Raw genomic sequence first — 114,174 nt, 5'->3', positions numbered from 1 at the left:
AGCGCGCGGGCGAGTGCGTCGACGGCGGCTGAGCGGGGCGGGATGTGCCAGCCCATGGCCGCGACGAGGCCGTGCACTTCGGCGAGGCCGGCGTCCGACGCGGCGGGGTCGCGGGCCCGAGCGGTGTCCATGGCGGCGAGCACCCGGCTCAGGGTCCGGTGCACGCTCTCCCCGCGGCCGTCGCCGAGGACCGCCAGCACGTCGGCTGCCGTGCTCACGGGCAGGCCGCGCACCGCGACCAGTGCGCGTACCAGGCGCAGCCGGCGCAGGTGGTCCTCGCCGTAGTCGGCCTGGTTGGCCGCGACCGGCCGGCCGGCCGGGAGCAGGCCCTCGCGTATGTAGTACTTGATCGTCGCGATGGGCACTCCGCTGCTGCTGGCGAGTTCGGAGATACGCAAATGCTCCCCCTGCTTTTGACGGGTCTGGCGTATCGAGAGCGGCACTGTCTACTATTGATAGTAGAACAATCGAAAGCAGGGTGCACCGCATGTGCGCCGCCGCCGATTCCGCGCGAGGACGTCACCCGTCGAGGAGGACTCAACCGTGCTCATCCCGATCCGGACCGTCGATTCACCGCCCGCGACGCGACCGCTTTGCGCACGCGCATGAGGAAGACAGCGGACGAGCGCCGCGCGGAGGTCGTCCGCGCGGCGGTGCGGGAGTTCTCCCGGCGCGGCCTGCACGGCACGTCGACCGACACGATCGCGCGGGCGGTCGGGGTGTCGCAGCCGTACCTCTTCCGGCTCTACAACTCCAAGCTGGACATCTTCCTGGCGGCCGGCGAGCACTGCTTCCGCCGCACGTCACTGGCGTTCGAGGCCGCCGCGCACGGCACCAGCGGCGAGTCCGCGCTGGAGACCATGTCGGAGGCGTACCTGGAGCTCGCGGTGGACCGCGAGCTGCTGATGATGCAGATGCAGCTGTACGTGTCGGCCAGCTGCGACGAGCAGGTGCGGGAGGCCGTCAGCCGGTGGTGGGACGACCTGTGGGCGCTGGTCGCCCGGCTGACCGGGCTGCCGGACGAGGCGATCACCGGGTTCATGTCCAGCGGGATGCTCATCAACGTGCGGGTGGCGCTGGGCGCGCCCGGCTACATTGACAGTGGAACTATCGATAGTCTACGTTTCAGTTAGGGAGCGGCACACAGCTCGCCTTCCCGGTCCGGAACCACCTCACGATCACCTCCCCGTGGAGACGGAAATGACCCGAAAGAGTCCAGGTGTGCTGTGGGCACTCCTGGCCACGTCCCTCCCAATGTTCATGGTGTCGCTGGACAACCTGGTGGTCACCAACGCGCTGGCCGATATCGCCAAGGACCTCCACACCAAGCAGTCGCAGCTCGAATGGGTGGTCAACGGCTACATGCTGTCGTTCGCCGGGCTGCTGCTGGCCGGTGCGGCGCTCGGCGACCGGTTCGGGCGGCTGCGGGTGTTCTGCTGGGGCATCGTCCTGTTCACCGCCTCCTCGGCCGCGTGCGCACTGTCGGACTCGGTGGGGCTGCTGGTCACCGCCCGGGTCTTCCAGGGCGCGGGCGCCGCGATGATCCTGCCCGTGTCGCTGACCCTCGCCGTCAACGCCGTCAGCGCGAAGCAGCGGAACATGGCGGTCGGCGTGTGGGGCGGCGTCAACGGCCTCGGCATCGCCGTCGGGCCGCTGGCCGGCGGCCTGGTCACCCAGGGCCTGGACTGGCACTGGATCTTCTGGATCAACGTGCCGGTCGGCATCGCCGCGGTGCCGCTCGCCCTGTGGTCGATCCGGGAGAGCAAGGGCCCCGAGCGGGTGCTCGACGTGCGCGGCATGGCGCTGGTGGTCGTCGCGGTGGTCGGCGCGGTGTGGGGCATCGTCCGCGCCGCCGACCACGGCTGGGGCTCCGTCGGCACACTGGCGGCCCTGTCGGCGTCCGCCGTGATCATGGCCCTCTTCGCCGTCTACCAGCGACGGGCCGACCCACCGCTGATCCCGCTGCGGATGTACCGGGTGCGGGCCTTCATGCTGAGCAACTTCGTGTCGTTCAGCATGTACTTCGGCGTCTTCGGCTCGATCTTCTTCCTGGCCCAGTTCATGCAGGGCCCGATGGGCTACTCGCCGTTCGAGGCGGGCCTGCGGACGCTGCCCTGGACGGCGGCCCCGATGGTCGTGGTGCCGCTGACCAGCCTGGTGGTCGAGCGGATCGGCGGCGGGCTGCTCCAGGCCGTCGGCTCGGCCCTCCAGGCAGGTGCGCTGGCCTGGCTGGCGCTGATCGTCGCCCCCGACGTGTCGTACGGCGCGATGATCCCGGCGATGGTGATGGCCGGCGTCGGCATGGGGCTGATCTTCGCCGCCAACCCCGCGACGGTGATCGGCTCGGTCCGGGACAGCGAGCACAACAAGGCGTCCGGGGTGAACAACACCATCAGGGAGTTCGGCGGCGCGGTCGGCATCGCCGTCCTGACCACCGTCTTCACCCACCAGTACACCGGCCACACCGTACGCACCCAGGGCCAGGCCGCCTCGGCGTTCGTGGACGGGCTGCAGCCGGCCATGTGGCTCGGCGTCGTGGTCGTCTCGCTCGGCGTCCTGGCCGCGCTGCTCATCCCCCGGCACATCAGCGCCGCGCCCGAGGCGGACGGCGCGGCCGCCACCGGCGCCGCCCGTACCCGGGGCGAGGCAGAGCTGAGCCCCACCGAGTGACACCGGCGCGGGCCGCAGCGGTCCCGGCGTCCCGCACCACCCCAGGACAGGTCTGCCGTCGCCTCCCCCGTGGCGTCGGCAGGCCGCCCTGTCCTCCGGCACCTGCCGTTTCTGCTCCGACATCTGCGCAACGCCCCGGCCGCACCGCCGGGGCGCCCGGTATCGAGGATCGAGGACTGTGGAATGACCGCCAGGCACCTCAAGCCCACGCAGCACGCCACGGACGCACCGCACGACGAGCGCCTCCGCCGCCCGGTTTCCACCCCGGGCGCCGGACGCACTCCCCGCACCGGCGCCCGGACCGCCAGGACCCGGCGCGCCTGGGCGGTCGCGGCCGCCGCCGGGGCCGCCGCGCTGCTGGCCGCGGCGCTCGGCGCGCCCGCGACCGCGCAGCCCGCGCCGGCCCGCCGCCACCACCCGGCACCGCCGCCGCAGAGCATCGACGCACGGGCCCATGAGCTGTACCCGGAGAGCATCACCTGGGATCCGACCAGGAAGGCCTTCCTGGTCGGCTCGGCCCGCCAGGGCAACGTCTCGGTGGTCGGCCTGGACGGCACGGTCAAGGAGCTGACCCCGAGCCTCGGCCTGGTGTCGACCCTCGGCATCAAGGTCGATGTGCCGCGCAACCGGATCGTCGTCGTCTACACCGACTACTGGGTGCGGCGGCTGATGCAGGTCGACCAGCCGCCGACGTCAGGGGTGGCGGTCATCAACCTGCGCACCGGCAGGCTGGAGAAGCGGATCGACACCGCGCAGGGCCGGCCGGACAACTTCGCCAACGACCTGGCCGTCGACGAGCGGACCGGCACCGTCTACGTCACCGACTCGGTCTCCGACAGCCTCCAGCAGATCGACCTCAAGGGCCGGGTCCGCGTCCTGCTGACCGACGACCGGTTCTCCGACGACTCGATCGGCCTCAACGGCATCGAGTGGAGCCCCGGCGGCTACCTGCTGGCCAGCAGGCACGACACCGGCGCCGTCTTCAAGATCCCGCTGACCCGGCACCCGGTGGCGAAGCTGGTGGACGTGCCGGTGTCGATGCGGGGCGTGGACGGCCTGGTGCTGGAGCCCGACGGAAGGCTGCTGGCCGTCCAGAACACGCTGGGGGCCCTGCACGGCATCCCCGGCGGCATCGACGCGGTGACGGAGCTGGCCACCTCCGACGGCTGGCGCACCAGCCGGGTGGTGCGGCAGACCGACCCCTGGCCGGTGGCGGGCCCGACGACGGTCGCGATCGGCGGCCCGGCGCCCTACGTACTGAGCGGGCGGCTGGCGACCCTCATGACGCAGTCCGGCGTCACCGACGACTTCTGGCTCGAGCGCCTGGAGTTCTGAGTCCACTCCCCGGTGGGAAGCCGCCGCCCCGGCCGCGTGCACGGCCGGGGCGGCGGCCTCGTCCGTCCCCCGTCTCAGGCGGCGGTGCGGCTGTCGCCGCGCGAGACGGCCAGCGGGTCCCAGGTGCCGTGCCGATGCGGCAGCAGCGCCGGGTCGCCGAGGACGGAGCCGGTGTGCACCTCGTGCATGAGCCGCCGCCCGGTGATCCGCCCGGCGCACGAGATGCCGCTGACCGCGGCGCCGGTGATCCCGTTGCCGTGGCGGGTGTCGGCGCCCGCGACGTAGAGGCCCTCGACGAAGGTGGCGTTGTCCGGGCGGTTGCCGGGGGTGCCCCAGTGGGCCATGCCGAAGGGGGTTCCGCCGGAGGAGAGCGTGTAGCGCTGGTGGGTGAGCGGCGTCGCGGTCTCCAGGTGGGTGAGGTGGCGGCGCAGCGGGCCGAGCAGCTCCTCGGCGGTGTCGAGCACGGCCTCGGTGAGCCGGTCCTTCTCCCGCCGGTAGCCGGGGGTGCTGCGGTAGCGGCCGCCTGACGCGTCCTGGGCGCCGCCCCAGCCGTCGAAGCCGGGCGGGCAGAGCGTCATCAGCTGGAAGTTGGAGTGCCCCGGCGGGCAGATCCGCGCGGTGCGCGGGTCCTTGCCCGAGGCGAAGGACGCGAAGAGGAAGTCGCCGCCGGCCGGCGCGGCGCCGCTGCGCAGGTCGCGGTGGAAGCGCTCGATGTCGTCGCCGCGATACCACCACAGGTTCGCCTGCCGGCCGAGGTCGCGGTCCAGGGCGACGTAGACGGTGGCCCACGGCAGCGCCATCCGGGCGTCGCGGGTCTTGGCGGCGAGCCTGCGCGGCAGCCGCTCGGCGCCGACCAGGTCCAGCATGGTGCGCCGGTAGTCGGCGTTGGAGACGACGACGGGCGCGTCGAGGCGGCTGCCGTCGGCGAGGACGACCCCGCGCACGCGGTGCCCGTCCAGCGCGATCCGGGTGACCAGGCTGCGGGTGCGCAACTCACCGCCGTGGGCGCGGATCACCTCCAGGAGTCCGGCGGCGAGCATCTGCCCGCCGCCGCCGGGGTAGTACGCGCCGCGCACGTAGTGGTCGGTCACGGTGGCGTGCAGCGCGACGGACGCCTCGTCCGGGGCCATGCCGTAGTTCGGGGACTGCGCGGCCAGCAGGGTGCGTGCGCGCGGGGACAGGCCGCAGTGGTCGAAGAGCTCGGCGAGCATGCGGCGCCCCCAGGCGACCGACTGCGGGGCTTGCTGCGGCAGTTCCGCGACGGGGACGTCCTCGGCGGCGACGATGGCGTCCCGGCGTTCCCGGCCCAGGCCGCCCACCACGTCGAGGAACGTGTCGATGCCCGCCGCGTCCCGCGGGCACAGTCCGTGCAGCCGGCTGCGGTACGCCGCCCAGTCGGCGGGCATGTCGAGCACGGCGCCGGGGATGATGATGCGGTCGAAGCCGTCCCGGTCCATCTCCCGGTACTCCAGCCGCCCGCGCAGGCCGAGGCCGTCGGTGATGGCGGGCAGCAGCCCGCCGGGGCCGCAGTCGCCCAGGTAGTGCACCCCGACGTCGAACTCGTAGGCGCGGCGCCTGCGGAAGACATGGCTGTTGCCGCCGGCCACCCCGCCCTGCTCGGCGACCAGCACCCTGCTGCCGGTGACCGCCAGATAGGCGGCGCACACCAGGCCGCCGATCCCGGAGCCGATGACCACGGCATCCCACTGCTGGTATTCCCTGTCGCGGTACATGGCCCGGGACCACCTCTTTCCGGTTTCCTCTTCGCGGCCGACCTGCCGGTCGACCGATTTTCCCGGTACCGGCTGGAAAGCCTGCCGAAATATCGTCGAAGCGCCGTGGAAGGTCCATGGAAGCCGAATGAAAGCACGACCGGGAAAGACCGGGTGGCGTGTTTCTTCCGGGGCATCGCCTGTGTCTTTGGATGAGCTTTCCCTTGCTCGTTCAACTGTGCGGAGTTTACGTTCTCCATGCCCGAAGCCACTGGTAGTGCAGCTGGAGAGAGGTACGACGATGTCACATCAGGTCGTGGAATCGAGCGCGAAATTCCGTGCCAAGGTCAGCATGATCGTCATCGAGGAACTGGAGCTCGAAGAGGGTGAACTGACCGACGGCGGGCACTTCATCGACGACTACGAGGGAGATTCACTGTCGCTGATCACGGTCCTCTCGCGCATCGAGAAGGAATTGGGAGTCGCCATTCCCACCGAGGAACTGGGCGACCTCGTCAACCTGAAGGCGCTGGCCGACGCCGTGGAGCGCCATGCCGCAGGGAACGGGAATGGCTGAGGCGGCCGGCGGTGCGCCGCGGGGGCGCCGGGTGGTCATCACGGGCCTCGGCGCGGTCTCGCCGGTCGGCATCGGGGCCGACGCGTTCGCCTCCGCCGTCCGCGAGGGCGCCGACGGCACCGCACCCATCCGGAGCTTCGACGCGAGCCGCTTCCCGCGCCGGCTGGCGGGCGAGGTGCTGGACTTCGATCCCGCCGACCACCTCAAGCGGCTCGAGCCGGGTCGCTGGGGCCGCAGCGGCCTGCTGGCCGCCGCGGCCGCCCGGCTCGCGGTCGCGGACGCCGGCATCGACGAGGGGCTACTCGAACGCACCGGGGCCGGTGCGATCCTCGGCACCACAAGCGGCGAGTCCGCGGTGGTGCAGGCGCTCGCCGAGCAGTGGCTGGCGGTCGGCCTGCCGGGTCTCGACGGTGAACTGGCCGGCCAGGTACCGGCGTCCAGGATCGCGAACGCCGTCAGCACCGAGCTGGGCCTGACCGGCGACACCCAGACCATCCCGACCGCCTGCTCGGCGTCCAACTACGCGCTGGGCTACGCCTACGACCTGGTCCGCAGCGGCGAGGCCGACGTGATGCTCGCGGGCGGCGCCGACGCCGTCAACCGGCTGACGCACGCCGGGTTCTACGCGCTGGGCGCGATGGCCGAGGACGTGCCGCGGCCGTTCGCCGCCGAGCGGTCCGGCATCGTGACCGGCGAAGGCGGAGCGGTGCTGGTGCTGGAGACGTACGGGCACGCGGTCGCCCGCGGCGCGCGGGTCTACGCCGAGGTGCTGGGCTACGCGGCGAACTGCGACGCCACCCACATGGTGCACCCGGACGCCGCCAGCATCGCCGAGTGCATCAGGGCCGCACACCGGGCGGCCGGGGTGCGGGCGGAGCAGATCGACTACATCTGCGCGCACGGCACCGGCACCCCGACCAACGACTCCACGGAAGTGGCCGCGGTCCGCGAGGTGTTCGGCGACGACATGCCGCCGATCAGCTCCATCAAGTCGATGCTGGGCCACACCATGGGCGCCGCCTCCGGCTTCGGGGCGATCGCCTGCTGCAAGGCGCTGGAGCAGGACTTCCTGCCGCCGACCGCCAATGTCAGCGCGCCCGACCCGCAGCTGGGGCCCGGCGTGGACTGCGTACCGGGAACCGGGCGCCCGGCGAGGCTGGACATCGTGCAGAACCACGGGTTCGCCTTCGGCGGCAACAACGTCATCACCGTCTTCGGGAGGGCCTCGTGACATCCCTCGGCCATACGCTCGACGCGCCGGCCGGTCCCGGCGCCGCCACCGCCTCCGCGGCGGGCACCCGGCCCTCCGTGGTCCTGCCGCTGTACCTCACCTCCGCGGGCGTGGTCACCGCCGCAGGGCAGACCCTGGCGGCGCTGGCCGCACCGGACCGCGCGGTGGCGCCGCCCTCCGGGCCCGCGGTGGACGAGGCGGTCGGCTACCCGCCGCGCCCGGTGCGGGCCGTCCACGGCTTCGACGTCAAGGAGTACTTCGGCCGCAAGGGCACCAAGTACCTCGACCGCCTCACGTCCTTCGGGCTTGTCGCCTGCAAGCACGTGCTGCGCGAGGGACCCGTGGACGCGGCCGCCGGGGCGCGTACCGGGGTGGTGCTCGCCACCAACACCGGCTCCACGTCGACGCACAGCACGCTGCTGTACGACACCCTGACGATGGCCAAGCCGTATCTGGTCAACCCGGGGCGGTTCCCCAGCACCGTCATGAACAGCACCTCGGGGCAGATCGCGATCCGCAACGGGCTGCGCGGCCTCAACGCGACCGTGGCGGGCGGCCAGACGGCCTCGCTGCTGGCCTTCCGGCACGCGCGGCTCGCACTGACCCTCGGCCGGGCCGACCGGCTGCTGGTGGGCGGCGCCGAGGAGCTGAACGCGCCGGCGGCGTGGGCCTGGCACCGCACCGGGGTGCTGCACCAGGACGCCGCGCTGGGCGAGGGTGCCGCGGTCTTCGCGGTGCAGCGCGACCCCGCCCCCGGCGCGCTGGCCGAACTCCTCGCCTGCGAGGTGCGCTTCACACCCGACCCGCGCGCCTGGGCGGAAGGGCTCGCCGACGCCGTGACCCGGGCGCTGGCGCGCAGCGGGGTACGGCCAGAAGAGGTGCAGGCGGTGTCGCTGGGCGCCGCCCACCACCGCGGCCTCGACCGCATCGAGGAGCGCGGTGTCCGCGCGGCCCTCGGCGGCCGGCTGCCGTCGGCGCTGCGGGTGTCCGACCTGCTGGGCGAGACGTTCAGCGCGGGCGGTGCGCTCCAGCTGGCCGCGCTGCTGGCCCGCTGGCAGGCGACCCCGCCGGCCGGCCCCGTCGCGGGCCTCGTCACCTCCGTCGGCCGGGACGGCAATGCCGCCGCCCTGGTCGTCCGCGCCCCCCACTGACCCCCTTCCGCATCAAGGCGGCGCCCGCGGCCCCGGCCGCGGGCGCCGCCGCGTCCGCGTGGGTTCGGGTGCGGCCGCGCAGGGGCCGCCCCGGTGCCGGGCGCGGCCCGTGGGCCACGCACCGCGGCCCCACGTACGACCGCGGCGCCGACGCGGCCCGTCGGCACCACCGCCGCCCGCCGGAACCGGTGGGTGGCCCGTGGGCCACGCACCGCGGCCCCACGTACGACCGCGGCGCCGACGCGGCCCGTCGGCACCACCGCCACCCGCCGGAACCGGTGGGGGCGGACGTGGCGGAGCCGCCGGCCCCGGGGTGGGTCGGCGGCTCCTTCGCGGGGGCGGCCCCGCGGGTCTGCGGCCGGGTCAGGCCTGGCTGCCTGCGGGCGGCAGCCGGAGCTGCACCGCACCGATCTGCGCGAGCAGGAACAGGTCCTGGCGGCAGGCCCAGTGCTCGTGCACGAGACCGTCGTCGCCGACCCGGTAGATGTGGATGTGCTCGACGTCCACCTTGTTGCCCTTGCCCTCGAAGCCGAGGAAGTCGCCGGTGTGGATGCCGGTGAACCGCACCCGGATGACGGCCTTGTCGCCGTCGGCGAAGGAGTCGATGTGGTCCCAGGCGGCCTCGGTGAACACCGAGTTCATCCAGCGGGCGGTGCCGAGGTAGCCGCCGGGGCCGCCGGGGGTCCCGGGCGGCGCCTCGTGGTCGACGAAGTCGTCGGCGACGAGTTCGTAGGCGACCTTCTCGTCAAGGTCGTTGAAGACCTTGCCCATCTGCTGGGCGATCCCCAGCACGGTGTCGTTGGACATGTGCTTCCTTCCGTTGCGGACGAGCAGGACGAGCAGGACGAGCGGATCGTGCGGCCCGGCCGGCCGGTTCAGTGGCCGACGCCGAGCCCGCCGGTGACCGGGAGGATCGCCGCGGTGACGTACGAGGCCTCCTCGCTCACCAGGAACCGGACGGCGGCGGCCACCTCCTCGGCGGTGCCAGGGCGGAAGAGCGAGGTCTGGGACAGCACGTGCTCGCGCCGCTCGTCGGTGACGTCCCTGACCATGTCGGTCTCGATCAGGCCGGGCGAGACGATGTTCACCGTGATCTTGCGGCGCCCCACCTCGCGGGCCAGCGAGCGGCCGAACCCGATGAGGCCGGCCTTGGAGGCGGCGTAGTTGGTCTGCCCGGGGGCGCCTGCCATCGCGCTCATCGACGACATGAGCACCACCCGGCCCCAGCGGGCCTTGACCATGTCGGGCAGGACCTCGCGGGCGACCGTCACCGCGGACAGCAGATTGGTCTCGAGGACCGTGCGGAAGTCGTCGTCGGGCATCCCGAGCAGCAGGTTGTCGAGGGTGATCCCGGCATTGGAGACCAGCACCTGGATCGGTCCGTGCTGGATACGCGCCTCGTCGACGGCGCGCCGCACGGACTCGGGGTCGGTGACGTCGCAGCGCACCCCGAACAGCCCCTCGGGCGGTTCCCCGGTGCGGTAGGTGACGGCGACCTTGTCGCCCTGTTCTGCGAGCAGCCGCGCGGTCGCGAGGCCGATGCCCCGGTTCCCGCCGGTCACGAGCACGGAACGGCTCATCGGTCGGCTCCTTGTCGGTCGGCTCCCCGGGTGACGGGTCCTGGTGCGGGTGCGGGCGCCCCGGCGGCGTCGAGCAGTGCGGTCAGGCGTCGGGCGGCGTCCGCTGTGCCGGTGAAGTGCACGGCCTGCCAGCCGGCCGCCACCGCCCCCGCGCAGTTGTGTTCCAGGTCGTCCACCAGCACGCAGCGTCCTGCGGGCACCCCGGCCCGCTCGGCGGCCAGGGCGAAGATCTCCGGGGACGGTTTGCGGGCGCCGACCTCGAAGGACAGCACGACGTCGTCGAACAGCGCGGGGACGTCGACCATGCGCCGCCAGTACGCGTCCCAGGTCGGGACCATGTTGGACAGCATCCCGACGAACGCGCCGCGGGCGCGGGCGGTGGCCAGCCGGTCGGCCCAGGCGTGGCTGGTCTCCCGGCCGTCGAACCACGCGTCGGCGAGGGTGGTCAGCCGGACCCCGGCCACCCCGTGCTCCTTGTCCAGCACCTCGGAGACCTCGGCGAGCCATGCCTCCTCGCTGACCAGCGGGGTGTCGATGGGCTCCATGGTGTCGCGGGTGCCGTAGCGGGCGGTGACCGTGCCGAGTGCCTGGTGCAGCACTCCAGGGTCGATGCCCTGCCGGGCGCAGAAGGTGCCCATGGTGTGAGCGATCGGCGGGGTCATGACGCCCCCGAAGTCGGACCATACGGCAAGGTGTGCGGTGGTCGTCGGGCTCACGGGGCTCCCCCGGTCGTGGTGACGGTGATACGGGCGATCTCGGCGCCGTCCTGCACGAAGCGCACCGGTAACTCGCCGGGTCCCGCGCGGTGCTCGGCCGCCGGCGCCTCCGCGCGCAGCGGGGCGTCGAGTTCGGCGAACCGGCTGAAAGCGGCGGTGAATCCGGTGGCGTAGGTCGTCAGCGGGGCGCCGGTGGCGAGCAGGGCGATCTGCCGGGCCGCCTCGACCAGCGTCATGGCGGGCAGGTGGTCGTACACGTGGTCGAACAGCGACCGGTTGTCGAACCGGGGGGTGACGGCCGCGGAGAGCCCCCGGGCGCCGGTGCGCGGGTCGGACAGGGTGACGTTGACCGGGAGGGCCCGGCCGACGAGTCCTGGCGCGACCCGCGGCGGGCCGCCGGACGCCTCCTCCCGGTCCCGGCGGTCCGACGTCAGCGGCGCGGGGCCGCCGCGCTGGGCGCGGCGCAGCACCTCGTGCTCGTGGGCGTTGAGGAAGAGCACGTCCATCTCGTGCTCACCGACCTCGGCGGTGCCGTCGATCAGGAACCGCTGGACGACCTTCCCCTTGCGGTAGCGGCCCCGCCGGGTGGGCTCGCCGATGTAGTCGGTGTCGATACGCAGCCGGCCGGGGCCGGCGCCGATCAGCAGGTGCCGGAAGCCCGGCAGTTCCAGCCGGAAGGTGTCGACGATCATCAGCGTGCCGGGGGACAGTCCGATGTGGACGTGCGACCCGGCGATGGCGGCCTGCCGGCCGGCCTCCAGCAGCAGCAACGCGTCATGGGCGGCGGGCCGCTGCACGTGGTCGTTGTAGTAGCCGTGGTTGAGCGGCAGTTGGACCGCCGCGCTGACCAGGCGGTCGGCGACCGGGCGGACATCGGTGACGAAGACCTCGGAGACCGCGTCCCGGTGGACCAGGGATCGGTCGACGGTGCGGCCGTAGTCGAGCTCGACGGGCACCGCGGGGGCTTGCCGGTCCACGGGTGTGGTCATACCTCGTCCTTCGGCTGGGCTGGGGCTGCGTACCCCTGTGTCCTGCGGCCGGGTGCACGCAGCGGGCTGCCGTTTCAGCCTGGCAGCGGCCGTTGGAAGCCCGATGTCACGCGTGTGCAGCGGTGATGGAAGCGGTGTGGAAGCGTTCGCGGCCGGCCAGGCGGCGGGGCGGGGGCGGCCGGGTCCGAGGCTCTGGGCCGGGGTCCGGTCGGCGCAGTAGGCTGGTGGAATGCGTATCGGCGACCTGTCGCGGCGTACCGGGGTTCCGGTTCCGACGATCAAGTTCTATTCGCGCGAAGGCCTGCTCCCGGCGGGCCAGCGGACCAGCCCGAACCAGGTGTCGTACTCCGAGACGCACGTGCGCAGGCTCAAGCTGATCCGGGCGATGCTCGAGGTCGGCGGTCTGTCGGTGGCGGCGGCCCGCGAGGTGCTGGCGAAGGTCGACTCGCCGTTCACGACGATCCACGGGGTGCTCGGGGTGGCCCAGTCGGCCATCACCCGTCCCGCGGCGGACCGGGAGGCCGACGACGGGCGCTGGGAGCGGGCCGAGCGCGAGGTCGCCGAGCTGGTCCAGCGGCACGGCTGGGCGGTCAAGCCGGAGAACCCCGGCTGGCGGGCGCTGGTGCAGATCGTGGTGACCTACCGGGATCTGGACCGGGAGGACCTGCTGGCGCTGCTCGACCGGTACGCGGACAGCGCGGGCGAACTCGCCGTCGCGGAGCTCGCCGTGCTGGACGATGTGCCGAACGCCGACGGCAAGGTGGAGGGCGCGGTGCTGGGCACCGTGCTGGGGGACGCGGCGATGTCGGCCCTGCGCCGGATCGCCCAGGAGGACGTCTCGGGCCGGATCCGGCCCACCCGCAACTCGGCCTGAGCCGACCGGCGCACCTTCCCCCGGCCACGCGCCGGCGACCCCGAGCCGACCCCGCGCTCCTGCTCCCGCGCACCCCTCAGGACGCGGCGGCCCCGGACAGGATGTGCCGCTGGAGGCGCAGCAGGTCCTCGCACGGTTCTAGGCCCAGTTCCTCCGCGAGCACGCTGCGCACCTGGTGGAAGGCGCTCAGGGCCGCGCCGCGCCGCCCGCAGCGGTGCAGGGCGTCGATGAGCCGGGCGTGCAGCCATTCGTTGAGCGGGTCGATGGCGATCAGCCGGTGCAGCTCGGGGACGAGCTCCCGGTGCCGTCCGAGCCGCATCGCGGCCTCGATCCGCAACTCGTTGGCGCGGGACTGGAGTTCCTCGATCCGGGTGGCGTGCGCGGCCAGCACCCGGCCGCGTGCGACGTCGGCGAGGGTGCGGCCGCGCCACAGGGCCAGCGCCGCGTCCAGCCGGTCGAGCGCCATGTCGTACTTCCCGTCGTGCAGGGCGCTCCTGCCCTGGCCGTAGAGGCGGGTGAACTCCTCGACGTCCAGCATGCCGGGGGCCGTCCGCAGCGAGTAGCCCGTCCCCTCGGTGCTGATCACGCAGTGCACGTCGGGCACGCCCAGCTCCTGCGCCAGCTCCTGGCGCAGGTGGTAGACGTGGGTGCGCACGGTGCTCACCGCGCTCGCGGGGGCGGCGCCGTCCCACAGCTCCTCGACGACCGTGTCGACGTCGACGACGTCGTGCGCGCGGACGGCGAGCAGTGCGAGCAGCTTGCGCACCTTGGGGCCGCGCGGGCGGTGCGCGGCGCCGTTGCCGTACGCCTCCACCGGGCCCAGGATGCGAATGCCGACTCCGGTGCCGGCACCGGGCAGCGGGGTGAAGTTGCGGGTCATCGCGGTCCCCGTTCAGGTCGTGGATCGGCCGGGCGGGCTCACGGTGAACCTACGGCAAGCGGCGGGCCTGTGAACATGCTCTTCTGGACGTAGCGGGATCCTTCGAAAGAGGTAATTGACAGCCGCGCTTTATTTTCGGCTACATTATTGAAGCGGTCGCGGACCCGGTGTCTGCGGACGTTGTATGAAGTGAGCATCCACTGCTTTGTTTACAGCGTCGATACGCGAGACGGCCCCGAGTTTTCCGAATATGTTGCGCAGGTGTCGTTTGACAGTTCCTTCCGTGATCTTCAGCCGGGCGGCGATCTGCCGGTTGCTGAGTGCGGCGGCGGTGAGCGTCAGTACTTCCCGCTCCCTGGCCGACAGCACCGGCTGGCCACCGCCCTGCGGCTCCTGCCCGCCCACCCCGCCGCGGGGCACGGCGATGGTCAGCTGGGGTTCGCGGGCCCTCGCGGCCCGGATCGCCAGCAGAAGGGATTCGCGGGGGGCGCTCTTGTGCAGGTAGCCGCGGGCCCCGCGGGCGAGCAGTTCGTACACGAGGCGGGGGTCGTTGTGCATGGTGAGCATGAGCACGTGGAGGTCGGGGAAGCGCGCGACGAGTTCCGCCACGACGGTGGGCGCGTGGTGGCCGGGCATCTCGACGTCCATCAGGACCACTTGGGCGCGGGTGTGCTCCACGAGGTCCGCCAGCCGTTCCGAGGTCCCCACGTCGGCGACGACCTGCAGGTCCCGTTCCGAGTCGATCAGCTGGCACAGCGCGCCGCGCAGCAGCGAGTGGTCGTCCACGGCGATGATCCGGATCGGCTCAGCCGTGGCGGACGGCCTGCCCTCCCTGGTCTGCACGTTCGTCCTCCTCGATCGGGATGGACAGCTCGATGGCCGTACCCCGCCCGGGGACGCCGGCGACGGCCAGCCGCCCGCCGAGGAGTTCGACCCGCTCGGCCAGCGACGCCAGGCCCGCCCCGCGCCGCGCGCCCGGCGCGAAGCCGGACCCGTTGTCGCGGACCCCGGCGTGCGCTTCGCCGCGCTCGAGGCGCAGCGTGACGGTGACCCGGGTCGCGTCGGCGTGCGCGAGCGCGTTGCGGATGCACTCCCTGAGCATGACGAAAAGGTCGTCGCCGACGCCGGGCGGCAGCCGGCCGCCCGCGTCGGGGACGTCGATCTCGACGGCGGTGCCCTCGACGCCCATCGCCTCGGCGAAGCCGGTCAGCGCGAGCCGCAGCGACAGGGTGCTGGTGCAGGTCTCGGTGCGCAGCTCGCCGACGATGTCGCGCGCGGTGTGCACGGTGCCCACCACCGCGTCCTGGAGGCTGCGCAGCCGCGGGTCGGTGTCCGCCGACAGGCCGTGCTCGAGTTCGAACAGCTCCAGCTGGCGCAGCGCGAGGCTTGCGGCGCTGCCGATGCGGTCGTGGACGTCCCTGGCCAGGGCGCGGCGGCTGCGTTCCTCGGCGTCCCTGACCGCGTCGAGCAGTGCCATGTCGTAGCCGCGGACGTCCTCGGCGAGGCGGCTGCCGACGGCGTCGTGCAGGGCGAGCAGCAGGGCGCCGTCCGGGTCGCCGAACAGCGCGCCGAGGCGGTCGACGGCGACCCGGAAGAGCAGCAGCCAGGCCTGGACCGACGCCCGCGGCGGGATGTCGCGGGCCAGCAGGACGGCGTGCAGCCGGCCGGGGGTGCGGTCGGCGCCGGGGTCGGGCGGCGGCGACTCGACCGCGTGGCCGAGGGCGTGTGCGCACGCGGTGAGCGTCGTGGCGGCCAGTCCCTTGCAGACCCGCCAGCAGTCCCGGTCGGTACCGAGCGGATTACCGGATTCCACAAGCCGGTGCCGGAATGCCTCCAGCACTTCGGGAACGAGCACCTGGAAGGCCGCGTCGACCCCGCCTCCTGGAGAGGCCCGCGGATCACGCCCGACACCGCGTAATGATTTGTTGCGCACCAGTCGTCCCCCGTTGCGTTCGCATTGCCCGCTGCCGAGATCAGCGGTCGGCGATCGAAAGAATCCGGACGCGAAAAAACAGTTTGAGCATGCCTGCTTGACACGCTGAGTGTCAAGCGGCCCCGATGACTACGCACGGAAAGTAATTTCCTTTTGAACAGTGCGACATTCGGACGCGCAATGCATATGCCGGGCATCGCATTGGAGGCCCGTCGCGGCACAGATGTCCAGGTGGGCCGCCGGGGTCGTGGCGGCGGGCGGCAAGGGTGCAGTGGCGGTATCAGGACAGGCCGCCCGGCACCGCCGCCGTCGCCGAACGTCACTGATCCACCACCCACGGCTACCGGAGGGATTCCGTCGCACCCCTGCCGGGGGCGGGTCTCGCGCGAATCGAAGGCGAAGTGGCGATGGCATTGCGTGCCTCGAAGGCTGGCACCCCGTGCCGGTTTGGAATCGACCCCGGAGAAGGATTGATCGATCATCGATCGCGGGCGTATCGTCGAATGCGGAGGGCGAGCCCTGTCTGCCGACTCAAAACTCGCACTCATCACCTCCCTCCGCTCGGAAGGCGGCACCCCATGCCTGACGCTGTTGGCCGTACCCGGCCGAGTCAGCTCGATCAGATCCCGGACCGCGACCCGGAAGAGACCACTGAGTGGCTCGCGTCGCTGGACGCCGTCACCAAGGCCGCCGGTCCGCACCGCGCCGCGTATCTGATGCGGCGCACGCTGGAAAGCGCCGACGCCGACGGCATCGGCCTGCCCTCACTGCTCGAAACCGAGTACATCAACACCATCCCGACCGCCGCGGAGCCCGCCTACCCGGGCGACGAGGCGATGGAAGCCAGGATCACCGCCTGGAACCGCTGGAACGCGGCGGCCATGGTGACCCGCGGCAGCAAGCTCGGCCTCGGCGGCCACATCGCCACCTTCGCCTCGGCGGCCTGGCTCTACGAGACCGGCTTCCAGCACTTCTTCCACGGCAAGGAAGGCGACGGCTCCGGCGACCAGCTGTACCTCCAGGGCCACGCCTCCCCCGGCATCTACGCCCGCGCCTTCCTGGACGGCCGGGTGTCCGAAGGACAGCTCGACCGCTTCCGGCAGGAGGCCGGCGGCGACGGCCTGCCGTCCTACCCGCACCCGCGGCGGCTGCCGTGGCTGTGGGAGTTCCCCACCGTGTCGATGGGCCTCGGCCCGCTGTCCGCGATCTACCAGGCGCGCTTCAACCGCTACCTGGAGCACCGCGGCATCAAGGACACCTCCGGCTCGCACGTGTGGGCCTTCCTCGGCGACGGCGAGATGGACGAGCCCGAGTCGACGGCCGCCCTGGCGCTCGCCGGACGCGAGGGCCTGGACAACCTGACCTTCGTGATCAACTGCAACCTCCAGCGGCTGGACGGCCCGGTCCGCCCCAACTTCAAGATCGTGCAGGAGCTGGAGTCGCAGTTCCGCGCCGCGGGCTGGAACGTCGTCAAGGCGCTGTGGGGCGTGGCCTGGGACGAGGTGCTCGCGCAGGACACCGACGGCGCCCTGCTCCGCAGGCTGCGCGAGGTGCCCGACGCGCAGTTCCAGACGTACGCCACCCGCGACGCGGCCTACATACGCGAGCACTTCTTCGGTGCGGACGCCTCGCTGCGGGCGATCGGCGGCCGGCTCACCGACGCCAAGCTGCTCGAACTCTTCCAGACCTCGCGGGCCGGGCACGAGCCGCGCAAGGTCTACGCGGCCTACCGTGCCGCCCTCGACCACAAGGGCGCCCCCACGGTGGTGCTGGCCCAGACGGTGAAGGGCTACACGCTCGGCGCGGGCTTCGAGTCGCGCAACGCCAACCACCAGATGAAGAAGCTCACCGGGCCGCAGTTCCGTACGATGCGCGACCTGCTCGAGCTGCCGATCCCGGACAGCGCGCTGGACGCGGACACCGTCCCGTACTGGCACCCCGGCGAGGACTCGCCCGAGATGCGCTACCTGCGCGAGCGGCGCGCGGCCCTCGGCGGCCCCGCCCCGGCCCGCAAGGTCGTCGCCAAACCGCTGCCGCTGCCGCCCGACAAGGCCTACCAGAGCCTGGAGAAGGGCTCAGGCACGCAGGAGATCGCGACCACCATGGCCTTCGTGCGGCTGGTCAAGGACCTGATGCGGGAGAAGGAGACCGGCCGCCGCTGGGTGCCGATCGTCCCGGACGAGGCGCGCACCTTCGGCATGGAGTCGCTCTTCCCGTCGGCCGGGCTCTACTCGCCCAAGGGCCAGACGTACGACCCGGTCGACCGCGACCAGCTCCTGTACTACAAGGAGGCGAAGGACGGCCAGATCCTCAACGAGGGGATCACCGAGGCCGGCTCGCTCGCCGACTTCACGGCCGCGGCCACGTCGTACGCCACCCACGGCGAGCCGATGATCCCGTTCTACATCTTCTACTCGATGTTCGGCTTCCAGCGCACCGCCGACCAGTTCTGGGCGCTGGCCGACCAGTTGGGCCGCGGGTTCGTGATCGGCGCGACCGCCGGCCGTACCACGATGACCGGTGAGGGCCTCCAGCACGCGGACGGCCACTCGCATCTGATCGCCTCCACCAACCCGGCGGCGATCTCCTACGACCCGGCGTTCGCGTACGAGGTCGGGGTCATCGTCCGCGAGGGCCTGCGGCGGATGTACGGGCCCGAGGCCGAGGACGTCTTCTACTACCTGACGGTCTACAACGAGCCGAAGGTGCAGCCCGCGATGCCGGCCGGTGTCGAGGAGGGCATCCTCAAGGGCCTCTACCGCTACCGGCCGGCCGCGGAAGCCGCCCCCGGCGCCCCGCGGGCGCAGCTGCTGGCCTCCGGCACCGCCATCCACTGGGCACTGGACGCGCAGCGGCTGCTCGCCGACGACTGGGGTGTGGCCGCCGACGTGTGGTCCGCGCCGTCCTGGACCGAGCTGCGGCGCGAGGCGCTGGAGTGCGACGCGGCCCGGCTGCGCGGCGAGGAGCGCACGCCGTACGTGACGCGGGCGCTGGAAGGCGCACCGGGTCCCGTGGTCGCCGTCAGCGACTGGATGCGGGCGGTGCCCGACCAGATCGCCCCCTGGGTCGAGCAGGACTGGACGTCCGTCGGAACCGACGGCTTCGGCCTGTCCGACACCCGCGAGGCGGCCCGCAGGCACTTCGGTGTGGACCCGCAGTCGCTGACCGTCCAGGCACTGGCGGCGCTCGCCAGGCGCGGTGAGATCCCGACGTCCAAGGTCAAGGAGGCGGCGGAGCGCTACGGGCTCTGAAGGACGCCGCGGCCCCGGTGACCAACCGGTCCCTCGCCGCCGTCACGGGTGTGGCCTGTGCCGATTCCCGTGACGGCGGCTTCCTTTTGGTGCGCAAGGCGCCCAAGTAACCCGTGGAACCCCGGAGTCGGCCAAACCTACTGGCTCGAAAGGGATTGCGGGCCTCTGGAGGTACCGGTTAAGTTCCCCCGGATGCCTGCCAATCCCAGCCCTCTGACGGCTCCCACCGCCGAGGATCTCCGTGCCTGGTACCGGGTGCAGTCCGCCGCGCTCGCGCACGACCGGCCCGGAGAGCCGGTGCCTTCGCAGGCCGCGGTGCGGGCCGGGCTGACCACGACCGGCAGCCGCAGGCGGCTGGTCCTGTGGCTGCTGCGCGGCTCCGGTGACGAGCCGGTGGCGACAGCGGTGCTGCGGCTGTCGGAAGGGACGGCGACAGCCGAGGACGGCAAGGCCGCCGGCGGCCCGGCCGAGATCCAGATGACCGTCCACCCGGCCCACCGCAGGCTCGGCACCGGCTCCCGGCTGCTCGCCACCGTCACCGAGGCCGCCACCGCCGCGGGCTGCGGCAGCCTGGCCGCAGAAGCGGTGTCCGGCACCCCCGGCGAGGGCTTCCTCGCCACCCGCGACTTCGTCCCCGTCACCCGCCTCACCTGGCAGCGCCTCGCGCTGGACGACATCCCGGGCCCGATCGGCAAGCTCCCCGAGGTCCCGCACCCCGGCTACCGCCTGACCGCATGGGAGGGCGCCGTCCCCGACACCCTCACCGGCGGTTTCACCGACGCCCTGCGCGCCCTGCCGGCCCCGCCCGCCGCCGCGGCGGGCCTCGACCACGGCGACACCCGCTGGGATCCGGCCACCGTCCAGGAGACCGCCGAGCTCGCCGCCCGCCGCGGCGACCGGCTGCTGACGGTTGCCGCACTGCACGAGGACGACGGCGCGGTCGCCGGCTACACCACCGTGCTGCTCCCCGGCGACGGCGCCCGCCGGGCCCACCAGTACGACACCGCGGTCGTCCCCGCCCACCGCGGCCACGGGCTCGCCCTGTGGATGAAGTCCGAGATGCTGCGCAGGCTGCCCGGCGTGCAGCCGGACCTCACCGAGATCCACACCGGCGTCCCCGACGACAGCCGCCACCTGCTGGCGGTGAACAACGCGCTCGGCTTCCGGCCGCTGCGCCGCACCGTCCGTTACCGCCTGCGGTTGCGCAGGCGCTGAGCGGTACCCCGTGCGGCTTCCTGTGCGTAACGACACGGACGCATCCGGCGGACAGGGCGTGCACCGGCGGGCGGCAACCGGGAAGCTGTACGGGTGATGGACGAGACGCAGTTCTGGGAGATCGTCGACAGTACCCGCGAGGCCGCAGGCGGCGATCCGGAGGACCATGCCGACCTGCTCGTCGAGCGTCTTGCCCAGCTCGACCCCGAGTCGGTGATCGACTTCGCGCGGCACTTCGAGACCCGTTTCATCCGGGCCTTCAGATGGGACCTGTGGGGAGCCGCCGACATCATGCTCGGCGGGGCCGACGACGAGTCGTTCGACTACTTCCGCTGCTGGCTCATCGGCCAGGGCAGGCACGTCTTCGAAGGCGCACTGCACTCCCCCGACGATCTGGCCTTCCTCGTCACGGACTTCGACGCGGAGACCGACGGGGACGCGGAGGATCTCGGCTACGCCGCGGACGAGGCGTACGAGCAGCTGACCGCCGTCCGGCTGCCCGACCTCGGACTCCCCCAGCAGGACCGGCCCGAGGGCGACCCGCTCGACTTCGACGACGAGGGCGCGATGGCGGCGCGCTTCCCCCAGCTCTGGTCCCGCTTCACCTGACCGTTCCCGCACGGCGGTGCGCGCCCGCGGAAAAGGCGCGCCCGCACGGCGCAGGACACGGCCCCCCGGCGCCCCGGGAGGGAGGATGACCGCATGCGAATTGCCGTCACCGGCGCTTCCGGCCTGATCGGGTCAGCGCTGACCACCGCCCTGGCCTCCGACGGCCACGAGATCGTCCGCCTCGTACGGCGGCCGCCCGAGACCCCCGACGAGGTGGTCTGGGACCCGGCGCGCAAAGCGCTCGACCCGGACGCGCTGGCCGGGTGCCAGGCCGTCGTCCACCTGGCCGGCGCCGGCGTCGGGGACCGCCGCTGGACCGACGAGCGCAAGAAGGTCCTGTACGACAGCCGGGTGCTGGGCACCGCCACGATCGCCGCCGCCGTCGCTGCACTGGACACGCCGCCCGGCGTGCTGCTGTGCGGCAGCGCGATCGGCTACTACGGCGACACCGGCGACAGCTGGGTGGACGAGGACAGCGGGCCGGGCACCGGATTCCTCGCGGAGCTGGTCCAGGACTGGGAGGCCGCGGCGGAACCGGCCACGTCGGCCGGCATCCGCACCGCGTTCGCCCGCACAGGACTGGTCGTCGCGCGGCACGGCGGCGCGTGGGGCCGGCTCTTCCCGCTGTTCAAGGCGGGCCTCGGCGGCCGGCTCGGCAGCGGCAGCCAGTTCTGGAGCTTCATCTCCCTGCACGACGAGATCGCCGCGATGCGGCACATCCTCGACACCCCCGCACTGTCGGGGCCGGTCAACCTGACCGCCCCGCAGCCGCTGCCCAACCGCGAGGTCACCGCCGCCATGGGCCGGGTCCTGCGCCGGCCGACGCTCGCCACCGTGCCCGCGCCCGCGCTGCGCCTGGCCCTCGGCGAGTTCGCCGGCGACGTGCTGGGCAGCCAGCGGGTACGGCCCACCCGGCTGCTGGAGTCCGGCTTCGCCTACGCCTTCCCGGAGATCGACCAGGCGATCGGTGCGGCGTTGCGTTCCGGATAAGGCCGGATCCGGGCGGTTGCGCCCGCATCAGTTGCCTTTGACGAGGGCATGAACCCTTACCGGCGTTCTGCGCCACGCGCTTCGAGCGGACCGCGCCGTCGCCGGCACGAGCGGGGAGTCGACCCGACCTCGGGGAGGGAAATCGTGCTTTCAGCACGCCGTGGGACCACGGCACCTGTGGACGTCATCGTGATCGGAGCCGGGACCGCCGGACTGGCGGCCGCGCACCACCTGCTCGACGCCGGACTGACGGTCACCGTCCTGGAGGCGGCGGAACGCGTCGGCGGCCGGATGGCCACCGACGAGGTCGCCGGCTTCCGGCTGGACCGCAGGCCGCAACTGCTCAACACCTCCTACCCCGAACTGCACCGCACGCCGGGGCTGCGCGGGCTGCCGCTCGCGCCGCTCGCACCCGGGGCGCTGGTACGCGCCGGGGGCCGCGGCTACCGGGTCGGCGACCAGCGGGGGGCGCGCGCGGCCTTCGGCTCCGCGCTCGACCGGGCGCGGCTCACCGCCACCCTCAACCGGCTCGCCGGCACCCCCGACGGGCGGCTCGCCGCCCGCCCTGAGACGACCGCCGCGCGGGCGCTGAACGGCCGCGGGTTCGCGCCGCGCACCGTCGACGGCTTCCTTCGGCCGCTGCTGGCCGCGCTGCTCTGCGACCCGGAACTCCAGACCTCCAGCCGGGCCGCCGACCTGGTGCTGCGCGGCTTCGTCCGCGGGCGCACCTGCCTGCCGGCCGGTGGTGCGGCCGGGCTGCCGGAAAGGCTCGCCGCGGCCCTTCCGCCCGGCACGGTACGCCTCGGTACCCCCGTGGCGCGGGTCGCGGTCAGCAGCGTCAGGATCGCCGACGGCACCGAACTGCCCTGCCGGGCGGTCCTGGTGGCGACCGGGGCGCGGGCCGCGGCCGAGCTGCTGCCGGGCCTGCGGGTGCCGTCCTTCCACCAGGTCACCGTCTTCCACCACACCGCGCCGGTCGCGCCGCTGCGCGAACCGGTGCTGGTGCTGGACGCCGACCGGCTCGGGCCCGTGTCCCACACGATGCCGACCGGCGCCGTCGACCCCACCAGGGCGCCCGGCGGGCGGCCGCTCATCACCTCCGTGGTGCTGGGGCCGCCGCCCGACGGGGACTCCGACAAGTCGGTGCGGGCGCATCTGGCGGAGCTGTACAGCACCTGCACCGACGAGTGGGAGCTGCTCGGGATCCACACCGACCCCGAGGCCGTCGCCGCGATGCCCGCGCCGCACGACCTGCGCCGGCCGGTCCGCGTCCTGCACGGCCTCTACGTCTGCGGCTCCCACCGCTCCACCAGCACCCTCCAGGGCGCCCTCCACTCGGCGCGGCGCGCCACGGCCACCCTCCTCCACGACACCGCGACGCCGCCGGCTCCCGCGAGGGCTGCCGCATAGGGCCTGGCGGGCGGCCGCGCACTCGACCACCCACCGGCCGGTGGTCCGGCACGGACCGAACAGCCCCTCCCGGCCGGTGACGACGTACATCCCGACACGGGCCGCCCGCGCAGTCCCCCCTTCGCCCCTTGGGCTCGGGCGGTGGGGACTCGGTCCCCCGGAGCGCAGTAATGCGAATACGCCCCCTTGGCAACGGCCGTTTCCGGAAAACTCCGCGGATATTCGGAAACGCTGTCACCCGGCGGGGCCGCCGATACACTTTCGGCAAGGCCCGCGCCACCGGGCCTTTGGCCTCCCGGGGGGAAATCGGCATGGGGGGATTACGCGACTCCCGATTAGTCGTCATCGCCTGCACACTCACCTGCATCGCCGCGGGCCTCGCGCTCGAACTGGGCACGCAGATGCATCGCACCACCGTGGACGCCGACCAGGTGCGGCTCGTCAGAAGCTCCTGGCCGCAGTCCTCGACCCCGCACTCGGGGCCGCCGCCCAGCACGGCCACACCGCCGCGGTCGACTGACGCGGCGGCGCCTGGCAACCCCACGACAGGCCCGCCGACCTCGGATCCATCGGCCTCGGGTCCGCCGGGGTCGGGCGGCGACGGGCCTCCCGGGTCAGCCGGTTCGCCGGGCCCCTCGGGCACCGCAGGCAAGCCCCGCGGCACGGCCGGCCCTGGGGCGGGCACCGGCCCGCCCGCACCGGCAGGGTGCGGCTCGCCGAGAGAAGTCCACGGCTTCGACGTCCACTTCACTTTCCCGTGCGAGAACTCCGCGACGGACACCTACCCGACGCTCGTCATTCACGTATCGGGTTATCCGGCGGCCGGCCACGGGGGATTCACGGTCGTGCAGACCGTACTCACCGACAAGAACGGGACGATCAAAGAGCGGCCCGTCTTCGGTATGTTCCCCGACGGTGTCTCGCCGGGCTCGAACCTGAGCAAGGAGAAGAACACCTGGACGGGTAAAGCCCAGGTCGGCACACCGTGTACGCACGACCGCGGCAGGACGACGCTGAGCATCTACTTCCTGACCGACTCCGGCGTCGAGGAGGCGGCCCGCACCTGGAAGCCGGCCGTCCCGATCGGGCGCATGCCCGCGGGCAGCGAGTTGATGGACGAGGTGACCGTCGAACGGCACGGTTCCTGCGACACCGGCCCTTCGCCCACGACGGGTTCGCCCACGACAAGCCCTTCGCCGACGACGAGCCCGAGCCCCGAGCCGACGACCCCGCCGCCCACCGGCTCCCCGTCGACCACGCCGCCGCCCAGCACACCGTCCCCCACGACCGCGTCGCCCACCACGCCGCCTCCCACCACGCCGACGCCGACCGGTCCCTGACCCCGGCGCGGCCTCCCCGCGCCACCCGGCAGATCCCGCAGCCGAAAGGACGATCCCGCATGCCAGAAGACAACGAGCCGACGCCCGCTGACGAGGCGGCGGCCGGCACCACTCCCCCGGTCGCCGACGGCACCGGCACGGTCGAGGTCGAGACACCGAGGACCAGGATCCAGATCGCGGTGATCGGCGCGGCCGGCCTGGTGGTCGTCGCGCTCATCGGCCTGATCAGCGCGTTCGTGACCCGCGACGGCGGCTCGGGCGGGAGTTCGACCTCGTCAGGCGGCTCGGTGGTCACCACAGCCCCCGGGCCCGTGACGACGACCCCGCAGGAGACGTCCGAGCCGCCGGTGGGCGACGCTCCGTGTGCCACGCCCAAGAAGGCCCACGGTTTCACCGCCGCCTTCGTCAGTCCCTGCACCGGTGCGAAGCTCAAATCGCCGTATCCGGTGATCACGCTCAGGGTCCAGGCGTATCCCGACGACGATTCGCAGGGGCAGCTGTGGGTGGTCGTCAGGATCCTGTCCGACGGCAAGGGCACCCCGCTGGCCGACCGCCCGATGTTCGCCGCCTACCCCATCGACGCCGCGCACGCGCGCGAGGTCGGCGCCACCACCTGGACCAAGGACCTCCAGATCTACGGCACGTGCCACGACTTCGGCCCGGCCGAGATCCTCACCTACTGGCTGTCGCCGAGCGGGGCGAAGAAGGCCGCACAGTGGCAGCCGTCCCGGCCGATCACCATCCCGTCGGGGAGCCAGAAGCTCGACGACGTCACCGTCAACATGGAGGCCGGCGCCTGCTGAGCGGCCCACGCCCGGCACGGCCCCTCCCGGCCCCGGACTCGTCCCCGGGGCCGGGACCGGCACGGACGGCCGCCGCCAACCGCGCCGCCCGCTCGGCCTCTTCCGTCCCCGCCTCCGCGGCGGGGACGTAGAGCGTACGGTCCACCAGAAGCGCCAGCTCCCGCAGCGGCGGCAGGTCCGTGGCCGCGGCGACGTCGCGTGCGGTGGTCGACCGCGAGGCGGCCACCCCGCCGTCCCGCAGCGAGCGCTGCCACAGGACCAGGATCCGCTGCCGCGGGTCCAGCGCCGCCCATCGCGCCGCCGCCGCCCGCCGCTCGGCGATCCGATCGGCCCGCCGGTCGCGCAGGACGACGAGGCCCGAGGCGACCGCGGACAGCAGCAGCACGGCGCCCGCGGCCAGCGCCAGCGGCCAGACCGCCCGGCCGGACCCCGCGGTGCCGCGGTGCGCGGGGGGGCGCGCCGCCTCCGTCGTGGCCGCGGGGCCGGGGGAAGCGAGCACGCCGCCGGAGACCGTACGGCCGGGCAGCGGCCAGTAGTCCACCCAGACGCCGCCTTCGCAGGCGATTTGCGGCCAGGCCACCGCGTCGCCGCCCAGCACGTCGAGGCCGCCGTCCACCGAGACTTCCCGCTGGGGCGCGAAGCCCGCCACGACCCGGCTGGACGCACCGAGCATCCGCGCGGCGAGGGCGAAGGCGGTGGCGTACTGGTCGCTGGTGCCGTGGCCCTCGCGCAGCGCCGCCGTCACCCCGGCGCAGCCGTCCTCGGCCGGTCCTGCCGGGTCCGCGCTGCCCGTCCCGGCCACCACCTGCTGAAGTTCCGCCAGTTGGTCGGCGAGCGGTGCGTTCCTGTGCACCCTCCCGAGCAGCGAGCGCAGTTCCGGCCCCGCACAGCCGGTGCTCGGCTCGGCGGCCAGCGGCCGGCCGCCGGGTGCCCGGGGCGCGGTGTCCACCACCAGCGAGTACGCCGTACGGGCGCCCGACGTGCGCAGCGCCTCCGAGCGCGGGTCGTAGCGGGTGCCCGCGGGGTGCGCGGTCCGTACGCCGAAGGGGTGCGGCACCAGCCGCTCGGGGTGCGCCAGCACGACCTCCACCCGGGTGCCGCCGCCTGCCGCCGGGAGCGCGGTCAGGGCGGGGGACGCCTGCCAGCCGCTGTCGGCCCGGTAGCCGTCGTACGCGAGCAGCGGCCACAACCGGCCCGCCTGCCCCGGCGGCCCGGCGAATCGCGCGTGCAGGACCGGGGCCGCGGGCGAGCTGTTCCACCGCGGCAGCCGGGACAGCGGGTCGGTCTCCGGCGGGTCCGCGGGCCGAGCCGCGACGACCTGTTGGTGCGGGCCGAGCCGCGGCAGCGGTACGAAGACGCCCGCGGCCGCGACGCACGCCACGACCGCGGCCACGACGATCCCCCGCCCCCGCCGGACCCGGCGCCCGGCCAGCAGCATCCCGGCCAGCGTGCCGGCGACGACCCCGGCAAGCAGCGCATCCCCCGCACGCCCCGTCCCCATCACCGCTGCCTCCCCCGCCGGGCCACCACGTCACATCCGGCCGCCGTGCGCGGACAGCCCTCGGGTCCCGTCCCGCCGCGGCACCGCCCCGGCCACGGCGGGCGGACGCATGGCAGCACGGCCGCCGCCGTGAAGGCGGATCCGGGCGACCGCCGGGACGGGCCACAGCGGCGCGCCCGCGGCAGGTGCGGGCACGCCTCGGGTCGCGTCCCGCGCCGGGACACCGGGGCGCTCATCGCGGCGCCGGGAGGTCGGCGAGCTCTGACAGTGCCGAGACCCGCAGGGTGCGGAAGCCGGGGTGCCTCAGCGGGGAGTCGGCGGGCGTGGGGGCCGCGGTGGCGTGCACGCACACCACCGTGGCGCGGTGGGCGCTCAGCGCCGAGAGGGCAGGGCGCCACAAGGCGGGGTCGCGAGTGGTGGACAGGACGGCGAGGGCGCCGCCCGGGGCGGCCGCGGCAAGCCGGGTGGCGGGGGTGGCGGAAGCCGCCGGGCGGGGCCGTACCCGGGTGAGCAGGTCGAGGACGGCGTCGCGGGCACCGGGGGCGGCGGCGATCAGGCGGGGCTCGGCCCCGACCACCGCCAGGGTGACCGGGCGGCCGAGCCGCAGCACGCTCAGCGCGACGGCGGCCGCGCAGTCGACCGCCGTCTCGAAGGCCTCGCCCTCCCCGGCCGCGGTGTCCAGCAGGACCACGGCGGGGGCCGTGCCGCCGCCGCGGCGTTCGCGGACGTGGAAGGCGCCGGTGCGCAGGGTGCTGCGCCAGTCGATGAGCCGCAGGTCGTCGCCCGGGACGTGGCGGCGCATGCCGTGGATCTCGAACGCCTCGTAGGTGTCCAGCCGCGCGGCCCCCGAGGCGTGGGCCGCTGCGGCCTCCGCGACCCACGGCAGGGCGTCCGTGGTGCGCGGGCGGACCGTGAGACCCGCCCCTGGCGGAGACGGTTCCGTGCGCGTCACCGCCAGGCCGAGCGGGTCGCGGTATTGCGCGACTGCCGGGCCGAGCCGCCACACCCCGCGGGGCAGGGCGGGGCTGGTGAGGGTCCAGCCGCGGCCCGTGAGCGGCAGCGTGCGCGAGCCGCCGGGCAGCGCGTCCTCCAGCGTGCCGTGGATCGTCGGCGGGTCGCTGCCGGGCCGGCCGGCCGGTGCGAAGGCCGCCGGCAGCCGCTCGCCGCGGACGAACTCCGTCCGCGCCGGCGGGGCGTGGGCGACACCGGGCCGGCGCCCGAACCGTCCGGCGGCCCAGGCCGCGGCGCAGGACAGCAGCGCGGCGGCGCCGGCGCCGAAGACCGGGCGCAGCTCGCCGACCGCTCCGAGTACGACGCCCGCCGTGCCCGCGCCGCCGGCCCACCGGCCCGTGGCGGTGAGTCGGACCCGGCGCCCCGCTGCGCGGTCGCTCAGGGCGCGCACGCGGCGTTCTCCGGGGCCGGTATGCGGGCCAGCAGCTCGGTGATCACGTCCGCCGCGCAGCCGCCCGCGGCGGCCGTCGGCTCGACCCGGTGGGCCAGCACCGGCACGGCCAGCTGCTGTACATCCTTGGCGTCGGCATGGCCGCGCCCGTCGAGGAAGGCGCGGGCACGGGCCGCGGCCACCAGGGCGCCGGTGGCCCTGACGCTGACGCCGTGCGTCAGGCGGTCTGTCCTGCGGGTGGCCTCGGCGAGGTCGACGGCATAGCCGACGAGGGTGTCGGTGGCGGCGACGGAGCGGAGGCGGGCGCGGGCCGCCAGGATGTCGGCGGCGTGCAGCGCGGGGGCACCGAAGTCGTCGGGGTCGGTCAACCGGCCCCCGGCGATGGCCACTTCGGCCTCCCGCGCGGGGAAGTCGACCGCCACCCGGATCAGGAAGCGGTCCAGCTCCGCCTCGGGCAGCAGATATGTGCCGTCGAGGTCCACCGGGTTCTGCGTGGCGACCACGAAGAAGGGCGCGGGCAGCAGGTGCGTACGGTCGGCCACGGTCACCTTGCCCTCCTCCATGGCTTCGAGCAGCGCGGACTGCGTCCTGGGCGACGCCCTGTTGATCTCGTCCGCGACGACCACGTGGGCGAACAGCGGCCCGGGCCTGAAGTCGCTCATGCCACCGGTGAGCAGCGGCTGCTCGTACCCGGTGATCTCGGCCGGCAGCAGGTCGGGGGTGAACTGGACCCGCCGCCACGCCTCCGCGCCCGGCGCCGGCGCCACGCAGGCCGCGATCGCCCGCGCCAGCGTGGTCTTGCCGGTCCCCGGCCGGCCCTCGACCAGCAGGTGGCCCCCGGCGAGCAGGCACAGCGCGGCCGTCTCCACGGCCGCCCGCTGCCCGGTGAAGGCCCGCTCCACCGGCTGGATCAGACCCGTGCGGATCCGTTCCGCCCAGTCCGTCTCCCCGGCCACAGCAGTGGCGGACATCAGCACCCCCTGGTCCGGCCCCCCGGCCGTGTCGCGCTGCCCCGGCCGGACCCTGGCCCGCCCCCGGCCGGGCGGACGCCCACACCGTGACCGCGAACATACCGTCGGTCACCGCCCAAGTACGCGGAAACCGCATCGTTGGCCCACCTTCGGTACGAACGCCTACGACGACGGGCGCAGGCCCGTCCCCCCAAGGGCCTGCCCGAGGGCCCGGGAGCGGCACCCGTGCGCGGGCCTGCGACGGCCCGCGGCAAGGCCCGACGGCCGACCCGGGCCGTCGGGCAGTGCGGCGCCGTGCCCCCGGGCCGGCCGGGGCCCGGCTTCGCGCGGGTCAGAGGGCGAAGCCGGTCGCCTGGGCCTGGGCGAAGAAGGCGCGGGCGGGGGCGCTGTCGCGGAAGGGGTCGAGCCGCCGGGCGAAGTCGCGGGCGTATTCCGCCGCGCGCGCGGACCGCATGTCGGCGGCCTGGCGGACCACGTCGGCCCCGAGCGCGCAGGCGGCGTCGACCTCGCCGAGGGCGAGCCTGGCCGAGGCCAGGACGGCCTGGCAGAAGAGCCGGCTGCGCGCGTACCCGGGTGCCCGCAGCTGCAGCGACCTTTCGGCCTGCTGGACGGCCGCCCGGTGCTGCTGGAGGTCCCGGTGGCAGTGCCCGAACTCGTCGGCGAGCTGCGCCTCGTCGAAGAAGCGCGCCCAGGACGGCACCTCGTCGCCCGCCCTGGCCGCCGCGAAGGCGCGTTCCGCCCGGACGAGCGCCGCCGTGCACGCCCGGGTCTCGCCCATGACGCCGTGCCCGCGCGCCTCGGCCGCGTGCATCAGGGCCTGGACGGCGGGCGGCGCCGTCGTGCCGATACCCTGCTGCGCCACCCGGGCCAGCTGCACCGCTTCTCGGCCGTGCCCGAGGTAGACGGCCTGGCGGCTCATCGTGACCAGGACGTAGCCGCCGTGGACCCGGTCGCCGGCCGCCTGGGTGAGCCGCAGCGACTGGACGAAGTAGCGCTGCGCGAGGCCGTGCGCGCCGATGTCGTAGGACGTCCAGCCGGCCAGCCGGGTCAGGTCGGCCACGGAGGCGAAGAGCCGCCGGCCCTGGACCTCCCCGTAGCTGCCGCGCAGCATCGGCTCGGCCTCGTGTTCGAGGTAGCGGACGAGCGCCTGGCGGGCGTGCCCGCCGCCGTAGGCGTGGTCGAGGGTGCGGAAGAGGTCGCCGACGGCCCGCAGCGCCGCGATGTCGCCGGCGCCGACCCGGCCGCCGGCGGCCGGCGGGGCGTGGCGTAAATCCTGGGCGCCCCGTGGTGTGCCGCGGGTCTGCGCGGGCACCCGCAGCGCCCCCTTGCGGACGACGGTGTCGTCGGCGGAGCCGATCAGCCAGTCCCTGCTGGGGACGACGAGGCCCGCGGGGCTGAAGGCGATCGTGCGCAGCTCGGCCTGGTTCCCGGTGTCCTTGCGCCACAGGCCGCTGACGATGTCGACCGCCTCGCCGGCGGAGGCGGCGTATTCGAGCCCGGCGTAGACGGGTGCGCACGCGTCGAGGCCGAGGTCCTGCGCGGACAGCCGGCGGCCGAGCCGCTGGGTGAAGACCTCGGCGATCAGCGCGGGGGAGGTGCCGCGCGGCTGCTGGCCGCGCAGCCAGCGGGTGACGGACGTCTTGTCGTAGCGCAGGTCGAGCCCGTGCTCCTGTCCGAGCCGGTCGACGCGGCGGGCCAGTCCGGCGTGCGAGAAGCCGGCTTCCGCGATCAGCGCGGCGAGCCTGGCGTTGTGCCGGTGCGGGCGGTCGGCCCGCGCGCCGGAGGGCGGTGCGTCCGGGGGCGGTGCGTCCGGGGGCGGTGCGGCGCCGCGCGCCGGGCCCGGGGCGCCAGCCGCTTCGGCCGGTGCGTCGGGTGGGTCCTGCGGGGGCCGCCCCGGTCCGCTTCCCGGCCGGGCGGCGGCGCGGTCGTGGGGTCCGTTCGGGGTTCGCTGCGTGGCACGGTCCGTCATCGGCGCTGCGGCCCACTTCCTCTGAGTGTCTTCAGATTCGGCGTGAATGTAACGGTCAGCGATGTCCAGCTCGACGCAAGAGCCGCATATTCGTCCGAATGAGCGACAAGAGACATCATTACCGGGTAAGCCGCCCGCACCGGTGCAAGCCACCGTGGTATGGCACAGCCCGCCGGGGGCCTGCACGCACCGCCGCCGTACAGTTGCAGGGGCGCGTATCGCACAGCAGAGGAGTCGTCGTCGTGAGTGAGCTGCAGTTCGTTCACCTGGGTTTCGGGGCTGACGCCGTGGAGTACGGGGAGGCGTGGCAGCGGCAGCGGACGGTGCACGCGGCCCGTTTCGCCGACGAGATCCCTGACACCTGCCTGCTGCTCGAACACCCGCCGGTGTACACGGCGGGGCGGCGTACGGCCGACAACGAGCGGCCGCTCGACGGCACCCCCGTGGTGGACGTGGACCGCGGCGGCAAGATCACCTGGCACGGCCCCGGCCAGCTGGTGGGCTACCCGATCCTGAAGCTGCCCCGCCCGGTCGACGTGGTGGCCCATGTGCGGCGGCTGGAGGACGCGCTGATCGCGACGGCGGCCGAGTTCGGCATCGAGACCAGCCGGGTGGAGGGCCGCTCGGGGGTGTGGGTGCTGGGCGACCCGGTGGCGGAGCGCAGCGGCGGGCTGACGCTGGACTTCGACCCGCGGCTGGCGGACGAGGAGTTCGACCCGCGGCTGAGCGGCCCCGAGTACGCCCCCTCCAACGCCGGGCAGCGCCGCGAGGACCGCAAGCTCGCCGCGATCGGCATCCGGGTCGCCAAGGGCGTGACGATGCACGGCTTCGCGCTGAACTGCAATCCCGACACGACCTGGTTCGACCGGATCGTGCCGTGCGGCATCAGGGACGCCGGGGTGACGTCGCTGTCGGAGGAGCTGGGCCGGGAGGTCGGCGTCGCCGAGGCGCTGCCCGTGGTGACCAAGCACCTCGGCGCGGTGCTGGGCGCGGCCGTCCCGCTGCCCCGGGCCGTCTGAGGGCAGCCCTTGGGAATGCCGGGGCGTACCCTGGCGTTTACCGAAGAATCTAAGCCGTAGGCACAATCTCAGCTTTAGGGAGCCGGTCGTGTCCGCAGTCGCACCCGACGGACGCAAGATGCTGCGCCTGGAGGTCCGCAACAGCCAGACCCCCATCGAGCGCAAGCCCGAGTGGATCAAGACCCGGGCGAAAATGGGTCCCGAGTACACGCAGATGCAAAAACTCGTCAAGAGCGAGGGCCTGCACACGGTGTGCCAGGAGGCCGGCTGTCCCAACATCTACGAGTGCTGGGAGGACCGCGAGGCGACGTTCCTCATCGGCGGCGACCAGTGCACCCGGCGTTGCGACTTCTGCCAGATCGACACCGGCAAGCCGCAGGCCCTGGACCGCGACGAGCCGCGCCGGGTCGGCGAGTCCGTGGTCACCATGGACCTGAACTACGCCACCATCACCGGCGTGGCGCGTGACGACCTGGAGGACGGCGGCGCGTGGCTGTACGCCGAGACCGTCCGGCAGATCCACGCCATGACCGCGGGCCGGTCCGACGGACGTACCAAGGTCGAGCTGCTGATCCCCGACTTCAACGCCGAGCCCGCCCAGCTCGCCGAGGTCTTCGGCGCCCGCCCCGAGGTGCTGGCGCACAACGTCGAGACGGTGCCGCGGATCTTCAAACGGATCCGCCCCGGTTTCCGCTACGAGCGCTCCCTCGAGGTCATCACCCGGGCACGGGAGGCGGGTCTGGTCACCAAGTCCAACCTGATCCTGGGCATGGGCGAGGAGCGCGAGGAGATCAGCCAGGCACTGCAGGACCTGCACGACGCGGGTTGCGAGCTGATCACCATCACGCAGTACCTGCGGCCTTCGGTGCGGCACCACCCGGTGGAGCGGTGGGTCAAGCCGGCCGAGTTCGTGGAGCTGAAGGAGGAGGCCGAGGAGATCGGCTACGCGGGTGTGATGTCCGGGCCGCTGGTCCGCTCGTCCTACCGTGCCGGGCGGCTGTTCCAGCAGGCCGTCGACCGCCGCAGGCAGCTGGACGCCGCGCAGGCGGTCTGAGGTACCGGGCGGCCCGGGACGGCGGTCCCGGGCAGGCCCACGACGCGCCGGGCCGCGCGCCCGGCACCCATGTGAAACCGCTCACCCGGCCGTACGGGGCTGCCGGAAGAGTGACCTGGCGGGGCGGTGTGCGGGCGATGCCGCGGCTTTCATGTGAGATTGACCGAGTGGTCACCGGCTGGTAACACGTTGTGGCGAGGCTGGTTCCATCGCACAGCACACCTGTTCGCCGCGTTTCCTGCTTCTCCGCTCCGCTCCCTGCCTTTGCTCTCGCTGCCCTTGCGCTCGTTGCCCCGAGGGGGACGCCATGCCGTCGCAGTCGGTCCACGCCCGTCCGTATCCACAGCTGCCCGCCTACACCCCGGTCGCCGGGGCGCTGCGTGCTGTCGAATCCTTTCTGCTGCGCGGTGGCCAGCAGACCGCCCGGCGCAACGCCTGGGCATCCGTCGTCGCCGACCGCCAGCGCGCCAAGGACCGCAGGGAGGCCGAGCACGAGCTGGCCGCCCTGGTGACGGCCGGGCGCGAGGACGCCGTACTCGACTGACTCCCGAGGGTGGCCGCCGTGACGCGTGACCGGGCGGCCACGTATCCTTTGCCCCATGGCGAGGAAGGAAACATCCGAGAACCCTGGGCGACTGGCACAGATCGTCCAGACCTACAAGATGACCAGGCAGGCCGACTCCAAGATCGGGCTTGTCATTGCGGCTGTGGGAATCGTCACCTTCGGTGTCATCCTCGCCCTCGGCTTCTTGATCGACCACCCCATCTGGGCCGGGATCCTGGGATTCCTGCTGGCCTTCCTCGCGATGGCGGTGGTCTTCGGACGCCGCGCCGAGAAGGCCGCCTTCGGACAGCTGGAGGGCAAGCCGGGTGCGGCTGCCGCCGTGCTGCAGAACGTCGGCCGCGGCTGGACGGTGACTCCGGCGGTGGGCATGAACAAGAGCCAGGACGTCGTCCACCGTGCCGTCGGCAAGGCCGGTGTGGTGCTGGTCGGCGAGGGCAACCCCAACCGGGTCAAGAGCCTGCTGGCGAATGAGAAGAAGAAGGTCGCCCGGGTCGTCTACGACGTGCCGGTGCACGACTTCATCGTCGGCAACGGCGAGGGCGAACTGCCGCTGAAGAAGCTGCGCGCCACCCTGCTGCGGCTCCCCCGCACCCTGTCCGGCCCCAAGACCACCGAGGTCAACGACCGCCTCAAGGCGCTGGGCGACCTCATGTCCAACATGCCGATCCCGAAGGGTCCGATGCCCAAGGGCATGCGGATGCCGAAGGGCCGCTGAGCAGCTTCACCCGGAAGGGCGCCCCCGCGCGGGGGCGCCCTTCCGCATGCACGGGCACCGCGGGTGTCCGGGCACGCGGTCCCGGACACGGCCTGCGTCAGATGCGGACCTGGACGGCCTTCACGGCCCTGTCGTGCAGGCCGCGCGTGTCGCGGTCCCAGACGACGGCCGGGACGACCAGCACCAGCAGCAGGGTGCGCAGCGCGGCGCCGAGCGGGCTGAGCCGGCCGCCGTCCACCTGCACCACCCGCAGCCGCATGATCATCTTTCCTGGCGTGCTGCCGACGAGTCCGAGAGCGATCACACTCACCACGGCGAAGACGACAAGCGCCCAGTTGTTCGCCTGGTGGATGTCACGATGCGCGATCAGACCGTATGCGATCAGCACGCTCAGAACCCAGTCGATGAACAGTGCGGCGAGCCGCCTGCCGACCGATGCGATGGATCCGGGGCCGTCCTTGGGCAGTCCGAGCCGCTCACCGCGGTAACCGAACTCCGCACCCATCTGCTCGGCGGCCGCCCGCGGCCCCGAGAGCCACGATCCGATTACTTCCCTGTTGTCCACCCGTCCACGGTAACCCCCGTACGGCCCAGTCCCACCGGGTGGGGACCGCCCCGACAGCGTCGCGGTTAACGTCCATGAAACAAATGGGTCATGCTGGAGAAACCCCTGATCCCTATGGTCAGGGCAGTGTGCGCCACCGCACTGGCCGCACCTCGATCGCCAACCCGACCCGCGGGGCCGGGCCTAGGAGGAGTTGGATGTTCCAGAACGCCGACGACGTCAACAAGTTCATCTCGGACGAGGGCGTCAAGTTCGTCGACGTCCGATTCTGTGACCTGCCCGGTGTGATGCAGCACTTCACGGTCCCGGTCTCGTCGTTCGACCCGAGCGAGGAACTGGCCTTCGACGGCTCGTCCATCCGCGGCTTCCAGGCGATCCACGAGTCGGACATGGCGCTGCGCGCCGACCTGTCCACGGCCCGCGTCGACCCGTTCCGCAAGGACAAGACGCTCAACATCAACTTCTTCATCCACGACCCGATCACCGGCGAGCAGTACAGCCGCGACCCGCGGAACGTGGCGAAGAAGGCCGAGGCGTACCTCACCTCCACCGGCATCGCGGACACCGCGTACTTCGGTCCCGAGGCGGAGTTCTACGTCTTCGACAACGTGCGCTTCCAGACCTCCGCGAACGAGTCCTTCTACCACATCGACTCCGAGGCCGGCGCCTGGAACACCGGTGCCGTGGAGAACAACCGCGGGTACAAGGTCCGTTACAAGGGCGGTTACTTCCCCGCCCCGCCGGTCGACCACTTCGCCGACCTGCGCGCCGAGATCAGCCTCGAGCTCGAAGCGGCCGGCCTCCAGGTCGAGCGCCAGCACCACGAGGTCGGCACCGCGGGCCAGGCCGAGATCAACTACAAGTTCAACACGCTGCTGGCCGCCGCCGACGACCTGATGCTCTTCAAGTACATCGTGAAGAACGTCGCCTGGCGCAACGGCAAGACCGCGACCTTCATGCCCAAGCCGATCTTCGGTGACAACGGCTCCGGCATGCACGTCCACCAGTCGCTGTGGCAGGGCGGCACCCCGCTCTTCTACGACGAGCAGGGCTACGCGGGCCTGTCCGACACCGCCCGCTACTACATCGGCGGCATCCTCAAGCACGCCCCCTCCCTGCTGGCCTTCACCAACCCGACGGTGAACTCCTACCACCGCCTGGTCCCCGGCTTCGAGGCCCCGGTCAACCTGGTGTACTCGCAGCGCAACCGCTCCGCCGCGATGCGCATCCCGATCACCGGCTCCAACCCCAAGGCCAAGCGGGTCGAGTTCCGCGCGCCCGACCCCTCCTCGAACCCCTACCTCGCCTTCTCCGCCCTCCTGCTGGCGGGCCTCGACGGCGTCAAGAACAAGATCGAGCCGGCCGAGCCGATCGACAAGGACCTCTACGAGCTCGCCCCCGAGGAGCACGCGGGCGTCCCCCAGGTCCCCACGTCCCTCCCGGCCGTCCTCACCGCCCTGGAGAACGACAACGAGTACCTCCAGGCCGGCGGCGTCTTCACCGCGGACCTGATCGAGACCTGGATCGACTTCAAGCGCACCCAGGAGATCGCCCCGATCCAGCTCCGCCCGCACCCGCACGAGTTCGAGCTGTACTTCGACATCTAGGAAGACCCCAGGTCAGAGCGGCTTCCCGCTCCCCTGGGCCGTCTGTGGACCGTGGGCCGCATCTCTTCGCGAGGTGCGGCCCACCGTCGTCGCCAGGCGCTCCGACTCTTCATCCGGGCCAGCCATGAACGGGGTTGCCCCTCGCCACGGCGTCTCTCGGCAGCCAGGTGGAAGACAACGCCGTGAGGCCCACTCTCCCGGGGTGTCTACCGCAAGGCCGGTGCGGCACCGACAGCCCACGTCGATCTCATCGCCGTCTGCACCCGGGCCGCGCACGCGGTCGTCTGCGGAGAGTCCGCGCTGGCGCTGCACGAATTGATCGACGACATCCCGTACGCGGTCCACATCGCGGTTCCGCGCGGCACGCACCGACCGGCGATCACCTATCCACCGACCCGGACGTCCCAATACGCGGCGGACACTTTCGGCTACGCAGTCGACCGGTTCGAGGCCGCCCCGGGTGAGACCATCCCCGTCTACAGCCCCGCGCGCTCCGTCGTGGACGCCATGCGCCTCGGAGGCACCGCCAACGGGCCCCTGGCTCTCGGTGCCCTCAATCGATACCTGCACAGATACGGCCAGAGCGGCGTCGCCGGCCTCCAGGACGCCGCTCAGAGGCTCGGCGCCCTGTCCAGCATCCGACCGGCCATCGAAGCGGTGCTTGCCTGATGCCCAACCCCACACGGGACACCACCGCAGGGCGCATCTGACGTCGTTCACAGCGCGAACGGCTGGTAGGCCAAAGCCTGGTCGACGACTTCGGCCGCTGTCGGCTCCAGTCCGTCCTTGGGCCAGAAGATCAATCCACCGACGTGACCAGTCGGGCAGCCGAGCGCCTTGTCGAGTTCGTCCAGCACGCGCTCCATCTCGTCCTCGTCGTACTCGACATTCATGACGTCCTGCACCAGCGCGACCGCTGTCTCGCGCGTCATCCGCAACCGAACCCCCTTCCGGAGCAGAAGCACCCTACTCGTGCGCATGATCGGCCGGCTCCCCGCCGTCCTCCTCGGCGGGCGGCGGGGGCTCGGTCGATGGGGGGGCTCAGTCGTTCGCGGGGTCCAGGAAGCGGGTGACCGCGGCGGTCTCCTGGTCCAGGAGGGGCTGGAGGCGGGGCGGAAGGGGGGTGAAGGGGTCGATCCGCAGCGGGTTGCGGGACCAGGTGGCGACGGCCAGGCCGTCGGCGACGACCGTGGCGCGGATGACGCCGCCGCCCGGGTGGACGCGGTTCTGGTGGGGGGCGGGTACGGACAGGTCGCGGGTGCGGTGGCCGACCAGGTAGCCGTCGTAGGCGGGGAGCAGACGGACGTCCTCGGTGGCGGACGGCTCGCCCGGCTCCTGCGGCCGGCCGGCGAGCACCGTGCGGGTGCCGTGGTCGGCCAGGGCGCCGGACTGCGCCAGGTCCTTCCAGGCCGTGCGGGCCGCACCGGCCGGCAGGCCCGACCAGGCGGCGAAGTCCTGCGGGGTCGCGGGGGCGTGGGCGACCAGGTAGCGGCGGGCGAGTTCGGCGGCGGCGGCCGCCTGGTCGCCGGGCGGGGCCGCGGCGGCGGGCAGCCAGTCGTCGAGGAGAACGTACGTCGCTTCCCCGGCGCGGCGCGGGCCATGGCACAGGACGCCGGTGAGGGCAGCGTGGCGGATCAGGTGGAAAGGGGCCTGCCCCTCCGGCGGCACTCCCAGCGTGCCGAGGTGCCCGGTCAGCTCCGCACGGGTGAGCGGGCCGTGCGCCGCGAGGACCCGCCGGATCAGCCGGTCGGCGCGCTCGCGCAGCCCTTCGTCCAGGCCGAGCTGCCGGTAGCGCGGGCCGCCGGCGGCGAGGATCCGCGGGGCCAGCAGTCCCAGCAGTCCGCGGACGTCCTCGGCGAGGACGGTGTGGAGGGTGCCGCGCATGAACCAGCCGCGGACGATGCTCCGTTCGTCCTCGTAGGCCGCGAGCACCGCCCGGCGGGTCAGGTCCGCGCGCGCCCGCACCCGGATGCCCAGGTCGGCGGCGGTGGCGTCCTGGGCCTGCACGGCGACGACCCGCCGCACGACGGCCTCGGCCGTGGGCTCGCGCACGCCGCCCGCGAGGGCCTGCGCGCGGGCCCGCAGCAGCCGGACGGTGTCCTCGCCGGTCATCGGGGCGCCCGCTACGCGGTGCCGGGCAGCAGCGGGCGCATGAAGGTGCGCTCGTAGCGCAGGACGCAGCCGCTCTCGTCCCTGATGCGGTCCGCCTCGATGAAGTCGGGGTCGCGGCCGAACAGGGTCCTGTACTGCTCGTAGGCGGCGAGGCTGGGGAAGCTGAACAGCGCCAGCGCCTTGTCGCTCGCGCCCTCCGACGGCAGGAAGTACCCGTGGTGGGTACCGCCGTGCCGGTCGACCAGCTCCATCCAGCGGCGCCCGAAGCGCTCGAACGCCTCGGTCTTGGCCGGATCGATCACGTACTCGACCACACAGGTAATCACCCTCACCAGGTTAGGGCCGGACGGGCCCCGGGCGGTCCGCCGGGGCTGGGGCCGTGCCGGGGCGCTGACCTGCGCCGACGTATTGCGGTGAAAAGGGGCAGACTGGGGGGATGCCGGAGTTGCCTGAGGTCGAGTCGTTGGGGCGGTTCCTCGCCGAGCGGGTGAGCGGGGGGACCGTGGAGCGGGTGTATCCGCTGGCCTTCCACGCTTTGAAGACGTACGACCCGGCGGTCTCGGCCCTGGAGGGGCGGACCTTCGGCGGGGTCGGGCGGTACGGGAAGTTCCTGGCGCTGGAAGCGGACGGGCTGTATCTGGTGATGCACCTGGCCAGGGCCGGGTGGGTGCGGTGGAACGACGAGCTGCCCGCGGCGCCGCCGAAGGGCGGGAAGGGGCCGCTGGCGCTGCGGGTGCGGCTCGCGGGCGGGGCCGGGTTCGATGTGACGGAGGCCGGGACGCAGAAGCACCTGGCCGTCTACGTCGTACGGGACCCGCAGGAGGTGCCGGGGATCGCGCGGCTCGGGCCCGACCCGCTGGACGAGGCCTTCACGCCTGAGGTCTTCGCGGGCCTGCTGGAGGGCGAGCGGCGGCAGATCAAGGGGGTGCTGCGGGACCAGAGCGTGATCGCGGGCATCGGCAACGCGTACTCCGACGAGATCCTGCACGCGGCGAGGATGTCGCCCTTCAAGCTGGCCGCGACGCTGACGCCGGACGAGGTGGCGCGGCTGTACGAGGTGATCGGTACGACGCTTGCCGAGGCCGTCGAGCGGTCCCGGGGGCTGCCGCTGCGCGATCTGAAGGCGGAGAAGAAGAGCGGGCTGCGGGTGCACGGGCGCAAGGGGGAGGCGTGCCCGGTGTGCGGGGACACCGTGCGCGAGGTGTCCTACCGGGACTCGTCGCTCCAGTACTGCCCCACCTGCCAGACCGGCGGCAAGCCGTTGGCCGACCGCCGGATGTCCCGGCTGCTGAAGTAGCGGCCGCCGGGCGGGCGGCCGGCCTTGCGGCCGCCGGCCCTGCGGGTGCCGAGGCTGCGCTCAGCGGGCGTCGACGTGGTCGCGCCAGGAGTGCGCCGGCTGGTAGCCGAGCACTTCGCGGGCCCTGTCGATGCTCAGCAGCGTCTCGTGGGTGCCGATGTCGCGGGTGAGGGCGACCCCGGGGAAGACCTCGGCGAGCAGGTCGGCCGAGGGGCGGTTCATGATGGTGTCGGCTGCGGCGATGACGAAGCTCTGGGCGCCGGTGACGGGCGCGGTGAGTGCCCGGCGGCAGGCAGCGGCGGCGTCGCGGGCGTCGACGTAGCCCCACAGGTTCCACCGCCGGGACCTGGCGTCGTCCCAGTAGCCGGGCACGTGGCAGTAGTCGTCCTCGACGTGCACGTTGGACAGCCGCAGCGCGACGAAGGGGATGCCGGACCACTCGGCGATGTGCCCCGCGGTGGTCTCGCCCGCGACCTTGGACAGGGCGTAGGTGGAGGTGGGGTACGGGTAGTGGCCCTCGTCCACCGGGGCGTAGCGCGGCGGGACGTCGAAAGGCAGGCCGAGGGTGGTCTCGCTGGACGCCCAGACCACCCGGGAGAGCTTGTGCTGCGCGGCGGCGAGGAAGACGTTGTCGTTCATCGCGGTGTTGGTGGTCAGGGTGTGCGCGGCGGGGGCGAGGCCAGGGGCCGGGATGTTGGCCAGGTGGATCACCGCGTCGGCGCCGGCCAGTGCGTCGACGGCCTGCCCGTAGTCGGTGAGGTCGGCCCGCATCAGGGGCGTGCCGAGCGCGTCGAACTCGGCGCGTGCGGCGGGGCTGACGGCGATGTCGACGGCGAGGACGTCGATGCCGTGCTCCAGCAGGTCGGTGACGACGACACGGCCGGTCTTCCCGGTCGCGCCGGTGACGGCGACGGTTGTCATGGTGCGTACTCCCGAGGGTGGCGTCAGAAGGGCGGCGGCGAGGGGGGCGGCGGGAAAGGGGAGAGGAGAGCCGGGGGGAGGACTCAGACGCGGTCGATGTGCACGCTGGTGGACTTGACCCGGGCGACGGCCTCCGCGCCGACCTCGAGCCCGAGCTCCTCGACGGCCTCGCGGGTGACCAGGGACACCAGGCGGTGCGGGCCTGCCTGGATCTCGACCTGGGCGGCGACGTCGCCGAGTTTGACCGCGGTCACGATGCCGGGGAAGGCGTTGCGTACCGAGGTGGAGGAGGACTCGCCGTCGTCGTTGTCGGCGATCTCGACGGAGAAGGCGGCGAGGTCGCGGCCGTCGATCAGCCGGCGGCCCGCCTCGTCGCGGTGGGTGGCGACCCGGCCGGCGTCGGCCCAGCGGCGCGCGGTGTCCGGGCTTACGCCGAGAAGGCGGGCGGCCTGCCCGATGGTGTACGACTGCATGTGCCCAGCCTAGAGCGGTGATCGGCGGGTCGCGGCGGCGGCCCGTACCGGCGAAAGCCTCGGCGTTCCGGGGCAGGTGGGGGCAGACTTGCCGCATGACGTCGAAGCCGCTGAGCAAGGGTGCCAATACGCCGGTCACCGCGTCCGCCGTACGCGTGGTGCTGACCTGGGCCGCGGGGCCGCCCGGGGGAACGGATCCGGACGCGTCCGCGCTGCTGCTGACCCGGGAGGGGAAGGTGCGCGGCGACGACGACTTCGTGTTCTACAACCAGCCGCGGCACCGGTCGGGCGCGGTACGCCACATGGGCAAGCAGGGCGGCGGCGGCACCGTCACCGACGCGGTCGAGGTGGACCTCGCGGGCCTGGAGCCGGTGATCGACCGGGTGGTGCTCGCGGCGTCGGTGGACACCGGGACCTTCGGTGCGCTGTCCGGCCTCGGGCTGCGGCTGGTGGACGCCGGGTCGGGCACGGAGCTGGCGCACTTCGACTTCGTGGCCGCCACCGAGACCGCCCTGGTCGGCGGTGAGCTCTACCGTCGCGACGGCGGCTGGCGCTTCCGGGCGATCGGGCAGGGGTACGCGGCGGGCCTTGCGGGGCTCGCGACCGACTTCGGGATCACCGTGGACGAGGACAACACGGCCGCGCACACCCCCGCCGCGCCGCGGCCCGCCGCTCCCCCGCCGGCGCCGCCTGCCTACACGCGGCCCGCCCCCACGCCGCCGCCCGGCCCGCCGGCGTACCCGCCGCCGCCGCCTTCGGCCTACCCGGCGCCGAACGCCTACCCCGCCCCCGCCCCGACGGGGCCGGCGGCACCGCTGCCGCCGCCGCCCGCGTACGGCGCGGGCCACCAGAACGCCTACCCCGCGCCCACGCCGCCGGCCGGTGCGCCGCGGCTGGTCAAGGGCGAGGAGGACCTGCCCATCGACATGCGCAAGCGGCTGTCGCTGCGCAAGGAGCAGGTCGCGGTGAGCCTGCGCAAGCACGGCGCCGAGGGTGCGAGGGCGCGGATCGTGCTGGTGCTCGACGCCTCGGGGTCGATGGCGAAGCTCTACGGGGGCGGGGTGGTCGCCGGGGTGGTGGAGCGGATGGCGGCGGTCGCCGCGCAGCTCACCTCCGACGGTGCCATGCAGGCCTGGACGTTCGCGAGCAACCCGGCCCGGCTGCCGGAGCTGAGGCTGGGCGATCTGCCGGGCTGGATCGCCCTGCACGTCAGGATCGGCGAACTGGTGCTCTTCGGGCGCCGCAAGAAGCAGCCGCGGGGGCTGCAGCCGGGCCAGGTCGACATGCGTGCGGTCGGCATCCAGAACGAGGAGCAGAAGGTCATCGCGCAGGTGCGGGAGTTCGTCCGCAACGTCCCGTCGCAGGAGCCGACCTTCGTGCTGTTCTTCTCCGACGGCGGGGTGCACCGCAACGCGGAGATCGAGCAGCAGTTGCGGGCGGCGGTGGAGGAGCCGATCTTCTGGCAGTTCGTGGGCCTGGGCCACGCGAACTACGGCATCCTCGAACGGTTCGACACGATGGGCGGGCGGCGGGTGGACAACGTCGGCTTCTTCGCCGTGGACGACATCGCCACGTTGTCGGACGCCGAGCTCTACGACCGGATCCTCACCGAGTTCCCGTCCTGGCTGAAGGCCGCGCGGGAGGCGGGCATCCTGCGCTGACGGGCGCGGCGGGCCGGGAGGCCGGCGGCGGTACGACCGGGGGATGGCGTCTCCGCCGTACCGCCGCCGTGCTTCCCGGGGTGCCGGTCAGGCGTTGAAGACGTGCACTCCGGAGGCCTGGCCCGCGGGCCAGCCGGTGTTGGCGGTGAAGACCAGCCGGATGTGGCGGGCGGTGGCGGCGCTGGGCAGGACGAGCGTCGTGGTGTTGCCCGTGGCGGGGTCGAAGGTGCGGGCGGCGGCGGCCAGCAGGGTGCTGAAGGAGGCGCCGTCGGTGCTGCCCTGGACCGCGATGGTCTGGCTGCGGGTGGCCCATGCGGCGGACGGCGGCAGGTCGACGACGACCCGCTTGACGGTGGTGGCGCCGCCCAGGTCGACCTGGATCCACTGCGGGAAGGCGTTGTTGGCGCTCTCCCAGTAGCTGTTCTGGTCGCCGTCGACGGCGTTGCCCGAGCCGTAGACCTGGGTGTGGCTGCTCTCCGAGGTCGGCTTGTGCAGCGCCAGGTCGGTGCCTGCCGAGGTGCCGTCGGTGGTGACGGTGACCTGGTTGGACGGCTGGGAGGTGCCGCCTGCCGCGTCGAACGCGACGACGTCGAAGGTGTGGGTGCTGGCGGGGGCCAGTCCTGTGACGGTGAAGGCGGTGCCCGAGGTGCTGCCGACCTGGGTGCTGGTGCCGCCGCTGACCTCGAGCACGCGGTAGCCGGTGACGGCGACGTTGTCGGTGGCGGCGGTCCAGGCGAGGGCGACGGTGGTGTCGGTGTGCCCGGTGGCGTGCAGCGAGCCGGGCGCGGTCGGCGGGGTGGTGTCGCCGCCTCCCCCGAGTACGGGTTTGGTGGGGCGGGTGGGGGTGAGGGCGATCTGGCCTTTGAGCATGCGGCCGCCGTCGCCGGTGAGGCGGAGGTAGTAGTCGGAGGAGCAGGCGGTGCCGTCTTCGTCGAGGGCGAGGAAGCCGGAGTTGGTGGGGACGAAGGCTTGGGATTCGGCGGTCTTGGCGATCTGGTTGCCTTCGTTGTACTCGTCGAACATGGAGATGTAGATGCCTTGGACGCCGGCGCGGCACATGTTGTAGAACTGCCGCCACATGAAGTCGCCGTGGGCGCGCTGGCGTCCGGTGACCGAGCCGGGCAGGACGCAGGGCTGGTAGTCGATGCCGTGGGCGGCGCATTCGGCCATGTCGGGCACGGTGGCCACGTTGTAGAAGTTGTCGGCGTCGGCGGTGTTGCCGATGCGGCCGACCATCCAGGGGCTGAGCATGTGGAAGCCGTGGTAGACGTCGGAGAAGCCGGGGCGGGAGTCGCGGTCGCCGGTGCGCCACCAGGTGGGCACGCCGCCGATGACGTAGCAGCCCTGTGCCTTGAACCAGTTCAGGACGTCCAGGCAGGCGGCGGGGGTGAAGGGGCGCTGGTTGTCGGCGAAGCCGAAGCCCCAGATGCACACCACCGGCTTGCCGTTCTGTGTGGCGTAGGCGGGTGAGGCGGTGTACGCCTTCATCTTGTTGGTCCAGTCGGTCTTGATGTCGGACTGCATGGTCGTCCAGTCCGAGACGTCGTACATGATGTAGAACTTCCGGCCGTGGGCTTCTGCGGCGGTGCGGACCTTGGCGGTCATCGCGTCGCGGGTGGGGCCCTCGCCGCCGGTGGGGTTGAAGCGCTGCAGGGCGGCGGTGTCGATGTTGTTCTGCTGCATCCACAGGAACTGCGTGTCGACGGTCTGCTGGTCGTAGGACGAGAACAGCGTCGCGGGCTGCCCGTTGCCCAGCGCGGCGTATCCGGTGGGGTAGGTCCTCGTGTACTCGCGCACATCCGGCCACGCCACGATCGTGGTGTTCGACGGCGAGGGGGCCTGGCCGGCGTTGGCACTCCAGTGCCACCACGCATTGATGGGCGCACCGTCACCGATGCACGCAAACCACCCCTGATACCCGACCGTGATCTTGCCCACAACGTCGCCCGGCGGACTCGCCGCAGCGGCACCTCCGGCCAGCGCTGTCTGCGCCGCTCCCACGGTTCCCACGGCAGTCGATGCAAGCGCTGCCTGCAGCAGCGCCCGGCGTGTGACACCCATCTGGACTCCTCCGATCGGCTGTCAACTCCCGCCGTCACACGGCCGATCGGTCTACGGCAGCGGACCGGAAGTCTGGTGCGGGGATCGTAACGACGGGGTTACCCCTTCGCAATAGATCGCGCATCAGGCGAAATATTTGACAGAAGTCACGCAAGAAGCACTCATGCCCTCATGACAGCCTGGCCTGCGGAAAAACCTCCCTCTGCCAAGTCGGTACGAAAATCTTAGGAGAATGAAATATTCCGCTCATACGGTCTGGTGCATGACGCATGTTTCAGGACCACCGGGCGGCGAGCGCGGCACATCACGCTCCCGTTCCCACCGGCGGCGGCGAAAACCGCCCTGGTGGAAGCGCCCGGCGGTCGTGTCGGCGGCTGTACTGGCCACGATCGGGCTGATCACGCTGGCGATAGTCAGCCGGTCGCCCTCGGCCAAGGCCAGGACCGACTCCTCCGCGACCGGCGACGCCAAGGGCCAGGACGCGGCCGGCGGCACTCCCCCGGCAAGCACCACCGAGGCCACCACCGCTCCCCCGTCCACCAGCGCTCCGACCACCCCGTCGAAACCACCGACGAAGTCCGCCGCCGACGCCTCCTCCGACCTCGCCACCGCGATCAAGGCGCTGTCGGCCGGCAGCAAGGGCCGGCTGTCGGTGGCTGTGACCGACCTGAACGACGCCCACACCGCGGCGTCGTACGCGGACGGCTCCGGCACCTACGACACCGCGAGCATCGTCAAGGTCGACATCCTGGCCACGCTGCTGCTGCGGCACCAGAAGGCGGGCACGACGATGACCTCGACCGAGCGGTCGCAGGCCACCGTGATGATCCAGCAGAGCGACAACAACGCGGCGACCGCACTGTGGAACGCGATCAACCGCAAGACCGGGCTCGACGCGGCCAACAGCGCCTTCGGCCTGCACCACACCGAGGGCGGCTCCGCGGACCTGTGGGGGCTCACCCAGACCACCACGGCCGACCAGCTCGCACTGCTGCGGAACGTGTTCAGCAGTGACTCGGCGCTGTCGTCGGCGTCCCGCGAATACATCAAGGGCCTGATGCACACGGTCACCAAGGGCCAGCAGTGGGGCGTGTCCGCGGCGGACGAGGACGCCAGCGGCTTCGCGCTGAAGAACGGCTGGCTGCAGCGCACCGCCACCGGCCTGTGGGACATCAACAGCATCGGCGAGGTCGACTACAAGGGCCACACGCTGCTGGTCTGCGTGCTGTCCTCGGGCAACCACTCGGAGAAGTCGGGCATCGACAAGGTCGAGGCCGCCGCCGCGGCGGCGGCCAAGGCCCTGCTGTCCTGAGGCCCGCCACCCCGGGGCACCGCCCCGGGGTCACCGCCCCGTAGGACCCTCAGCCGGCGACGTCGATCAGGACCTTGCCGATCGCGGCCTGCTGCACCGCGTCGTGGGCCTCGCCCGTGCGGGACAGCGGGAAGCGGTGCAGCGGAAGGCCCGCCGCCTCGCCCACCCGGATCGCACCGTCCGCGACCGCCGCGGTCACCGCCGCCACCGCCTCGTCCTTCGCCGCCGCGGGGACCGTGTAGACCAGCACGCCCTGCCAGCGCAGGTTGGCGAACATCGAGGGCCGCGCGGGCACCGCGAAGGTCTCCGAGTCGTCGGCGTAGAAGGCCACGACGGCGTCCGGCGCGGCCACCGCCCGGTCCAGGGCCGCGTTCGCCGCCGGGGCGACCTCCACCACGATGTGCACACCGTCCGGGGCGATCCGGCGGATCTCGGCCGCCGCGTCCTGGGCGCGGTAGTCGACCACGTGCTGGGCGCCCGCCGCCCTGGCCAGCTCGCCCTTCGCGGGGCCGCTGACCGTGGTCACCACGGTGGCGCCCGCCCAGCGCGCCAGCTGGATCGCCGCGTTGCCGACCGCGCCCGCCCCGCCCGCGACCAGCACCGTACGGCCGGCCAGCGCGCCGGGCGCCAGGCGGGTGGGGCCGCCGTCCGCGACGGTCAGCGTGCGGTGGGCGGTCAGCGCCGGGATGCCCAGGCTCGCACCGAGGTCGAACGACGCGTGCTCGGGCAGCGGCACCGCCTGCCGGGACGGCAGCGTCAGGTACTCCTGCGCGGTGCCGTCCGCGCGGGCCCACGCGGCCTCCCACAGCCACACCCGCTCGCCGATCCTGGCCTCGGGGACGCCGGGACCGACCGCGTCGATCACGCCTGAGCCGTCCTGGTTCGGCACCTGCTCGCCCTGCGGGGCGGTGCCCTCCCGGGCCTTCCAGTCGGTCGGGTTCACCCCCGACACCTTCACCGCGACACGGACTTCGCCCTCTCCCGGGGTGGGGACCGGCCGGTCGGTCAGCGCCATCACGTCGGCGGCGCCGCTGGTCTTGTATGTGATCGCCTTCATGAGCGCTACAAGCTACCCGCAGCCGGCTTTCTTCCCGGAATCCGCTGCTCCGTTCGGTGTGCCGCGGGCGAAACGGGTCGACGCGGGACGGGGTACGGGGTGAGGCTGGGACGGCCGCCGGGTCTCCGGCGGCACCGGATCATACGGGGAGTGGTCGTGACCGATCAGCACGAGGGGACCTTCTACGACGCCGTCGGCGGCGAGCCGGCGCTGCGGCGGCTGGTCGAGGCCTTCTACCGGCAGGTCCTGGTGGACCCGCTGCTCGAGCCGGTGTTCGCGCACTTCACCCCGACGCACATCGACCACGTCGTGGTGTGGCTGTCGGAGGTCTTCGGCGGGCCCGCGGTCTACACCGAGCGCCTGGGCGGCCACCAGGCGCTGCTGACCAGCCACCTGAATCTGCACATCACCGAGGAGCAGCGGGCCCGGTGGGCCGAGGTGATGATCGGCACGGCGGCGAAGGAGCTGCCGCCGGACGAGCTCTTGCAGCGCCGGTTCGCCGAGTACATCGAGTGGGGCACCAGGATCGCCGCGTCGGTCTCCCGCCCCGGCACCAAGCTCGGCGACCCCGGCCCGGTCCCGCACTGGGGCTGGGACGGCCTGGCCTGACCACCCCGGACTCGGTCGCGCGGTCTTCGGGGGCGGCGGCCGCGGGCTCAGGACACCAGGGGTTCGGGGAGCGCGGCGCGGTCCGCCCGGGGCGCGACGGCGGGCGACCGGGGGACGTACGCGCCGGAGGAGCCGCCGTGGCCGCGGTGGACCAGCAGGCCGCGTACCGGGTCAGGCACCGCGTCGAGCGTGGCCTGCGTGCCGGGCAGGGCGAGCCACGCGTCCCACGCGGCCTCCTCGGTGAAGGCCACTTCGAGCACGACGCCCCACGAGAACCCGAACCACCGCCAGGACGAGGCGCCGTTCGTGATGAGTGATTCGGTGAGCGTCTGCGCGTACGCCTCGCGCCATCCGGTCGCGGTGTGCACCGCGCCGTCCTCGCCGTCCATGACCTCGATCGACCACCAGTCCTGAACCCTCATGTTTCGACGATAGACACCTGCCGCCGGGTCCGGAAGGGTCCGGCGGCAACCGGACGAAAAGGATCTATCTCACCCCAGCAACGCCTCGGCCGCGGCGAGGATTTCGGTGACCCGCAGCCCGAAACGGGCGTCGCACGGGTGCGGTTCGCCCGTGGCGAGCACGTCGACGGCGCGCGCGAGCGCCTCCGTCGCGGGCACCGCGAGGTCGTCGGGGCAGGACACGACCCCCTGGGTACCGCGGAATTCGACGGCCACCCCGGCCGCGGCAGGGGGCGCGGTGAGGGTGAGCACGGCGGTGCTCGACGCACCGCTCGCGTGGCGCAGCGCGAGGTGCACCGTGTCGGCAGGACCGCGGGAAGCCGAGACCGCCTCGACGTCGCCGAGCACCGGCAGCAGCACGGACAGGGCGTGCGGGCCGACGTCCCACAGCCCGCCCTTCTCGCGCCGCCAGGGCGAGTCGGCGAACGGGCTCCCCTCGCCGCCGAAGACGTCGCCGTACCAGTCGGCGCGGCCGGTGTACCAGCCGCCGGCGGCGGCCTGCCGGTCGATCCAGCCGGCGACGCCCGCGTCGAAGCGCAGGGTGAAGAAGACCACGGAGCGCACCCCGGCCTGCTCGACCGCCTCGACGACCTCGCGGGCCGCCTCGACGGTGGCCGCCAGCGGTTTGTCGAGCAGCAGGTGCCGCCCGGCGCGGGCCGCGCGGACCGCGAGCGGCGCCTGCACGGCGGGCGGCAGGGCGAAGGCCACCGCGTCGACGTCGGCGATCAGCGCGTCCGCGTCCTCGTGGGCGCGGGTCCCGAACATCCGGGCGACCTCGCCTGCGGCCTCGGGCCTGCGGCCCCACACCCCGGCGAACTCGACGGCCGGGTGCGCGGCCAGCGCGGGGCCGTACGCGAGCCGCGCCCACGGTCCTGTGCCGAGCAGTCCGACCCGCAGCGTTGTCATGACGCGGTCTGCGGCTCTTGGTGGCCCACGTAGGCGTCGCGGTCCAGGTCGCGGAGGTCGACGGAGAACTGCACCGCCAGGTGCGGGGTGGGAGCGGTGTGTTCGCGCAGCGCGGCGAGCACGGCCTCGGTGAGGGCCCGCTTGGTCTGCGGGGTGCGTCCCGACAGCAGGGACATCTCGACGTGGACCATGGCGTGGTGGGGCGCGCCGTCGTCGATGAAGAGGTCGTCATGGCGTACGAAACGGGTCTTGCAACCGCCCGCGCGGCCCCCCGCGACGGTGACCAGGGCCTCGTGCAGGGCCTTGCAGAAAGCGGGCCGGTCGAGGGATTCTGCGAGCGATCCGGAGTATTCCACGGTGGTATGCGGCATGGCTCGGACCCTATCCCGGCGGGTTCGGGCGGCGGCAGGCGTCTCACGTCGCAGGTCGGCGGGCCCCCGCACCTCGGTTACATCCCGTTAACACAGGGGCAACGCTCGGGAAAACCGTCCTTGCGACGCTGCCTTCGGACCGATCAGCGCAGCTCGGCCGCTCCCGCGCTCACGTTCGTTAAGGATGGCGTCACCGTGACCTACAAGGCTGAGTACATCTGGATAGACGGCACCTCGCCCACTGCGAAGCTCCGGTCCAAGACGCGGATCCTTGCCGACGGCGCCGAGCTTCCGATCTGGGGCTTCGACGGCTCGAGCACCAACCAGGCCGAAGGCCACGCCTCGGACCGGGTACTCAAGCCGGTCGCGTCGTTCCCCGACCCGATCCGCGGTGGCGACGACGTGCTGGTGATGTGCGAGGTCTTCAACATCGACGGCACCCCGCACGAGTCCAACACCCGCGCCGCGCTGCGCGAGATCGCCGAGAAGTTCGCGGACCAGGAGTCGCTGTTCGGCATCGAGCAGGAGTACACCTTCTTCCAGGGCTCGCGCCCGCTGGGCTTCCCTGAGAACGGCTTCCCCGCCCCGCAGGGCGGCTACTACTGCGGTGTCGGCGCCGACGAGATCTTCGGCCGCCCCGTCGTGGAGAAGCACCTGGAGAACTGCCTGGCCGCCGGTATCGGCATCTCCGGCATCAACGCCGAGGTCATGCCCGGCCAGTGGGAGTTCCAGGTCGGCCCGCTCAGCCCGCTCGAGGTCTCCGACCACCTGTGGGTCGCCCGCTGGCTGCTCTACCGCACCGCGGAGGACTTCGGCATCTCCGCGACGCTCGACCCCAAGCCCGCCAAGGGCGACTGGAACGGCGCCGGGGCGCACACCAACTTCTCCACCAAGGCGATGCGCGAGAACTACGCGGCGATCATCGAGGCCGCCGAGTCGCTCGGCCGCGACGACAAGCCGCTGGAGCACATCAAGAACTACGGCGCGGGCGTCGAGGGCCGGCTCACCGGCGCGCACGAGACCGCCCCGTGGAACGAGTACAGCTACGGCGTCTCGAACCGCGGCGCCTCCGTGCGCATCCCGTGGCAGGTCGAGGTGGACCAGAAGGGTTACATCGAGGACCGCAGGCCGAACGCCAACGTCGACCCGTACGTCGTGACCCGGCTGATCGTGGACACCTGCGGCAGCGCGCTGGAGAAGGCCGGCCTGGTCTGATCCGCATCCCGCACGGCAACCGCCTCCCCGCGGTCGCGAAAGGGCGCCCGTCACCCGGACGGGCGCCCTTCGCCGTGCCGGGACACACGCGCGGGTGACCATCACCGGTGTGAGTCGTTTGACGCAGAGTGAAGAGCCGACCGTCACGCGCGCTGTCCGCGTCCGCGAAGAAGGCCGCCGGGCACATCCCGGTGGCGGAGGCCGAGGCGGCACTGGTCGAGCATTATCCGAGGCTGGTGCGGCTGGCCTACCTGGCGCTGCCCGCCACGACGGGGCGGCACCGCAGGGTGCTCATCGCGCACCGGCTCGCCCAGCGGTCACTGCGTGTCGCCCTCACCTCGTCGGGCGGCGAAGGGGTGTACGCGCTGCTGCGCCGCGAGGTGCTACGCGGGGCCTTGGCGCATGGCAGGCAGTCGGGGTGGGCGCGCGGCGTGCTGGCCGGCGCCGCGCTGCCGCAGGTGGTGGGCCTGCGGCTGCACCCGCAGGCCGGCGGCAGCGACGAACTCGCCCTGGACCGGGCGCTGGCCGCGCTGCCGCCCGCGGCGCGGGCGGCCTACGCCCTGCTCGGCGTGGAGGACCTGGACGAGCACGCGGCCAGGGAGATCCTGGCGGCGGCCGGCGCCACCGACGCGGTGGGCGCGGTGATGGCCGCGGCGGCCGTCGACAACGACCACCGGCTGCTGGCGGCGGGCGAGTTCGACCCGTGCACGGTCCAGGTGCGGCCCACCGATCTGCTGCGGCGGCGGCAGCGCGCCAGGGCCGGGCTCGTCGCGATGGGGGCGGTCCTCGTCTGCGCGGCGCTGCTGGTGGTGTCCACCCGCGGTGGTTCGCCGGAACCGTACGACTCCGCGGGGTCGCCGGGCGCGGACGCGGACGCCGCGCGGGCGCTGGACCCGGCGGCGGTCATCCGGATCGGGCCGCGGGCCTGGACCGCCACGTCCCGGCTCGACTTCACCGCGTGGCCGGCCCGGGGCGACCGGGCCTCGGACAGCGCGCTGCTGCGCAGGGCGCTCGCGGTGTGGGCGCGCCCGGCGGCGTCCGTGAAGGTCGCCGCGACCCCCGGCACCCCACGGACCGCGCCGTCGCAGCCGCCGCAGCTCCTCTACGCGGGCGACGTCGACAGCGCCACGGTGGTGCTCTTCTACGACGGGCTGCGGCTGGTCCGCTACGCCCAGGCCCGCAGCGGCGGCGGGGACGCCGCGCTGGACTTCGCGCAGGTGTCGGGCGCCGACCTCACCACGGCCGCTGCGGTCGTCGTCGACCGGGTCGACGGCAACACCCGCTTCCTGACCGCCCCCTGGGTCAGCGCCGCCGACACCCGCGACCTGCTGCGGCCCGACCGGCCCGCCACCGCCCTGCACAGGGCCGCGGACGGCACCACCGACCCGGTGCGCATGCCCGGCGCCGGGGTGGCGGCCGGTGCCTGCGGTACGACCTGGCCGGCGCTGCAACTGCGGTCCTCCGCCGCGATCGTGGAGCGGCACTCCTTTCTGCTCACCGACCTCGGCGACCTCAGCCCGGTGCATCTGACCTTCACCCCGCCACCCGTCGCGGGCGTCGCGGCCCGCTCCCCGCGCGAGGCCACAGGGCCGCAGGCACTGGCCGGCTGGGCGCACGGCGCCTGCCGGCTCGGCGAGCTGCGCGGCCGGGGGGTGCGGTCCGTCAACGACTGGGAGTTCGCCAGCACGGTGCTGCCCGACGGCGCCGGGTCGGCGGTGTGGGCCTGCGACCGGGCGGACACCTGGCGCGGGCCCGGCCGCGCGACGGTCAGGTTCGTGCCGCCGGGCGCCGCGGCCGCGGCGCCCGGCACTCCCGCAGGACAGCAGAGCGACGGCAGCGCGTGCGGCCGCTTCGGGCGGAACGTCATGGCCGGGGTGATGTGGCAGTCCCCGGCCGGCCGCTGGTACGTGCTCGCCGCGGGGAGCCGGGACGTCGTCTCGCTCACCGCCACGGACGGCGTCACCGCGGGTGCGTCGGGGCGCTTCCTGGCGGTGCCGGCCCCGCGCGGCACCCGCGCCACGCTTTCCGCCCGCACCGCCACGGGCCTGGTCCTCCATCCGCTGGCCGATTCCTGAGCGCCCCTGCCCGGTGCCCCTGGTGCCCGTCCCCGGCGGTCGGCCTTCCCCGCCGCCGCGGACGCCCGCATGGCCGGGCCCTCGGGGAGAACCCCCGGGGGCCCGGCTGTGCGCCCCGGGTCAGGGGGTGCGGGTGAAGACGGCCACCGTGCGGGCCGGGACCGAGAAGGTGCCGGTCGACACGGCGTAGGCCGCGTGCTTGACCACCGGGTCGGACCCGGCGGCCTGCACCGGGTGCAGGGCGTAGCGGGTACCGGCCAGGGACGCGACGCTCTGGTCCTGCGCCTGCGGGGTGGCGTTGAAGACCACCACCAGGTCGCCCGCGGTCATGGTGATGACGCCCGGGGTCTCGGCGGACCCGGACAGCGGGAAGGCCAGATCGTGCTGCACCTGGCCTGCGGTGGCCAGGTGGAAGGCCGGCTCGCTCGTGCGGATCCGCAGCAGGTCCTGGTAGGCGGCGGACGCGCCGTCGATCTCGGCGCACGAGGGGACCGCGGCCGGGTCGGTCAGCAGGGGCGTGGCGTAGGGCCACTTGTCCTGGTTGTCGGCCGCGGGCGGCAGGCCCCGGCCGATGCCGTTGCCCTGCCGGCACGACCAGTGGATGGCGTTGAACCAGTCGCCCGAGTCGAAGGAATTGCGGTCGAGCGACTTGGAGCGCAGCAGGTCGGAGCCCGCCTGGGCGAGCGCGGGGCCCTGCGAGAGCGCCGCGGTGGCCTCGGCGATGACCTGCATCCTGGCCCGGTCGGCGGCCGGCGTGCCGGCCGGGAGCTTGTAGGTCAGCGCGTCGTAGAGCGACTCGTTGTCGTGCGCGTCGGCGTACGCGAGCGCGTCACCGGGTGCGTCGGCGTATCCGGCGGGCGCGCCGTTGTAGTCGATCTCGGCGCCGGTGACCTGCTTGCCGGCCGAGTCGGTGAAGGCGAACTGCCGCAGGTTTCCGGTGAGTCCGACCTTGATGAGGTCCTGGTAGTGCAGCAGCCTGGCCTTCTGCTCGGCCGGGGTGCCGTTGGCGGTGGAGGAGTTGGGGTCGGTGTAGAGGCCGGAGGCGAAGCCCTGGATGCCGGGGTCGGCGTCGAAGGGGCTGCCGCCGCGTACGGCGTCCCGCGACCTGTCGGAGAAGGTGGCGATGCCGGTGCCCGCCATGTTGGCCTGGGTGGCCTGGACGAAGCGCGCGTCGTCGGCGGCCTCGCCGAAGTTCCAGCCCTCGCCGTAGAGGATGATCTTCTTGCCGTCGACTCCGTCCTTGGCGACGGTGAGCGCGTCCAGGGCCTTGCGGACGGCGAGGATGTTCGCCTTCGGGTGGTGGCCCATGAGGTCGAAGCGGAAGCCGTCGACCTTGTACTCCTTGGCCCAGGTGACGATCGAGTCCACGACGAGCTTGCCCATCATGGCGTTCTCCGGCGCGGTGCCCGAGCAGCAGGTGGAGGTGGCGACCGAGCCGTCGGCCATCAGGCGCTGGTAGTAGCCGGGCACGATCTTGTCGAGTACGGAGGTGTCGGCCTGGCCCGCGGCGGAGGTGTGGTTGTAGACCACGTCCATCACCACCCGCAGCCCGGCGCTGTTGAGCCCCTGCACCATCTGCCGGAATTCCACCGTCCGCCCGGTGCCGTCCGGGTCCTTGGCGTAGGAGCCTTCGGGCACCGTGAAGTGGTAGGGGTCGTAGCCCCAGTTGTACGCGTCGGTGGCCTGCTGCGCGGTGACGCAGGCCTGCTGCTTGTCACTTGACGGACCGTAGGCGGCCAGGTCGCAGGCCGGGGCGGTCTGGTCGGCGGCCCGCTCGGGCACGGTCGCGAAGTCGAACACCGGCAGCAGGTGGACGTAGTTGACGCCCGCCCTGGCCAGGTCCCGCAGATGGGTCATGCCGGCCGAGGAGGTGTCGGTGAAGGCGGCGTACTTGCCGCGGTCGGCGGCCGGGACCGTGGTGTCGGCGACGGAGAAGTCGCGGACGTGCAGTTCCTGGATCTCCGCCTGGCTCATCGGCACGGCGGCCGGCTTGCGCTGCCGCGCCCACCCCTTGGGGGCGAGTGCCGGGTCGTCCAGGTTCACCAGCAGGCTCTGCCCGGAGTCGGCGGTGAGGGCCACGGAGTAGGGGTCGGTGACCTTGTTGACGACGAGCCGCTGCACGCCGGGCGCCCAGACGGTCACGTCGTAGCGGTACGGCTCACCGGTCCACGAGGGGGTGCCGGTGACCGACCAGACGCCGCTTGCCTGGTCCTCCTTCATCGGGACGGTGCGGCCGCCGATCTCCACCGCGACGCTGTGGGCGGTCGGCGCCCACACCGACAGGCTGGGCTTGCCGTGGCTGAACACCGGGCCGAGCACGGCCTTTTGTGCGGCGCCTGAGTAGAGGTCGTCCAGGATGCCCTGGGTCTGCACCCCGGTGGCCGCCAGCAGGGCTCCGCTGGCCGCCCGCTGGGTGGCGATGAGCTGCCCGCGCAGGGCGTCGCGCACCCGGCCGCGGTCGCGCGGGTCGACGGTGAAGGCCGAATAGCCCTTCAGCTGGGGGAATCGGGCGAGCTGCGCCGCGGTGAGGCCGCCGGGGACCTTCTGCAAGCGCAGCCAGTGGCCCTCGTCGGACAGGGCGCCGTCCTTGACGGTGATGCCGCCGTCGGGGGCGTAGACGAGCTGCTGGGACAGCGAGGGGGCGCTGGTCTGCCAGGCGACGGTGTCGCGGTCGATCCACTGGGCCTGCGCCTTGGCCAGGTCCAGGTCTGCGCCGCTGCCCTGGGGCTGCGGCAGCAGGTACGCGGGGGTGCCGCCCAGCAGCCACACCTCGTGGCCCGTGCCGGTCAGGTCGAGGGACTGGTCGCTGGGCAGGTCCTTGGTGTCGCCGTTGTGCAGGATGTAGCTGAGCGAGGTGGCGCCAGCGGCGAGCGGCACCTCGTAGACGGCGCCGTAGGAGTCGAAGCGGCTGGGCAGGATCGGCGCGGACCAGTCGGTGGGGTTCGCGGCACCGCTCCAGACGTGCAGGCCCCAGCCGGTGTAGTCGCCACCCCCGGAGCCTCCGGCCTGGGAGGTGTCCCCGTCCCGGTGGTAGTGCAGGACGGCCTTCGCGGTGTCCTGCGGCGGGTAGGCGCCGTCCGGGGCGCTGGTGGCCACCGCCGGGCTGCCCTGGGTGATCCACACCTCGCCGCTGGTGCCCAGGTCGATGGTGCGGTCGCCGTCGGTGTCCTTGACGCCGTTCCTGTCCACCACGATGAAGCCGACGCTGGACGCGCCCGGCTTGAGCTTCACGTAGGCGAAGGCCCCGTAGGCATCGCGGCCGGTGAACGGGTGGCCGGCCGGCCAGGTGGTCGCCTCGCCGTCGGCGATGTCGCCCCAGGCGTAGAGGCCCCAGTCGGCGTAGTCCGCGTCGGTGCGCCGGTAGTGGACGATCGCGTAGTCGTGGCTGATCGCGGTCGGCGGGGCGGTGACCGGCGCGGCGCCGGTGACGGTGGCGGCGGTCGCCGAGGCGGTACGCCCCGCGGCGTCGACCACGACGGCCTTGTAGCGCACCGGTGTGCCGGCCGCCGTCTTCTGGTCGAGGACCTGGGTGACCTTGTAGGGCGCGTGGTCGGCGGAGCCGAGCACCTTCCAGGGGGCGTTGCCGACCTGCGCGGCGAAGACGACCCTGTTCAGCCCGCCGCCGGTGACGTCGGCGGACAGTTCGACGGTGCCGGTCGCGCCGGCCGCGGGCGGGGTGAGGGCCAGGTGCGGGGCGCCCGCGGGCGCGGGCAGCGGCTTGGCGGCGTGCAGGACGACGGCCTGGAGCGGCGGCACGGTGAGGGTGAGGGTCCCGTCGGCGGCGGTGGCGCTGGTGCCGGTCGTGCCGTAGAGGCCCTGGTAGGCGGCGCCCGCGGTGTTGCCGGTCGGCAGGGTCACGGTCCTGGCGGTGGTGGCGTTGTTGAGGGCGACCAGGTAGTCGTCGCGGCTCGCGGCGTCGGTACGGGAGTAGGCGTAGACCCCGGGGCCGGTGCCGGGCGCGGTGTAGCGCTCGGTCTGCACGCCGTCGCGCAGCGCCGGGTGGTCCTTGGTGAGCCGGGACAGCGCGGCGATCGCACGGTAGAGGGTGTGCTGCGGGTCGTAGGCGTCACTGGCCGCGGTGCGGGAGGTGCCGATCTCGTCGTCGTCGAGGTAGTCGGCGACCTGGGAGGCGAACATCGTCTGCCGGGCGTTCTTGTCGCCGCCGGGGGCGCCGGTGAAGCCCTGCTCGTCGCCGTAGTAGACCACCGGGTTGCCGCGGCCGAGGAACATCACCGCATTGGCCAGCTCGTCGCGCGCGAGCAGCTCCGCGTCGTCCGCGCCCGGGTTGTCCTGGGCGAGGAAGCTGCCGATGCGGCCCATGTCGTGGTTGCCGAGGAAGGTGACCTCCTCGTACGCGTTGGCCTTGTCGGTCGTGTAGCGGTAGTCCTGCCCGTAGACGCCGGCGAGCCTGCCGGGTGCCGCGCCCTGCGAGGCGTAGCCGCGGGCCGCGTCCTGGAACGGGAAGTCCAGCGTCGCGTCGAGCCGTCCCTGGGTGACGTAGGGGGAGGTGACGGCCGGGTCGGCGTCGTAGGTCTCGCCGAACATGAAGAAGTTCTTCCGGCCGTGCTCCGCCGCGTAGCTGTCCAGGGCGGTCGCCCACTGGGTCCAGAAGGGCAGGTCGACGTTCTTGACGGTGTCGATGCGGAAGCCGTCGATCGCGAAGTCCCTGACCCACTTCTCGTAGATCTGCTCCATGCCGTGCACGACCTCGGGCCGCTGCGTCCACAGGTCGTCGAGGCCGGTGAAGTCGCCCTGGTCGGCGCTCTCGCCCGCGAAGGTGGAGTCGCCGCGGTTGTGGTACATCGTGGGGTCGTTGAGCCAGGCGGGGACCTTGGCGTTCGCGCTGTCCGCGGGCACGGTCGGGGTGCGCGGGAAGGACGCGGCGGTGACCTTCGGGAAGGCCGCAGAGCCCCCGGCGTAGGTGTCGTCGTCGAAGGGGGTGCCGTCGGCGGACAGGTAGGGGAAGGCGCCCTTGGACAGGTAGCCGTACGTGTCCTCGGTGTTGCCGATGACGTCGGCGGTGTGGTTGGTGATGACGTCGAAGAAGATCTTCATGCCCTTGGCGTGGGCCGCGGATATCAGCTTCCTCAGGTCGTCGTTGGTGCCGAAGTGCGGGTCCACCTGGGTGAAGTCGGTGATCCAGTAGCCGTGGTAGCCGGCGGAGACTCCCGCGGTTCCTGTGCCCTGCACCGGCTGGTTCTTGAAGATCGGCGCCATCCAGATCGCGGTGGTGCCCAGGCCCTTGATGTAGTCCAGCTTCTGCGTGAGGCCCTTGAGGTCGCCGCCCTGGTAGAAGCCCTTGTCCGTGGGGTCGTAGCCGGTGCTCAGCCGGCTGCCGGTCAGGCCGCCGGTGTCGTTGGCCTTGTCGCCGTCGGCGAAGCGGTCCGGCATCACGAAGTAGAACTGCTCGCGCGTGTCGTCGTGCCGGGCGGCCTGTCCCGCGAGCGCCCGGTCGGACGGCGGGGCCGGCGGCTGCGGCGAGCCGTGCGCGTAGGCCGGTTGGACGAACGCGGCCAGCGCGGTGAAGGCGGTGGCGGCGGCGACCCTCCCCCAGCGCCTGCGGCCGGCGGGGGACCCCCGGCCGGGCCCCCGGCCGGTGCGGGACCCCGGCAGGGGGTCGGAGGCGCGGCGGCGCGTCCTGAATGCGGGCAGCCTGAACTCCAGGGCCACGGGCGGTTCTCCTTGCTGGGGACAGCCTCGCGCCCGGGTCCACGCGCATGAACCGGTCGCCACTGCGGCGTCGGTGCCGAAGCTGAGCGGGAACGTATCCCCCAACGGGCCGTTGCAGCAAGACTCTGTAAGCAGTTTCCGCGACGATCCCCGCGGCCGGTGCCGCGACCCGGCCGGTCCGCGCGCCGCGGGGGCGCCGGGGAGTGCGCCGGGGGCTACGGGGCGACCCCACGGCGACCCCGCGACGACACGCCCGGATCACGGGGGCGTCACGGATGAAGGATCTTGCGGAAAGTTTCTTGCAGCCTCTTTCGCAAACCATTACATCGCTGTTACGTTCCTGCCCAGCCCGAGCGGCCCCGTTGGGACGACAGCGGCCGGCAGCCAGCCTGGCCAGGGCGAACGGGCACTTCCCTCATCAAGGAGTCAGGTATGCGACGCGGCATATCCGCCGTGGCGATGGCCGCGGCCATCGTTCTCGGGGTCACCGCCTGTGGCGGTAGTGGTAGCGACGACAAGAACGACAAGGGGGCGGCGGCCAAGGACCCGGCGGCGGTCTCCGGGACGATCACCTACTGGGACACCTCGGACGCCAAGAACGAGGCCCCGACCTACCAGGCCCTCATCAAGGACTTCGAGGCGAAGTACCCCAACATCAAGGTCGATTACCAGAACGTCGACTTCACGACCGTGGAGCAGAAGTTCAAGGCGGCGGCGCAGAGCGGCAAGGGCGCCCCGGACGTGGTGAGAACCGACGTCGGGCTGATCCCCGAGTACGCCTCACTCCACTACATCGCCCCGCTGGACGGCACCGCGGCGCTGACCGACACGCAGGACTTCGTGGCGGGCCCGATGAACACCACCAAGTACGAGGGCAAGACCTACGGCGTGCCGTCGGTGACCGACACCCTCGGCCTGCTCTACAACAAGGACATCTTCGCCAAGGCCGGGATCACCACTCCCCCGGCCACCTGGGACGAGCTGATCGCCGACTCCGCGACCATCAAGGCGAAGGTGCCCGGTGTCGCCGGCACGTACGTCAACCCCGACTCGTACTTCCTCTTCCCGATGCTGTTCGGCGAGGGCGCCGACCTGGCCGACCCGGCCGGCAAGAAGGTCACGATCAACTCGCCCGAGGCCGTCAAGGCGGTCACCGAGGCGAAGAAGGTCTACGACACCTCCTCGCTGAAGGTCGACTTCGCCAGCGCGTACGACAACATGCAGACCTCCTTCAAGACCGGCAAGGTCGCCATGCTGATCCAGGGCCCGTGGTCGGTCGGCGACGACCTGACCGGGTCCGCCTTCCAGGGCAAGGAGGCCAACCTCGGCTACGCCCCGGTGCCGGCCGGCACCACCGGCAAGGCGCTGGCGCCCACCGGCGGCCACGACCTGGCGGTCTACCAGGGCTCGAAGAACATCGACGCGGCCTACCTGTTCACCCAGTTCATGACGTCGTCCGCAAGCCAGCAGACGATCGCGCTGAAGAACGGCACCCTGCCGACCAGGACCTCCGCCTACACCGCAGAGGTGCTCAAGAACCAGACCATCGCCGGCTTCAAGCCGATCATGGACACCGCGCGGCCGCGGGTCGCGCTGCCGCAGGTGGGCAGCCTGTTCACGCCGCTCCAGCAGGAATACATCAAGATCCTCCAGGGCAAGACCTCGGTCCAGGACGGCCTGGACGCCGCGGCCAAGGAGTTCGGCAAGCTGCTGCCCGGCTACACCGTGCAGTAGCCGGCCCCCAGTTCCGGATCGGCCGGCCGGGGCCCCGCCCGCCACAGGGCGTACGGGGCCCACGCGCCCGGCCGGCCGGTCCGGTCACCGGCGCCCCGCGCTCCCCCGCGGGCCGCCGGCCGTCAGCCGTACACCGCGAGCCGCGGACCGCGAGCCATCCGGCCGCCAGAGACGAAAGAGCCGAGGAGCGATGACCACCGCACGCTTGGACGACCCCGCCCTGGGGACGGCCGCCCGCCCGCCGCGCGAGCCGCGGCCCGGCCTGATGACCTCGATCAGGCGTTCCTGGGACCGGCACTGGTACGCCTGGGCGATGGTCGCCCCGGTCGTGATCGTGCTGGCGGTCCTGGTCTTCTATCCGCTCGGCTACGGCGCCTACCTGTCGCTGACCGACGCCAACGAGACCAACGTCGCCAAGGACATCGGCCCGGTCCACATCGGCGCCAGCTACCACTGGGTGGGCCTGCACAACTACTGGCAGGTGCTGTCGGGCAAGGACGGCGACTTCTACCCGCGCTTCGAGTGGACGATCGTGTGGACCGTCTGCTGCGTGGCGATCACCTACGCCATCGGGCTCGCGATGGCGATGCTGCTCAACCGCAAGGTGAAATTCCGGCTGTTCTACCGGCTCTGCCTGATCCTGCCCTGGGCGGTGCCCGCCTTCATCGGCGTCTTCGCCTGGCGGCTGATGCTCAACTCGCAGTACGGCGTCTTCAACGACATCATCACCGGCGTCGGGCTGCCCGCGCAGGACTGGCTCGGCACACCGCTGTCGCAGAAGATCGCGGTGATCATGGTGAACATCTGGGTCGGCGTGCCCTTCATGATGGTCGCCCTGCTCGGCGGCCTGCAGTCGATACCGGGCGAGCTCTACGAGGCGGCCGAGATGGACGGCGCCTCGCCGCTCCAGCGCTTCACCAACGTCACGGTCCCCGGGCTGCGTCCGGTCACCAGCACGGTGGTGCTGCTGAGCACCGTCTGGACGTTCAACATGTTCGCGATCATCTACCTGCTGCTGGGCAACAACACCACGGGCGACACCGACATCCTGGTGACATACGCCTACGAGAAGGCGTTCACCGGAGTGTCCGATTATTCCGCGGCCGCCACCTACGGAATCGTCATCCTCCTCATCCTCGTGGCCTTCTCCACCTTCTACCGCCGCCAGTTGAAGTCCGAGCAGGCCTAGGAGCCGGATCAGCATGAGTGCCACCACCCACAGCGGCCCCGCCGCCAGCACCCTCACCCCACAGGCAGCGGCGGCGGCGAAGCCGCGCGGCCGCGGCGAGCGCAGCCGCGGCGCCTCGATCGCCCTGCACGCCACCCTGCTCACCGCGAGCGCCATCGCGGTCTTCCCCGTGCTGTGGATCCTGTTCATCTCGCTGGGCCCCAGCTCCTCCTGGCAGCAGCCGCACGAGGTGCTCCACCACCTCGGCCTGGGCAACTACCGCTTCGTGCTGATGCACACCAGCTTCCCGAAGTGGTTCCTCAACTCGGTGATCGTGGCCGGCGCCACCACCGTGCTCGGCGTGCTGATCTCCGCCAGCGCGGGCTACGCGATCTCCCGGATGCGCTTCCCCGGCCACAGGTCGCTGATGTGGACCTTCCTGGTCACCCAGATGTTCCCGATGGCCGTGCTGATCGTGCCGCTGTACAACCTGCTGGCGCAGCTCGACCTGATCGACAGCTACCTCGGCCTGATCCTGGTCTACTGCACCATCGCGGTGCCCTTCTGCGCCTGGATGCTCAAGGGCTACTTCGACACCATCCCGCGGGACATCGACGAGGCCGGCCGGGTCGACGGGCTGAGCCCGTTCGGCACCTTCTGGCGGCTGATCGTGCCGCTGGCCCGCCCGGGGCTCGCCGTCACCGCCTTCTACAGCTTCCTGACCGCCTGGGGCGAAGTCGCCTACGCGGCGCAGTTCATGGGCCGCGACCACTCCACCCTCGCGGTCGGCATCCGCACCTTCGCCTCCGACCAGCGCGCGGACTGGGGCAGCATGACCGCCGCCTCGGTGCTGATCGCGATACCCGCGACGATCGTCTTCCTGCTCGTCCAGCGCCACCTGGTGACCGGCCTGACCGCCGGCGGCACCAAGGGCTGACACCCCCAGCACCACCCCCGTAGCCACGTATGCCACGAGTCTCCCCCGGCCCCGGGCCGGGGGGTGCCCCCATGCAGGTGCCCCCACCCGCATATACCCGCACATACAAGGGATTCCATGAGCCAGCACCTCTCCGACGCGCCCCGTTCCGCCGCCGCTCCCGCTGCCGACGCCGGGCACAGAGACTGGTGGCGCGATGCGGTCATCTACCAGGTCTATCCGCGCAGCTTCGCCGACGGCAACGGCGACGGCATGGGTGACCTGCCCGGCATCACCGCCCGGCTGCCCTACCTGCGGGACCTCGGGGTGGACGCGGTGTGGCTGTCGCCCTTCTACGCCTCCCCGCAGGCCGACGCGGGCTACGACGTGGCGGACTACCGCGAGGTCGACCCGATGTTCGGCGACCTCAACGACGCGGACGACCTGGTGCGCACCGCGCACGCGCTGAATCTGCGGGTCATCGTGGACGTGGTGCCCAACCACTGCTCCGACCAGCACGAGTGGTTCAAGCAGGCGCTGCGCGACGGCCCGGGCTCGCCGCTGCGGGACCGCTTCCACTTCCGGCCCGGCAAGGGCCCGCAGGGCGAACTGCCGCCCAACGACTGGGAGTCCATCTTCGGCGGACCGGCCTGGACCAGGACCACCGACCAGGACGGCACCCCGGGCGAGTGGTATCTGCACCTCTTCGCCCCCGAGCAGCCCGACTTCAACTGGAACCACCCGGCGGTGCACGACGAATTCCGCTCGGTGCTGCGCTTCTGGCTCGACCTGGGCATCGACGGCTTCCGCATCGACGTGGCGCACGGCCTGGTCAAGGCCGCGGGCCTGCCCGACATCGGGCACAGCGAGCAGCTGGCGCTGCTGGGCAGCGCGCCCATGCCGTACTTCGACCAGGACGGTGTGCACGAGATCTACCGCGGCTGGCGGCGCATCCTGGACGAGTACTCCCCCAGCCTCCGTCCCGGAGGTGCACCCAGTGACCGGATCGGGGTCGCCGAGGCGTGGACGCCGACCATCGAGCGGGCAGCCCTCTACCTGCGGCCGGACGAGCTGCACCAGGCCTTCAACTTCGAGTACCTGGGCACCCCGTGGGACGCGGCGGCCCTGCACCGGGTCATCGACAAGTCGCTGGCCGCCATGAGCGCGGTCGGCGCCCCCGCCACCTGGGTGCTGTCCAACCACGACGTGACCCGGCACGCCACCCGCTTCGGCAACCCCACCCCCGCCGGCGGCGAGACCGCCACCGGCAACTCCCTCCAGCTGCGCGAGGCCGGCGACCGCGAGCTCGGCCTGCGCAGGGCGCGGGCGGCCACCTTGCTGATGCTGGCGCTGCCCGGCTCCGCCTACCTCTACCAGGGCGAGGAGCTGGGCCTGCCGGACGTCACCGACCTGCCGGACGAGGTGCGGCAGGACCCGTCGTTCTTCCGCGCCGCGGGCCAGGACGGCTTCAGGGACGGCTGCCGGGTGCCGATCCCGTGGTCGGGCGGCGAGGCGCCCTACGGCTTCGGCCCGGCGGGCGGCCCGAGCTGGCTGCCGCAGCCGGCGAGCTGGGCGCAGCTCAGTGTCGAGGCGCAGACCGGCGACCCCGGCTCCACCCTGGAGCTGTACCGGGCGGCGCTGGCGCTGCGCCGCGAGTTGCCGGCGCTGGGTGCGGGCGAGTCCGTGCAGTGGCTCGACACCCCCGAGGGCGTGCTGGCCTTCCGCAGGGACGGCGCGGGCGACGGCTTCCTGTGCCTGGTCAACCTGACCCGCGAGCCGGTGACGCTGGCGCTGCCGGGCGGCCGCTCGCTGCTGGCCAGCTCGGAGCAGGCGCCCGTGACGGCCCCGGCCGCGGCAGCATTGGACCAGGTTGGCGGCATTGACGTCACTATCGCCGGGGACACGGCAATTTGGTGGGCGATCTGACGTGGTGGCGCTCCGTCCAATAGCATCCGGTGCTGTGACCGCGCGGCTCGCTGACATCGCAGCCCAGGCGGGGGTCAGCGAAGCGACGGTCAGCCGGGTGCTCAACGGCAAGCCCGGGGTTTCCGCCACCACCCGCGAATCAGTGCTGGCCGCGCTCGACCTGCTGGGGTACGAGCGCCCGGTCCGGCTGCGGCAGCGCAGCGCGGGCCTGGTCGGGCTGATCACGCCCGAGCTGGACAACCCGATCTTCCCGGCTTTCGCGCAGATCATCGGCCAGGGGCTGACCCGCCAGGGCTACACCCCGGTGCTCGCCACCCAGACGCCGGGCGGTTCCACCGAGGACGAGCTGGTGGAGATGCTGGTGGAGCGGGGGGTGGCCGGCATCATCTTCGTGTCCGGCCTGCACGCCGACTGCACCGCCGACATGGAGCGCTACTCCAGGCTCCAGGGGCAGGGCGTGCCGTTCGTGCTGATCAACGGGTTCACGGAGAAGGTCAACGCGCCCTTCGTGTCGCCCGACGACCGGGGCGCGATGCGCCTGGCGGTCACGCATCTGGCGGCGCTCGGGCACCGCAGGATCGGCCTGGCCGTGGGGCAGAAGCGTTTCGTCCCGGTGCGCAGGAAGATCGAGGGCTTCGTGGCGTCCATGGCCGACGTGCTCGGCCTGGCCGAGGACGAGGCGCTGTCACTGGTCCAGCACTCGCTGTACACGCTCGAAGGCGGCCAGGCAGCCGCGTCGGCGCTGATAGCGGACGGGTGCACGGCGATCGTCTGCGCGTCCGACATGATGGCGCTCGGTGCCATCAGGGCCGCCAGGCAGCAGGGCCTGACCGTACCGGGCGATGTCTCGGTGGTCGGCTTCGACGACTCGCCGCTGATCGCCTTCACCGACCCGCCGCTGACCACCATCAGGCAGCCGGTGACGGCCATGGGCCAAGCGGCGGTCAACGCGCTGCTGGAGGAGATCGGGGGCACCCCGGCGCCGCACAGCGAGTTCGTCTTCCTGCCGGAGCTGGTCGTGCGCGGTTCGACGGCAGCGGGTCCCACCGGGCAGAACGCACCGCTGCCCGCCCAGTCCACCGCCCCGAGGGTCACCCGGACGGCCCACGATCCTACGGATGGCTGACCCGCATCACGGGACAGATCTGGCAGACTGGTCTCCTATGGGGGAACCGACTGCGAAGACCGCGAACAAGACAGAAGGCCGTTCCGCCGCACCGCAGCGCTCCACCGGTTCCCGTGTTTCGGATGGAGCGGGCCGCGACGGCGCAGCCGCGATGTTCCATACGCTCCTGGAGCGAGTGCGCACCCCCCGCCACCCGAAGCTGTGGTTCGAGATCCTGCTGATCGGTGTCAGTTACACCCTTTACTCGCAGATCAGGAACGCGGTGCCGCAGCAGCAGGCGGTGGCGCTGCGCCACGCCGACGCGATCTGGGCCTTCGAGCACCACCTCGGCCTCGCCGTCGAGCGCGGCATCAACCACGGCGTGAACTCGGTGACGTGGCTGATCGTGGGGATGAACTACTACTACGCCACCCTGCACTTCATCATCACGGTCGGCGTGTTGATATGGCTCTACATCTACCACCCGGGGCGGTACGGCCCTGCCCGCCTGGTGGTCTTCCTGACCACCTGGCTGGCGCTCGTCGGCTTCTGGGCGTATCCGCTGGCCCCGCCGCGTCTGATGACCGGCGGCGGCTTCATCGACACGGTGATGGTGCACCACACCTGGGGCTCCATGTCGCAGGGCAACCTGGCCCAGGTGTCCAACCAGTACGCGGCCATGCCCTCGATGCACATCGGCTGGTCGCTGTGGTGCGGCATCACCATCGTGACGCTGGCCAAACCGCTGTGGGCCAGGATCCTGGGGGCGCTCTACCCCGCGCTGACCCTGCTGGTGATCATCTCCACCGGCAACCACTTCTGGATGGACGCGGTCGGGGGCGCGGTGTGCCTGGCCGTCGGCTACACGGTGGTCTACCTCGTCTACGGCCGCTGGGTGTACGCGCTGCCGAAGTACGCGACGGGCACCCTGGCGCTGGAGGAGCAGGCCAGCTCCACCGGCAGGTGACAGGACCGGTCCTTCCGGTCACCCTTCGTAGAACAGCCGGTCCACCACGGCCCTGGCCCGCCGGGTGCGGCGCCGGTAGTCCTCCAGCATGTCGCCGACGTGGCCGGGGGCGAAGCCCAGGTAGCGGGCCACCGCAGCCAGCTCGCGGCCATCGCCGGGGAAGGTGTCGCCCGGCCGGCCGCGGACCAGCATCACCGCGTTGCGCACCCGGGTGGCCAGCACCCAGGCCTCGTCCAGGACCGCCGCGTCCGCCGTCTCGATCAGCCCCGCCTCCGCCGCCGCGGCCAGCGCGTGCCGGGTGCCGGTGGTCCGCAGCTCGGGCAGCCGGCCCGCGTGCTGGAGCTGGAGCAGCTGGACGGTCCACTCGACGTCGGACAGGCCGCCGCGGCCGAGTTTGGCGTGCGTGGTGCGGTCGGCGCCGCGCGGCATCCGCTCGGACTCCATACGCGCCTTGAGCCGGCGGATCTCGCGGACCGCCTCGTCCTCCAGGCCGTCCGCCGGGTAGCGCAGCGGGTCGATCAGCTCGACGAAGCGCGCCCCCAGGTCCTGGTCGCCCGCCACGGGGGTGGCCCGCAGCAGTGCCTGGCTCTCCCACACCAGCGACCACCTGCGGTAGTAGGCGGCGTAGGAGGCGAGGCTGCGCACCAGCGGGCCGCTCTTGCCCTCGGGGCGCAGGTCCGCGTCGACCAGCAGCGGCGGGTCCGCGGTGGGGATCTGCAGCAGCCTGCGCAGCTCGTCCGCCACGGCCAGCGCGGCCCGGCCCGCCTCCTCTTGGTCGACGCCTTCGTGCGGCTCGTGCACGAAGAGCACGTCGGCGTCCGAGCCGTAGGCCAGCTCCCGGCCGCCGAAGCGGCCCATGCCGATCACCGCGAGACGCGTGGGCAGCGGACGGGTGTCGTTGCCGGTCACCGCCTTGACCGCGGCGCGCAGGGCGCCCGCGACGGTCGCCGAGGTCACCCCGAACACGGCGCAGCCGACCCGGTCGACCAGGTCCGCGGGGGGCACCCGGTCCCCGGCGGTGTGGACGTCGTCGCCGTAGGTGTCGATGAGGTCGGCTGCGGCGGTCCTGAACAGCTCCCGCCTGCGGACCCCGCGGACCGCGGCGATGGCCTGCTCCGCGCCGCCGGCGCGGCCGACCATCTCCAGCACCTCCTGTTCGAGCACGGCGTGGTCGCGCGGCACCAGGCCGCCGTCGATCGAGCCGAGCACGGCGACCGCCTCGGGGGCACGCATCAGCAGGTCGGGGGCCAGCCGCCCGGACGAGAGCACCCGGGCGAGCCGCTGGGCCGCGGCGCCCTCGTCGCGCAGCAGCCGCAGATACCAGGGGGTGTTGCCGAGCGCGTCGGAGACCTTGCGGAAGCCCAGCAGCCCCGCGTCCGGGTCGGCGGAGTCCGCGAACCAGCCGAGCAGTACCGGCAGCAGGGTGCGCTGGATCGCCGCCTTGCGGCTGACTCCGCTGGCCAGCGCCTCCAGGTGGCGCATGGCGGCGGCCGGGTCGGCGTAACCGAGCGCCTGGAGGCGCTGCCGGGCCGCGCCGGTGCTCAGCCGGGTGTCGTCGCCGAGCTGCGCCACGGACTCCAGCAGCGGGCGGTAGAAGAGCTTCTCGTGCAGCCGCCGCACCTCCATGGCCTGCCGCTTCCACTCCCTGGTCAGGCTGGCGACCGGCTCGGAGCGGAAACCGAGTCCCCGGCCGAGGCGGCGCAGGCCCGCCTCGTCGTCGGGCACCAGGTGGGTGCGGCGCATCTTGTGCAGCTGGATGCGGTGCTCCATCAGTCGCAGGAAGCGGTACGCGGCGTCCAGCGAGGCGGCGTCGGCGCGGCCCACGTAGCCGCCCGCGGCCAGATCCGCCAGCGCGGTCAGCGTGGTGCCGCTGCGCAGCGAGGTGTCGGTGCGGCCGTGCACCAGTTGCAGCAGCTGGACGGCGAACTCCACGTCCCGCAGGCCGCCGGGGCCGAGCTTCAGCTCCCGCTCCACCTGGGCGGCCGGGATGTTGTCCACCACCCGGCGGCGCATCTGCTGCACATCGGTCACGAAGTGCTCGCGCTCGGCCGCCTGCCACACCAGCGGGCGTATCGCGGCGATGTACTCCGCGCCGAGGGCCTGGTCGCCGGCGACCGGGCGGGCCTTGAGCAGCGCCTGGAACTCCCAGGTCTTCGCCCATCTGGCGTAGTACGCCAAGTGGCTGGACAGGGTGCGCACCAGCGGGCCGTTCTTCCCCTCGGGCCGCAGATTCGCGTCGACCGGCCAGATCGTGCCCTCGACGGTGGTGTCCGAGCACACCCGCATCATGCGGGCGGCGACCCGGGTCGCCGCCCGCATCGCCTCGGCCTCCTCGACGCCCTCCGCGGGTTCCGCCACGAAGATCACATCGACGTCGGAGACGTAGTTCAGCTCGTGGCCGCCGCACTTGCCCATGCCGATCACCGCCAGGCGGGCGGCGGCGGCGTCCTGCGGGGCCTCCGCGGCGGCGATGGCCAGCGCCGAGCGCAGCGTGGCCGTCGCGAGGTCGGCCAGCTCGGCGGCGGTACGCACCAGGTCGCTGGTGCCGCACACATCGCGGGCCGCGATCCCCAGCAGGCACTTGCGGTAGGCGGCCCGCAGCGCGTCGGGGCCGGTCGCGGCGGCGAGCCCGCGCTCGAAGTCGGCGACTCCCGGATGCAGGTCGGCCGCCTCGTAGGTGACCAGCGCGTGCCAGTCCGCCGGGTGCCTGGCCAGGTGGTCGCCCAGCGCCTCTGAGGCGCCCAGCACACCCAGCAGCCGGTCGCGCAGCGGCTTCGCGGTGGTCACGGTGTCCAGCAGGGTCTGCCGCTCCGGCGCTTCCAGCGCCTCCACGAGCCGCACCAGGCCCAGCAGCGCCTGGTCGGGGTCGGAGGTCGCGCCCAGCGCCTCCAGCAGCACCGGGTCCGCCCTGACGGCCGACAGCTCGTCCGCGTCGAGCAGCCGCTCGGCGGCCGCCGGGTCGGTGAAGCCGTGCCGGAGCAGCCGGGTGAACGTACTGCTGCGTCGGCCCTGCATCGACCCTCCCATCCCCGGCCCGCCCGGGCCGCGACCTGATCAAGGTGCCAACCCGAGCGTAACCGCCTGCGGCCCGCTCCGCCGCTGTCCCCCGGGGCCGGGGCTCACAGCCCAACCCCGGCCCCTCCCCGGGTGTGCGGCCCGGCGGGCGCTCCCGGCGGCGCGGGCGGGCCGGGTCCCGGTGGTCCGGGCGGTGCGGGGGCCGGGTTCCAAGGAAGTCCTAAGGTGCGGCAACGGTGGCGTGAAGCGGGGGTTGGTGTGCTGGGCGCACCCAGAGAAAGGGGGCGCACCATGCGCCACAGAACCGCACTGCTCGCCGCCGGAACAGCCCTCCTGCTGCTCACCGGCACCACCGCGGCCACCGCGGCCGGCTCCGGCACCCAGCCCGCCTCGCACGCACCGGCCAAGCCCGGGGACAAGATCCCCGGGGTGTCCGCCGAGCGCCTGGAGCGGGCGCTGCGCGACGTCAAGCAGATGCTCGGCCCCGACGGCGGCAGGGTCACCGACCCGGCCGTGGTGGCGAGGGTCGCCAAGGACCTCGGCGTGTCCACGGCCAAGGCGCGGGCGATACTCAGGCAGTTCTTCGGCGGGGACGAGGTGGGCCCGAAGCCGCCCGGCGACAAGGGGGGCAAGGGCGGGAAGGGCGACAAGGACCCCGGCAAAGGCGGCAAGGGAGGCAAGGACGGTGGCAAGGGCGGCAAGGGCGGCAAGGACCGGCCCGGCGGCCCGGCGGCCGTGATCACCGCGAAGGACCTCGCCAAGGCGCTCGGTGTACCGCAGGCCAGGGCCCAGGCGGCCCTGGACGCGCTCCAGAAGCTGGCCAAGGGCCCGAGGGGCACCGTCGACGAGAACAGCCCGGCCTTCGCAGCCATCGCCGCAAAGCTGGGTGTGACGCCCCAGCAGCTGACCAAGGTGCTCACCGTGCTCAAGGAGGCCGCCGGCAAGCCCGGCGCACCCAAGCCCGGAACGCCCAAGCCCTGATGCCCCGCTGACAACGGTTACGGCACCCTGACGCCATGCGAGTACTGGTGGTCGACGACGATGACGCGGTACGCCGTTCGCTGGCGCACGCCCTGACCCGGGACGGGTACGAGGTCGCGGTGGCGGCGGACGGCGTCGCCGCGCTGGAGTCGCTGGCCGCCGCACGGCAGGACGCGGTGGTGCTCGACATCCTGATGCCGGAGCCCAACGGCCTCGAAGTGTGCCGCACCCTGCGGGCACGCGGCGACCGTACTCCGATCCTGATGCTCACCGCCCGCGACCTGGTCGCCGACCGGGTCGCGGGCCTCGACGCGGGCGCGGACGACTACCTGGCCAAGCCCTTCGCGCTTGAGGAGCTGCGGGCCAGGATCCGCGCCCTGCTCCGGCGCAGCGGCGCCGACCAGGAGGTGCTGCGGTTCGCCGACCTCGAAGTGGACACCGCCGCGTGCCGGGCGACCCGCGGCGGCCGGGTGCTGGACCTGACCCGGACGGAGTACGCGCTGCTGGAACTCTTCCTGCGCAACCCCCGCCGGGTGCTGAGCCGCACGCTGATCTTCGACTCGGTGTGGGGCTACGACTTCGGCCCCTCGTCGAACGCCCTGTGGGTGTACGTGAGTTATCTGCGCGCCAAGCTGGAGGCGGGGGGCGAGCCGCGGCTGGTGCAGACCGTGCGCGGGCTCGGGTACGTCCTGCGGGAGGGGCCGTGACCCTGCGCAACCGGCTCGCGCTCGCGGGCGGCGCCGTGGTGTTCGCCGCGCTGGTGCTCGCCTCGCTCGTGCTCTACCCGTCGCTCCGCGTGAAGTTGAACGACCAGCACGACGCCGGGCTGGTGACGGCCGCCGCCCAGGCGCCCGACCTGATACGGGCGTTTAAGGAGAAGAACGCGGCCAAGGTGGAGCCCGACGCGGGGCCGGGCAGGTCGGTCATCCCCGAGAAGCCGGTCGATGTCGGCCCCACCCTGGTGCAGTTCGTGATCCCACCGGTCGCGGCGGGGCCCACCGACGGGTTCGTCGACATCAGCGACCGGGACGCGGCGGTCGCCGACGGCACCCAGCCTGCGTATTTCCACGACGCCGACTACGCGGGGACCCGCTACCGGATCTACACCGCGCCGATGCCGGACGACCCGCACACCCTGGTGCGTACGGCGGTTCCGACGTCGGTGGTGCACAGCACGCTGGACCGGCTGGCGATGCTGCTGGTGGGGATCACCGCGGGCGGCTGCGTGCTGGCGGCGGGCGCGGCGCGGCTGGCGGCCGGCCGGGTGCTGCGGCCGGTGCGGCAGCTCACCGATACGGTCGAGCACGTCACCGCGACGCAGGATCTGACCGCGCGGCTCTCGGCGGACGGGCGGGACGAGATCGCCCGGCTGACCAGGTCGTTCGCGGCGATGATGGCGGCGCTCGACGAGTCGGTGGGCGCGCAGCGGCGGCTGGTCGCGGACGCGTCGCACGAGCTGCGCACCCCGCTCACCAGCCTGACCACCAACCTGGAACTGCTCGGCGAGGGCCCCGGCCTCGACGACCCGCAGGCACCGGAGCTGGTGCGCGAGGCCCGCGTCCAGGCAGCCGAGCTGACCTCGCTGGTCAACGACCTGGTGGACCTGGGCCGTTACGGCGGTGCGCGGGCCCACACCGAGGACACGCGGCTCGACCTGCTGGCGCGGCGGGTGCTGGACCGGGCGGCGGCGAGGTCGCCGCGGCTGAGCTTCACCGCGGACCTGGCACCGTGCCTGGTGCACGCCGACCCCGACGCGGTGGAGCGGGCGATCGGCAACCTGGTGGACAACGCCGTGAAATGGAGTCCCGACGGCGGCCGGATCACCGTGACGGCGACGGCGGACGGCACCGTGTCGGTGAGCGACGGCGGCCCCGGCATTCCGGCGGCGGACCTGCCGTACGTCTTCGACCGCTTCTACCGCTCACCGGCCGCGCGGTCGCTGCCGGGTTCGGGACTCGGTCTCGCCATCGTGCGGCAGATCGCCGAGACCCACGGCGGCAGCGTGGCGGCGGAGCCGCTGGCCCAGGGCGTGCGGCTCCGGTTGTCGCTGCCGCCGACCCGCTGAACCTGGGTGTACCTCAGCGTTCGCGTGTTCTTCACCCGGCTCACGGTCCACGCGTACCCGTCCGCTTCTACCTTTGGCATGCACACCGCACCCCGCACTTCCGACCCACCCCCCTCACCGGAGGTAAATCCGTGCGCAGCCGAAGCCGTACCGCCCTGCTGACCGCCGGTGGCCTCGCCGCCGCCTCCGCCAGCCTCTGGGCCGGTCTCGGCGGTGCCGCCCAGGCGGCAGGCCCCGTCCCCACCCCCGCCCACACCGTCGTGGTGGTCATGGAGAACCACGCCTACAGCCAGGTGATCGGCAGCTCCAGCGCCCCCTACATCAACTCGCTGAAGTCCGGCGGCGCCAACCTCAGCCAGAGCCACGCCATCACCCACCCGAGCCAGCCCAACTACTACGCCCTCTTCTCCGGCTCGACGCAGGGCGTCACCAGCGACAGCTGCGTCACCCCCGGCTTCAGCTCGGCCGCGAACCTGGGCTCCGAGGTGACCGCCGCGGGACACACCTGGGGAAGCTACAACGAGACGCTGCCGAGCCAGGGTTCGACCACCTGCAAGAGCGGCAACTACGCGCAGAAGCACAACCCGTGGTTCGGCTTCTCCAACGTCGCGACGTCGTCCGCGAAGACCTTCGCGCAGTTCCCGACCGACTACTCGACGCTGCCGACGATGTCCTTCGTGGTGCCGAACCTGTGCAGCGACATGCACGACTGCTCGGTCTCCACCGGCGACACCTGGATCAAGAACAACCTCGGCGCGTACGCGACCTGGGCGAAGACCCACAACAGCCTGCTGGTCGTGACCTTCGACGAGGACAACTCGCTGAGCGGCAACCGCATCCCGACGGTGCTCTACGGGCAGCCGGTCACCCCGGGCAGCTCCAGTTCGACCACGTACAACCACTACAACCTCCTGCGGACGCTGGAGGATCTCGCGGGCAGCTCCACGCACGCCGGCCAGGCCGCGTCCGCGTCGGACATCACCGGCATCTGGACCAGCTGACCGATGTACGTCAGCGAGAGCCGCGCGAGCACGCCCGCGGCGGCCTCGCGAACCGCCGCCCGGGGCCTGCGCCCCGGGCGGCGGTCCGCGGTCGCCTCCACCGTGCTCGCCCTCGGCGCGGTCAGCCTGATCACCGACATCTCCTCGGAGATGGTCACCGCGGTGCTGCCGCTCTACCTGGTCACCGGGCTCGGCCTGTCCCCGCTGGGCTTCGGTCTGCTCGACGGCGTCTACAACGGCTTCAGCGCCCTGGTCCGGCTGGTCGGCGGCCACCTCGCCGACCGCGGCGGCCGGCACAAGCAGGTGGCCGCCATCGGCTACGGCCTGTCCGCGCTGTGCAAGCCGCTGCTGCTCGCCGTCCACACCCTGCCGCTGATCGGCGCGGTGCTGGCCGCCGACCGCACCGGCAAGGGGCTGCGCACCGCACCGCGCGACGCGCTGATCTCGCTCTCCTCGCCGCCGCAGGACCGCGGCCGGGCCTTCGGGGTGCACCGGGCGATGGACACCACGGGTGCGCTGTTCGGCCCGCTGGTCGCCTTCCTGATCCTGCGCCAGGCCGCGGACGGCTACGACGCCGTCTTCACGGTCAGCTTCTGCGTCGCCGCGGTGGGCGTGCTGGTCCTGCTGCTCTTCGTGCCCGCACGCACCCGGGAGCGCGCCACCGCCCCAGCCACCGTCCCCGCCGCCGGGAGCGAGCCCGTACGGCCGTCGCTGCGGGCCTCGGTGGCGCTGCTCGGCCGGCGCGAACTGCGCGGCCTGGCGCTGTGCGCGGTGGCGCTCGGCCTGGCCACGGTCAGCGACTCCTTCGTCTACCTGCTGCTCCAGCGCCGCCTCGGGGTGCCCGACCGGTGGTTCGCGCTGCTGCCGCTGGGCACCGCCGCGTCCTTCCTGCTCCTCGCCGTGCCGCTCGGCCGCCTCGCCGACCGGGTGGGCCGCTGGCGGGTCTTCGTCGGCGGCCATCTCGCGCTGCTGCTCGCGTACGGCCTGCTGCTCACCCAACTGCGGGCAGGCGTCCTCCCCTACGCGGTGCTCGCCCTGCACGGCACCTTCTACGCGGCCACCGACGGGGTGCTGATGGCCGCGGCGGCAGGCTCCGTGCCCGCGGCGCTGCGCGGCGGCGGCCTCGCGCTGGTGCAGACCGGGCAGGCCGCGGCGCGCTTCTGCTGCTCGATCGCCTTCGGCGCGGCCTGGACCGCCTTCGGCGACCGGTCGGCGCTCGCGGGGGCCACGGTCGCGCTGCTGGTGAGCGTCGGCCTGTCGATACGGCTGCGACCCGCGGAGGCGGTATGAGCACGGACCAGGAGTACGCCCCGCCCCTGCAGGATGCGGCGCCGATGAGCACCCGCGCCCGGCTGCTGGTGCTGCTCGCCGGCATCGTGGTGCTCGCGACGGTCGCGGGCGTCGCGGTGTGGCGGGCCGCGGACCGGGCGGACCGCAGGAACCAGGTGCAGGCGGGCGGCCCCGCGGTGCACTCGGGCACGGTGTCGCTGGCCGGCTCGGGCCCGCCGCGTATCGTCTTCCGTTCGATGGCCTGGGGCCCGCACCGCGACGAACTGGCCAGCGTCCCTGCCGACGCGCCCGACGGGCCCCGCACCGCCTCCGGGGTGAGCTGCCTGCGCTTCGACGCCGCCGCGGGGACCGGGATCTGCCTCCAGGCCGAACGCGGACCGGTCAACGACAGCTACCGCGCCCTGGTGCTCGACTCCCGGCTGCGCACCACCCGCAAGGTCGGCCTGGCCGGCATCCCCACCAGGGCCCGGGTCTCCCCCAGCGGCCACCTGGTCGCCTGGACGGTCTTCGTCGGCGGCGACTCCTATGCGGGCACGAACTTCTCCACCCGCACCTCGATCCTCGACACCCGCACCGGCGCCCTCCAGTCCACGCTCGAGGACTACACGGTGACCCGTGACGGCAAGCGGCTCCGTGCCGCCGACGTGAACTTCTGGGGCGTCACCTTCGCAGACGACACGCACTTCTACGCCACCCTGGCCACCGGCGGCCGCACCTACCTGATCCGCGGCGACGTGGCGTCGAAGACCGCGGTCACCCTGCGCACGAACGTCGAATGCCCTTCGCTGTCGCCCGACGGCACCCGGATCGCCTTCAAGAAGCGCGTCCCCGGGCTGTCCCCCGACGCCCCCTGGCGCCTCTACGTCCTCGACCTGTCCACCCTGCGCGACCACCCCACGGCCGAGACCCGCAATGTCGACGACCAGGCCGTGTGGACCGACGACCACACCCTCGCCTACTCGATGCCGGGCGACTACGGCTCCGACCTCTACACCGTCCCCGCCGACGGCACAGGTGCCGCGACGCTCCTCACCCCCTCCGCCCTGGCGCCGTCCTGGCTCGGCTGACCGCCTCGGCCCGCGGAGGTGCTCAGGGGGCGCCGCTAAGCCAGCGGAGGAGGCGGTCCCGACGGGCGGCTGTCGGCGTCGGACCGGCGCGCCCGCACCCGCACGTCGTTGATCCCGCCTGCCAGGCCGAGGATGCCGAAGGCGACGCCCGCGAGGGCCGCGTGCGGCCATGGCTCGTGGGACCACCAGTGCTTCACCAGGGTGCCGACCGCCCACGGCACCGCGGCACCGACCAGCACCGGCACCAGCGCCTTGCCCGGCTTCATGTCCGTCCCCCTCCCGGGCCCGCGGCGACCGCTCGCGGGCCTGCATGCTTGTCAGTCGTCACGCGTCACGCGTCAGGCATCCCGCGTCAGGCATCCCGCGTCAGACGTCACGCGCGTCGGCGAAGTTGTCGGGGAAGTCCGAGCGCTTGGCGATCGGTTCGCCCTGGAGGCAGGGGGTCTCGATGGTGACGTCGACGGTGTCGAACCTCTCCAGGACCGACACCCGGTAGCCGGCCTGGATCGCGCCGGTGACCCGGGAGCCGTCCGGGGTGTCGTCGTTCCAGCCGACGATGTGCCAACCGCGGTGGCGCAGGGCACCCACGACCTGGGTGGCGTATCCGTCGGGGGCGCCGATGACGGTCTCCGCCACCACATGGGTGGACTGGCCGGGCTCGGAGCACGCGGTCGAGCCCACCGTGTGGGGCAGCACCGAGCCGGCCCGGGTGATGTTGTCATGGCCGTGGATCGGCGTGACGTCCAGCAGGTAGGTGTGCAGTTGGCGGTCCGCATCGGCGAGGGTGCGGACCGACGGCAGTTGCGCGCCTGCGGTGGCGTCGGCGCCGCCGGCCTTGCCGCAGGCGGTGAAGAAGGTCGCCGCGGACGCGGCGAGCAGCAGGGCCGGTATGCCGGCTCTGAGGATGCGCATGGAGAGGGGACCGTGCCTTTCGTGGTGGTGATGAGGTGGAACCGCGGTGTGCCGCGGGCCGGGTGGTGGCTCAGGCGCCGGTGCGGGTCACGGCGCCGGGCAGGGCGAGGCGGCGCGACGTGGTTGCGTGCTCGGGCCCCGGGTTGTCGGTGCCGCGACCGCTCCGGCGTGAATCCCCCGACCGCCGGGGCCCGATGGGCCGCGCACCGCCCGGCGGCAGTGGCGGGGCTGCCGTGTCACCAGCCTCCATGCCCGCCGTCCCCGTCGCCCCCGCCGTGATGGCCTCCGCCGTGGTGGCCTCCGCCGTGGTGGCCGCCGCCCCCGCCGTCGGACCAGTTGCCCGCGTGCAGGTCGTGACCGAGGCCGTGGCCCCCGGTGGTGAGGTCGGAGTAGACCTCGCGGAGCTCGTGGTCGAGGCGGTCGGTCAGGGTGCGGACGCCTGCGGTGAGCGCATCGGTGAGCTCGCCGTCCGCGGCCGGGACCGCCGCGGCGACGGCGGCGGCTGTCCCGTCCATCTCGGCCAATGCGGCCATCCGCCGGCGACCGGCATACCCGCTCAGCCCCGGGTGGACGGCGCCGGCGATGCCCGCGGCGTGGGCGAGCCGGGCCAGGACGAGGTCGCGCTCGTGCGCGGCCGTGCGGGGGTCGGCCTGTATCGCGGCGTCGAGCCGGGAGACGACCGCCCGGCGGCGCGGCAGGTCGACGGACAGGATGTGGTAGCGGGTGCGGCCGCCGCGGTCCCGCTGCCTGCGGACCCGGACCGTCTTCTGGTCCTCGAGCCGGGAGAGGTACTCCGTGGTCAGCGAGCGCGGTGTGCGGCGCAGCCAACTCTGCAGGCCGGGCGGCGAATCGGCCGAGGCCAGGCCGTGCAGGACATTCGTCAGCCGGGGGGTCTCGACCCGCCGGGAGTCCAGCACCTCGATCCGCCGCGGACCCACGGTGATCCGCCCCGCAAGGCTCAGCTCGGCCAACTCCGCGGCGCGCAGGGCGAACCTGAGCCGCTCCTCGGACCGTACCCGTATACGCCGCCTGCCCGGCACCATCGCGAGCAGGAGCAGATCGTCCCCCATCGTCACACCGCCAGCGTAGGCGCGCCCGCCCCGCGGAGGGGAGGCCTCCGCGACACCGGCGGGGCCGGGCAGGCGGACGCGTCCGGTCCGGCGGCACGTCCCGCCGACCGGGACTTCCGCGGCCGGAGCGCCACCGGCTCCGCAGTGCCTGCGCTGGACGGCCCACCGGCGGCCCCGGATGGGGTGAGGCGGCCACGGGCCGGCGGCGTGGCGCCGCCGGCCCGGTTGCCCGTGAAGGGGGGAGATTACCTCTGGCCTGGCCCTACAGCACCGGCAGGTTCTTGCGGAGCTCGAAGGCGGTGACCTCGGAGCGGTACTCCTCCCACTCCTGCTTCTTGTTGCGGAGGAAGAAGTCGAAGACGTGCTCGCCCAGGGTCTCGGCGACCAGTTCGCTGCGCTGCATCAGGTCGATGGCCTCGCCGAGGTTCTGCGGGAGCGGCTCGATGCCGAGGGCGCGGCGTTCGGAGTCGGACAGGGCCCACACGTCGTCGTCGGCGCCTGCGGGGAGTTCGTAGCCGTCCTGGATGCCCTTCATGCCGGCGGCCAGCAGCACGGCGTAGGACAGGTAGGGGTTGGCGCCGGAGTCGAGGGAGCGGACCTCGACGCGGGTGGAGCCGGTCTTGCCGGGCTTGTACATCGGGACCCGGATGAGGGCGGAGCGGTTGTTGTGGCCCCAGCAGATGTACGAGGGGGCCTCGCCGCCGGCGCCCGCGGTGCGCTGGGAGCCGCCCCAGATCCGCTTGTAGGAGTTGACCCACTGGTTGGTCACCGCGGAGATCTCACCGGCGTGCCGCAGCAGGCCCGCGATGAAGGACCGGCCGACCTTGGAGAGCTGGAATTCGGCGCCGGACTCGTAGAAGGCGTTGCGGTCGCCCTCGAACAGCGAGAGGTGGGTGTGCATGCCGGAGCCGGGGAACTCCGAGAAAGGCTTGGGCATGAAGGTGGCGTGCACGCCCTGTTCGAGCGCGACCTGCTTCATGACCAGCCGGAAGGTCATCACGTTGTCGGCGGTCGACAGCGCGTCGGCGTACCGCAGGTCGATCTCCTGCTGGCCGGGGGCGCCCTCGTGGTGGGAGAACTCCACCGAGATGCCCATGGACTCCAGCATGGTGATCGCCTGGCGGCGGAAGTCCATGCCGACGTTCTGCGGGGTGTGGTCGAAGTAGCCGGAATTGTCGGCGGGGGTGGGGCGGCCGCCGTCCAGCGGCTTGTCCTTGAGCAGGTAGAACTCGATCTCGGGGTGCGTGTAGAAGGTGAAGCCGAGGTCGGAGGTCTTGGCCAGGGCGCGCTTGAGGACGTAGCGCGGGTCGGCGTAGGACGGGGAGCCGTCGGGCATCAGGATGTCGCAGAACATCCGGGCGGTGCCGGGGCCCTCGGCACGCCAGGGCAGGATCTGGAAGGTGCCGGGGTCGGGCTTGGCGATCATGTCCGATTCGTACACCCGGGCGAAGCCCTCGATGGCGGAGCCGTCGAAGCCGATGCCCTCGTCGAACGCCTGTTCAAGCTCCGCGGGGGCGACGGCGACCGACTTGAGGTAGCCGAGTACGTCGGTGAACCACAGCCGTACGAAGCGGATGTCCCGCTCCTCGAGGGTCCGGAGAACGAACTCCTGCTGCTTATCCATATCCATCCATCCTCGCCGGTCAGGCACCGCTCCCCCTGCCTGGTCCGGGCGGGGGATCATGAGCATTGCATCACACCGTTTCGGGTGTGTTGCAGTGGCGGCCCACCCCCATAGTGCCCGCTGCGGCACCTCAGCCGAAGGTGTCGATCGAGGCGATCTTCCACGTGCCGTCCTGGTGAACGGCGTCCACCGCGAACATGGCTGCGGCGTAGGTGCTGCCCGCGCCCGCCTTGGCGGTGCTCGTGTTGCGCTGGTCGGCGAAGACCAGGACGTGCGCCCTGTCCCCGTCGATCGTCTCGACCCCGGTGTCGGTGACGGTGGTGGTCAGCACCAGCTTCTGCGCCGGGGCCTGGGTGCGCACCTCGGCGAGCATGCCCGCGTACTGCTGTACGGCCTTTCCGGTGAGCAGCCGCCTGGCCGCCGCGTCGGTGCGGGCGGTGTCGGCGTAGTCGTAGGAGAAGACGGCGTTCACCGCCGCGGCGATCTGGCCCTTGACCTCGCTGGTGCGGGCGGTGTCGGTCAGCGCGGTGTTGTGCGCGGCGACCGAGTCGTGCAGGGCGGAGGCCCGGCTCGCCGCGACGGCCGCGAATCCGGCGAGCAGCACGGTGGCGACGGCAAGCAGGGTGACGGCGACCGGCACCGGGCGACGGGCGGCACGCTTCGCCTCGGGCGCCTCGGCCGCCTCGAGCGCGGGGCGGTCGGCGTCGGTACGGGTGCGCACCCGGGCCGGCGCCGGGGCGCCGCCGCGTACCGTACGCTCCCCCGCGCGCTCCTCCGCCGCCGCGGACACCGCGGCCAGCCTGCGCTGCCGGTTGATCAGATGACGGGTGGTCGACATGGTGCGTCGGTCCTCTCGCGTACGGCGTCAGTGGCTCACGGTGGGCTGCGGGGTGGAGGCGGCGGGGCCGGGGGTGGCGGACGTGGCGGCGGGGGCGGGGTCGCTGTCACCCATCGGGGCCTGGCCCAGGGCGCTGAGCTTCCAGCCGTCCGCGGTCCTGGTCAGCTCGCCGAGCATCCGGCTCTCCTTCACCGCGGGCTTCGCCTTGGGCGCCTGGACGGTGATCCGCAGAGCGATCATCACCCCGGCCTTGCCGGTCCTGGTGTCCAGTTCCGTGACCGCGCCGGAGAGCACCTTGGCGGTGCTGACCGTCTGGGCCTGCTGCACCTGCTTGGCGAAGTCGGCCCTGCCCTGGGCGAGTTGGCTGTGCAGGTCGCCGGTGGTGGAGTCCTCCCAGATGTCCAGGCCGTGGTCCAGGTCGTTGTGGTCCAGGGTGTTGAGGTTCTGTACGGCCTGCTCGCCGGCGGCCAGCACGGCGTCGCGGTTGCGGGCGAAGGCGGCGTCGCCGTCGTGGGCGGCGCCGTACCAGGACCAGCCGGTCAGGGCGGCGGTGAGGGCCGCGGCCACCGCGAGGGCGAGCGCCGCCGCGAGCAGCGGGCGGCGCGGACGGGGCAGGGGCTGCCGCCGGCGCGACAGGACGGACTTCATACGTGCCATCTGGGCTTCTCCTACCGGGCCTTGAGGTCGCTGATCCGCCAGTGGCCGCCGACCAGGTGCGCGGTCACCGAGAGTTGGGCCGCCGCGGTGGTGGCGGTGGCGCCCGCGCGCTGGGCGGTCTGGTCGAGGAAGACCAGCAGCCTGGCGTGGTCGCCGGTGAGCGACACGACACCGGCCCGTGTCACCCGGGTGCCCAGGGTCAGCCGCTGGTCGGCGACCTGCTGCCTGATCTGGGCGAAGAGCTGCTGGTACTGCTTCGCGGCCGCACCCTCCAGCAGGTCGTGGGCGGCCTGGGCGGTGGACTGGGTGTCGTCGGGGGTGTAGGCGAAGATCCGGCTGAGGGTGTCGCTGACGTCGCCGGTGAGCCGGCTGGTGGCCTCGGTGTCCGTGAGCGCGTGGTTGCGTACCGCGGCCGGGTCCTTCAACCGGTGTCCCGCGTAGCCGAGTCCGCCGCCGGTCAGCAGGAGTACGGCGATCACCGCGACGGCGGCCGCCCGCCGCGGGTTGCTCCGCAGCACCCGCGGCCACGCGGGCCGCAGGCCCCGCGGGAACCCGGGCCACGGCGCCCGGGGCCGCCGCCCCGCTGCGGTGCCGCCGGAGTCCGATGCCGGGTCGGGAGCGGGGTCCGCCGCCTCGCGGGAAGCGGGCTCCGGCTCCGGCTCCGGCTCGGGCTCGGCCTCGGGCTCCGCCCCGTCACGGGCCACCGGCTCACCGCAGGACCCGGTCCCGCCAGCGGAGACCGGGGCGGGGTCCGCCGCCTCGCAGGACCCGGGCGCCGACCCGGCGATGGGCTCGGGCTCGGCGATGGGCTCGGGCTGGTCACCGGGTGGTGGCTGGGTGGCCGGTTGGGCTGTCGTCTTCACCTGGGATCCATCCTCCGCTCTCAACTCGCCCCGACCGGGACCGCGGTGAGTGCCGTGAGCTTCCAGCCGCCGGCGGTTCGCGACAGGCCCGCCTCGAAGCGTTTGCGGTCGGTGGTGGCCGTGCCCGCGGCCGGGGTGACCCTGACCTCCACGGTGGCGATGAGCTTGGCCGTGCCCGCCCTGGTGTCGAGTTCCGTGACCGCCGCGTCGGTCACGGTGCCCCGGGTGGAGGTGCCGGACTGCTTCAGCGTGGCGGCGTCCGCGGTGTGCGTACCGGCCAGCCGGTCGTGCAGCGGTCCTGTGGTCGCGGTGAGCCACCGGCCGAGGTCCGCCTCGGCGTGGGCGGCGTCGACCGTGTTGAGCAGGGCGATGTCGCGCTGCCCGTCGGAGAGCGCGGTGTCCCGCGCCTTGCCGTAGTTCAGCGCGTCGTCGCCCCGGGTGCCGGTGTACGACCAGGCGCCGAGCGCGCAGACGACCGCGGCGACCGTCCAGGCCGCCACCCATCCGGCGACCCTGGCGCGCAGAGCCTGCGGCGGCTTCATGAGGCCACCCCCAGCAGGTCGGCCAGCGAGGCGGGCCCGCCCGGTGGCAGCGCGGGCAGGCCGAGCGCGCCGGGCAGTGCGGGCCCCGCGGGGGCGGCGTACGGGGTGCCGGCGCCCTGGGCCGTGCCGGTGGGCAGGACCGAGCCGGGCTCCGCGGGTGCCGGCACCCCGCCGCCGGACGGGGCGTGCGCGGAGCCGCGCACGTCGATGCCGCCGGCCGCGGGTGCGGTGCAGCGGGCGGCGGTGTTGAGGGCGGTGGCGGGGGCGCTGGTGTCGAGGCCGTTGCGATAGGTGGTGCCGCCGTACCCGGAGGTGCAGGGCAGCGGGGAGAAGAAGGTGACCGCCATCCCCAGGTGCAGGCCCCTGGCGTCCACCGAGGAGGACCCGGCGGCGACCACCTTGGGCACCGTCACGAGGAATTCCTCGATCCCCTGCTGCCGGGTCGCCGCGATGTCGGAGGTGGTGAGCAGGTTGGCCAGGACCACGCTCAGCTGCGGTCCCACGTCCCGCAGCAGCGCGCTGACCTGGGTGGCCGCGTCGGGCGCCGCGGTGATGAGCCGGCGCAGGTCGGTGTCGGAGGCGTCGAGTTGGGCGGCGAGCTGTCGTGCGCTGTCCGCGAAGGATGTGATGGCGGCCCCCTCGTCGGCCTGTGTGCGCAGCACGGTCCGCCCGTCGACCATCAGCCGGGTGTCGACCGGCAGGTTGGTGTCGGCGGCGGAGATGAACCGGCCGCTGGAGTCCAGCAGCGACTGGAGGTTGTCCGCCTGCCCGTCGAAGGCCTGGCCGAATTCGTCCACCACGGTCCGCAGCGAGTCCAGCGGTACGGAGGCGGCGAGGTCGTTGACGCTGGTCAGCAGGTTGGTGACCGGTGCGGGGATGTGGGTGTCGGCCTCGTCGACGTGCGAGCCGTCGTGCAGGAAGGGGCCCTGGTCGGTGCTGGGCCGAAGGTCGATGTACTGCTCGCCGACCGCGGACAGGCTGGCGACGACGGCCTGGAGGTGGACCGGGATGCGCGGCGCCGAGTCCTTGATGCGCAGGTCGGCCTCGACGCCGTCGGAGGTGAGCCTGATCGGCCCGACCCGGCCGACCGAGACGCCCCGGTAGGTCACGTCGGAGTGCTCGAACAGGCCGCCCGCTTCGGGGAGTTCGACCTTGACGGTGTAGTAGCCGCTCAGCCCCACGTAGCGGCCGAGGTCGGCGTAGCGCACCCCGATCCAGCCGAGCACCAGGACGGCGACGAGCAGGAAGGCGATGTTCTTGACGAGGGTGGTCTTGGTCGGCATCAGCGGCCCCCCTTGGTGGTGGTGACCGAAGGCAGCGGCAGCGGGAGGCCCTTGGGGATCTTCTTCTTGTCCAGTGGCTGCGCCGTGCTGTCGTAGCGGTTGTCCTGCGACTCCAGGATCGGGACGAGGCTGGTGCCGGGCACCGCCGTCAGGTCGAGGTAGACGTTGAGGTAGTCGCCCTTGACGCCGTTGAGCACCTCGTCGGTGAACGGGTAGGTGAGCAGCACCTGGAGCGAGTCGGGCAGGTCCTTCCCGGCGTCCGCGAGCCGCTGCAGGGTGGGGGCGAGGGCCTGGAGGTCGGCGACCATGTCGTCCTTGCTCTGGTTGACGGTGTCCACCGCGACGCCGGAGAGGGTGTCGAGCGCCCGCAGCATCGTGACGAGCGAGCCGCGCTGCTGGTCGAGCACTTTCAGGCCCGGACTCACTCCGGTCAGCACCGAGCCGATCTTCTGGTCGCGTACGGCGAGGGTGGCGGACAGCTGGTTGACGCCGTCGAGGGCGTCGGTGATGTCCTGCTTGTGCGTGTCCAGGTCGCTCACCAGGGTGTCCACCTGGGTGAGCATGTCTCTGACCTGGGGTTCGTTGCCGGTCAGCGCCTTGTTCAGCTCGGTGCTGATGGCCTTGAGCTGCTGGATGCCGCCGCCGTTGAGCAGCAGCGACAGCGCGCCGAAGACCTCTTCGACCTCGGGGTTGCGGTTGGTGTGCGAGGCGGGGATGAGGGCGCCGGCCGCGAGCCGGCCGTGCGGCGCCTCGTCGGAGGGCGGCGCGGACAGCTGGACGTACTTCTCGCCGAGCAGGCTGGACTGCTCCAGGTGCGCGTAGGCGTTGGCGGGCAGTTCGACCTCGCCGTTGACCTTCATGGTGACCAGCGCCGACCAGCCGTCGTCGGCCAGGTGGATGGAGGTGACCCGGCCGACGGCGACGTCGTTGACCCGCACCGACGCCTGCGGTACGAGGTCGAGGACGTCGGTGAAGCGGGCCTTGACCGTGTAGGGGTGGCTGCCGAGGTCGGCGCCGCCCGGCAGCGGGATGCTCTGCACCCCGCCGAAGGAGCAGCCGGTGAGGGTGAGTCCGAGCAGCGCGCCGGCGGCCGCCGCTCTCGTACGCCGTCGGTTCATCGCCCGGCCCCCTGGATGGTGATGTCGCCGGCCGCGGGGAAGGGCAGCGGCAGGTGCTTCGCGGCCGGGGAACCCGTGGTCGCACCGGCGGCGGACGCCGGGGTGCCGGCCGCGGGGGTGAGGTCGCGGCCCATGCTGAGCTCGTTGATGTCGGCGCGGCCGTCGATGGTGTGGTGCTTCGGGTCGTAGGCGTTCAGCAGGTTGTCGGCCGCGAGCGGTGCGGTGTCGAGGAGTTCGGCGAGCGAGGCGCGCTGGTCGACCAGGGTCGCGGTGATCGGGGTGAGCTTGTCGATGCTGGCCGTGAGCCGGCCGCGGTTGTCCTGGATGAAGGTCTTCACCTGGCCCAGCGCGGTGGACAGCTGCTGGAGCGCGCCGCCGAGGTCCTGCTTGTCGGCGGCCAGGAAGCCGGTGACGGTGGACAGCTGGTCGGCCGCGGCCTTCACCTTGCCGTCGTTGTTCGCGAGCATCGTGGTGAAGGACTGGAGGTAGGACAGGGTGGCGAAGAGGTCGCCGCTGTGGCTGTCGAGCGTCTTGGAGGCCTGGCCGAGCTGGTTGATGCTGTCGCCGATGGCCTTGCCGTTGCCGTCGAGGTTCTGGGCGCCGGTGTCCAGCAGCCCGGACAGCGCGCCGGTGGTGTTGGCTCCGTCGGGGCCGAGGGCGTCGCTGAGCTGGGTGATGCTGTCGTAGAGCTGGTCGATCTCGACGGGGGTCGCGGTGCGGTCCGCCGGGATGACCGCGTGGTCCTTCAGCTGCGGGCCGCCGGTGTAGGCGGGGGTGAGCTGGACGTAGCGGTCGGCGACGACGCTGGGGGCCACCACGACGGCTCCCGCGTCCGCCGGCACCTTGACGCCGTGGTCGAGGTGCAAGGTGACCTCGACCTGCTTGCCCTTGGGCCGCACCGCCTCGACGGTGCCGACCTTCACACCCAGGATGCGCAGGTCGGAGCCTTTGTAGACGCCGACGGTGCGGTCGAAGTAGGCGGTGACGTGGTTGCCGCCGGGGCCGCTGAAGGCCACGAAGCCGGCCGTGACGGCGGCCGCGGCGACCACGGCGAGCACGAGACCCGCCACCAGCAGCCGCCCGGCCTGCCCTGCCCGGGGGCGGGCGGGGCGCGGCAGCCGCGGGCGCGGGTTCGGTCGCAGCAGGGTCATGACGCGCCTCCCGCCGCCTTGGGCGGCATGCACCCGGGCTGCTGCGATGCGCCGGCCGGCAGGTAGCTCGCGGGTACGAGGCCGCACAGGTAGCTGTCGAACCAGCGCCCGTTGCCGAGGGTGTTGCCGACCAGCCGGTAGTAGGGGCCCGCAAGTGCCAGCGCCTGGTCGAGGCTGGACTGGTTGGCGACCAGCACGCCGGTGACCCGGTCGAGGGCGTCCAGGGTCGGCGCGAGCTGCCGGGTGTTGTCGGCGACCAGGCCGTTCAGCTGGATGCCCAGGTCCTGGGTACCGGTGAGCAGGGTGTGGATGGCGTCCCGCCGTTTCTGGATCTCGCCGAGCAGCAGGTCGCCGTCCGAGATCAGGGTCTGGAAGCGGCTGTTCTGGTCGGAGAGGGTCTGGGTGAGCTGCCTGCTGCCGGTGAGCAGGTCGGCGAGCTGCGCGTCCCGGCTGGAGATGGTCTGCGACAGCGACGACAGCCCGGTGGCGGCGCTGCGTACCGAGGACGGGGTGTCCTTGAAGGTGTCGGAGATCGTCCTGAAGCTCGCCGCGAGCTGCCGGGTGTCGATCGACCCGAGGGTCTGGCCGAGGCCGTCGAAGGCCTGGGTGACGTCGTACGGCGAGGTGGTGCGGTTCTTCGGGATGCGGGTGCCGGGGTTCTGCTCGCGGCTGCCGAGCGGGTCGACGGCCAGGTACTTCTCGCCGAGCAGCGTCTTGATGCCGATGGCGGCGGTGCTGGCGTCACCGATCCAGGTGTGCCTGACCTTGAAGGTGACCTTCACCTGGGCGCCGTCGAGCGACACCCCGGTGACCTTGCCGACCTTGACGCCTGCGACCCGCACCTCGTTGCCGGGACGCAGGCCCGCCGCCTCGGTGAAGTCCGCCGAGTAGCTGGTGCCGCCGCCGATCAGCGGCAGCGCGTCGGCGTTGTAGGCGACCAGGCCCACCAGCGCGAGCACCAGCAGCCCGACCGCGCCGACGGCCACCGGGTTGCGTTCCCGCAGCGGTCTGAAGAGCGGCCGGCCGCGGTCGGCGGGGGCACGGAGGCGCGACCGGATGCCGCGCAGGCGCGGGCGGTTCATGACCGGCACCTCGATTCGGTGATCGCTATGCCGGTGGGCGCCCTGCTGCCGTCCGAGGTGGTCACCCCGGCGACCGTTGCCTGGCACAGGTAGAGGTTGAACCAGGACCCGTAGGAGGACAGCCGCCCGATGGTCCGGAACTTCTGCGGGGTGGTGACCAGGAAGTCCCGCAGCTGCGGTGTGGAGTCGGCGAGGTTGGTCGACAGCCTGCCGAGCTGGGCGATGGAGTCCTTGAGCGGCTGCCGGCCGGCGGTGAGCAGGCCTGCCGTGCTGGTGGTCAGCTGCGAGATCGCGGTGATGGACTGGCCGATGGGCTCACGGTCGCCTGAGAAGCCGGTGACGAGCTGCTGGAGGGTGTCGACCAGGTCGTTGAAGTCGGCCTCGCGGGTGTTGACGGTGGTCAGCACGGTGTTGAGGTTGTCGATGACCTGCCCGATCACCTGGTCCTTGGCGGCCAGCGTGGTGGTCAGCGAGCCGATGCTGCCGATCAGGCTGTCGACGGTGCCGCCTTCGCCCTGGAGCACCTGGACGATCTCGCCGGCGAGCTGGTTGACGTCCTTCGGGGACAGGCCCTCGAAGAGCGGCTGGAAGCCGGCGAAGAGCTGGGTGAGGTCCAGCGCGGGGGTGGTGTGGTCGAGCTGGATGGTCTGGCCCGGCCGCAGTGTCCCGCCGACCGGCCCTGTGCCCTGCTCCAGGTCGATGTAGCGCTGCCCGACCAGGTTCAGGTATTTGATGGTGGCGTCGGCGGAGCCTGGCAGGGTCCGCTCGCGCTGGACCGAGAAGTGCACCCGGGCCAGGTTGTGCCGGTAGACCTTGATCGAGTCGACCTGGCCGACCTTCACCCCGGCGATCCGTACGCTGTCGCCGGACATCAGGCCGGTGGTGTCGGTGAACAGCGCGTTGTAGCCGGAGGTGTCGCCGACGCCGGACCCGGCGATGCTGATCGCGAGGGCGGTGGTGGCCAGCGCCGTGACCAGGATGAAGATCAGCGACTTGACGACCGGTCCGACCAGGCTGCGGCGCTTCACTTGACGGTCACCTCCGCTCCGCGGAAGACCGGCCCGGTGAGCAGGCTGCTCCAGTCGGGCAGCCGGTCGGGGGCGGTGTGCGCGCCGGGCGCGAGGAGTTCGTCGATCAGCTCGTTCTCCTGCGGGGAGTTGGCCGGCGGGGCGGTGCCCTTGCCGGTGTAGGGGACGGGGTAGCACTGCGGTCCGCCGCTCTTGCCGTAGACCGGGGTGTCCTGGCCCGGCGTGTACGCGCCGCGCGAGGGGACGGTCGTGACGTCCACGTGCAGGCCTGGCTGGTGGGTGCCCTTGCCGAGCGCCTTGTCCATGACGGGGACGAAGTCGGCGAGGGTGCGCAGGGTGCAGGGGAAGGAGGGCGCGTATCGGGCGAGCAGGCCGAGGGTGCCGCGGCTGTCGGCGGCGAGCCGGATGATGTTGCCGCTGTTCTGCCGCAGGTAGGTGGTGAGGTCCTGGGCGGTCGTGGTGGCGGTTCCGTAGAGGGTGCCGAGGTTCGCCCGCTCGGCGGCGATGGTGCTGCTGGTCTTCGTGAAGTCGGTGAGCGCCTGCACGATGTCGGGGGCGGCCGCGTTGTAGATGTGGCTGACGGTGACGAGTTGCTTGATGTCGTCGTTGAGCACCGGCAGTTCGGGGTTGAGCCGGCGGAGGTAGCCGTCGAGCCGGACCAGGGTGGTGCCGAGTTGGGTGCCGCGGCCGTCCAGCGCGGTGGCGACCGCGTCGAGGGTGGCGGCGAGCTTCTGCGGCTGGACCGCGGTCAGCAGCGGCATCACGTTGTCCAGCACCTGCTGGAGTTCGACGGCGTCGCTCGACCGGTCCTGCCTGATGGTGCTGCTCGCGGTGAGGGCGGGGCCGTCCGCGGGGGTGTGGGCCGGCGGCACCAGGGCGACGAAGCGGGCGCCGAAGAGGGTGGTGGGCAGCATCTGGGCGGTGACGTCCGCGGGGATGCGGTGCAGTTGGCCCCGCTGGATGGCCAGGGTCAGCCTGGCGCCCTGCCCGTCGGCGTGGATGGCGCTGACGCGGCCGACGACGACCCCGCGGACCTTGACGTCGGCGCCCGGGTGCATCTCGTTGCCCGCGCTGCCGGTCAGCACGGTCACGGTCGCCTCGTGGCTGAAGTCCTTGTCGTAGACGGCGACCGCGAGCCACGCCAGCAGCGCGGGGACCAGCAGGAAGACGATGCCGGCCGTCCTGCGTCCCGTGGTGGTGGCGCGCAGCCGGGCGCGGCCGGGCGCGGGGGCTGCGGGTGCACGGGTCTCGGTGGCGGTCATCCGGCCACCCGCACGGTGGTGGTGGCGCCCCACAGCGCCAGCGACAGGAAGAAGTCGGTGATGGAGATGATCACGATGGCGTTGCGCACCGAGCGCCCGACCGCGATGCCCACCCCGGCGGGGCCGCCCTTGGCGGTGTAGCCGTAGTAGCAGTGCGCGAGGATCACGATCACGCTGAAGACCAGCACCTTCAGGGTGGACAGCAGGACGTCCTCGGGCGACAGGAAGAGGTTGAAGTAGTGGTCGTAGGTGCCGGGTGACTGGCCGTTGACCCACACGGTGACCAGCCGGGAGGCGGCGTAGCTGCTGAGCAGGCCGATGCCGTACAGCGGCACGATGGCCACCACCCCGGCGATGATGCGGGTGCTGACCAGGTAGGGCATGGAGCGGATGCCCATGCCCTCCAGCGCGTCGACCTCCTCGTTGATCCGCATCGCGCCGAGCTGCGCGGTGAAGCCGGCGCCGACGGTGGCGGACAGCGCGAGGCCCGCGACCAGCGGGGCGATCTCGCGGGTGTTGAAGTACGCGGAGATGAAGCCGGTGAAGGCGGCGGTGCCGAGCTGGTTCATGGCCGCGTAGCCCTGGAGGCCGACGACGGTGCCGGTGGCAAGCGTCATGCCGATCATCACCCCGACGGTGCCGCCGATCACCCCGAGGCCGCCGCTGCCGAAGGCGACCTCGGCGAGTAGCCGCTGCACCTCCTTGAGGTAGCGGCGCAGGGTGCGCGGGATCCACAGCACCGCGGTGACGTGGAAGATGAAGTGGTCGCCGGTCTCGTCCAGCCAGCGCAGCGGGCGGTCAAGGAGTGCCATCAGGTCAGGCCCCCTTCTGCGGGACGAGCTGGAGGTAGATCGCGGTGAGCACGACGTTGACGAAGAACAGCAGCAGGAAGGTGATCACCACGGACTGGTTGACCGCGTCGCCCACGCCCTTGGGGCCGCCCCTGGGGTGCAGGCCGCGGTAGGCGGCGACGATGCCGGCGATGAAGCCGAAGACCACCGCCTTGATCTCGCTGATGTAGAGGTCGGGCAGCTGCGCGAGCGAGGAGAAGCTGGACAGGTAGGCGCCCGGGGTGCCGTGCTGGATGATGACGTTGAAGAAGTAGCCGCCTGCCGTGCCGACCACCGAGACCAGGCCGTTGAGCAGCAGCGCGACCAGCATGGTGGCCAGCACCCGCGGCACGATCAGCCGCTGCACCGGCGAGACGCCCATCACCTCCATCGCGTCCAGCTCCTCGCGGATCTTCCGCGAGCCGAGGTCGGCGCAGATCGCGCTGCCACCGGCGCCGGCGATGAGCAGCGCCACGATCAGCGGGCTGGCCTGCTGGATCACGGCGAGCACGCTGGCGCCGCCGGTGAAGGACTGGGCGCCCAGCTGCTGGGTGAGCGAGCCGACCTGGAGGGCGATGACCGCGCCGAAGGGGATCGACACCAGCGCGGCGGGCAGGATCGTGACGCTGGCCACGAACCAGAACTGCTCGATGAGCTCGCGGACCTGGAAGGGGCGCCGGAAGGCGTCCCTCACGGTCGTGGCGGCGAGCGTCATCAGCTGCCCGGTCTGGCGCAGCGCCCCGGTGCCGGGGATCTGCCGGCGCCGCACGGTCCGGCGCTCGCGCACCGGTGCGCTCATGCCGGACCTCCCTGGACCGGCGCCAGCCCTGCCTGCACGGCGGTGCGTGCCGCGGCGGGCAGCTGGTCCCACATCGCCAGCACCCGCGCCTTGCGCCGCTGCACCGCCTGCCGCGGCGGCATCCCCGGGCTCGGCTTCAGCTGCGGTACGACCTCGGGCCTGGCGGGCGGCACGGTGGCGTCGTCGGCGAGCTGCTCCATGGCGAGGGTGGCCTCGTCCTTCTCCTCCGCCATCCCGATCGGGCCTTCGCGGCGCCCGCTGAGGAACTGCCTGACCACCGGCACATCGCTGGTCAGCAGCAGCTCCCGCGGCCCGAAGGCCACCAGTTCGCGGCGGAAGAGCATGCCCATGTTGTCCGGCACGGTCGCGGCGATGTCGAGGTTGTGGGTGACGATGAGCATGGTCGCGTCGATCTGCGCGTTGAGGTCGATCAGCAACTGCGAGATGTACGAGGTGCGGACCGGGTCGAGGCCCGAGTCGGGCTCGTCGCACAGGATGATCTGCGGGTCGAGCACCAGCGCGCGGGCGAGGCCGGCGCGTTTGCGCATGCCGCCGGATATCTCGCCCGGCAGCTTGCCCTCGGAGCCGACCAGGCCGACCATGTCCATCCGCTCCATGACGATGCGGCGGATCTCCGACTCCTTCTTGCGGGTGTGCTCGCGCAGCGGGAAGGCGATGTTGTCGAAGAGGTTCATCGAGCCGAACAGCGCGCCGTCCTGGAACATCAGGCCGAACAGCCTGCGGGTCCTGTAGATGTCCCGCTCGCTGCCGCCGACCATGTCGACGCCGTCCACCAGGACCCGCCCGCGCTCGGGTTTGAGCAGTCCGATCAGCGACTTGAGGAAGACGGTCTTGCCGGTTCCTGAGGGGCCGAGCATCACGCTGATCTCGCCGGGCGGCAGAGTGAGCGTGACGTCCTGCCAGACGGTCTGCGTTCCGAAGGACTTGGTCAGTCCCTCGACGGTCACTTCGATTCCCACGGGCACCTCCCTGAGGGGGTTCGGTTCGGACGGGCGGCTGTCGGGCGGGGCCGCGGGCAGGTCAGCGGTGCGGCGGGGTCGGGTACTGGATCTCGGGGTGGCAGTTCAGGTCGGCACTGGGGATGCACAGCGGTCCCTGGATGAGGTTGAGCGAGTTGTCGTTCCCGGAGATCGACGCGGTGAGCAGGGCGTCGACGTTGTCCCCGTGGGCGGTGCAGCCGGTGAACGGCGGGATGACGAGGCCGGACTGGGAGAGCGGGCCGCCGCTGATCTCGTTGTAGTCCGTCGGCTTGATGACGCCGCCGGCTCCCGCGGTGTTGCTCTTGTCGATGCCGACCAGCTTGATGTCGAGCGGCCTCACGGTGCGGCAGTTCGCACCGACGTCCAGCGGGGTGCCGTTGACCTCGATCCGGCTCAGCCGCAGTTGCAGCTTGCCGTAGACGGTGGTGGTGGTGATGTAGTCGCTGCCGCTGCTGCCGACGATGACCAGGGTCAGCGGCCCGACCTGGGTCAGTGTCAGCACGGCGCTGGTCGGCATGAACCCGAAGGTCAGGAAGGTGGAGTCCGACGGCGGCAGCGCGAGGGTGGCGACGGAGTCGAACTCGCTGTAGAGGGATCCGTCCTCCTGGAAGCCGATCCACACCCCGGTCTGGGTGACGTCGGTCAGCGCCGGGTGGTCGTCGAGGTCGTTGATGACGGAGGCGCCGTTCTGCTTGCCGACGTTGGACAGCCCGGTGAGGAAGGTGCACTCGGCCTGGCGGTCCTCCGGTGCGACGGGGATGTTGAAGGAGCCCGGCGGGCGGGGCTGCTGGTCCAGGATCTGCTGGTCCGGCTCGCCCTTGGGCGGATCGGGGCAGGTCGAGATGCCGGAGTGCGCAGGCGCGGCCAGCGCGATGGTGCCGTGCCGGTCGGCCTCCGCCGTGGCGGCACCGGTGGACGGGCCGGGCGCCGCGCTGCCGGTCCCGGCGCCGGTTGCGCCCGCGGGGCCCGTGCCGTGGCGGGACGGCGGGGACGCCACCGGCTTCCTGAGGACGCCGACCTCGCCGAGCAGGGTGGACTGGCCGTCCTTGGGCGTGCAGGCGGCGGTCGCGCCACCGGAGGCGGCGGTGGCCGGGGCGTTGCCGGCCGCCGTACCCGTGGAGTCCTTCGCCGCGCCGTCAGCCGACCCGTCCGCCGAGGTGCCGGTGGCGGCGGTGTCCGGTGCGCTGCCGCCGCCGGCCGCCGCGCCCGGCCCGCCGGTGCCTGCCGACTCCGGTTGCGCGGGCGCGGAGGACCCGGTGGGCGGGGCGGTGGCGCCGGGTGCGGCGTAGACGACCATGTCCAGCCGTCCTGCGTCGAAGCGGACCGTGCCGGGGGCGGTGACGCTGAGCGCGGCGGCGTCCCCGGTGAAGGTCAGGTCGAGGCCGCCGGCGGTGGGTGTCGAGGCGGCGCGCAGCCCGGACCACACCGCGTCGGCCGCGGACGGGCCCTGGGTGACGCGGGCCGTCAGCGATCCGGTGGCGGTGGCCGAGGCGGTGCCGGTCGGCAGGACGGCGCCTGCGGCGTCCTTGCCGAGGGCGACCTCGACGGTGAGCGGGCCGGGCTGGATACGTGCGCCGACGGCCCCGGTGGCCGGGTAGTCCTGGTGGACGGTGACGGTGGCGTCCTCGGTCACGCCAGCGTCGGAGCCGGAGCCGGCTCCCGGACCGGGAGTCGCGGAGGCGGAGGCGCCCGCCGTGCCGGGGCCCGCCGCGGTGCCCGGGGTGAAGCGGCAGGTGTAGGCGAGTTCGACGGCGCCGTCGGGACCGGTGGCCGCGGACGGGGTGCCGGGCAGCATCCCTGCCAGGACGGCGACCGAGGCCGTGGCAGCCGTCAGCGCCGCCCGGCGCAGGTTCGCGGCACCTCGCATCGGCTGACTCCTCCAGGTGGTGCGTCGGCGACGCACGGACATTACGGGCGGGTAATAAGGCCGTACAAGTGATCGACGAGGGCGAATTCGGCGAGCGTGCGAGGAGCCGCTTTTCTTGTCATCCGTTGACAATCCGGCGGCCCGTTCTTGTCGCCGGGCGAGTACGGAGGGCTTTGCGTCCGGGGACGGCGAGCCCCGGCGGGCGAGGTGCCCGCCGGGGCTCTGGTGCGGACGACGAGGGATGCCGTCGCCCCGCGGGGCCGGGATGCCGTACCCGCGGATGAGCGAAGCCGGCCTCAGGTCGCGTTGACGGCCAGGGTCGCCGGCGTGACGACGTAGTTCGCGTTGTAGACGACCGCGTCGCCGTTGTTGATCAGGCCGAGGCACAGGCCGCTGACGCCGGAGACGGTCAGCGTGCCGGCGTTGATGGCCAGCGTGTGCGGGGTGTTGCTGTACGTGCCGGTGACGGTGCCGGTGACGGTCGCGTTGCACGCGCCCGACAGGCTGGCGTTGACGCCGGTGATGGAGCCCGGGGTGACGCCGCTGCTGGTGGCACCGGTGGCGTTCAGGCTCCACGGAGTGGCGTTGGCCTTCACCGTGAAGGGGATGCCGCTGATCGTGCACTGGCTCCACGCGAGGGAGGTCAGCGAGGCGACCTTGATCGCGGTGGGCGCTCCGGCCGTGTAGGTGCCGTTCGGCGCGGTGCCCGCGGCGGTGGCGGAGGCGCAGGTGAGCTTGACGTGGGTCTTGCTGTCGGTGAGCGTCGGGCTGGTGGCGGTGGCGGTGAAGGCACCGCCGGTGCCGGTGCTGCCGCTGACCTTCGCCGAGCTGACGGTGGCGAAGGCCGGGGCTGCGGCCAGGCCGACCGCGGCGATGATCGCGACACCCGTGGCCGCCGTACCGGTGAAGGCCCTCGTGAGCTTGCGCATGGGCTGATTTCCTTCCGTGAGACCGAGGAGTTCGACGTACCTGATAAACCGGAAGACCGCGCTCTTCACGTGCACATCTCTGCACGCCGGGGGCGGAATTCGGCTGCGACTGCTACCTGGAACGTGGGGCACCGATTCCCTCGGGTGCCCTTGCAGGGCTGGACGTTACGCACGGGTAACCGGACGGCGCAACAAGTGCGGCCAAGATTCCATCCGGAAGGCTACCGTCGGGTAATTTTCTGTCACCGGGGCAACACCGCCCCGCCTTCTTTTGTCGGCGAGTGAGCATTCATCCGGCCGCACCCCGCCGCCGATCCGGCCCGCGGGCCCGGCCGCGGCACCGGGTGCCGCCCGGCCGACAACGTTTACGCATCCGCGGGGCTGCGCAGCGTGAACATTTGGTCTATGTTGCAGCGAGGCCACCGACGCAATGAGGCGGTACGGGAGGGGTTCGGCGATGTCCGTCATGCGGCAGGTCCCGGATCAAGGGGAGATCGCGGGCCCGATACCCCGGGAGTTCGCCGCGATCATGCGCCCGGAACTGCCAAGCCTTTTAAAAGAGATGGCAGCTGAAATCGTCGCCGCGATCCCCGAATACGGGCATCTCCTGGAAGGCCCGAACAGCAGGGTGATCCGCTTCGGTATCGAGCAGAGCATCGCCAGTTTCGTGGACCGGGTCGCCGCCCCCACCGCCACCACCTCGCTGCGCGACGACCTGTGCCGGCGCTTCGGCCGCTACGAGGCGTACGAAGGCCGCAGTCTCGACAACCTCCAGGCCGCCTACCGGATCGGATGCCAGGTGGCGCTGCGCCGGGTGCGCGCGGTCGGCCGCCGCTACAACCTGTCGGCCGGCTTCATGCTCACCTTCGCCGACGCCCTCTTCGCCTACATGGGCGACCTGGCGGAACTCTCCCGCGAGGGCTACGTCCAGGCGCTGGCCGAGCTCGGCGAGGAACCCGACAACCGGCGCCGGCGGCTGCTGCGCCGCATCCTCGGCGGCACAGCGGTGGCCCGCAGCGCGCTGGCCGAACTCGCCGAGCACTGCGCCTGGCGGCTGCCGGACGAGGTGACCATGGTGGCGCTCGCCCCCGGCACCCGGCCGCGCCGCCAGGCCCTGGACGCGGACATGCTCCAGGACCTGGCCGACCCCGAGCCGCACCTGCTGGTGCCGGGGCCGTGGACCGAGGAGCGCCGCGCCTGCATCGAGGAGGCGCTCGGCGGCTGCCGGGCGGCGGTCGGGCTGACCACCGGCCTCGGCGAGGCCGCGGACTCGCTGCGCTGGGCCCGGCACACCCTCGCGCTGGCCGGCAGCGACGCCACGGCGGGCGAGTCCTTACTCCTCAGCGAGGACCGGCTGTTATCCCTGTGGCTGCTGGGCGACCCGGCCCTGGCCGACCAGATGGCCGCCAAGTACCTCGCCCCGCTCGGCGCCCTGACGCCCACCCAGCAGGCCAGGCTCGTCGACACGCTGCGGCTCTGGCTGACGACCCGCGGCACCGCGGCGCAGATCGCCGAGCAGCTGGGAGTCCACCCGCAGACCGTGCGCTACCGGATGCGGATCCTGGAGCGGGCCTTCGGCCAGCAGCTGGTCCATCCCGACGAGCGGTTCGCCACCGAGATCGCGCTGCGTGCCCTGCACCTGCGCGACGGCGGCGCCCCCGCCCGCGCCCGCGCCCCGCGACGGCCCGCCGGGCCCCGGGCGCCGAAGGCCCAGAAGACGGCGAAGGCCCCTGACAAGCGCTGACCGGCAAGGCCGCGGACGGCGGCGCCCGCCGTGGGCACCGCCGTCCGCCGCCGCGCGGGAGGTCGTCCCGCTCAGGAGGTGTAGGCCTCCACTTCGGAGAGCTGGGCTGCGGGCCAGCCGGTGTTTCCTGTGATGGTGAGTCGCAGGTAGCGGGTGGTGGTGGGGGTCAGGGTGATGGTGGCGGTGTTGCCGGTGGCGGGGTTGAGTGTGTAGCCGGTGGAGGGTTTGAGGGTGGTCCAGGTGCCGTTGTCGGTGGAGCCGAGTACGGAGAGGGTTTCCGTGCGGGTGGCCCAGGCGGTGGCGGGGGGGAGTTTGACGACGACGCGGCCGATGGTCCTGGTGGCGCCGAGGTCGACGGTGAGGGACTGGGGGAAGGCGTTGTTGGTGGATTCCCAGTAGGTGGAGGCGTTGCCGTCGACGGCGTTGCCCGCGGTGTAGACGTCGGCGTGGCCGGTGTCGGTGACCGGGCGGCCCTTGGCCAGGTTCACGTCGGCAGGCGGCGGTGTGGTCGTGCCGCCGGTGGTGCCGCCCGTTCCGGTGCCGGGGCCGCTGCCGGGCTGCGGCCAGCTGCCGCAGTCGCCCCAGTTGCCGTCCCAGCCGCTGTTGCCCGCGCCCTTGTTGATCGTGAAGGCGGGCAGGTTCGCCGGGTAGGGGCAGTTGTAGACGCCGGTCGCACCGGTGCCGGTGGCCGTCACGTTGCTGATCGACGCGGAGCCGGGGGTCTCGGCCTGCACCACCACGGTGCCGGTGCCGGACGCGGTCGCGCCGCTGATCGTGACCCCGCTGACCTGGTAGCCGTGGCCGCCGCCCGAGACGAACTCGAAGTCGCTGTAGGGGCTGTCGATGAAGGTGGTGTTGCTGATCCGCACATCGTTGCTGATGGCGTAGTCGTAGGAGTCGACCCGCAGCGCGCCCATCGGGTGGCCCCAGTTGGGGTTGAGCGCCCCGGTGCGGATCAGGGTGTTGCCGGAGACGGTGACCGTGCCGGACAGCGGGTTGAAGGGCTGCAGGAAGGCCTGGTTGGAGATCGCGATGCCGCTGCCGAGCGCGTTGGTGTCGGCGATCACGTTGCCGGACGCGGTGTTGTTGCTGCCGCCGTAGATCGCGATGCCGTTGGCCAGGTTGGGCTGCACGATGGTGTTGCCGGTGAAGCTGTTGCCGGTGTCGGGTGAGCCCAGCGACCACATGGCGAGCGAGTCGTCACCCTGGTTGCGCAGGAAGTTGTTCTTGACGGTGACGTTGTGCGCGCTGCCGTCGAGGTTCAGCCCGTCGGCGGTGGTGCCGATGATCCGGCTGTTCTGCACCACCAGGTTGTCGTTGTTGCCGGTCAGCCACAGGCCGACCTTCTCGCGCTGCACCCACATCCCGGAGACCACGGAGTTCGGGCCGAGGCTGCCGGTGACGAAGTTGTCGGGCGAGTTGTCGTTGCGGACGCTGACGTCGCCGAAGACGGCGAAGTCGTAGAGCTTGGTGTTGCCGCCCGCCGAGCCCTGGTCGATGAAGTGCGAACTGTGCACCACCGAATACCAGTTGCCGGCGCCGCGCAGGGTGACTCCGTCGGCGGGGATCTGCGAGGTGACCTTGAAGTTCCCCGGCGGGATCCAGACCTCCTTGCCCTGCGCCTTGGCGTCGGATATCGCCTGCCGGAATGCCTGCGTCGAGTCGCCGCTGCCGCCTGCGTCGGCGCCGTCGGTGACGACCGAGACGGAGTTCGCGGGCTGGGTGGCGGCGCCCGCGACCTGCTCGAAGTCGGCCACGTCGACGGTGGCGCTGCCGGTGTCGCCCGCGTCGAGCTGCAGCTTCACCTTGCCGCCCGCGGCCACGTTCTGGCCGAGCAGCAGCCGGGAGTCGTCGAAGTAGTGGTGCGTTCTGGCGCCGGCGATCCAGCCGGTGTCCACGTAGGAGTACTGGGAGGTCACCGCGAGCCTGCCGGCGATCCTGGTGCCGTTGACGTAGACCGACACGGTGCCCGAGGCGCCGCGCGGCAGGTTCACGGCGACGTCGACGGCGTTGGCCGGCTTGGTCAGGGTGAACTCGACGTACTTGCCCTGGCCACTGAGCGTGACGGCGCGGCGGCCCGACGCCTCGGAGGCGACGGTTGACTGGGTGTAGTCGGGGCCGAGTGGGGAACCGTTGGTGGCGGCGGCCTCCGCCTCGTATTCGGTGAACGGTACGGTGGCACCGCCGCTGACGGCGAAGGGCGAGACGGCCTGTGCGGTGGGGGCGGCACTGGCCTGCTGGGCGGTCAGGGCGAAGGCGAGTCCGCCGGCGGCGAGCGCGGCGGCGGTCGCCGAGGCGAGCCAGACCGAGGAGCGACGTCTGGTGTCCATGCGGTGGGGGGGTCCCTTCTGACGGGAGTCGCTGGTGTGACGACCGACACCCTAAGGACCACGACCTGACGCAGCAATATGTCGACCGCGTTTCGCAAAATTTGGATGACTTGCAGAATTCCCGCAAATTCACCGCAAGAATCTTGCGCCACCTGTACTAGAATCGACGCCATGACACGACGACTTGCCGAGGTGGCAAAGAAGGTCGGGGTGAGCGAGGCCACCGTCAGCCGGGTGCTGAACGGAAAGCCCGGCGTCTCCGACGCCACCCGGGCCGCGGTCCTCACCGCCCTTGACGTGCTCGGTTACGAACGGCCCACCCAGCTGCGGGGCGAACGCGCCCGGCTGGTCGGCATGGTCATGCCTGAGCTGCAGAATCCGATCTTCCCTGCTTTCGCGGAGGTGGTCGGCGGCGCACTGGCACAGCAGGGCTTCACCCCGGTGCTGTGTACACAGACCGCGGGCGGCGTCTCCGAGGCCGACTACGTGGAGTTGCTGCTCCAGCAACACGTCTCGGGGGTCGTCTTCTTCGGCGGGCTCTACGCCCAGGCCGAATCACCCCACGACCACTACGCACGGCTCGCGGAACGCAACCTGCCCACCGTGCTGATGAACGCGGCCATCGACCATCTCGACTTCCCCCGGGTCTCCTGCGACGACGCGGTGGCGGTGGAGCAGGCGATGAACCATCTGATCTCGCTCGGCCACCAGCGGATCGCGCTGGTGCTCGGGCCGCCCGACCATGTGCCGTCCAGGCGCAAGCTGGCCGCGGCCCGCCGGGTGGATCCTTCGGTGACCGTGGAGCACGCGCTGTTCACCCTGGAGGGCGGCCAGGCCGCCGCGAGCAGGCTGCTGGCCCGCGGCATCACGGCCTTCATCTGCGCCTCCGACCTGCTGGCGCTCGGCACCATCAGGGCGGCCCGCAGACGGCGGCTCTCGGTGCCGGAAGACGTGTCGGTCATCGGTTACGACGACTCGTCGCTGATGAACTGCACCGAGCCGCCGCTGACGACCGTACGGCAGCCCATCGAGGCCATGGGACGGGCCGCGGTCGACCTGCTGGCGGGGGAGATCAGTGGTGCGTCGGTCGACCACGACGAGCTGTTCTTCGAACCGGAACTGGTAGTACGCGGTTCCACGGGACCGGCCCCGCACCCCGCTCGCATCCCGCATCCGGAGGCCCGTACGAACGCCTGAAGGCGCCCCCGAGAGTCGCCTCAGAGGGGCTGAGCGCGCAGTTCCCGTGCCGGACGCCGGCGCGGTGCGACTGCGCGCTCAGTCGTCTCCACGGCGCGACCTGCCCCCTCAGCCGTCGTGACCAAGTCGTGTCTTTGCGAAATTCACGCGACATCTTGCGGACATCTATCGGGTTAAGTACGTTGAGCCAACCCGAGACGGCGGCGCGCACCTGCGCCGGACACCATGTGCATCCATGCGCCGCGGGGGTCCCAGATCGCAGTCCAACGACGCGCAGTGGTTCAGGGGAAGGGTTTGATCATGAGCAGAATCCGCTACCGCAGACTGGTGGCAGTCGCGCTGGTCGCAGGCATCGGATTGACGAGCGCCGCGTGCTCCTCAAGCGACAAGAAGGACGACAACGGCGGCAGCAGCAAGGCCAGCAGCTCCAGCGCCGGTACCCCCTTGGACCCGAAGACCAAGGTGACGATCAGCGTCGACTGCATGCCGCCCACGACGAAGAAGCCCGAGCGCAAGCAGTGGCTCGACGACATCGCCGAGTTCCACAAGACGTACCCGAACGTGACGATCAACAGCAAGGACACGTTCCCCTGCGAGGACACGGACAAGTTCACCGCCCAGCTCCAGGGCCAGTCCGAGACCAACGTCTTCTACAGCTACGTCACCGACCTCAACCAGGTCCTCGACGCGGGCCAGGCCGCCGACATCACCGACTACGTCAATGACAAGACGGTGCCGAACCTCAAGGACATCGACCCCAACGTCCTGGCGATCCTGAAGGACAGCGGCAAGCTCTACGGCCTCCCGACGACCAACTACTCGATGGGCCTGATCTACAACCGGAAGATCTTCAAGGACGCCGGCCTCGACCCCGACAAGCCGCCGACCACCTGGGACGAGATCCGCACCGACGCCAAGACCATCCAGGACAAGCTCGGCAGCAAGGGCATCCACGGATTCTTCGAGTACGGCGCGGGCAACCAGGGCGGCTGGCACCTGACCTCGGCGCTGTACGGCGCGGGCAACAACGTGGTCAGCGACGACGGCAGCAAGGCCGCGTTCAACGGCCCCGAGGCCACCTCGATCCTGCAGACCATCCACGACATGCGGTGGGTGGACAACAGCATGCCGTCCAGCGCGGGCAAGGCGTGGGGCGAGAGCCAGAAGGCGATGGGCGCCGGGCAGATCGGCATGTACCTCGCCGCTCCCGACGACATCCAGCTCATGGTCCAGCAGTACGGTGCCAACTTCAACGACCTGGGCATGGCGCCGATCCCCGGCGGCAAGACCTCGCTGATGGGCGGCAACGACTACTTCTTCAAGAAGTCGGACAGCCCGGACCAGATCAAGGCCGGCATCGCCTGGATCAACTTCAAGTTCCTGACCCTGAAGAAGGGCCAGTTCAACTACGCGCGCAACAAGACCGACGGCATCCCCGTCGGCCTGCCGCAGCCCTTCTTCTTCACCGGCCAGTCCAAGGCCACGGACACCGCGGACAAGACCCAGTACGCGACCGTGCCGGTGCAGAACTACAAGTCGTACGTCGACGCGCAGGTCCCGGTGAAGGGCGAGCCGCCGAACGCGCAGAAGCTCTACACCGTGCTCGACACCGTGATGTCCGGCGTGCTGAGCAACAAGAACGCCGACATCGGCAAGCTGCTCTCGTCCGCGGAGACGCAGGCGAACCAGCTGCTGGCCGCGGGCCAGTAGCAGCACAGCCCGCGGGGGCCGGTCGGCGACCGGCCCCCGCGGCGCGGCACGGACTTCAAGCACCGCTTCCAGCCGAGGAGCCTTCATGGCGGCGACGACCGTCCCCGACAAAACAACCAGGCGCCACGCCGGGCGCGCCGCAGGTCCCAGGACCCAAGGCGGCCGGGGCGGCCTGAGCCGCAAGCTGAGCCACAACATCCAGGCCTACGGGTTCCTGATCGGCGCGATCCTCTGCTTCGGGTTCTTCTCCTGGTACCCGATGGTCCGGGAGTTCATCATGAGCTTCCAGCAGACCAAGCGCGGGGTGACCAGCTGGGTCGGATTCAAGAACATCAAGACCGTCTACCACGACCCGTACTTCTGGACGGCGTGGAAGAACACCGGGATGTTCACGCTCTACGCCCTGATCCTCGGTTTCGCGGTGCCGTTCTTCGTGGCGATCCTGCTCAACGAACTGCGGCACGCACGGGCCTATCTGCGCATCCTGGTGTACCTGCCCGTCATGCTCCCGCCGGTGGCGGGCGCGCTGCTTTTCAAATACTTCTACAACCCCGAATACGGACTTTTCAACCGCATTCTCAAGATCTTCCACCTGCCGACGTCACAGTGGCTCGACTCGTCGCACACCGCACTGATCTCGGTGGTCCTCGCGGCCACCTGGATGAGCATGGGCAGCGCCACGCTGATCTATCTGGCGGCGCTGCAGAACATACCCGGTGAGCTCTACGAGGCCGCGGACCTGGACGGCGCGGGCCTGTGGAGCAAGATCTGGCACGTGACCATCCCGCAGACCCGGCTGGTGCTCTCGCTGATGCTGCTGCTCCAGATCGTGGCGACCATGCAGGAGTTCACCAACGTCTTTCTGATGGCCGGCGGAAACGGTCCCGAGAATTCCACGATGACCGTGGTCTACATGGTCTACCAGTACGGATACCGCTACAACAACTTCGGTGGCGCGGCGGCGCTCGGCCTCTTCCTGCTCCTGGTACTCGCCGGATTCTCCGGCCTGTATGCGCGGCTCAACCGGAACAGCGACTAGGACGGATCACGATCATGGCAGAGTTCACTCCCGCGAACCGGACGCTGATCTCGTCCGCGACCCTGGCAAGGCCCCGGGGAAGAGTCATCTACTGGACCGTGCTGTCCGTGGTGCTCGTGGTCTTCACCCTGGTCTTCGTCGGACCGCTGTACTGGATGGTGACCAGCGGCTTCAAGTCCGTGCACGAAGTGCTGCACAACCCGCCGACCCTGATACCGAAGGACCCCCACCCGTCGAACTACAAGACGGCGTGGACCCAGCTCAAGCTCGCCAAGCTGCTGTGGAACACCTTCTACTACGCCTTCGGCGCGCTGGCCTTCCAGCTGGTCTTCGACGTGACGGCGGCCTACGCGCTGTCCAAGCTGCGCCCCGTCCTGGGCAACGTGGTGCTCGGCGGCATGCTCGCCACGCTGATGATCCCGTCGGCGGTGCTGATCATCCCGCAGTACATGACGGTGCTCGACCTGCCGCTGCTGCACGTCAACCTGATCAACCACCCGTGGGCGATCTGGCTGCCGACGGTGGCCAACGGCTTCAACATCTTCCTGCTCAAACGATTCTTCGACTCGATCCCCAACGACCTGATGGCCGCGGCGGCCATCGACGGGGCCGGGCCGATGCGCACCCTGGTGTCGATCGTGCTGCCGATGTCCCGGCCGATCCTCGGTGTGGTGTCGATCTTCGCCGTGGTGAACGTCTGGAAGGACTTCCTCTGGCCGATGCTGGTGGAGCCCGACCCGTCGAAGCAGCCGATCAACATCGGCATCAACTCGCTGTCGCAGGGCGTACCGCAGAACGTGCTCATCGCCGCGCTCGCCATCTCCGCGCTGCCGACGCTGCTGATCTTCCTGCTCTTCCAGCGCAACATCATGTCCGGCCTGACCGCCGGCAGCCTCAAGGGCTGACCGGCCCATGACGCCGCGCAGCCTTCCGTAACGCTCCACCCCACAGCACTCCGCCGCCGGTCCTCATGCCCACATCCCCGCCATCCGGGGCCGGCGGCGGGGTCCCACCTGCCCGAAAGGACGTTGACGTGGCAGACACCCCTCAGCCCGAGGCCGACGAGAACTGGTGGCGCGGCGCGGTCATCTACCAGGTCTATCCGCGGAGCTTCGCCGACAGCAACGGTGACGGGACCGGTGATCTCGCCGGCGTGCGGTCCCGGCTGCCGTACCTGGCCGAGCTGGGCGTCAACGCTCTGTGGTTCTGCCCCTGGTATCCGTCGCCGATGGCCGACGGCGGCTACGACGTGGCCGACTACCGCGACGTCGAGCCGGTCTTCGGGACGCTGGCCGAGGCCGAGAAGCTGATCTCCGAGGCCCTCGCGCTGGGCATCAGGACCATCATCGACGTCGTGCCGAACCACATATCCGCCGCGCACCCCTGGTTCCGCGAGGCACTGGCCGCGGGGGCCGGTTCCGCCGCGCGGGAGCGCTTCTGGTTCCGGCCGGGGCGCGGCGAGCACGGTGAACTGCCGCCCAACAACTGGCCGTCGCAGTTCGGCGGCCCGGCGTGGACCAGGACCACGGACCCGGACGGCACCCCGGGCGACTGGTTCTTGAACCTCTTCGACTCCGAGCAGCCCGACCTCAACTGGAACCACCCCGATGTCCGCGCCGAGCACGAGGACATCCTGCGGTTCTGGTTCGACCGCGGGGCCGGCGGTGTGCGCATCGACTCCGCCGCCATGGTCTCCAAGGACCCGGAGCTGCCCGACCTGCCCGATCCGGCCGCGGGCGCGGACGCGGTCCTGGCGGCGCACCCGTACGTCGACCGGGACGAGCTGCACGACATCTACCGCGGCTGGCGGCGGATCGCCGACTCCTACCCCGGGGCGCGCATCCTGGTCGGCGAGGTGTGGCTGCCCGACGCGGAGCGCTTCGCACGGTATCTGCGGCCCGACGAGATGCACACCGCCTTCAACTTCGACTTCCTGTCGTGCCCGTGGGAGGCCGACCGGCTGCGTACGTCGATCGACGTGACGCTGACCGCGCACGCACCGGTCAGCGCGCCCGCCACCTGGGTGCTGTGCAACCACGACGTGACGCGTACGGTGACGCGCTACGGGCGGGCCGACACCGGATTCGACTTCGCCACGAAGGCCTTCGGGATACCGACCGACCTGGAGCTCGGCACCCGGCGGGCGCGGGCCGCGGCCCTGCTCACGCTGGCACTGCCCGGCTCGGTGTACCTCTACCAGGGCGAGGAGCTGGGGCTGCCCGAGGTCGAGGACATCCCGCTGGGCAAGCTCCAGGACCCGATGTACCTGCGCTCGGCGGACACCAACCCGGGTCGGGACGGCTGCCGGGTCCCCCTGCCGTGGGGGGGCTCCGCGTCCCCGTTCGGCTTCAGTCCCGCGGGTGGCGCCGCGGAGCCGTGGCTCCCGCAGCCGGCGGACTGGGCGTCGCGCACCGCGGAGGTCCAGGCCGCGGACCCCGACTCGATGCTGTCGCTGTACCGGGCGGCACTGCGCCTGCGGCGCGGCGAGCCGGGCCTCGGCGACGGCACCTTCGCCTGGCTGGAGTCCGCGCCCGGCGTGCTGGCCTTCCGCCGCTCCCCGGGGTTCGTCTGCCTGGTCAACCTGGCCGACTCCGCCGCGGAGCTGCCCGAGGGCACGGACGTCCTGCTGGCCAGCGGGCCCCTCGCGGACGGCAGGCTGCCGGCCGACACGGCGGTCTGGCTCCGGGGCTGAGAGCCGTCCCGCGGTCCCCTGCGGGGGCGGGGAACCGCGGGGCGACGCGCCGCGGGGCCGCCCAGGCAGGCGCGGACAGGCCCGGTGTGACCCGGGCGACAGCGATTTCGTCTAGGTGACGATTAGACTGGGGGCGTGCCTCAACTACGACTCGCCCTGAATCAGATCGACGCCCGCGTCGGCGACATCGCCGGGAACGCCGAGTCGGTCCTGCGCTGGTCCCGGCATGCCGCCGGGCAGGGAGCCCACCTCGTGGCGTTCCCGGAGATGATGCTCACCGGCTACCCGGTGGAGGACCTGGCGCTGCGGTCCTCGTTCGTCGAGGCGAGCCGCGCCGGGCTGGTGGAGCTGGCCGAGCGGCTCGCCGCCGAGGGGCTCGGCGAGCTGCCGGTCGTCCTCGGCTACCTGGGCCGCAGCCGCGACGCCCGCCCCAGGTTCGGCCAGCCGGCCGGCGCCCCGCAGAACTGCGCGGCGGTGCTGCACCACGGCAAGGTGGCACTGCGCTTCGCCAAGCACCACCTGCCCAACTACGGCGTCTTCGACGAATTCCGCTACTTCGTGCCGGGCGACACCATGCCGGTGATCCGGGTCCGCGGTGTGGACGTGGCGCTGGCGATCTGCGAGGACCTGTGGCAGGACGGCGGCCGGGTGCCCGCGGCCCGCGCGGCGGGCGCGGGCCTGCTGCTGTCGATCAACGCGTCGCCGTACGAGCGGGACAAGGACGACACCCGCCTCGACCTGGTCCGCAAGCGGGCCCAGGAGGCCCGCTGCACCCTGGTGTACCTCGCGATGGTCGGCGGCCAGGACGAGCTGGTCTTCGACGGGGACACGATCGCGGTCTCGCCGGACGGCGAGGTGATCGCCCGGGTGCCGCAGTTCGCCGAGGAGTGCGTCATGCTCGACCTCGACCTGCCGGCCGCGGCGCCCGAGGTGCCGTCAGGCCGGGTGGCCGACGGCCTGGAGATCACCCATGTGACGCTGTCAGAGGAGCCGGTCGCCCCGTACGCGCCGCAGTTCACCGGCGATGTCGCCGAGCGCCTGGCGGACGACGCCGAGGTCTACGGGGCGCTGGTCACCGGCCTGCGCGCGTACGTGGAGAAGAACGGCTTCAGCTCGGTCCTCATCGGCGTCTCCGGCGGGATCGACTCGGCCCTGGTCGCGGCCATCGCGTGCGACGCGGTCGGACCGGCCAACGTCTACGGCGTGTCGATGCCGTCGGCCTACTCCTCGGACCACTCGCAGGGCGACGCGGCCGAGTTGGCCCGCAGGACGGGCCTCAATCACCGCACGGTGCCGATCGCGCCGATGTTCGACGCGTACATGGACTCGCTGGCCCTGACCGGGCTCGCGGAGGAGAACCTCCAGTCCCGGCTGCGCGGCGTGACGCTGATGGCGATCTCCAACCAGGAGGGCCACATCGTGCTCGCGCCGGGCAACAAGAGCGAGCTGGCGGTGGGCTACTCGACACTGTACGGCGACTCGGTGGGCGCCTACGGCCCGATCAAGGACGTCTACAAGACCACCGTCTTCCGGCTGGCCCGCTGGCGGAACGCGGCGGCGGCCGCGCAGGGCGAGACCCCGCCGATCCCGGAGAACTCCATCAGCAAGCCGCCGAGCGCCGAACTGCGCCCTGGCCAGGTCGACACCGACTCGCTGCCGGACTACGACGTGCTCGACCGGGTCCTGGAGCTGTACGTGGACCGCGACCAGGGCCGGGAGGCGATCATCGCGGCCGGCTTCGACGCGGAGCTGGTGACCCGGATCCTCAAGCTCACCGACACCGCCGAGTACAAGCGGCGGCAGTACCCGCCGGGCACGAAGATCTCCGCGAAGGGCTTCGGCAAGGACCGCAGGCTGCCGATCACCAACCGCTGGCGCGAGGGCGAACAGGTCCTCTGAGCGGGCGGGCCTCAGCTCTGCGGGAGCTGGAGGCGGGCGGCGACCGGGAGGTGGTCGCTGCCCGTCTTCGGCAGCGTCCAGGAGGACCTGGGCTCCACGCCCTTGACCATGATCTGGTCGATCCGCGCCATCGGCAGCCGGGCCGGCCAGCTGAATCCCATGCCGTTGCCCGCGGCGCCCTGCGTGGAGCGCATCTGCGAGGTGACCGAGGCCAACGCCCGGTCGTTCATGGTGCCGTTGAGGTCGCCGAGCAGGACGACGCTGTGCAACTGCTCGGAGGCGATGGCCTGCCCGAGCGCGTCGGCGGCGTCGTCCCGCTGCCCGGCGGTGAAACCGGCGTCGAACTTCACCCGCACGGACGGCAGATGGGCGACGTAGACCGCGACCTTCCCGTCGGGCGTGCTCACCGCGGCCCGCATCGCCCGGGTCCACCCCATCTTGATGTCCACCGTGCGCACCCCGCTCAGCGGGTACTTGCTCCACAGCCCGACCGTGCCCTGCACCGAGTGGTAGCGGTAGGCGGTGGCCAGATCCCGGGTGTACCTGGGCACTTCGCTCTCGGCCAGCTCCTCGAGCGCCACCACGTCGGCCCCGGCCGCGATCACGTCCTGGGCGGTGCCGTCCGGGTCGGGGTTCTCGGCGTTGACGTTGTGCGTCAGTACGGTCAGGTCGCCGCCGGGCGAGGACTTGTCGGTGAGCAGGCCGCCGAAGAGGTTCAGCCACACCAGTGTCGGCAGCAGCAGCGCGATCAACGCGGTCGTGGAACGCCGCAGCACCGCGAGCACGAAAAGCACCGGCAGCGCGAGGCCGACCCAGGGCAGGAACGTCTCCAGCAGGCTGCCCAGGTTGCCGATCCTGTTGGGCACGTCGGAGTGCAGGAACAGCACGCCGGTGAGCAGCAGGCAGACGGCGGCGAGCACGATGCCGCGCCGCCACATGCCGGCCGGCCGCCACCACCGCAGGAAGCGCTCCACGATCCGGTCGCGCCGCCCGGCGCCGGCCTGCTCCGGCGTGCCGTCGCCGTCCGCGGCCGCGTCCGTGCTGCTCTGCGCCTGGGTCATGAGGATCCTCGCTGCCTTGCCGGGTGCACTGCCGACCTTAGGGGATCGGTAGGTGATCCGACGGGGCGCGGGGGGCCACGGGTTCCCACCGTGGCCCCATAACGACGCGCTTGTGACAAAACCATCACGTGCCGTCCGCGCGGGAGCGGGCGCGAATCCGGTGCCGCGGGACGGCTGTCAGGGTGCGATGCCGCGCAGGATCATGTCGACGACCCGCTCGGAGAGGTCCTCCGGCAGGGCCGCGCCCTGGTGGAACGCCGTGCGGGTGAGCAGCGGCCCGGCGACGAAGTCGACCAGGAGGTCCATGTCACCGCCCAACTCCGGCCTGACCGCGCCGAGCGCGATGCCGCGCTCCAGCAGCCGCGCGAGCGCGGCGCGCCGGGTGGCGATGACGGTGTCGTGGTAGCTGCGCCACAGCTCGGGGTTGTTCTGGATCTGGGTGAGCATGTTGCGCAGCATCGCGGAGTCCCGCTTGGCCAGGCCCCGCCTGCGTATCGTCTCCACCGCGACGACCAGGTCGTCGCGGAAGGACGTGCCGGGCAGCGCGGGCAGCGCCGGGCTGTCGACCGCGGCCATCGCGTCGAGCAGCAGCGCGTCCTTGCTCGCCCACCGCCGGTAGACGGTGGCCTTGCCGACGCCTGCCTCGCGGGCGATGCCCTCCATCGTCAGATCGCCGAAGGTGGTGCCGTCGGCGATCAGCCGCAGCACGGTCTCGACGACCTTGTGGCCGACGGCCGCGTCGCGCGGACGCCCGCGCGGCACGGCCGACGTATCCGGGTCGTTCACTGCTCGGCACCGGCCATCGTCAGCTCCGCCTCACCGCCGGGCCCGGCGGTCTCGGGCCTGTCCTTGGCGGGCAGGAAGACGAGGACGACGAGCGCGCCGAACAGGGCGACGCCGCCGGAGGCGGCGGCCGTGATGTGCATGGCGTGGATGAAGGCGTCGTCGGCCGGGCCGACCAGGCCCTGGCCCTTGGGGCCGAGCTTCGCGGCGACGCCGAGTGTGGCCTCGATGGACTCCCCCGCGGCGTGCCGGGCGGGCGCGGGCAGGCTGTCGAGGTGGCCCTGCACCCCGTTGCGGTAGACCGTGGACATCAGGGAGCCGAGCACGGCGACGCCGATCGCACCGCCGACCTGCCGGAAGACGTTGTTGACCGCGGAGCCCGAGCCCGCCTTCTCGCGCGGCAGCGACGACATGATCATCACGGTGGCGGGCGGCATGACGTGCGCCATGGACGCGCCCATCAGGAAGAACAGCACTTCGAGCACCCAGATCGGGGTGTCCGTGCCGAGCAGCAGGAAGCCGAGGAAGGACAGGCCGGTCAGCGCCATACCGGCGGCGCAGACCGCCCTGGCGCCGAACCTGTCGACCAGCAGCCGGGCCCTGGGGGCGAATATCATCTGCGCCCCGGCGAGCGGGAGCAGCAGCAGGCCGGACTGCAGGGCGCTGTAGCCGCGGACGGACTGGGTGTAGAAGACGATGAAGAAGGTCACGCCCATCAGGGCGAAGAACACCAGGCCGATGGCGGCGACCGACGCGGAGAACTGCCGCTTCTTGAAATACGACATGTCCAGCGCCGGGTGGTCGCTGCGCTTCTCGTACAGGACGAAGGCCGCCAGGACCAGCAGGCCGCCGAGCGCGGTGGCCCATACCTCGGGCTTGGTGAAGTCGCCCGCCTGGCCGCCCTTGATGATGCCGTAGATCAGCAGAACGAGTCCGGCGATGGACGTCAGCACGCCCACCGGGTCGAGCCGCCCGGGCCTGGGGTCCTTGGAGTCGGGCACGAGCACGAACATCGCGATCAGGCCGGCGATCACGATCGGCACGTTGACCAGGAAGACCGAGCCCCACCAGAAGTGCTGCAGCAGCAGGCCGCCGGTGATCGGGCCGATGGCGATGGCGAGGCCGACGACGCCTGCCCAGATGCCGATCGCCTTCGGCTGCTCCTCGCGCTGGAAGACGTTCATGATGATCGCCAGGGTCGCGGGCATGATGAAGGCGCCGCCGAAGCCCATCAGGCCGCGGAACGCGATGAGTTCACCCGCGGAGCCGGCCCACGCCGACAGCCCGGACCCGATGCCGAACACCAGCATCCCGAACAGCAGCACCTTCTTGCGCCCGAGCCGGTCGCCCAGCAGCCCGGCGGTGAACAGCAGGCCCGCGAAGACCAGGGTGTAGGAGTTGATCGCCCATTCCAGCTGGCTCTGCGTCGCTCCGAGGCCGGTCGGCTTGGGCTGCGCGATCGTCTTCATCGCCACGTTGAGGATCGAGTTGTCCAGCACCACGACGAGCAGGCTGAACAGCAGCACGATGAGGATCGCCCAGCGACGGCGGTGTATCGCCTCGGGGACGGTGAAGTTCGCGTTGTCGGACATATTGTCAGACTAAGCGGCACTTACGATACGGAGGCGTCTCGTATCGTAAAGTCCGGGTAAAACCGGCCGCCGGGGAGGTCCGTCAGGAATCGAGAAGCACCGGCCGCCCGCCGCCCGTAGCGTGGCACCATGGCCGACCCCGCCGAGGCGGTCCGCACAATGAGGGAGACACGATGAGCACGGCCACGAGGACGGACCCGAAGCCGGCGGCGCCGGAGGGCGCCGACAGCCACGACGTGATCCGCGTGCACGGCGCCCGCGTGAACAACCTCAGGGACGTCAGCGTCGAGATCCCCAAGCGCCGCCTCACCGTCTTCACCGGGGTCTCAGGCTCGGGCAAGAGCTCCCTGGTCTTCGGCACGGTCGCCGCGGAGTCCCAGCGGCTGATCAACGAGACCTACAGCGCCTTCGTCCAGGGCTTCATGCCGACGCAGGCCAGGCCGGACGTCGACGTGCTGGAAGGCCTGACGACCGCGATCATCGTCGACCAGCAGCGGATGGGAGCCGACCCGCGCTCCACGGTCGGCACCGCCACCGACGCCAACGCCATGCTGCGGATCCTCTTCAGCCGGCTCGGGCAGCCGCACATCGGCCCGCCGAGCGCCTACGCCTTCAACGTCCCCTCGGTCAGCGCGAGCGGCGCGATCACCGTCGAGCGCGGCGACAGGAAGGCGGTGAAGGCCACCTTCAACCGCACCGGCGGCATGTGCCCGCGCTGCGAGGGCCGCGGCACGGTCTCCGACATCGACCTGACCCAGCTCTACGACGACTCCAAGTCGATCGCCGAGGGCGCGCTGACCATCCCCGGCTGGACCAAGGACAGCTTCTGGACCGTAAGGGTGTACGCCGAGTCCGGCTTCCTCGACCCGGACAAGCCGATCCGCAAGTACACCAAGAAGGAGATGCACGACTTCCTGCACAAGGAGCCGACCAAGGTCAAGGTCGAGGGCGTCAACCTCACCTACGAGGGGCTGATCCCCAAGATCCAGAAGTCGATGCTGTCCAAGGACAAGGACGCGCTCCAGCCGCACATCAGGGCCTTCGTCGAGCGGGCGGTCACCTTCACCACCTGCCCCGGGTGCGACGGCACCCGGCTCAGCGAGGGCGCCAGGTCGTCGAAGATCGGGAAGGTCGGCATCGCCGAGGCTTGCGCGATGCAGATCAGCGACCTCGCACAGTGGGTCGGCGGTCTCGACGAGCCCTCGGTCGCCCCGCTGCTCGCGTCGCTGCGCGACAGCCTGGACTCCTTCGTGGAGATCGGCCTCGGCTACCTCTCGCTCGACCGCCCGGCCGGCACGCTGTCGGGCGGCGAGGCGCAGCGGGTCAAGATGGTCCGCCACCTCGGCTCGCCGCTCACCGACGTCACCTACGTCTTCGACGAGCCCACCATCGGGCTGCACCCGCACGACATCCAGCGGATGAACGACCTGCTGCTGCGGCTGCGGGACAAGGGCAACACGGTGCTGGTGGTGGAGCACAAGCCGGAGACGATCGTCATCGCCGACCATGTGGTCGACCTCGGCCCCGGCGCCGGTGCGGCCGGCGGCACCGTCTGCTTCGAGGGCACCGTCGAGGGCCTGCGGTCCTGCGGCACCGTCACGGGGCGCCACCTGGACGACCGGGCCGGCCTGAAGAAGGCGGTACGCGAGCCCACCGGCGTCCTGGAGGTCCGCGGCGCGTCGGCGCACAACCTGCGCGACGTCGACGTCGACATCCCGCTCGGGGTGCTCACCGTCGTCACCGGCGTCGCGGGTTCCGGCAAGAGCTCGCTCGTGCACGGGTCGATCCCGGCCGACGCCGGCGTGGTGTCGGTCGACCAGGCGCCGATCCGCGGCTCGCGGCGCAGCAACCCGGCGACGTACACCGGGCTGCTCGACCCGATCCGCAAGGCGTTCGCCAAGGCCAACGGCGTGAAGCCGGCCCTCTTCAGCGCCAACTCCGAGGGCGCCTGCCCCACCTGCAACGGCATCGGCGTCGTCTACACCGACCTGGCGATGATGGCCGGCGTCGCCAGCGTGTGCGAGGAGTGCGAGGGGAAGCGGTTCCAGGCCTCGGTTCTCGAATACCGCCTCGGCGGACGCGACATCAGCGAGGTGCTCGCGATGTCGGTGGCACAGGCGGAGGAGTTCTTCGGCGCCGGCGACGCGCGGACGCCGGCGGCGCACACCGTGCTGGCCAGGCTCGCCGACGTGGGCCTCGGCTACCTCGGCCTCGGCCAGCCGCTCACCACGCTGTCCGGCGGCGAGCGGCAGCGCCTCAAGCTGGCCACCCACCTGGGTGACAAGGGCGGCGTCTACGTCCTGGACGAGCCGACCACCGGCCTGCACCTCGCGGACGTCGAGCAGCTCCTCGCCCTGCTCGACCGCATCGTCGACTCCGGCAAGTCCGTCATCGTCGTGGAGCACCACCAGGCGGTCATGGCCCACGCCGACTGGATCATCGACCTCGGCCCCGGCGCGGGCCACGACGGCGGCCGCGTCGTCTTCGAGGGCACCCCCGCCGACCTCACCGCCGCCGGCACCCTCACCGGCCGGCACCTCGCCGCCTACACCGGTTCCGCGACGTAGCCGGCCTTCCGGCGCCCACCGCTGCCCCGCGTCCTCCCCGGTGACGCGCCCGAGTCCCCCCGACGGCGCACAGCGACGGCGCCGTGGACCACCCGGACGGCCTAGGCGCCGCTCCGGCCACCGGCCCGCCGCCCGGTGGCCGGAGCGCGGACCGTGCCGTACCGCACAGCGCTCCTCCCCTTTGCGCGGTAGGCGAGCCGTGTCAGCATGGAGGGGATCCGGGGACGCCGTCAGGGCGCCTCGAGATGACATGAGGGAGCTGTCACCATGACGCAACTTCCGGCTGCCCAGGAGACGCCCGCGGGCAGCGACAAGACCACCGGCAAGGGCACCGACAACCCCAAGGCGCTCTACGGCGGCACCGGCACCCGCAGGGTCACCGTGCGCGACCTGGCGCTGGCCAAGGAGCGGGGCGAGCGGTGGCCCATGCTCACCGCGTACGACGCGATGACCGCCTCGGTCTTCGACGAGGCCGGGATCCCGGTGCTGCTGGTCGGCGACTCGATGGGGAACTGCCACCTCGGCTTCGACAGCACGGTGCCGGTCACGATGGACCACATGACGATGCTGGCCGCGGCGGTCGTCCGCGGTACGAGCCGGGCGCTGGTCGTCGGCGACCTGACCTTCGGCTCGT

Annotated in this window: 96 protein-coding genes (2 of these 96 only partly in view); 47 read left to right on the top strand and 49 right to left on the bottom strand. The window is 72.3% G+C overall.

Annotation, left to right across the window (positions count from 1 at the left end; all coding sequences use genetic code 11):
• Positions 1-398: the 5' portion of a MerR family transcriptional regulator gene (locus tag ACGFMP_RS08520; RefSeq protein ID WP_393671141.1), read on the bottom strand. 256 nt of this gene lie to the left of the window's left edge; 398 of the gene's 654 nt are visible here — the first part of the coding sequence; the start codon lies at positions 396-398; the stop codon falls past the left edge of the window.
• A 207-nt stretch (positions 399-605) separates the two neighbouring features.
• Between ACGFMP_RS08520 and ACGFMP_RS08515 the strand changes: the two genes are divergently transcribed.
• The 3 genes from ACGFMP_RS08515 (at position 606) to ACGFMP_RS08505 (ending at position 4,005) form a co-directional block, all read left to right on the top strand.
• Complete coding sequence (locus ACGFMP_RS08515) at positions 606-1,133, top strand: TetR/AcrR family transcriptional regulator (RefSeq protein ID WP_393671140.1); 528 nt, start codon at positions 606-608, stop codon at positions 1,131-1,133.
• Between the two features lie 67 nt (positions 1,134-1,200).
• On the top strand, positions 1,201-2,670 hold the full coding sequence (locus ACGFMP_RS08510) for an MFS transporter (protein WP_393671139.1): 1,470 nt from the start codon (positions 1,201-1,203) through the stop codon (positions 2,668-2,670).
• Positions 2,671-2,853: 183 nt separating this feature from the next.
• The gene (locus ACGFMP_RS08505; protein WP_393671137.1) at positions 2,854-4,005 is read left to right on the top strand and encodes an SMP-30/gluconolactonase/LRE family protein; all 1,152 of its coding nucleotides are present in this window, start codon (positions 2,854-2,856) and stop codon (positions 4,003-4,005) included.
• Positions 4,006-4,079: 74 nt separating this feature from the next.
• On the opposite strand, the gene ACGFMP_RS08500 is transcribed toward ACGFMP_RS08505, so the two are convergent.
• Positions 4,080-5,738 (bottom strand): phytoene desaturase family protein, encoded by a 1,659-nt coding sequence (locus tag ACGFMP_RS08500; RefSeq protein WP_393671136.1) that lies wholly within the window; start codon positions 5,736-5,738, stop codon positions 4,080-4,082.
• 295 nt (positions 5,739-6,033) lie between these two features.
• On the opposite strand from ACGFMP_RS08500, the gene ACGFMP_RS08495 reads away from it, so the two are divergent.
• Genes ACGFMP_RS08495 through ACGFMP_RS08485 form a run of 3 tightly spaced genes read left to right on the top strand, consistent with a single transcriptional unit; the run spans position 6,034 to position 8,676 of the window.
• Positions 6,034-6,294, top strand: coding sequence for an acyl carrier protein (locus ACGFMP_RS08495; protein WP_393671135.1), 261 nt, complete (start codon positions 6,034-6,036; stop codon positions 6,292-6,294).
• Complete coding sequence (locus ACGFMP_RS08490; protein ID WP_393671134.1) at positions 6,287-7,525, top strand: beta-ketoacyl-[acyl-carrier-protein] synthase family protein; 1,239 nt, start codon at positions 6,287-6,289, stop codon at positions 7,523-7,525. Before ACGFMP_RS08495 ends, ACGFMP_RS08490 begins: the two co-directional genes overlap by 8 nt.
• The gene (locus ACGFMP_RS08485; protein ID WP_393671132.1) at positions 7,522-8,676 is read left to right on the top strand and encodes a beta-ketoacyl synthase N-terminal-like domain-containing protein; all 1,155 of its coding nucleotides are present in this window, start codon (positions 7,522-7,524) and stop codon (positions 8,674-8,676) included. The genes ACGFMP_RS08490 and ACGFMP_RS08485 overlap by 4 nt, the downstream gene beginning before the upstream one ends.
• A gap of 363 nt (positions 8,677-9,039) precedes the next feature.
• Here the strand turns inward: ACGFMP_RS08485 and ACGFMP_RS08480 are convergent, their stop codons facing one another.
• The 4 genes from ACGFMP_RS08480 to ACGFMP_RS08465 form a co-directional block, all read right to left on the bottom strand.
• Positions 9,040-9,483 (bottom strand): ester cyclase, encoded by a 444-nt coding sequence (locus tag ACGFMP_RS08480; protein ID WP_393671131.1) that lies wholly within the window; start codon positions 9,481-9,483, stop codon positions 9,040-9,042.
• 68 nt (positions 9,484-9,551) lie between these two features.
• The gene (gene fabG, locus ACGFMP_RS08475; protein ID WP_393671130.1) at positions 9,552-10,256 is read right to left on the bottom strand and encodes a 3-oxoacyl-ACP reductase FabG; all 705 of its coding nucleotides are present in this window, start codon (positions 10,254-10,256) and stop codon (positions 9,552-9,554) included.
• On the bottom strand, positions 10,253-10,972 hold the full coding sequence (locus tag ACGFMP_RS08470; RefSeq protein WP_393671128.1) for an HAD-IA family hydrolase: 720 nt from the start codon (positions 10,970-10,972) through the stop codon (positions 10,253-10,255). The genes fabG and ACGFMP_RS08470 overlap by 4 nt, the downstream gene beginning before the upstream one ends.
• Positions 10,969-11,961 (bottom strand): AfsA-related hotdog domain-containing protein, encoded by a 993-nt coding sequence (locus tag ACGFMP_RS08465; RefSeq protein ID WP_393671127.1) that lies wholly within the window; start codon positions 11,959-11,961, stop codon positions 10,969-10,971. Before ACGFMP_RS08465 ends, ACGFMP_RS08470 begins: the two co-directional genes overlap by 4 nt.
• 229 nt (positions 11,962-12,190) lie before the next feature.
• Here ACGFMP_RS08465 and ACGFMP_RS08460 point away from each other — a divergent pair, with 229 nt between their 5' ends.
• Positions 12,191-12,835, top strand: coding sequence for a MerR family transcriptional regulator (locus ACGFMP_RS08460; RefSeq protein ID WP_393671126.1), 645 nt, complete (start codon positions 12,191-12,193; stop codon positions 12,833-12,835).
• 76 nt (positions 12,836-12,911) lie between these two features.
• On the opposite strand, the gene ACGFMP_RS08455 is transcribed toward ACGFMP_RS08460, so the two are convergent.
• The 3 genes from ACGFMP_RS08455 to ACGFMP_RS08445 all read right to left on the bottom strand — a co-directional run bounded on the left by ACGFMP_RS08455 (position 12,912) and on the right by ACGFMP_RS08445 (position 15,648).
• Positions 12,912-13,715, bottom strand: a complete 804-nt coding sequence (locus ACGFMP_RS08455; protein ID WP_393671124.1) for a BTAD domain-containing putative transcriptional regulator — start codon at positions 13,713-13,715, stop codon at positions 12,912-12,914.
• 144 nt (positions 13,716-13,859) lie between these two features.
• Positions 13,860-14,558: a response regulator gene (locus tag ACGFMP_RS08450; protein ID WP_393671123.1), complete on the bottom strand. Its 699-nt coding sequence runs from the start codon at positions 14,556-14,558 to the stop codon at positions 13,860-13,862.
• Positions 14,521-15,648 (bottom strand): sensor histidine kinase, encoded by a 1,128-nt coding sequence (locus tag ACGFMP_RS08445; RefSeq protein ID WP_393671121.1) that lies wholly within the window; start codon positions 15,646-15,648, stop codon positions 14,521-14,523. The genes ACGFMP_RS08450 and ACGFMP_RS08445 overlap by 38 nt, the downstream gene beginning before the upstream one ends.
• A 578-nt stretch (positions 15,649-16,226) precedes the next feature.
• Between ACGFMP_RS08445 and aceE the strand changes: the two genes are divergently transcribed.
• The 7 genes from aceE to ACGFMP_RS08410 all read left to right on the top strand — a co-directional run bounded on the left by aceE (position 16,227) and on the right by ACGFMP_RS08410 (position 25,266).
• Entirely contained in the window at positions 16,227-18,899 is a 2,673-nt protein-coding gene (gene aceE, locus ACGFMP_RS08440; protein WP_393671120.1) for a pyruvate dehydrogenase (acetyl-transferring), homodimeric type, read from the top strand.
• Between the two features lie 192 nt (positions 18,900-19,091).
• Positions 19,092-20,114, top strand: coding sequence for a GNAT family N-acetyltransferase (locus ACGFMP_RS08435; RefSeq protein ID WP_393671119.1), 1,023 nt, complete (start codon positions 19,092-19,094; stop codon positions 20,112-20,114).
• A 96-nt stretch (positions 20,115-20,210) separates the two neighbouring features.
• Positions 20,211-20,723 carry a DUF4240 domain-containing protein gene (locus tag ACGFMP_RS08430; protein ID WP_393671118.1) on the top strand — a complete coding sequence of 171 codons (513 nt, stop codon included), beginning with the start codon at positions 20,211-20,213 and terminating at the stop codon, positions 20,721-20,723.
• A gap of 93 nt (positions 20,724-20,816) precedes the next feature.
• Positions 20,817-21,713 carry a TIGR01777 family oxidoreductase gene (locus ACGFMP_RS08425; RefSeq protein ID WP_393671117.1) on the top strand — a complete coding sequence of 299 codons (897 nt, stop codon included), beginning with the start codon at positions 20,817-20,819 and terminating at the stop codon, positions 21,711-21,713.
• Between the two features lie 177 nt (positions 21,714-21,890).
• A complete protein-coding gene (locus tag ACGFMP_RS08420) occupies positions 21,891-23,123 on the top strand; it encodes an NAD(P)/FAD-dependent oxidoreductase (RefSeq protein ID WP_393671115.1) in 1,233 nt (410 codons plus the stop codon).
• A gap of 845 nt (positions 23,124-23,968) precedes the next feature.
• Complete coding sequence (locus ACGFMP_RS08415) at positions 23,969-24,463, top strand: hypothetical protein (protein ID WP_393671114.1); 495 nt, start codon at positions 23,969-23,971, stop codon at positions 24,461-24,463.
• 59 nt (positions 24,464-24,522) lie between these two features.
• Positions 24,523-25,266 (top strand): hypothetical protein, encoded by a 744-nt coding sequence (locus ACGFMP_RS08410; protein WP_393671112.1) that lies wholly within the window; start codon positions 24,523-24,525, stop codon positions 25,264-25,266.
• Here ACGFMP_RS08410 and ACGFMP_RS08405 read toward each other — a convergent pair.
• From ACGFMP_RS08405 to ACGFMP_RS08390, 4 genes are all read right to left on the bottom strand, one after another.
• Positions 25,241-26,767: a transglutaminase-like domain-containing protein gene (locus ACGFMP_RS08405; protein ID WP_393671110.1), complete on the bottom strand. Its 1,527-nt coding sequence runs from the start codon at positions 26,765-26,767 to the stop codon at positions 25,241-25,243. The genes ACGFMP_RS08410 and ACGFMP_RS08405 overlap by 26 nt on opposite strands.
• 232 nt (positions 26,768-26,999) lie before the next feature.
• The gene (locus tag ACGFMP_RS08400) at positions 27,000-28,169 is read right to left on the bottom strand and encodes a DUF58 domain-containing protein (protein ID WP_393671109.1); all 1,170 of its coding nucleotides are present in this window, start codon (positions 28,167-28,169) and stop codon (positions 27,000-27,002) included.
• Positions 28,157-29,140 (bottom strand): AAA family ATPase, encoded by a 984-nt coding sequence (locus ACGFMP_RS08395; RefSeq protein ID WP_393671108.1) that lies wholly within the window; start codon positions 29,138-29,140, stop codon positions 28,157-28,159. Before ACGFMP_RS08395 ends, ACGFMP_RS08400 begins: the two co-directional genes overlap by 13 nt.
• Before the next feature lie 331 nt (positions 29,141-29,471).
• Positions 29,472-31,109 (bottom strand): regulator, encoded by a 1,638-nt coding sequence (locus ACGFMP_RS08390; RefSeq protein WP_393671107.1) that lies wholly within the window; start codon positions 31,107-31,109, stop codon positions 29,472-29,474.
• 242 nt (positions 31,110-31,351) lie between these two features.
• Between ACGFMP_RS08390 and lipB the strand changes: the two genes are divergently transcribed.
• The 4 genes from lipB to ACGFMP_RS08370 all read left to right on the top strand — a co-directional run bounded on the left by lipB (position 31,352) and on the right by ACGFMP_RS08370 (position 34,462).
• Positions 31,352-32,128 (top strand): lipoyl(octanoyl) transferase LipB, encoded by a 777-nt coding sequence (gene lipB, locus ACGFMP_RS08385; RefSeq protein ID WP_393671106.1) that lies wholly within the window; start codon positions 31,352-31,354, stop codon positions 32,126-32,128.
• Between the two features lie 88 nt (positions 32,129-32,216).
• Positions 32,217-33,182 (top strand): lipoyl synthase, encoded by a 966-nt coding sequence (gene lipA / locus ACGFMP_RS08380; RefSeq protein WP_393671104.1) that lies wholly within the window; start codon positions 32,217-32,219, stop codon positions 33,180-33,182.
• A gap of 307 nt (positions 33,183-33,489) precedes the next feature.
• Positions 33,490-33,726, top strand: coding sequence for a hypothetical protein (locus tag ACGFMP_RS08375; RefSeq protein WP_393671103.1), 237 nt, complete (start codon positions 33,490-33,492; stop codon positions 33,724-33,726).
• Between the two features lie 55 nt (positions 33,727-33,781).
• The gene (locus tag ACGFMP_RS08370) at positions 33,782-34,462 is read left to right on the top strand and encodes a DUF4191 domain-containing protein (protein ID WP_393671102.1); all 681 of its coding nucleotides are present in this window, start codon (positions 33,782-33,784) and stop codon (positions 34,460-34,462) included.
• 97 nt (positions 34,463-34,559) lie between these two features.
• Here the strand turns inward: ACGFMP_RS08370 and ACGFMP_RS08365 are convergent, their stop codons facing one another.
• Positions 34,560-35,027 carry an RDD family protein gene (locus ACGFMP_RS08365; RefSeq protein ID WP_393671101.1) on the bottom strand — a complete coding sequence of 156 codons (468 nt, stop codon included), beginning with the start codon at positions 35,025-35,027 and terminating at the stop codon, positions 34,560-34,562.
• Positions 35,028-35,224: 197 nt separating this feature from the next.
• On the opposite strand from ACGFMP_RS08365, the gene glnA reads away from it, so the two are divergent.
• Positions 35,225-36,634 carry a type I glutamate--ammonia ligase gene (gene glnA / locus ACGFMP_RS08360; protein ID WP_393671100.1) on the top strand — a complete coding sequence of 470 codons (1,410 nt, stop codon included), beginning with the start codon at positions 35,225-35,227 and terminating at the stop codon, positions 36,632-36,634.
• 315 nt (positions 36,635-36,949) lie between these two features.
• Positions 36,950-37,303 (top strand): hypothetical protein, encoded by a 354-nt coding sequence (locus tag ACGFMP_RS08355; protein WP_393671099.1) that lies wholly within the window; start codon positions 36,950-36,952, stop codon positions 37,301-37,303.
• A gap of 47 nt (positions 37,304-37,350) precedes the next feature.
• On the opposite strand, the gene ACGFMP_RS08350 is transcribed toward ACGFMP_RS08355, so the two are convergent.
• The 3 genes from ACGFMP_RS08350 to ACGFMP_RS08340 all read right to left on the bottom strand — a co-directional run bounded on the left by ACGFMP_RS08350 (position 37,351) and on the right by ACGFMP_RS08340 (position 39,072).
• Entirely contained in the window at positions 37,351-37,566 is a 216-nt protein-coding gene (locus ACGFMP_RS08350) for an e9imm peptide (RefSeq protein ID WP_393671098.1), read from the bottom strand.
• Between the two features lie 109 nt (positions 37,567-37,675).
• Positions 37,676-38,746, bottom strand: coding sequence for a winged helix DNA-binding domain-containing protein (locus ACGFMP_RS08345; protein WP_393671096.1), 1,071 nt, complete (start codon positions 38,744-38,746; stop codon positions 37,676-37,678).
• Between the two features lie 11 nt (positions 38,747-38,757).
• On the bottom strand, positions 38,758-39,072 hold the full coding sequence (locus tag ACGFMP_RS08340) for an NIPSNAP family protein (RefSeq protein WP_393671094.1): 315 nt from the start codon (positions 39,070-39,072) through the stop codon (positions 38,758-38,760).
• A gap of 110 nt (positions 39,073-39,182) precedes the next feature.
• Here ACGFMP_RS08340 and ACGFMP_RS08335 point away from each other — a divergent pair, with 110 nt between their 5' ends.
• Entirely contained in the window at positions 39,183-40,043 is an 861-nt protein-coding gene (locus ACGFMP_RS08335; protein WP_393671093.1) for an Fpg/Nei family DNA glycosylase, read from the top strand.
• Between the two features lie 60 nt (positions 40,044-40,103).
• Here ACGFMP_RS08335 and ACGFMP_RS08330 read toward each other — a convergent pair whose 3' ends face one another.
• Positions 40,104-40,964 (bottom strand): NAD-dependent epimerase/dehydratase family protein, encoded by an 861-nt coding sequence (locus ACGFMP_RS08330; RefSeq protein WP_393671092.1) that lies wholly within the window; start codon positions 40,962-40,964, stop codon positions 40,104-40,106.
• Positions 40,965-41,047: 83 nt separating this feature from the next.
• Positions 41,048-41,437 (bottom strand): molybdopterin-binding protein, encoded by a 390-nt coding sequence (locus ACGFMP_RS08325; RefSeq protein WP_393671091.1) that lies wholly within the window; start codon positions 41,435-41,437, stop codon positions 41,048-41,050.
• A gap of 95 nt (positions 41,438-41,532) precedes the next feature.
• On the opposite strand from ACGFMP_RS08325, the gene ACGFMP_RS08320 reads away from it, so the two are divergent.
• Positions 41,533-43,098: a VWA domain-containing protein gene (locus tag ACGFMP_RS08320; protein ID WP_393671090.1), complete on the top strand. Its 1,566-nt coding sequence runs from the start codon at positions 41,533-41,535 to the stop codon at positions 43,096-43,098.
• Positions 43,099-43,185: 87 nt separating this feature from the next.
• On the opposite strand, the gene ACGFMP_RS08315 is transcribed toward ACGFMP_RS08320, so the two are convergent.
• Positions 43,186-45,159: a discoidin domain-containing protein gene (locus ACGFMP_RS08315; protein WP_393671089.1), complete on the bottom strand. Its 1,974-nt coding sequence runs from the start codon at positions 45,157-45,159 to the stop codon at positions 43,186-43,188.
• A gap of 262 nt (positions 45,160-45,421) precedes the next feature.
• Here ACGFMP_RS08315 and ACGFMP_RS08310 point away from each other — a divergent pair, with 262 nt between their 5' ends.
• Complete coding sequence (locus ACGFMP_RS08310; protein WP_393671088.1) at positions 45,422-46,471, top strand: hypothetical protein; 1,050 nt, start codon at positions 45,422-45,424, stop codon at positions 46,469-46,471.
• 49 nt (positions 46,472-46,520) lie between these two features.
• Here the strand turns inward: ACGFMP_RS08310 and ACGFMP_RS08305 are convergent, their stop codons facing one another.
• Positions 46,521-47,528, bottom strand: coding sequence for an NADPH:quinone reductase (locus ACGFMP_RS08305; RefSeq protein ID WP_393671087.1), 1,008 nt, complete (start codon positions 47,526-47,528; stop codon positions 46,521-46,523).
• A gap of 156 nt (positions 47,529-47,684) precedes the next feature.
• Here ACGFMP_RS08305 and ACGFMP_RS08300 point away from each other — a divergent pair, with 156 nt between their 5' ends.
• Complete coding sequence (locus ACGFMP_RS08300; RefSeq protein WP_393671086.1) at positions 47,685-48,137, top strand: group II truncated hemoglobin; 453 nt, start codon at positions 47,685-47,687, stop codon at positions 48,135-48,137.
• 47 nt (positions 48,138-48,184) lie between these two features.
• On the opposite strand, the gene ACGFMP_RS08295 is transcribed toward ACGFMP_RS08300, so the two are convergent.
• The 3 genes from ACGFMP_RS08295 to ACGFMP_RS08285 all read right to left on the bottom strand — a co-directional run bounded on the left by ACGFMP_RS08295 (position 48,185) and on the right by ACGFMP_RS08285 (position 49,875).
• Positions 48,185-48,559, bottom strand: coding sequence for a hypothetical protein (locus ACGFMP_RS08295; RefSeq protein ID WP_393671085.1), 375 nt, complete (start codon positions 48,557-48,559; stop codon positions 48,185-48,187).
• 69 nt (positions 48,560-48,628) lie between these two features.
• Positions 48,629-49,495: a Gfo/Idh/MocA family protein gene (locus ACGFMP_RS08290; RefSeq protein WP_393671379.1), complete on the bottom strand. Its 867-nt coding sequence runs from the start codon at positions 49,493-49,495 to the stop codon at positions 48,629-48,631.
• 5 nt (positions 49,496-49,500) lie between these two features.
• Positions 49,501-49,875: a 5-carboxymethyl-2-hydroxymuconate Delta-isomerase gene (locus ACGFMP_RS08285; protein WP_393671083.1), complete on the bottom strand. Its 375-nt coding sequence runs from the start codon at positions 49,873-49,875 to the stop codon at positions 49,501-49,503.
• Positions 49,876-50,070: 195 nt separating this feature from the next.
• Here ACGFMP_RS08285 and glnII point away from each other — a divergent pair, with 195 nt between their 5' ends.
• Complete coding sequence (glnII, locus tag ACGFMP_RS08280; protein WP_393671082.1) at positions 50,071-51,090, top strand: glutamine synthetase; 1,020 nt, start codon at positions 50,071-50,073, stop codon at positions 51,088-51,090.
• Between the two features lie 128 nt (positions 51,091-51,218).
• Positions 51,219-53,165, top strand: a complete 1,947-nt coding sequence (locus tag ACGFMP_RS08275; protein WP_393671080.1) for a hypothetical protein — start codon at positions 51,219-51,221, stop codon at positions 53,163-53,165.
• 120 nt (positions 53,166-53,285) lie between these two features.
• Here the strand turns inward: ACGFMP_RS08275 and pulA are convergent, their stop codons facing one another.
• Positions 53,286-58,778: a pullulanase-type alpha-1,6-glucosidase gene (gene pulA, locus ACGFMP_RS08270; RefSeq protein WP_393671378.1), complete on the bottom strand. Its 5,493-nt coding sequence runs from the start codon at positions 58,776-58,778 to the stop codon at positions 53,286-53,288.
• Positions 58,779-59,267: 489 nt separating this feature from the next.
• Between pulA and ACGFMP_RS08265 the strand changes: the two genes are divergently transcribed.
• From ACGFMP_RS08265 to ACGFMP_RS08240, 6 genes are all read left to right on the top strand, one after another.
• On the top strand, positions 59,268-60,569 hold the full coding sequence (locus tag ACGFMP_RS08265) for an extracellular solute-binding protein (RefSeq protein WP_393671079.1): 1,302 nt from the start codon (positions 59,268-59,270) through the stop codon (positions 60,567-60,569).
• A 190-nt stretch (positions 60,570-60,759) separates the two neighbouring features.
• Entirely contained in the window at positions 60,760-61,758 is a 999-nt protein-coding gene (locus tag ACGFMP_RS08260; RefSeq protein WP_393671077.1) for a carbohydrate ABC transporter permease, read from the top strand.
• Positions 61,759-61,771: 13 nt separating this feature from the next.
• A complete protein-coding gene (locus ACGFMP_RS08255; RefSeq protein ID WP_393671076.1) occupies positions 61,772-62,674 on the top strand; it encodes a sugar ABC transporter permease in 903 nt (300 codons plus the stop codon).
• 117 nt (positions 62,675-62,791) lie between these two features.
• Complete coding sequence (locus ACGFMP_RS08250; RefSeq protein WP_393671075.1) at positions 62,792-64,579, top strand: glycoside hydrolase family 13 protein; 1,788 nt, start codon at positions 62,792-62,794, stop codon at positions 64,577-64,579.
• A 34-nt stretch (positions 64,580-64,613) separates the two neighbouring features.
• Entirely contained in the window at positions 64,614-65,705 is a 1,092-nt protein-coding gene (locus ACGFMP_RS08245; protein WP_393671074.1) for a LacI family DNA-binding transcriptional regulator, read from the top strand.
• Between the two features lie 37 nt (positions 65,706-65,742).
• The gene (locus tag ACGFMP_RS08240; protein WP_393671072.1) at positions 65,743-66,651 is read left to right on the top strand and encodes a phosphatase PAP2 family protein; all 909 of its coding nucleotides are present in this window, start codon (positions 65,743-65,745) and stop codon (positions 66,649-66,651) included.
• Positions 66,652-66,669: 18 nt separating this feature from the next.
• Here the strand turns inward: ACGFMP_RS08240 and ACGFMP_RS08235 are convergent, their stop codons facing one another.
• Complete coding sequence (locus tag ACGFMP_RS08235) at positions 66,670-69,666, bottom strand: bifunctional [glutamine synthetase] adenylyltransferase/[glutamine synthetase]-adenylyl-L-tyrosine phosphorylase (protein WP_393671071.1); 2,997 nt, start codon at positions 69,664-69,666, stop codon at positions 66,670-66,672.
• Between the two features lie 291 nt (positions 69,667-69,957).
• On the opposite strand from ACGFMP_RS08235, the gene ACGFMP_RS08230 reads away from it, so the two are divergent.
• The 6 genes from ACGFMP_RS08230 (at position 69,958) to ACGFMP_RS08205 (ending at position 76,070) form a co-directional block, all read left to right on the top strand.
• A complete protein-coding gene (locus ACGFMP_RS08230; protein WP_393671069.1) occupies positions 69,958-70,647 on the top strand; it encodes a hypothetical protein in 690 nt (229 codons plus the stop codon).
• Between the two features lie 35 nt (positions 70,648-70,682).
• Complete coding sequence (locus tag ACGFMP_RS08225) at positions 70,683-71,354, top strand: response regulator transcription factor (RefSeq protein ID WP_393671068.1); 672 nt, start codon at positions 70,683-70,685, stop codon at positions 71,352-71,354.
• Entirely contained in the window at positions 71,351-72,712 is a 1,362-nt protein-coding gene (locus ACGFMP_RS08220; protein WP_393671066.1) for an ATP-binding protein, read from the top strand. Before ACGFMP_RS08225 ends, ACGFMP_RS08220 begins: the two co-directional genes overlap by 4 nt.
• 131 nt (positions 72,713-72,843) lie before the next feature.
• On the top strand, positions 72,844-73,713 hold the full coding sequence (locus ACGFMP_RS08215) for an alkaline phosphatase family protein (protein ID WP_393671064.1): 870 nt from the start codon (positions 72,844-72,846) through the stop codon (positions 73,711-73,713).
• Between the two features lie 3 nt (positions 73,714-73,716).
• A complete protein-coding gene (locus tag ACGFMP_RS08210) occupies positions 73,717-75,003 on the top strand; it encodes an MFS transporter (RefSeq protein ID WP_393671063.1) in 1,287 nt (428 codons plus the stop codon).
• Between the two features lie 44 nt (positions 75,004-75,047).
• Positions 75,048-76,070 carry a TolB family protein gene (locus ACGFMP_RS08205; RefSeq protein ID WP_393671376.1) on the top strand — a complete coding sequence of 341 codons (1,023 nt, stop codon included), beginning with the start codon at positions 75,048-75,050 and terminating at the stop codon, positions 76,068-76,070.
• 35 nt (positions 76,071-76,105) lie between these two features.
• Here the strand turns inward: ACGFMP_RS08205 and ACGFMP_RS08200 are convergent, their stop codons facing one another.
• The 19 genes from ACGFMP_RS08200 to ACGFMP_RS08110 all read right to left on the bottom strand — a co-directional run bounded on the left by ACGFMP_RS08200 (position 76,106) and on the right by ACGFMP_RS08110 (position 94,926).
• Entirely contained in the window at positions 76,106-76,336 is a 231-nt protein-coding gene (locus tag ACGFMP_RS08200) for a hypothetical protein (protein ID WP_393671062.1), read from the bottom strand.
• 100 nt (positions 76,337-76,436) lie between these two features.
• Positions 76,437-76,982, bottom strand: a complete 546-nt coding sequence (locus ACGFMP_RS08195; protein ID WP_393671061.1) for a hypothetical protein — start codon at positions 76,980-76,982, stop codon at positions 76,437-76,439.
• Between the two features lie 236 nt (positions 76,983-77,218).
• Positions 77,219-78,052, bottom strand: a complete 834-nt coding sequence (locus tag ACGFMP_RS08190) for a GPP34 family phosphoprotein (RefSeq protein WP_393671375.1) — start codon at positions 78,050-78,052, stop codon at positions 77,219-77,221.
• 262 nt (positions 78,053-78,314) lie between these two features.
• Positions 78,315-79,676, bottom strand: a complete 1,362-nt coding sequence (locus ACGFMP_RS08185; RefSeq protein ID WP_393671059.1) for a glutamine synthetase family protein — start codon at positions 79,674-79,676, stop codon at positions 78,315-78,317.
• Between the two features lie 130 nt (positions 79,677-79,806).
• The gene (locus ACGFMP_RS08180; RefSeq protein WP_393671058.1) at positions 79,807-80,514 is read right to left on the bottom strand and encodes a hypothetical protein; all 708 of its coding nucleotides are present in this window, start codon (positions 80,512-80,514) and stop codon (positions 79,807-79,809) included.
• A 27-nt stretch (positions 80,515-80,541) separates the two neighbouring features.
• Entirely contained in the window at positions 80,542-81,162 is a 621-nt protein-coding gene (locus ACGFMP_RS08175) for a nuclear transport factor 2 family protein (RefSeq protein WP_393671374.1), read from the bottom strand.
• A 20-nt stretch (positions 81,163-81,182) separates the two neighbouring features.
• Entirely contained in the window at positions 81,183-82,034 is an 852-nt protein-coding gene (locus tag ACGFMP_RS08170) for a hypothetical protein (protein ID WP_393671056.1), read from the bottom strand.
• Positions 82,035-82,054: 20 nt separating this feature from the next.
• Positions 82,055-82,576, bottom strand: a complete 522-nt coding sequence (locus ACGFMP_RS08165) for a hypothetical protein (RefSeq protein WP_393671055.1) — start codon at positions 82,574-82,576, stop codon at positions 82,055-82,057.
• On the bottom strand, positions 82,573-83,859 hold the full coding sequence (locus ACGFMP_RS08160; protein WP_393671054.1) for an MCE family protein: 1,287 nt from the start codon (positions 83,857-83,859) through the stop codon (positions 82,573-82,575). Before ACGFMP_RS08160 ends, ACGFMP_RS08165 begins: the two co-directional genes overlap by 4 nt.
• Complete coding sequence (locus ACGFMP_RS08155; protein WP_393671053.1) at positions 83,859-84,977, bottom strand: MCE family protein; 1,119 nt, start codon at positions 84,975-84,977, stop codon at positions 83,859-83,861. Before ACGFMP_RS08155 ends, ACGFMP_RS08160 begins: the two co-directional genes overlap by 1 nt.
• Complete coding sequence (locus tag ACGFMP_RS08150) at positions 84,974-86,128, bottom strand: MCE family protein (RefSeq protein ID WP_393671052.1); 1,155 nt, start codon at positions 86,126-86,128, stop codon at positions 84,974-84,976. Before ACGFMP_RS08150 ends, ACGFMP_RS08155 begins: the two co-directional genes overlap by 4 nt.
• Complete coding sequence (locus tag ACGFMP_RS08145; protein WP_393671051.1) at positions 86,125-87,210, bottom strand: MCE family protein; 1,086 nt, start codon at positions 87,208-87,210, stop codon at positions 86,125-86,127. The genes ACGFMP_RS08150 and ACGFMP_RS08145 overlap by 4 nt, the downstream gene beginning before the upstream one ends.
• Positions 87,207-88,238, bottom strand: coding sequence for an MCE family protein (locus tag ACGFMP_RS08140; protein ID WP_393671050.1), 1,032 nt, complete (start codon positions 88,236-88,238; stop codon positions 87,207-87,209). Before ACGFMP_RS08140 ends, ACGFMP_RS08145 begins: the two co-directional genes overlap by 4 nt.
• Positions 88,235-89,500: an MCE family protein gene (locus tag ACGFMP_RS08135; protein WP_393671049.1), complete on the bottom strand. Its 1,266-nt coding sequence runs from the start codon at positions 89,498-89,500 to the stop codon at positions 88,235-88,237. Before ACGFMP_RS08135 ends, ACGFMP_RS08140 begins: the two co-directional genes overlap by 4 nt.
• Positions 89,497-90,312 (bottom strand): MlaE family ABC transporter permease, encoded by an 816-nt coding sequence (locus tag ACGFMP_RS08130; protein ID WP_393671048.1) that lies wholly within the window; start codon positions 90,310-90,312, stop codon positions 89,497-89,499. Before ACGFMP_RS08130 ends, ACGFMP_RS08135 begins: the two co-directional genes overlap by 4 nt.
• Positions 90,313-90,316: 4 nt before the next feature.
• The gene (locus ACGFMP_RS08125; protein WP_393671046.1) at positions 90,317-91,129 is read right to left on the bottom strand and encodes an MlaE family ABC transporter permease; all 813 of its coding nucleotides are present in this window, start codon (positions 91,127-91,129) and stop codon (positions 90,317-90,319) included.
• On the bottom strand, positions 91,126-92,109 hold the full coding sequence (locus ACGFMP_RS08120) for an ABC transporter ATP-binding protein (RefSeq protein WP_393671045.1): 984 nt from the start codon (positions 92,107-92,109) through the stop codon (positions 91,126-91,128). The genes ACGFMP_RS08125 and ACGFMP_RS08120 overlap by 4 nt, the downstream gene beginning before the upstream one ends.
• Before the next feature lie 61 nt (positions 92,110-92,170).
• On the bottom strand, positions 92,171-93,997 hold the full coding sequence (locus ACGFMP_RS08115; RefSeq protein WP_393671043.1) for a hypothetical protein: 1,827 nt from the start codon (positions 93,995-93,997) through the stop codon (positions 92,171-92,173).
• A 296-nt stretch (positions 93,998-94,293) separates the two neighbouring features.
• The gene (locus ACGFMP_RS08110) at positions 94,294-94,926 is read right to left on the bottom strand and encodes a hypothetical protein (RefSeq protein WP_393671042.1); all 633 of its coding nucleotides are present in this window, start codon (positions 94,924-94,926) and stop codon (positions 94,294-94,296) included.
• A 457-nt stretch (positions 94,927-95,383) separates the two neighbouring features.
• Between ACGFMP_RS08110 and ACGFMP_RS08105 the strand changes: the two genes are divergently transcribed.
• Positions 95,384-96,670 (top strand): helix-turn-helix domain-containing protein, encoded by a 1,287-nt coding sequence (locus tag ACGFMP_RS08105; protein WP_393671041.1) that lies wholly within the window; start codon positions 95,384-95,386, stop codon positions 96,668-96,670.
• A 71-nt stretch (positions 96,671-96,741) separates the two neighbouring features.
• Here ACGFMP_RS08105 and ACGFMP_RS08100 read toward each other — a convergent pair whose 3' ends face one another.
• Entirely contained in the window at positions 96,742-99,000 is a 2,259-nt protein-coding gene (locus tag ACGFMP_RS08100; protein ID WP_393671039.1) for a discoidin domain-containing protein, read from the bottom strand.
• A 171-nt stretch (positions 99,001-99,171) separates the two neighbouring features.
• Between ACGFMP_RS08100 and ACGFMP_RS08095 the strand changes: the two genes are divergently transcribed.
• The 6 genes from ACGFMP_RS08095 to ACGFMP_RS08070 all read left to right on the top strand — a co-directional run bounded on the left by ACGFMP_RS08095 (position 99,172) and on the right by ACGFMP_RS08070 (position 107,537).
• On the top strand, positions 99,172-100,197 hold the full coding sequence (locus ACGFMP_RS08095; RefSeq protein ID WP_205042732.1) for a LacI family DNA-binding transcriptional regulator: 1,026 nt from the start codon (positions 99,172-99,174) through the stop codon (positions 100,195-100,197).
• A gap of 300 nt (positions 100,198-100,497) precedes the next feature.
• On the top strand, positions 100,498-101,907 hold the full coding sequence (locus ACGFMP_RS08090) for an ABC transporter substrate-binding protein (protein ID WP_393671037.1): 1,410 nt from the start codon (positions 100,498-100,500) through the stop codon (positions 101,905-101,907).
• Between the two features lie 85 nt (positions 101,908-101,992).
• Positions 101,993-102,946, top strand: coding sequence for a carbohydrate ABC transporter permease (locus ACGFMP_RS08085; RefSeq protein WP_393671036.1), 954 nt, complete (start codon positions 101,993-101,995; stop codon positions 102,944-102,946).
• Positions 102,947-102,960: 14 nt separating this feature from the next.
• On the top strand, positions 102,961-103,851 hold the full coding sequence (locus ACGFMP_RS08080) for a carbohydrate ABC transporter permease (RefSeq protein ID WP_393671035.1): 891 nt from the start codon (positions 102,961-102,963) through the stop codon (positions 103,849-103,851).
• 128 nt (positions 103,852-103,979) lie between these two features.
• Positions 103,980-105,638: a glycoside hydrolase family 13 protein gene (locus ACGFMP_RS08075; RefSeq protein ID WP_393671034.1), complete on the top strand. Its 1,659-nt coding sequence runs from the start codon at positions 103,980-103,982 to the stop codon at positions 105,636-105,638.
• A 135-nt stretch (positions 105,639-105,773) separates the two neighbouring features.
• Entirely contained in the window at positions 105,774-107,537 is a 1,764-nt protein-coding gene (locus ACGFMP_RS08070) for an NAD+ synthase (protein ID WP_393671033.1), read from the top strand.
• Positions 107,538-107,548: 11 nt separating this feature from the next.
• On the opposite strand, the gene ACGFMP_RS08065 is transcribed toward ACGFMP_RS08070, so the two are convergent.
• The 3 genes from ACGFMP_RS08065 to ACGFMP_RS08055 form a co-directional block, all read right to left on the bottom strand.
• A complete protein-coding gene (locus tag ACGFMP_RS08065) occupies positions 107,549-108,475 on the bottom strand; it encodes an endonuclease/exonuclease/phosphatase family protein (RefSeq protein ID WP_393671373.1) in 927 nt (308 codons plus the stop codon).
• Positions 108,476-108,775: 300 nt separating this feature from the next.
• Positions 108,776-109,384: a TetR/AcrR family transcriptional regulator gene (locus tag ACGFMP_RS08060; RefSeq protein WP_393671032.1), complete on the bottom strand. Its 609-nt coding sequence runs from the start codon at positions 109,382-109,384 to the stop codon at positions 108,776-108,778.
• Complete coding sequence (locus ACGFMP_RS08055; RefSeq protein WP_393671031.1) at positions 109,381-110,973, bottom strand: MFS transporter; 1,593 nt, start codon at positions 110,971-110,973, stop codon at positions 109,381-109,383. The genes ACGFMP_RS08060 and ACGFMP_RS08055 overlap by 4 nt, the downstream gene beginning before the upstream one ends.
• A 173-nt stretch (positions 110,974-111,146) precedes the next feature.
• Between ACGFMP_RS08055 and ACGFMP_RS08050 the strand changes: the two genes are divergently transcribed.
• Entirely contained in the window at positions 111,147-113,540 is a 2,394-nt protein-coding gene (locus ACGFMP_RS08050) for an ATP-binding cassette domain-containing protein (RefSeq protein WP_393671030.1), read from the top strand.
• 267 nt (positions 113,541-113,807) lie between these two features.
• On the top strand, positions 113,808-114,174 hold the 5' end (the start) of the coding sequence (panB, locus tag ACGFMP_RS08045; RefSeq protein WP_393671028.1) for a 3-methyl-2-oxobutanoate hydroxymethyltransferase. The gene runs 530 nt beyond the window's last position; 367 of the gene's 897 nt are visible here — the first part of the coding sequence; the start codon lies at positions 113,808-113,810; the stop codon falls past the right edge of the window.

The organism is Streptomyces sp. NPDC049040 (assembly GCF_043197715.1).
Classification (GTDB): Bacteria; Actinomycetota; Actinomycetes; order Streptomycetales; family Streptomycetaceae; genus Actinacidiphila.
This window is presented reverse-complemented; position numbering and strand designations above follow the sequence as displayed.

Bases quoted from the DNA above. Each gene is read 5' to 3' on its own strand.
- ACGFMP_RS08225 (WP_393671068.1), top strand. From the start codon at position 70,683: ATGCGAGTACTGGTGGTCGACGACGATGACGCGGTACGCCGTTCGCTG.
- ACGFMP_RS08155 (WP_393671053.1), bottom strand. From the start codon at position 84,977: ATGAACCGACGGCGTACGAGAGCGGCGGCCGCCGGCGCGCTGCTCGGA.
- ACGFMP_RS08080 (WP_393671035.1), top strand. From the start codon at position 102,961: ATGGCAGAGTTCACTCCCGCGAACCGGACGCTGATCTCGTCCGCGACC.
- ACGFMP_RS08090 (WP_393671037.1), top strand. From the start codon at position 100,498: ATGAGCAGAATCCGCTACCGCAGACTGGTGGCAGTCGCGCTGGTCGCA.
- ACGFMP_RS08295 (WP_393671085.1), bottom strand. From the start codon at position 48,559: ATGAGGGTTCAGGACTGGTGGTCGATCGAGGTCATGGACGGCGAGGAC.
- ACGFMP_RS08430 (WP_393671118.1), top strand. From the start codon at position 20,211: ATGGACGAGACGCAGTTCTGGGAGATCGTCGACAGTACCCGCGAGGCC.
- ACGFMP_RS08190 (WP_393671375.1), bottom strand. From the start codon at position 78,052: ATGGGGGACGATCTGCTCCTGCTCGCGATGGTGCCGGGCAGGCGGCGT.
- ACGFMP_RS08110 (WP_393671042.1), bottom strand. From the start codon at position 94,926: ATGCGCAAGCTCACGAGGGCCTTCACCGGTACGGCGGCCACGGGTGTC.
- ACGFMP_RS08205 (WP_393671376.1), top strand. From the start codon at position 75,048: ATGAGCACCCGCGCCCGGCTGCTGGTGCTGCTCGCCGGCATCGTGGTG.
- ACGFMP_RS08325 (WP_393671091.1), bottom strand. From the start codon at position 41,437: ATGCAGTCGTACACCATCGGGCAGGCCGCCCGCCTTCTCGGCGTAAGC.
- ACGFMP_RS08460 (WP_393671126.1), top strand. From the start codon at position 12,191: ATGCGTATCGGCGACCTGTCGCGGCGTACCGGGGTTCCGGTTCCGACG.
- ACGFMP_RS08230 (WP_393671069.1), top strand. From the start codon at position 69,958: ATGCGCCACAGAACCGCACTGCTCGCCGCCGGAACAGCCCTCCTGCTG.
- ACGFMP_RS08160 (WP_393671054.1), bottom strand. From the start codon at position 83,859: ATGCCGACCAAGACCACCCTCGTCAAGAACATCGCCTTCCTGCTCGTC.
- ACGFMP_RS08130 (WP_393671048.1), bottom strand. From the start codon at position 90,312: ATGGCACTCCTTGACCGCCCGCTGCGCTGGCTGGACGAGACCGGCGAC.
- ACGFMP_RS08515 (WP_393671140.1), top strand. From the start codon at position 606: ATGAGGAAGACAGCGGACGAGCGCCGCGCGGAGGTCGTCCGCGCGGCG.
- ACGFMP_RS08260 (WP_393671077.1), top strand. From the start codon at position 60,760: ATGACCACCGCACGCTTGGACGACCCCGCCCTGGGGACGGCCGCCCGC.
- glnA (WP_393671100.1), top strand. From the start codon at position 35,225: ATGTTCCAGAACGCCGACGACGTCAACAAGTTCATCTCGGACGAGGGC.
- ACGFMP_RS08315 (WP_393671089.1), bottom strand. From the start codon at position 45,159: ATGGGTGTCACACGCCGGGCGCTGCTGCAGGCAGCGCTTGCATCGACT.
- fabG (WP_393671130.1), bottom strand. From the start codon at position 10,256: ATGAGCCGTTCCGTGCTCGTGACCGGCGGGAACCGGGGCATCGGCCTC.
- ACGFMP_RS08085 (WP_393671036.1), top strand. From the start codon at position 101,993: ATGGCGGCGACGACCGTCCCCGACAAAACAACCAGGCGCCACGCCGGG.
- ACGFMP_RS08395 (WP_393671108.1), bottom strand. From the start codon at position 29,140: ATGTCCGCCACTGCTGTGGCCGGGGAGACGGACTGGGCGGAACGGATC.
- ACGFMP_RS08265 (WP_393671079.1), top strand. From the start codon at position 59,268: ATGCGACGCGGCATATCCGCCGTGGCGATGGCCGCGGCCATCGTTCTC.
- ACGFMP_RS08180 (WP_393671058.1), bottom strand. From the start codon at position 80,514: ATGTCGACCACCCGTCATCTGATCAACCGGCAGCGCAGGCTGGCCGCG.
- ACGFMP_RS08285 (WP_393671083.1), bottom strand. From the start codon at position 49,875: ATGCCGCATACCACCGTGGAATACTCCGGATCGCTCGCAGAATCCCTC.
- aceE (WP_393671120.1), top strand. From the start codon at position 16,227: ATGCCTGACGCTGTTGGCCGTACCCGGCCGAGTCAGCTCGATCAGATC.
- ACGFMP_RS08200 (WP_393671062.1), bottom strand. From the start codon at position 76,336: ATGAAGCCGGGCAAGGCGCTGGTGCCGGTGCTGGTCGGTGCCGCGGTG.
- ACGFMP_RS08465 (WP_393671127.1), bottom strand. From the start codon at position 11,961: ATGACCACACCCGTGGACCGGCAAGCCCCCGCGGTGCCCGTCGAGCTC.
- ACGFMP_RS08390 (WP_393671107.1), bottom strand. From the start codon at position 31,109: ATGACGGACCGTGCCACGCAGCGAACCCCGAACGGACCCCACGACCGC.
- ACGFMP_RS08175 (WP_393671374.1), bottom strand. From the start codon at position 81,162: ATGAAGTCCGTCCTGTCGCGCCGGCGGCAGCCCCTGCCCCGTCCGCGC.
- ACGFMP_RS08500 (WP_393671136.1), bottom strand. From the start codon at position 5,738: ATGTACCGCGACAGGGAATACCAGCAGTGGGATGCCGTGGTCATCGGC.
- ACGFMP_RS08240 (WP_393671072.1), top strand. From the start codon at position 65,743: ATGGGGGAACCGACTGCGAAGACCGCGAACAAGACAGAAGGCCGTTCC.
- ACGFMP_RS08490 (WP_393671134.1), top strand. From the start codon at position 6,287: ATGGCTGAGGCGGCCGGCGGTGCGCCGCGGGGGCGCCGGGTGGTCATC.
- ACGFMP_RS08330 (WP_393671092.1), bottom strand. From the start codon at position 40,964: ATGACAACCGTCGCCGTCACCGGCGCGACCGGGAAGACCGGCCGTGTC.
- ACGFMP_RS08145 (WP_393671051.1), bottom strand. From the start codon at position 87,210: ATGAACCGCCCGCGCCTGCGCGGCATCCGGTCGCGCCTCCGTGCCCCC.
- ACGFMP_RS08510 (WP_393671139.1), top strand. From the start codon at position 1,201: ATGACCCGAAAGAGTCCAGGTGTGCTGTGGGCACTCCTGGCCACGTCC.
- ACGFMP_RS08250 (WP_393671075.1), top strand. From the start codon at position 62,792: ATGAGCCAGCACCTCTCCGACGCGCCCCGTTCCGCCGCCGCTCCCGCT.
- ACGFMP_RS08050 (WP_393671030.1), top strand. From the start codon at position 111,147: ATGAGCACGGCCACGAGGACGGACCCGAAGCCGGCGGCGCCGGAGGGC.
- ACGFMP_RS08370 (WP_393671102.1), top strand. From the start codon at position 33,782: ATGGCGAGGAAGGAAACATCCGAGAACCCTGGGCGACTGGCACAGATC.
- ACGFMP_RS08320 (WP_393671090.1), top strand. From the start codon at position 41,533: ATGACGTCGAAGCCGCTGAGCAAGGGTGCCAATACGCCGGTCACCGCG.
- ACGFMP_RS08310 (WP_393671088.1), top strand. From the start codon at position 45,422: ATGACGCATGTTTCAGGACCACCGGGCGGCGAGCGCGGCACATCACGC.
- ACGFMP_RS08425 (WP_393671117.1), top strand. From the start codon at position 20,817: ATGCGAATTGCCGTCACCGGCGCTTCCGGCCTGATCGGGTCAGCGCTG.
- ACGFMP_RS08405 (WP_393671110.1), bottom strand. From the start codon at position 26,767: ATGGGGACGGGGCGTGCGGGGGATGCGCTGCTTGCCGGGGTCGTCGCC.
- ACGFMP_RS08125 (WP_393671046.1), bottom strand. From the start codon at position 91,129: ATGAGCGCACCGGTGCGCGAGCGCCGGACCGTGCGGCGCCGGCAGATC.
- ACGFMP_RS08115 (WP_393671043.1), bottom strand. From the start codon at position 93,997: ATGCGAGGTGCCGCGAACCTGCGCCGGGCGGCGCTGACGGCTGCCACG.
- ACGFMP_RS08150 (WP_393671052.1), bottom strand. From the start codon at position 86,128: ATGACCCTGCTGCGACCGAACCCGCGCCCGCGGCTGCCGCGCCCCGCC.
- ACGFMP_RS08455 (WP_393671124.1), bottom strand. From the start codon at position 13,715: ATGACCCGCAACTTCACCCCGCTGCCCGGTGCCGGCACCGGAGTCGGC.
- ACGFMP_RS08255 (WP_393671076.1), top strand. From the start codon at position 61,772: ATGAGTGCCACCACCCACAGCGGCCCCGCCGCCAGCACCCTCACCCCA.
- ACGFMP_RS08435 (WP_393671119.1), top strand. From the start codon at position 19,092: ATGCCTGCCAATCCCAGCCCTCTGACGGCTCCCACCGCCGAGGATCTC.
- ACGFMP_RS08100 (WP_393671039.1), bottom strand. From the start codon at position 99,000: ATGGACACCAGACGTCGCTCCTCGGTCTGGCTCGCCTCGGCGACCGCC.
- ACGFMP_RS08235 (WP_393671071.1), bottom strand. From the start codon at position 69,666: ATGCAGGGCCGACGCAGCAGTACGTTCACCCGGCTGCTCCGGCACGGC.
- ACGFMP_RS08375 (WP_393671103.1), top strand. From the start codon at position 33,490: ATGCCGTCGCAGTCGGTCCACGCCCGTCCGTATCCACAGCTGCCCGCC.
- ACGFMP_RS08065 (WP_393671373.1), bottom strand. From the start codon at position 108,475: ATGTGGCGGCGCGGCATCGTGCTCGCCGCCGTCTGCCTGCTGCTCACC.
- ACGFMP_RS08480 (WP_393671131.1), bottom strand. From the start codon at position 9,483: ATGTCCAACGACACCGTGCTGGGGATCGCCCAGCAGATGGGCAAGGTC.
- ACGFMP_RS08335 (WP_393671093.1), top strand. From the start codon at position 39,183: ATGCCGGAGTTGCCTGAGGTCGAGTCGTTGGGGCGGTTCCTCGCCGAG.
- ACGFMP_RS08165 (WP_393671055.1), bottom strand. From the start codon at position 82,576: ATGAAGCCGCCGCAGGCTCTGCGCGCCAGGGTCGCCGGATGGGTGGCG.
- ACGFMP_RS08095 (WP_205042732.1), top strand. From the start codon at position 99,172: ATGACACGACGACTTGCCGAGGTGGCAAAGAAGGTCGGGGTGAGCGAG.
- ACGFMP_RS08350 (WP_393671098.1), bottom strand. From the start codon at position 37,566: ATGACGCGCGAGACAGCGGTCGCGCTGGTGCAGGACGTCATGAATGTC.
- ACGFMP_RS08410 (WP_393671112.1), top strand. From the start codon at position 24,523: ATGCCAGAAGACAACGAGCCGACGCCCGCTGACGAGGCGGCGGCCGGC.
- ACGFMP_RS08105 (WP_393671041.1), top strand. From the start codon at position 95,384: ATGTCCGTCATGCGGCAGGTCCCGGATCAAGGGGAGATCGCGGGCCCG.
- ACGFMP_RS08135 (WP_393671049.1), bottom strand. From the start codon at position 89,500: ATGACCGCCACCGAGACCCGTGCACCCGCAGCCCCCGCGCCCGGCCGC.
- ACGFMP_RS08505 (WP_393671137.1), top strand. From the start codon at position 2,854: ATGACCGCCAGGCACCTCAAGCCCACGCAGCACGCCACGGACGCACCG.
- ACGFMP_RS08210 (WP_393671063.1), top strand. From the start codon at position 73,717: ATGTACGTCAGCGAGAGCCGCGCGAGCACGCCCGCGGCGGCCTCGCGA.
- ACGFMP_RS08305 (WP_393671087.1), bottom strand. From the start codon at position 47,528: ATGAAGGCGATCACATACAAGACCAGCGGCGCCGCCGACGTGATGGCG.
- ACGFMP_RS08195 (WP_393671061.1), bottom strand. From the start codon at position 76,982: ATGCGCATCCTCAGAGCCGGCATACCGGCCCTGCTGCTCGCCGCGTCC.
- ACGFMP_RS08185 (WP_393671059.1), bottom strand. From the start codon at position 79,676: ATGGATAAGCAGCAGGAGTTCGTTCTCCGGACCCTCGAGGAGCGGGAC.
- ACGFMP_RS08345 (WP_393671096.1), bottom strand. From the start codon at position 38,746: ATGACCGGCGAGGACACCGTCCGGCTGCTGCGGGCCCGCGCGCAGGCC.
- ACGFMP_RS08055 (WP_393671031.1), bottom strand. From the start codon at position 110,973: ATGTCCGACAACGCGAACTTCACCGTCCCCGAGGCGATACACCGCCGT.